Source organism: Serratia sp. LS-1, from assembly GCF_003719595.1.
In the GTDB taxonomy this organism is placed as follows: Bacteria; Pseudomonadota; Gammaproteobacteria; order Enterobacterales; family Enterobacteriaceae; genus Serratia; species Serratia ureilytica.
In genome coordinates this window covers 1-115,343 of the sequence record NZ_CP033504.1, presented here as the reverse complement: position 1 = coordinate 115,343, position 115,343 = coordinate 1, and the positions used below count along the sequence as shown (strand labels likewise).

Genomic DNA, 115,343 nt, shown 5'->3' with positions numbered 1-115,343 from the left:
CGCCTCTGGCTGAATCAGCCCCAGAATGCCGCACACGCCGCCGAGCAGCCCGCCCATCAGCAGGACATTGCGCATTCGGCCGCCGTGCAGGCGCGCGAACATGTCCTGGGTGCGGAAGATAAGCGCGTTGAATCCCACGCCCACCGCGCCGAATATCGCCCCCAGCACCAGATAGAGCCACAAGGTGTTGATGGGCGCCGAGGCGAGTTTGCCGACCGCGATCACCGAGCCTTGGCCGTTGAACAGCTGGAACACCACGCTCGACATGATAACGCCGATAAACACCGCTTTAATCGAGATCAGGTTGTAGCGAAACTGCGGCCGCATCTCTTCGATGATAAACAGAATGCCGGCCAGCGGCGCGTTGAACGCGGCGGACAGCCCGGCGGCGGCCCCGGTCGCCAGCAGCGAATGGCGCGCCTCGGCGCCGCGAATGCGCAGCACGTCCAATACCATGCGCCCGACGTTGCCGCCCATCTGTACCGTAGGCCCTTCGCGCCCCAGCACCATGCCCGCCCCCAGCGTTCCCATGCCGCCGATGAATTTCACCGGTATCACGCGCCACCAGCGCACCGGCCGCAGCTCCTCCAGCGCGCCTTCGATCTCCGGAATGCCCGAACCGCCAGCCTCAGGCGCAAAGCGCCGCACCAGGTAATAACCCAGCGCCGCCAGCGCGGCGGACAAGATAAACGCCAGCGGCCACACCAGGATCCAGAAGTCGGCGACCTGCGCCAGCGAAGCCAGCCGCTGCTGCTGCACCCACTCCACCGCTTTATCGAAGGCCACGCCGAGCAAACCGGCCAGCGTCCCCACCAGCGCGGCCATCAACAGGATCGCCACCGGCGTTTTATCGCGGCGGATAAACTGGCGCACCGCATCGCTGCGGCTAAGACGCGGGCTCAACGTCCCGACTGGCTGTGATTGTGATTCTGTCATCGCGAGTGATTCGTCAGGTAATTTGTAATACAAATAGGCAGGGCGATAATTCTACCCCAACCCGGCGGCGGGCGCTGCCGTTAATGGTATCTGACTGTGATCGTTTCATAACGCGGCGCTCTCCTCTAGAATAGCGCGGTCAAATCATTCAAAAGAGAATCCAGGAGCCGATTTATGAGCCTACACAGCAAGTCCGAAAGTCTGTACGCCCAGGCGCAACAGTTGATCCCCGGCGGGGTAAACTCTCCGGTGCGTGCATTCACCGGCGTGGGCGGTGTGCCGCTGTTTATCGAGCGCGCAGACGGGGCTTACCTGTTCGATGCCGACGGCAAGGCCTATATCGACTATGTCGGTTCCTGGGGGCCGATGGTGCTGGGGCATAACCACCCGGCGATCCGCGACGCGGTGATTGAAGCGGCGCAGCGCGGCCTGAGCTTCGGCGCGCCGACCGAGATGGAAGTCAAAATGGCGCAGCTGGTCACCGAACTGGTGCCGACGATGGATATGGTGCGCATGGTGAACTCGGGCACCGAAGCCACCATGAGCGCTATCCGCCTGGCGCGCGGCTACACCAACCGCGATAAAATCATCAAGTTCGAAGGCTGCTACCACGGCCACGCCGACTGCCTGCTGGTGAAAGCCGGCTCCGGCGCGCTGACCCTCGGCCAGCCGAACTCACCGGGCGTGCCGGCCGACTTCGCCAAACACACCCTGACCTGCACCTATAACGATCTGGATTCGGTGCGCGCCGCCTTCGAACAGTACCCGTCCGAGATCGCCTGTATCATCGTCGAGCCGGTCGCCGGCAACATGAACTGCGTGCCGCCGCTGCCGGAATTCCTGCCGGGCCTGCGCGCCCTGTGCGACAAGTACGGCGCGCTCTTGATCATCGACGAAGTGATGACCGGCTTCCGCGTCGCGCTGGCCGGCGCACAATCCTATTACGGCGTCGAGCCGGATCTGACCTGCCTCGGAAAAATCATCGGCGGCGGCATGCCGGTGGGCGCCTTCGGCGGCCGTCGCGAGGTGATGGACGCGCTGGCACCGACCGGCCCGGTCTACCAGGCGGGCACCCTGTCCGGCAACCCGATCGCCATGGCGGCGGGCTACGCTTGCCTGACCGAAGTGTCGCAGGTTGGCGTGCACCAGACGCTGACCGAACTGACCGAGATGCTGGCCGCTGGCCTGCTGCACGCGGCGCAGGAAGAGAATATTCCATTGGTGGTCAACAACGTCGGCGGCATGTTCGGCCTGTTCTTCACCGACGCGCCGGCGGTCACCTGCTACCAGGACGTGATGCAGTGCGACGTGGAACGCTTCAAGCGCTTCTTCCACCTGATGCTGGAAGAGGGGGTGTATCTCGCGCCGTCCGCCTTCGAAGCGGGTTTCATGTCCGTGGCGCACAGCAAGGAAGACATCCAGCGCACCATCGACGCCGCGCGTCGCTGCTTCGCCAAGCTGTAATCCCGGCCGGATGGCCAAAAAGAAACGGGCGCCGAGGCGCCCGTTTTGTTTTTCACGGCGGTTTACAGCAGCGTGCCGTAAATGGTCAACAGCGCCACCACCACCACGATGATCATCGTCACCTTGCGCGCCAGCGTCACCGCCGCCCGCGGCGTTTGCACCGGGTCCATATGCGGATCGCGCGCCAGCGAGAACTGCGCCAGCCGCGTCAACACCTGATACGACGACGAATGCCGATCGCCGAGTGAGGCGAACCAGGCCGGCAACGCGCGCTCGCCGTGGCCGAACAACGCATAGGCCACCCCGGCCAAACGCACCGGGATCCAGTCCAGCCAGTTCAGCAGATGATCAATGCCCGACTGCGAACGCTCCAGCGGCGTATTGTGGCGCGCCAGCCAGGTTTGATAGGCGCGCAGGAAGGCATATCCCGCCAGCGCGATCGGCCCGTACGGCCCAAAGACCACGAACCAGAACAGCGGCGCCAGGTAATAACGGAAGTTGATCCACAGCAGCGCGTTTTGCAGCTCGCGCAGACGCAGCTCTTCACTGCAGTCCACCGGCAAACCGTGGATCAACGCCAGCTCTTCCGCCATCTGATCGCTGGCATGGGTATCCCCCTGCCGCGCCGCTTTCAGGTAGGCGCGATAGTGTTTGCGCTTGATGCCGGCGCCGACGCACAGCAGATCGATGACGATCCACAGCAGCAGCGTCACCACGCCGAAGAATAACCCGTGCGACAACCACAGAACGCCCCAGACGATCACCATCCAGGCGGCGGTCATCGCCAGCGTCTGCGCCAGCGAAACCCGATGCAGCCGCTGAAATACCACTTCGAGGCGATGATCCAGCTGCCAGTGTTCCCCCAGCTTGAACAGGCGCTCCCAGGCCAAAACCAGCAACAGCGTAAACAGCGTCATTAGCGATTCCTCTCCCTTTTTCTTGTCTCAAGCATAGCGTCGGCGGGCGCGCCGCGTTGTTCCAGAGATGCCAGATAGCGATCCCAATCGAACGCCGGCCCGGGATCGGTTTTGCGGCCGGGGGCGATATCGCAATGCCCGGCGATATGCGCCGCCAACGGCGGATAATGTTCGGCCAGCAGCGCGGTGACCGCCTGCAGCGTGCGATATTGCGCCTCGGTGTAGGCTAACTGGTCGGTGCCTTCCAGCTCGATGCCGATGGAGAAATCGTTGCACCGTTCGCGCCCCTGATACACAGAAACGCCCGCGTGCCACGCGCGCTGGTCGAAGGGCACATACTGCACGATCTCCCCATCGCGGCGGATCAGGCAGTGCGCAGACACTCGCAGCTGATGGATCTCGGCGAAATAAGGGTGCTGCGCGGGATCGAGCGTGCCGGTGAACAGCTGGTCGATATAGGGGCCACCGAATTCGCCGGGCGGCAGGCTGATGTTATGGATGACCAGCAGCGAGGGCGGCTCGTCATCCGGGCGCCGATCGCAGTGCGGCGAAACCACTCGCGTCACCCCGACAATCCAGCCATTTTCCAACTGCATCAGACACCTCTCTGCGGTGGTACTTATTCCTGCAACAGAGTAGCATGTTCCCCTACGAACTAACCGTCCATTTCGGAGTTTTCCATGCCGACACGCCGCTACAGTGCCGACCGTCGCCGCACCGAGCTTCTTGAACGTATTGAAAGTGATATTCCCTATTCCGTCGCCCAGGCGCTGCGCGAAGACCTGGGAGGTGAAGTTGACGCCGGGCGCGATATTACCGCGCAATTGTTACCGGCGGACAAGCAGGCCGAAGCCACCGTCATTACCCGCGAAGCCGGCGTGTTCTGCGGCCGCCGCTGGCTGAACGAAGTCTTTATTCAGTTGGGCAACCAGGTGCATGTGGAGTGGCTGGTGGCAGACGGCGACCGTCTGATACCGAACCAACCGCTTTGCCGGCTGCGCGGCCCTGCGCGGGTGCTGTTGACCGGCGAGCGCACCGCGCTGAACTTCGTGCAGATGCTCTCCGGCGTGGCGACCGAGGTCAGCCGCTACGTGGCTCTGCTGGAAGGCACCCAGACTCGCCTGCTCGATACCCGCAAGACCTTGCCCGGCCTGCGCACCGCGCTGAAATACGCCGTGCTGTGCGGGGGCGGCAGCAACCACCGGCTGGGGCTGTCCGATGCCTTCCTGATCAAGGAAAACCACATCATCGCCTCCGGCTCGATCAAAAACGCGGTGGAAAAAGCCTTCTGGCTGCACGCCGACGTGCCGGTGGAAGTGGAAGTCGAATCGCTCGATGAGCTGCAGCAGGCGCTGGACGCCGGCGCCGACATCATCATGCTGGACAACTTCAGCGTCGAGATGATGCGTCAGGCGGTCGCCCAAACCCAGGGCCGCGCCCAGCTGGAGGTGTCCGGCAACGTCACCAGCGAGACGCTGCGCACCTTCGCCGAGACCGGCGTGGATTACATTTCGGTCGGCGCGCTGACCAAACATGTGACCGCGCTCGATCTGTCGATGCGCTTCAAATGATCCCCTCGCCCCCGGCCGCCGCCGGGGGCGTTAACGCAGATTTGCGAAGCCCCTCGCACCGTTTTTCCCTCCGCTGCAAACGACATCAATACTGATGGAAGCACGCCGAGAAACGCGTAAAACCCGCTCGCCGTTCCCCCGCGCAAACCGCTACCGTTGTTTTCCACACCCTTATGGAGGAAACAACGCATGGAAACGCAACGCGGCTTTAGCCTGATCGAACTGATGGTGGTGATCGCCATCATCGCCATCCTCAGCGCCATCGGCATTCCCGCCTACCAGCGCTACATCCAGAAAGCGGCGATGACCGACATGCTGCAAACCATGGCGCCATATAAGCTGGCGGTCGAGCTGTGCGTACTGGATGAAGGCGCGCCCGCCGGCTGTGAAGCCGGCAGCAAAGGCATTCCCAGCGGCGGCGCGTCGCGTTACGTCAGCGGGGTGAAAGTCGTTAAAGGCGTAATCACGCTGACCGGCACCCAAACGCTGCAGGGGCTGGCGGTGGCGTTAACCCCCAAGTCGAACGCCGATGGGCTGACCCGCTGGACCCGGCTGTGCAGCAGCGAAAACGCGACGCTGGTTGAGGTGTGCCGGGAAGTCTTCCGCTTCGACGACGCGGCGGAGTAACGGCGATGAACGCGCAAATCAGCGAAGAGGTTCACACCCTGTGTCGGCGCTATCAGGCGCTGGCGCTGAGCGAAGACCCGACCACACTGACGGTCGCGCTCAGCGAAGAAGCGCCGCAGGGGCTGCTGGCGGCGCTGCGTTTCGCCACCGGCAAACGCATCCATCTGGAACAATGGCCGGCGGCCAGGTTGGAGCTGGCGCTTAACCAGCGCCACGAACCGCTCTCGGCGCCGCTGGCGGCCGAAGAGGACACAACCGACATCGCCTACCCCGACGACGGCGATGCGCCGGTGGTGCAATTCATCAACCAGACGCTACGCCTGGCCATCCAGCGCCGCGCCTCTGACATCCACTTCGAGCCTTTTCGGCAGCATTTTCGCATTCGTCTGCGCATCGACGGCGTGCTGCAAACCCTCACCTCACCGCCGCCGCAGCTGGCTGCGCGCCTCATCGCCCGGCTGAAGATCCTCGGCCAGTTGGATATCGCCGAGCGCCGTCAGCCTCAGGACGGGCAGCTCAGCCTGACGCTGGACTGCGCGCGCTATGCCATGCGTATCGCCACTCTGCCGACGCTGCACGGCGAAAAGGTGGTGCTGCGCGTTCAGCAGGGCGAGCAACAAGAACTGCCGCTGGATCAGTTAGGCATGAGCCGGGCGGATCTGGCGCGCTACGCGACGGCGCTGGCCTGCCCGCAAGGGTTGATCCTGGTGACCGGCCCGACCGGCAGCGGCAAAACGGTGACGCTGTACAGCGGTCTGCGCCAGTTGAACGATGCGCAGAGCAACCTGTGCAGCGTCGAGGATCCGGTCGAGATCCCGCTGTTCGGCGTTAATCAGACCCAGATCAACGCCAAAACCGAGCTGAGCTTCGCCCGGGTGCTGCGCGCCCTGCTGCGCCAGGATCCAGACGTCATCATGATCGGCGAGATCCGCGATGCGGAAACCGCCGAGATCGCGGTCAAGGCCGCGCAAACCGGCCACCTGGTGCTGTCGACGCTGCATACCAACTCTACCGGCGAAACCCTGACGCGGCTGATGCACATGGGGATCCCCGGCTACCTGCTCGCCGGCTGTCTGAAGCTGATCGTCGCGCAGCGGTTGGTGCGCAGACTGTGCCGCCACTGCCGCTATCCGCACAGCCAGCCGACGCATTTTCCCAGCGCGATCTGGCCGGAACCGCTCACTGTCTGGCGCGCCGATGGCTGCGAGCATTGCTTCGGCGGTTACTATGGGCGCATCGGCGTGTATGAACTGTTGGCCATTACGCCGGAAATACAGGCGGCATTGCTGGCGAACGCCGCTCCCAGTCTGCTGGCGGATATCGCCCGCGAACAGGGGCAGCTTTCGCTGCTGCACGCGGGCCTGGCGCTGGCCGCCGAAGGCACGACCTCGCTGGAAGAACTGTACCGCGTGATCGACGTCGTCCAGCCTGGCATAGCCGCGCCATGAAAGCGCGCCGGCTGTTTCTTTGGCAGGCTTTCGACGCACAGGGCGCCTTACGCCGCGGCGAACTGATGAGCGAGGAAAAACGGCAGGTGAGCCGGTTGCTGATCGAACAAGGCCTGCAACCGTACCGAATCGGGCACGGCAAACGCGTTACGCCCGGCCAATGGCGTGGAGAACCGTTAATCCACTTCACCCGCCAGCTCGCCACTCTGCTGCAGGCGGGGTTGCCGCTGGTCAATGCGCTGCAGTTGCTGGCAGCAGAGCATCCTTCGGCAGCCTGGCGCTGCCTGTTGCGCCAGCTGGCCGACCAGGTGCGCGAAGGGCAACCGCTTTCCGAAACCCTCGCCGAACAACCGGGGATTTTTCCCCTGATCTATCGCCAGCTGATCGCCATCGGTGAACTGACCGGCAACCTCGATCGCTGCTGCCTGCAGCTGGCGCAACAACAGGAGGCCCAGTTGCTGCTGCGCCGCAAGGTGACCAAAGCGCTGCGTTATCCCCTCTTCATCTGCGCGGTGGCGCTGATGGTCAGCGTGTTGATGCTGGTGATGGTGCTGCCGGAATTCGCCAAGGTTTATCAATCGTTCGATGCGCCGCTGCCCTGGTTTACCCAAGGGTTGCTGGCATTGTCTGCGCAGTTGATCGCCACCGGCCCCTATCTGGCGCTGCTGCTGGGCGCGTCGCTGTTCGGCTATGGCCGCTGGCTGCACCCGCGCCCGCCGTGGCGCAGACGTGAACAGGCTCTCTTGCTGCGCCTGCCGCTGATCGCCCGGCTGGTGAGCGGCGGCGCGCTGAGCCAAACATTTCGCATCCTGACCATGACCCAACGCGCCGGGCTGACGCTGGTGGAAGGGTTGAACGCGGCGGCGTTGGCGGCTGACCATCTGCTGTACAAACAGGCGCTGGAGCAGGTGCAACGGCAGATCGCCGAAGGCGAAGCCTTTCATCATGCCCTGGGCCTGCAACCGCTGTTTCCGCCGCTGTGCCGGCAGCTGGTGCGGGTGGGCGAAGAGTCCGGTTCACTGGACGCCTTGCTGGATAAATTGGCGCAGTGGTATGAACGGCAGACGCACGAGCTGGCCGATACGCTGGCGCAAACGCTGGAGCCGCTGCTGATGCTGGTGGTAGGTGGGATTGTCGGCGCTTTGGTGATCGCCATGTATCTGCCTATCTTTCAACTGGGCAGCGTGTTGGGATAAGGGTAAAAGGATAGCGGGCGCCGCGGTGCGCTGCGCCCGAATGCAAGGTGCGGCTTATTTGCTGCCGAAGACGCGGTTTTCCTGCTCCGCCACGCGGATAAAGGTGGTGCGCTTGGTCAGCTCTTTCAAACGCTCGGCGCCGACGTAGGTGCAGGCGGAACGCAGGCCGCCGAGGATATCACGCACGGTGAACTCCACCTCGCCTCGCAGCGGCAGCTTGACGGTTTTGCCTTCGGCCGCGCGATACTCCGCCACGCCGCCGACGTGGCGCTTCATCGCTGACTCGGAGCTCATGCCGTAGAACAGCATGAATTTCTCGCCGTTCTCTTCCACCACGGTGCCTTCGCACTCGTCGTGGCCGGCCAGCATACCGCCCAGCATCACGAAGTCCGCGCCGCCGCCGAAGGCTTTGGCGACATCGCCCGGCACCGAGCAGCCGCCGTCGCTGACGATTTGGCCGCCCAGCCCGTGGGCCGCATCGGCGCATTCGATCACTGCCGACAGCTGCGGATAGCCCACGCCGGTCTTCACGCGGGTGGTGCATACCGATCCCGGCCCGATGCCGACTTTAACAATGTCGGCGCCGGAGAGGATCAACTCTTCCACCATCTCGCCGGTCACGACGTTGCCGGCGCAGATGACGTGATTCGGGCAGGCTTCGCGCGCTTTCTGCAGGAAGGCGACGAAGTGTTCAGAGTAGCCGTTGGCCACGTCGATACAGATGAATTTCAGCGCCGGAGACAGGGCCAGGATCTGCTGCATTTTGGCGAAGTCGGCTTCTGAGGTGCCGGTGGACACCATCACGTGGCGCAGCACCGATTCCGGCATGCGCTGCACGAAGTCAGCCCATTGCTCGACGCTGTAATGTTTGTGTACGGCGGTGAGAACGTCGAAAGAAGCCAGGGCCTCGGCCATGCGGAAGGTGCCCACCGTGTCCATGTTGGCGGCGATAATCGGCACGCCGGACCAGCTGCAACCTGAATGCTTGAAGGTAAACTGACGTTCCAGTTCAACCTCGGAACGGCTTTTCAACGTGGAACGCTTAGGGCGGATCAACACGTCTTTAAAGCCTAACTTCAAATCTTCTTCAATACGCATGACTTATGATTTCCTGGTTAATGGCGACGGATCGCAAGGAGGATATTCGAACCTCTGCCCGACCGCTTTCCCGTGGCGCGGAAAGATGACGGCGAGATTAATGCCAGTTCCAGTGACGTTATAATACGCGCTAATAATCGCCGAACAAGACTGCGAATTCGCCTTTATTTACGCTACAATCCGACAAATTTACCTGCATAATCGCAGTGTGATTGCCCGCTCATTTCTGCCGTGCCGCTGCGCTTTTTCTCGCCGTCCAAACGGGGCCGAGGCGCAAGCGCCGCCTGCCGACTTGCACTTCTGCGCGATCGCTTTATGATTCGTCTATTATTTTTTTATGAACATCGGATGCACCTAACACCATGGCCTACATTGTTGCGTTGACCGGGGGCATAGGCAGCGGCAAAACGACCGTTGCGAACGCCTTTGCGCGCCACGGCGCAGCCATTGTCGATGCCGACGTGATCGCCCGTCAGGTCGTTGAGCCGGGCACCCCTGCTCTGGCCGCGATCGCCGAGCGATTTGGTAATGAAATGTTGCTGCCGGACGGCGCGCTCAACCGCGCTGCTCTGCGTCAGCGCATCTTCAGCCACCCCGATGATAAAACCTGGCTGAACCAACTGCTGCATCCGCTGATACACCGCGAGACCCAACGCCAACTGGCGCAGGCAGCCAGCCCGTACGCGCTGTGGGTCGTGCCGCTGCTGGTGGAAAACGGCCTGCAGGATCGCGCCGATCGGGTGCTGGTGATCGACGTCGACACCGAAACCCAGTTGGCTCGCACCATCGCGCGCGACGGCATCAGCCGCGAGCAAGCGCAGAGCATTCTCGCCGCCCAGGCCACGCGCCAGCAGCGCCTCGCCGTGGCGGATGACATTATTGACAACAGCGGCGCCGCTCAGGGGATAGAGCCACGGGTCGCCGCACTGCATCGTCGCTACCTTGAACTGGCGGCAACAGCGCCCCAACAGGATTAAACTGCATGAGTGATGTTTCCCCAACCGTTCTCTTTGAACACCCGCTGAACGAAAAAATGCGTACCTGGCTGCGCATCGAGTTTTTACTGCAACAGCTGCACGGCCAGCGCGCCCTGAGCGAAACCGCCATCGCCCTTACCTTTTTCCGCACCGTCTCCGATTTGCTGGACGTACTGGAGCGCGGCGAGGTACGCACCGAACTGCTCAAAGAGCTGGAGCGTCAGCAGCAAAAACTGTTGGCCTGGGCCGATGTGCCGGGCGTGGATATGGCGCTGATCGAGCAGTTGCGCGGCCAGTTGAAGTCGCGTTCATCGGCGCTGATGGCGGCACCGCGCCTCGGTCAGGCACTGCGTGAAGACCGGCTGATCGGCCTGGTGCGCCAGCGTCTGAACATTCCCGGCGGCTGCTGCAGCTTCGATTTGCCGACCCTGCACATGTGGATGCATGCGCCGCAGCAGGATCGCGATGCCGACGTCGCCGCCTGGCTGCAGTCGCTGGATCCGCTGAACCAGGCGCTGATCATGGTGCTGGATCTGATCCGTCAGTCGGGGCCGTTCCGCAATCAAATCAGTCTGAACGGCTTTTTCCAGGACAACGCCGAAGGGGCGGACCTGCTGCGCCTGCGCCTTCATCTGGCGCCGCAGCTTTATCCGCAAATTTCCGGCCACAAGACGCGTTATGCCATTCGTTTCCTGCCTTTGGACAGCGAACATGGCATGGTGCCTGAACGCCTGACGTTCGAACTGGCCTGTTGTTGAACTCATGAAAGCAAGCCTTCTCAGCACCGCCAGAAGGCGTAAGGAACCGTTATGACGACCGTAGTGAAATGCCCAACCTGTGGCACCGGCGTGGTTTGGGGCGAAGTCAGCCCGTTCCGGCCGTTTTGCAGCAAGCGCTGCCAACTGATCGATCTTGGCGAGTGGGCCGATGAAGAGAAGCGCATTCCGAGCAACAGCGATCTGTCGGAAAGTGAGGACTGGAGCGAACTCGACGACCGCTAGTCGCCGTATGCAGGCCTGGTGCGCGCCAGGCCGATAGTGTTATTGCGCGGCGCCAGCCTGCGCCACCAGCAGTTGGATAATGCCGGCGTTGGCTTCCGGGAACTCGTCTTCACGCAGCTCCGCCTGTTTTACCCAGCGCATCGGCTGCCCCTCACGGCCAAACGGCTCGCCCGCCCAATGCTCCACCAGATAAAAATTCAGCGTCACGATGCGATCGCTGAAGCGATGTTCCACCACCTCCAGCAGTTCGGCCCGCTCGGCTTCGATACCGGTCTCTTCACGCAGCTCGCGGCTCAGCGCCTGTTCCGGCGTCTCACCCGGTTCGATCTTGCCGCCGGGAAACTCCCAAAATCCGGCCATGTGCGCGTCAGCGGCGCGGCGCGTAATAAAGATCTCCCGTTGAGCATTGCGGATGATGCCCACGGCGATATTCAGATGTTTCATCTCACCTCCTGATGGGTGCCAAAAAACAGGGGCTCAGCAAGCTGAACCCCCGGGTATTATCGGTCAACCGCGGCCGGCATTACTGCAGGCGGCCGTGGCACTGCTTGTATTTCTTGCCGGAACCGCATGGGCAAGGATCGTTGCGGCCCACTTTGCGCTCGGCGGTCGCCGGCGCGTTCGGATCTTCGGTCACCAGCGCGTTCTCGTCGTGGTGGCTCAGCTGTTGCTGCTGCGCCAGGCGCTCGGCCTCTTCACGGCGCTGCTGTTCCAGTGCTTCCACCTCTTCCGGCATCCGCACCTGCACCTTGCTCAGCACACTGATCACTTCATATTTCAGCGATTCCAGCATGGTGGCGAACATGTTGAAGGATTCGCGCTTGTACTCCTGCTTCGGATCCTTCTGCGCATAGCCGCGCAGGTGGATGCCCTGACGCAGGTAGTCCATCGCCGCCAGGTGCTCTTTCCACAGGGAATCCAGCGTCTGCAGCATCACGCCCTTCTCGAAGTTGCGCATCATTTCGCTGCCGACCACTTCTTCCTTACGCAGGTACTGCTCTTTGGCGTTCTCCAGAATGCGTTCGCGCAGCGTCTCTTCGTGCAGCTCCGGCTCTTTGTCCAGCCACTGGGCAATCGGCATCTCCAGATCGAAGTCGTTCTTCAGACGCTCTTCCAGCCCCTGAATATCCCACTCTTCTTCCAGCGACTGCGGCGTGATGTAGTTGTCGATGGTGCTCTTGAACACGTCCTCGCGGATGCTGGCGATGGTTTCGCTCACGTCGGACACGTCCAGCAATTCGTTACGCTGGCTGTAGATGGCGCGGCGCTGATCGTTGGCGACGTCGTCGTATTCCAGCAGTTGCTTACGGATATCGAAGTTGCGGCTTTCCACTTTGCGCTGCGCGTTGGCGATCGCCTTGGTCACCCACGGGTGCTCAATCGCTTCGCCTTCTTTCATGCCCAGTTTACGCATCATGCCGGACACGCGATCCGAGGCGAAGATACGCATCAGGGCATCTTCCATCGACAGGTAGAAGCGGGATGAACCGGCGTCGCCCTGACGACCGGAACGGCCGCGCAGCTGGTTATCGATACGGCGCGATTCATGGCGCTCGGTGCCGATGATATGCAGGCCGCCCGCCGCCAGCACCGCGTCGTGGCGCTCTTTCCAGGCGGCTTTGATGGCTTCGATCTGCTCTTCGGTCGGTTCTTCCAGCAGCGCCACTTCGGCCTGCCAGCTGCCGCCCAGCACGATATCGGTACCACGGCCCGCCATGTTGGTGGCGATGGTCACCGCACCGCTCTGGCCGGCCTGGGCGACGATGTCCGCTTCCATGGCGTGGAATTTGGCGTTCAACACTTTGTGGTCGATGCCCGCTTTGGTCAGCTCTCGGGACACCACTTCGGATTTCTCGATCGAGATGGTCCCCACCAGCACCGGCTGGCCTTTGGCGGTACGTTCGCGGATGTCTTCAATGATGGCGCCGATCTTCTCTTTCTCGGTCATGTACACCAGATCCGGCATATCCTTACGGATCATCGGACGGTTGGTTGGCACCACGATCGTGTCCAGCTTGTAGATCGAGCTGAATTCGAAGGCTTCGGTATCGGCGGTACCGGTCATCCCGGCCAGCTTCTCGTACAGACGGAAGTAGTTCTGGAAGGTGATCGAAGCCAGCGTCTGGTTCTCGTTCTGGATCTCCACGCCTTCTTTGGCTTCCACCGCCTGGTGCAGACCGTCGGACCAGCGGCGGCCCTGCATGGTACGGCCGGTGTGCTCATCGACGATGATCACCTCGCCGTCTTTCACGATGTAGTCCACGTCGCGGGTGAACAGCACGTGAGCGCGCAGCGCGGCGGTAACGTGGTGCATCAGCATGATGTTGGTCGGCGAGTATAGCGATTCGCCTTCATCCATGATGCCGGCTTCCACCAGCATCTCTTCAATCAGGATCAGGCCGCGTTCGGTCAGGTGTACCTGACGCGCCTTCTCGTCCACCGAGAAGTGCCCTTCACCTTTGAAGGTGTCGGAGTCTTCTTTTTCCTGGCGGATCAGTTTAGGGATCAGCTTGTTGACCTTGATGTACATCTCGGAGCTGTCTTCTGCCGGGCCGGAGATGATCAGCGGCGTACGCGCTTCATCGATCAGGATGGAGTCCACCTCATCCACCAGCGCATAGTGCAGTTTGCGCTGCACGCGCTCTTCCGGGCTGAACGCCATGTTGTCGCGCAGGTAGTCGAAGCCGTACTCGTTGTTGGTGCCGTAGGTGATGTCGGCAGCGTAAGCTTCGCGCTTGGCCGGCGCCGGCATGCCCGGCAGGTTGATGCCGATGCTCAGACCGAGGAACTCGAACAGCGGACGGTTGTTTTCGGCGTCGCGCTGCGCCAGATAGTCGTTGACGGTCACGACGTGCACGCCGCGGCCGCTCAGGGCGTTCAGATAAGCCGGCAGCGTCGCGGTCAGGGTTTTACCTTCACCGGTGCGCATCTCGGCGATGCAGCGGTCGTTCAGTACCATGCCGCCCAGCAGCTGCACGTCGAAGTGACGCATGCCGAACACGCGCTTGCTCGCCTCACGCACCACGGCGAAGGCTTCCGGGATCAGGCTTTCCAGCGATTCGCCTTTCTCCAGGCGCGCGCGGAATTCGTTGGTTTTCGCTTTCAACTCGTCATCGGACAGCTTTTCCATGTCCGGTTCCATGCGGTTGATCTGCTCAACCACTTTGCGCATGCGGCGCAGGGTACGATCGTTACGGCTGCCAAAAACTTTGGTTAATAATTTCACTAACATGATGTTTGATATCTCTGTCATGACCGCCGAGCGCGGCAGTCAACTTGCTATTATTTATGGTTTTTGTGCCCAAAGGGCGAGATCAGACGAGGGCGACGGGCCCGGCGCGAATGCCCTGCACCTGCGCCACCCACAGGCCGGTCTGGTGCCGCGCCAGCGTTGGCAGCACCTCAAGGTGGGTGTGGCGAATGATGGTCGGCGGCTTCGGCTCGTGCGTCAGCAGCGCGTTGAGAGTAGAAAGCAGCGCCAGTTGCGCTACCTGCAAAGGGGGTTCCGCTTCGGCTTCGCTCTCCTGCACACGCGCATAAACCGCCTGCGGCGCCAGCGCGAAAGAGAGGTGACGAATGACGGTGCGCAGCGCATGTTGCTGCCAATAATCTACGCTGAAGGTAGGACGGCGATGCGCGTCCTGCAGCAGGGCCAGGCTGTTGAAGGTGCCGTTGGCCGAATTTTGCCGGTTAAGGCTGGACGATGTGCTCGGCAATGCGGCCTGATCGGGTGCGCCGGACAAATTGGAAGGCGCGCCAAGCGTGGCCGCAACCATCCCTAACAGGAGATGGGGCCAGAAATAACGTCTGCCAAATTGTCGCCAACGATTTAGAATACCGATCACGAGTTTATAATCCGCCGGAGCCCATTATGCGCGATAGCCGTCCACAATTATTAGATGTCCTGTTCGACGACGCGTCTGCCGGCAGCAAAGGGCCGCTGCATAACGTCCAGCAACGCGCGGTGGCGCTGCTCAAGCTTAACCGTGCAGTGAAGGGCCTGTTGCCCGCTCCCCTGCATCCCTGGTGCCGCGTCGCGAATTTCCGACAGGGTATTTTAGTGCTCGAAACGGCAAATGCCAGTTGGATGATGCGCTTGCGCTACGAACAACCCGCTTTGCTGTCTGCACTACGAGCGCAAATTCTACCATCATTGTCGTCGATCGACATCAGGATTAATCCGGCCTTGATGGCGAAAGGCAGCAACCAGGTGCAAAACGCCGAAAAAGCGCCGGAAAAACCCGTGCCGATGCGGCATTTGAGTCTGGAGAGTGCGGAAGAGCTGAGGGGATTAGCGAGCCGTAGCCCAGAGAAACTGCGCAAGATATTGGAACGGCTGGCTGCATTGGCCGGAGAGGGTACCAACACAACCAGTCGTGATAAGTAATCAGCGACACGGACTGCAAAATACCGGACAGCCGACACCACACCATCGTGAGCCTGAATTCTCAGGCTCTCAGGGGATGCGCCTGCCGTTATTCGCAGGCGAGGAATTCAGACCTTACGCCAATACGGTAGACGGTGCCTTGAATGCCAATGGCATTTCGGCTTCGTCCTGGAAGGTCACGTATTCCCACGCTTCCTGCTTGGCCAGCACGGCCTGCAGCAGTTTGTTGTTCAGCGCGTGGCCAGACTTGAACGCGGTGAACGCGCCAATGATGTTGTGGCCGCACATGAACAGGTCGCCGATGGCGTCCAGCATTTTGTGACGTACGAATTCGTCTTCGAAACGCAGACCGTCTTCGTTCAGCACGCGGTAGTCATCTACCACGATGGCGCAGTCGAAGCTGCCGCCCAAGGCCAGGCCACGGGACTGCAGGTATTCGATATCACGCATGAACCCGAAGGTGCGCGCGCGGCTGATTTGACGCACGAACGACTCAGCCGAGAAATCAAGACGATAGCGCTGAGAGCTGGCGTCGATGGCCGGGTGGTTGAAGTCGATGGTGAAGTCCAGGCGGAACCCGTTATGCGGGGACAGCTCGGCCCACTTGTCGCCATCTTCAACGCGTACGGTCTCTTTCAGACGCAGGAATTTCTTCGCCGAGTTCAGTTCTTCGATGCCGGCATCCAGCAGCAAGAACACGAACGGACTGGCGCTGCCGTCCATGATTGGGATTTCAGCGGCGTCGACTTCGATGACGATGTTGTCGATGCCCAGCCCAGCCAGCGCGGCGTTAAGATGCTCAACGGTCGAAATACGCACGTCATGCTCATTCACCAGGCAAGTACAGAGCATGGTATCACGCACGGATTTTGCATCAGCCGGAAAATCAACCGGTGGATTCAAGTCAGTGCGACGATAGATGACCCCGGTATTAGCCGGCGCTGGGCGCATTGTCAGCGTGACTTTCTTGCCGGTATGCAAACCGACGCCAGTCGCCTGAACAATACGTTTTAATGTCCTTTGTTTGATCATCGTTTTATCTCGCAATGTTATCCATCCTACCAGCCAAGCATACAGCATGGCTGGCGGGACAGTTTAGCACAAAGAGCGGAGATTCCAAATTCTCAGGATATTCTTAGTCTGCCTGTTTACGCAGGAAGGCTGGAATATCAAGATAGTCGGGCTCTTTATTCGGCTGCGCAGCTTGGTCGTTGACCACCTTCGCGGCAGGTTTCACTTCCTGCGGCAGAGGCGACATGCCGTGCTGCTGATAACGGTGATCCATCACCGGCTGGCTGGCCTGCTTATTGGTCACCAGGGTGATTTCAGGACGCTTGTCCATACCGATACCGGTTGCAACCACGGTTACGCGCAGTTCGTCGTTCATTTCCGGATCCAGCGAGGTACCGATAACCACGGTGGCGTTGTCGGAAGCGAACGCACGGATGGTGTTACCCACGGTTTCGAACTCATCCAGACGCAGGTCGAAGCCGGCGGTGATGTTGACCAGTACGCCGCGCGCGCCGGACAGGTCGATGTCTTCCAGCAGTGGGCTGGAGATCGCCATTTCGGCCGCTTCTTCGGCGCGGTCTTCACCGCAAGCCACGCCAGAACCCATCATCGCGTAGCCCATTTCGGACATCACGGTGCGCACGTCGGCGAAGTCGACGTTCATCAGGCCCGGACGGGTGATCAGCTCGGCGATACCCTGCACCGCGCCTTTCAGCACGTCGTTGGCCGCGCCGAACGCGTCCAGCAGGGAAATGCCGCGCCCCAGAACTTTCAACAGCTTGTCATTCGGAATGGTGATCAGTGAGTCCACGTGTTTGGACAGCTCAGCGATACCCTGCTCCGCGAATGCCATGCGCTTCTTGCCTTCGAAGTTGAAAGGCTTGGTCACCACGGCCACGGTCAGAATACCCAAATCTTTAGCCACTTCAGCCACCACTGGCGCCGCACCGGTACCGGTACCGCCGCCCATGCCGGCTGCGATGAAGACCATGTCTGCGCCGTCCAGCGCTGCGCGCAGGGCTTCGCGGTCTTCTTCCGCTGAATTGCGACCCACTTCCGGGTTCGCGCCCGCACCCAGACCTTTGGTAATACCGCTACCAATCTGGATGGTTTGGCCAACCGCCGTTTTGCGGAGCGCCTGGGCGTCCGTGTTCACAGCGAAGAATTCAACACCTTCGATGCGCTCGCGCACCATGTGTTCAACGGCGTTGCCACCGCCGCCGCCGACGCCGATGACTTTAATCACCGCGTCATTGGTTAGTTCCATTGGTTCAAACATAGTTTCTCTCCGTTTTGTGCCTGTCGCTGCGAGATCATAAAAAGATTACTCAGCATGATCTCTTTGTTGAAACATTAAAACTCTTTTCTCAGCCAGCTATTGATGCGTTTAAACCAATTGCCCACCGAGGCGCGTTTTTCTACTTCTGTCTCACCGCTCAGGTGAGACTCTTTTCCATAGTGCAGCAGACCTACCGCCGTCGAGTAGTAAGGCTCCTGCGCATAATCCGTCAGACCCGTGATGTTCAAGGGTTGGCCGATGCGTACCTGGGTGTGGAACACCCGTTGCGCACAGGCTGCCAGGCCATCAATCTGGGCGGCGCCACCGGTCAGCACGATACCGGCCGCCAGATGATGCTTCACCCCTTGCTGACGCAGTTGCTCCTGCAATTGCAAAATTTCATCGTTAACCAGATTCAACAGTTCGGTGTAGCGTGGCTCAATGACTTCAGCCAGCGTCTGTCTTTGCAGACTGCGCGGAGGACGTCCCCCGACGCTAGGCACCTCTACATTCTCATCCTTGCTAACAATCGACCCAAGCGCACAACCGTGTCGAACTTTAATCGCTTCCGCGTCGGTCGGCGGCGTGCCGAAGGCGTAAGCGATATCGCTGGTGACCACGTTCCCGGCGTAAGGGATCACTTTGGTGTGGCGCAGCGCACCGCCGGTGTACACCGCCATATCCATGGTGCCGCCGCCGATATCCACCACGCAAACGCCGAGTTCGCGTTCATCTTCGGTCAGCACCGCGTAGCTCGCGGCCAGACCGGCGAAAATAAGTTGGTCAACTTTCAGGCCGCAACGTTCCACGGCCTTGACGATGTTCTTCGCCATATCGTTATGGCAGGTAATCAGATGCACCTTGGCCTGCATGCGCACGCCGGACAGCCCAACCGGGTTTTTGATGCCTTCCTGATAATCGATGGCGTATTCCTGAGGAATCACGTGCAGGATGCGGTGTTCGTCGCGCACGCGCACCGATTTGGCGGTGTGCACCACGTTCTCCACGTCGTCCTGCGTCACTTCCTCTTCCGAGATAGGCACCATGCCGATTTCGTTCTGGCAGCTGATGTGTTTGCCCGACAGCGCCAGGTACACCGACGAGATCTGGCAGTCCGCCATCAGCTCGGCCTGATCGATGGCGCGCTGTACGCACTTCACCACCGACTCCAGGTCGTTTACGCCGCCCTTATCCATGCCGCGAGACGGGCAGCTGCCCACCCCGATAATGTTGACCATGCCATCGGGCAGAACTTCCCCTACCAACGCGGAGACTTTTGCAGTACCGATCTCCAGTCCAACTACCAGTTTTCTGTCCGTCGACTTGATCATTGTTGTTTTGCCTGTGCCTGATTCTGTTGCTGATTACTGTTTTGCTGACCGCCAAGCGCCTGCGGATCGACCAACACCGGAGCCCACCCTACCGAAGCGCCGGACTCGTAGCGCAGATCGACATAGCTGACACGCTTGCTCTCCGCCTGGCCCTGCTGCTGCAATACCGGGTAAAGCTCGATAAACCGCTGCAAACGCCCGTTGCGGTCATCGCGCCCCAGCTCAAGCCGGACATCGTTGTCCAGCGCCAGCTGCCAGGAATGGCGCGCGGTCATCGCCGCCATTTTCAGCGTATATTTGCTGGCCGCCAACGTGGCGCTCATCGCCCGATAGCCTTCCAGCACATCCTGCTCGCTCCCTTCCGGCCCGTAGAGCAGCGGCAACTTCTGCTTGCCCGCCCGCTCCGCCGGCACGCTGAACGCTTTGCCCTCGGCGTCCACCATGTGCAAATCGTTCCAGCGCGCCACCGGGACATACTCCACCAGATGGATCTTCAGCTCATCCGGCCATTGTTTGCGCACGCTGGCCTGCTTGATCCACGGCAGACGTTCGATCTGCTGCTGGATAACGTCCACATCCTGCGTCATAAAGGTGCCGGGCGCGCCCAGCGCCAGGATCGCCTGACGAATATCATCGTTGGTGGTGTAATGGCGTTCGCCGGTCACCACCAGCCTTGAGAGCGGCAGGCGACTGGCGTCTTTCATCCAGCCAAGCACCGCCCAACCGCTCCACACGACCGTTCCCAACACCATCAGCAGGAAAATCATTCCCGCCAACTGGGTTCCATTGCTGCGGCGCGGGCCGTTATCCACCTCGCGATCGCGCGCATTCAGGGCAGCTTGCGACATATCAGTCGGCCAACTCCAAAATTCTCGCCACTAGCTGCGAGAAGCTTAATCCAAACTGGCGCGCCGCCATCGGCACCAGGCTATGACTGGTCATGCCCGGAGAGGTATTCACCTCAAGCAGATAGAAGCTGCCATCGCTGTCTTGCATTACGTCGACGCGGCCCCAGCCGCTGCAGTCCAGACCGCGGTAGGCGCGCAGCGCCAACGCCGCCATCTCGGCTTCCTGCTCGGCGCTCAAACCGCTCGGGCAGAAGTACTGCGTATCGTCCGAAATGTACTTGGCCTGGTAGTCGTAAAACACGCCGGCCGGCTGGATACGAATAGACGGCAGCACCTGGTCGCCCAGCATCGCCACGGTGTATTCCGGGCCGCTCAACCACTTCTCCACCAGCACATCGTCGTCATGGCGGAAGGCTTCTTCCAGCGCCGCTGCCAACGCCGCACTTTCGGTGACCTTGCTCATGCCGACGCTGGAGCCTTCACGGCTCGGCTTGACGATCACCGGCAGACCGAGATCCGCCACGCGCGCCAGCAGCGCCGCTTTTTCGGCGCCGAGATACAGCTGGCGATTCAGCGCCACGTAAGGCGCCACCGGCAAGCCCATCGATTGCCACACCATCTTGGTGCGCCATTTGTCCATGGTCAGCGCCGAGGCCATCACGCCGCTGCCGGTATAAGGCAACTCGAGAAACTCCAGCAGCCCCTGCAGGGTGCCGTCCTCGCCGCCGCGGCCGTGCAGCGCGATAAACACTTTGGTGAACCCCTGCTCTTTCAGCTGGGTCACCGGGAAATCGCGGGTATCGACGCCGTGCGCATCGATACCGGCTTCGCGCAACCCGGCCAGCACCGCGGCGCCGGACTGCAGAGAAACGTCACGTTCAGCGGAGGTGCCGCCCAGCAGAACTGCAACTTTATCAGCCATGGTGCTCCTCCTCTTTCTTCGGCGGCTGCAGTTTCAGCTCGGCCAGTTTACGGGCGATTTTGCCCACGTTGCCGGCGCCTTGCACCAGCACCAGGTCTTCATCCTGCAACAGCTGCGCCAGCGTTTCCGGCACGGTATCGGCATCGGAAACCAGGATCGGATCCAGCTTGCCGCGGCTGCGGATGGTGCGGCACAGCGAGCGGCTGTCCGCGCCCGGGATCGGCGCTTCGCCGGCGGCGTACACGTCGAGCATCAGCAGCACATCCACCTGCGACAGCACGTTGGCGAAATCGTCGTACAGATCGCGGGTACGCGTGTAGCGGTGCGGCTGGAAGATCATCACCAGACGCTTGTCCGGCCAACCGGCGCGCGCCGCCTTCAGCGTGGCGTCCACTTCGGTCGGATGGTGGCCGTAATCGTCCACCAGCATCGCGCTGCCCGCTTTGCCGTTGACCGGCTCCAGCGGAAACTCGCCGAGGAAATCGAAGCGGCGCCCGGTGCCCTGGAAGCCCGCCAGCGCGCGCAGGATATCTTCGTCGTCGATGCCTTCTTCGGTCGCTACCGCCACCGCCGCCGCTGCGTTCAACGCATTGTGGCGGCCCGGCGCGTTCAGCGTTACCGTCAGCAACGGTTTGTCCTGACGGCTCAGAGTAAAGTGCCCCTGCGGCCCAATCTGCCGGTAGTCTTCGATGCGCACATCGGCATCTTCACTGAAGCCGTAGGTGGTGATATGACGACCCACGCGCGGCAGCAGCTCACGCACCACCGGATCGTCGATGCACATCACCGCGCGACCGTAGAACGGCAAGTTGTGCAAGAAATTGATAAACGTCTGCTTCAGGTTCTCGAAGTCGCCCTGGTAGGTGTCCATGTGGTCGGCTTCGATGTTGGTGACCACGGCCACCATCGGCTGCAGATGCAGGAACGACGCATCGCTCTCATCCGCTTCCGCGATCAGATAACGGCTGGACCCCAATCGTGCGTGGGTGCCCGCCGCCTTCACCAGCCCGCCGTTAACGAAGGTCGGGTCCAGGCGGGCTTCGGCGTAAATGCTCGAGACCATCGCCGTGGTGGTGGTTTTGCCGTGCGTGCCGGCGATAGCGATGCCGTGGCGAAAACGCATCAGCTCCGCCAGCATTTCAGCGCGGCGGATCACCGGGATGCGCGCTTCACGGGCGGCGACGATCTCCGGGTTGTCGGCGGAGATGGCGGTAGATACCACCACCACACTCGCATCCAGCACGTTTTCCGGACGGTGATTGAAATAAATCGTCGCCCCGAGCGCGCTCAACTGCTGGGTCACCGGATTTGGCGCCAGGTCGGAGCCGCTGATCTGATACCCTTCGTTTGCCAACACTTCGGCGATACCACCCATGCCGGCGCCACCGATGCCGACAAAGTGAATGTGCCGGACGCGACGCATCTCGGGCACGATAGTACGTAGTTTCGCCAGTTGTTGTGTATTCATCACTCTCTCTAATCCGGATCCGGTATCCCGGCCTACATCACATTGCTTTTATTCAGGTTCGGCGCGCCGAACCCCTGCACTCGTTACTTGGCGAGCCGCACCAGCTCCGCCGCCACGCGCTCGGTGGCGTCCGGAATGGCGACCGCGCGCGCTTTCTCGGCCATGGCCAGCAGCGTCTTGCGATCCCAGCTCGCCAGCAGTTCGGCCACCACATCGGCGTTGAACTGCGGCTGTTCGATAATCTTCGCCGCGCCGGCTTCTTCCAGCGGGCGTGCGTTCCAGTACTGTTGACGATCCTTGTGCATGAACGGCACGAAAATCGCCGGCAGCCCCGCCGCCGCGATTTCGCTGACGGTCAACGCGCCGGAGCGGCAGACCACTACGTCGGCCCAGGCATAGGCGGCGGCCATGTCGTCGATGAACTCGGTCACCTTGTGCTGTGTCTGCCCTACCCTCTCGTAGTCGCGCAGCACCGTTTCCAGCGCGCCCTTGCCAACCTGATGCCAGAGCGTAATTCTATCGCCCAAACGCGCCGCGACTTCAGGAACTGTCTGATTCAGCACGCGGGCGCCCTGACTTCCGCCAATCACCAGCACGCGGATCGGGCCTTCGCGCCCTTGCAACCGCTCCGCCGGCAACGGCAGCGCCAACACGTCGGTGCGCACCGGGTTGCCCACCACCTCGGCGTTCGGGAACGCGCCGGGGAAGGCCTGCATCACTTTGGCGGCGATGCGCGCCAGCCAGCGGTTGGTCAAGCCGGCGATGCCGTTCTGCTCGTGCAGCACCACCGGGATGCCGCACTGCCAGGCCGCCAGGCCGCCGGGGCCGGAAACGTAACCGCCCATCCCCAGCACCACATCCGGCTGATAACTGCGCATGATGGCTTTCGCCTGCCGCACCGCCTGCCAGATCCGCAGCGGCGCCGTCAACTGGGCCTTCAGGCCCTTGCCGCGCAGGCCGGAGATGCGGATAAAATCAATCTCGATCCCGTGCTTCGGCACCAGATCGGCTTCCATTCGGTCTGCGGTTCCGAGCCAGCGCACCTGCCAGCCCTGCGCCATCAGATGATGCGCGACCGCCAGCCCCGGGAACACGTGCCCGCCAGTACCGCCTGCCATCACCATTAAACGCTTAGGTTTCCCGCTCATCCCTTACCTCTTCACAAACGCCTGAGCCTTGGTCAGGCGCGTTTCATAATCAATTCGCAGCAACAGCACGATCGCCGTCGACATAATCAGCAAGCTCGAGCCGCCGTAACTGATCAGCGGCAGCGTCAGACCTTTGGTCGGCAACATGCCCGCGGCGGCGCCGACGTTAACCAGCGCCTGGAAGCTGAACCACACGCCGATCGCGCAGGCCAGGAAGCCGGAGAAGCGTTGGTCGATCTCCAGCGCGCGGCGCCCGATGGACATCGCGCGAAAAGCGACGAAGAATACCATTAACAGGGCTAAAACCACACCGATATAGCCCAGTTCTTCACCCAAAATGGAGAAGATGAAGTCGGTGTGCGCTTCCGGCAAATACTCCAGTTTCTGCACCGAGTTGCCGAGCCCCTGCCCCCAGAACTCGCCGCGGCCGAATGCCATCAGCGACTGGGTCAACTGGTAGCCGCTGCCGAACGGGTCGGCCCACGGGTTCCAGAACGAGGTCACGCGGCGCATACGGTACGGTTCCGCGATAATCAGCAGCACCACGGCGAACACGCCGGAGCCGATGATCGCCAGGAACTGCCACATTTTCGCGCCGGCCAGGAACAGCATCGCCAGCGTGGTGATGAACAGCACCACCACGGTGCCGAGATCCGGCTGCGCCAGCAGCAGCACCGCCAGCACCACCATGACACCCATCGGCTTACAGAAGCCCCAGAAGTTGCTGCGCACCTCTTCCACCTTGCGCACCAGATAGCTCGCCAGGTAGCAGAACAGCGACAGCTTGGACAGCTCCGCCGGCTGAATACGCAGCGGGCCGAGCGCGATCCAGCGCGAGGCCCCGTTCACCGAGCTCCCCACCACCAGGACGATCAGCAGCATCACGATCGACATCAGCAGCATCACGTTGCTGTAGCGCTGCCAAACTTCCATCGGGATGCGCAGCGTCACCAGCGACAGGCCGAACGCCAGGCCGAGGTACAGCGCATCGCGTTTGGCGAACAGGAACGGATCGTCCGCCAGGCGTTGGCCGATCGGCATCGACGCCGAGGTCACCATCACGAAGCCGATGATCGCCAACCCGAAGGTCAGCCACAGCAGGGTGCGATCGTACAGCACCATGTTGACCGCGTCGTTGTCGCGCGCGCCGGTCACCCAGTCTTTCAGCCGTTCTGTCAGCCCGAAGTTCGGCAAGCGTAGTTTCATCCGCCAAGCTCCTGCGCCAGGCGGGCGAACTCATCGCCGCGCACTTCAAAATTACGGAACTGATCGAGACTGGCGCAGGCCGGCGACAACAGCACCATATCGCCGGGCTGTACGCGGCCGGCGATGGTGCGCATCGCCTGCTCCATGGTCTCGGTCAGCGTCGCCACTTCCGGCCGCAGCTGCGCCAGCTGGGCGCCGTCGCGGCCAAAGCAATACAGCCGCACGTTGTCGCCCTGCAGATAGCGCGCCAGCGGCGAGAAATCGGCGGACTTGCCGTCGCCGCCCAGCAGCAGATGCAGCGTGCCGTCCACCTGCAGGCCGTTCAGTGCCGCTTCGGTGCTGCCGACGTTGGTGGCTTTGGAATCGTTGATCCAACGCACGCCGTTGTTCTCCCAGGCCAGCTGGAAGCGGTGCGCCAGGCCGGTGAAGGTGGTCAACGCCTTCAGGCTGGAGGCACGCGGGATATTGACCGCATCCGCCAACGCCAGCGCCGCCAGGGCATTGGTGTAGTTGTGGCGGCCGGTCAGCTTCATCTCGCGCGTATTCAGCACCTTCTCACCGCGCACCCGCAGCCAGGTTTCCCCCTGCTGGCGGTTCAGGTGATAGTCGCCCACGTCCGCCCCGAAGCTGACGCAGCGTTCGTCGGCGCCGCGCACCGGCATGGTCAGCGCATCGTCCGCGTTCACTACGCACACCGCGGCGTTTTCATACACGCGCAGCTTGGCGCCGCGATACTGCTGCAGGCCGAACGGATAGCGATCCATATGATCTTCGGTCACGTTCAGGATGGTCGCCGCCGCCGCCCGCAGGCTATGCGTCGTTTCCAGCTGGAAGCTGGACAGCTCCAGCACGTAAAGCTGACATTCCTGGCGCAACAGGCTCAGCGCCGGCAGGCCGATATTGCCGCCCACGCCCACCGCCCAACCGGCAGCTTTCGCCATCTCGCCCACCAGGGTGGTGACGGTGCTCTTGCCGTTGGAGCCGGTAATCGCCACGATCGGCGCCTGCGCCTCGCGGCAGAACAGTTCGACGTCGCCGACGATTTCCACGCCGGCGTCAGCCGCGGCGCTCAATGCCGGGGTCGCCAGCGCGACGCCCGGGCTGGCGACGATCAGATCCGCCGCCAGCAGCCAGTCCTGGTTCAAATCGCCCAGATGGCGCTCCACGCTTTCAGGCAGTTTGTCCAACCCTGGCGGCGCGATACGGGTATCCATCACGCGCGGCGTCACGCCGCGTGACATGAAGAAATCGACACAGGACAGGCCGGTGAGGCCCAACCCGATGATGACGACTTTTCTACCCTGATAGTCTGCCATGATTAACGCACCTTCAGCGTTGCCAGGCCAATCAGCACCAGCATCAGCGAAATGATCCAGAAGCGCACGATCACGCGCGGCTCCGGCCAGCCTTTCAATTCATAGTGGTGGTGAATCGGCGCCATGCGGAAAATGCGTTGTCCGCGCAGCTTGAACGATCCCACCTGCAGGATCACCGACAGCGTCTCTACCACGAATACGCCGCCCATGATCACCAACAAAAACTCCTGGCGCAGCAGCACCGCGATGGTGCCCAGCGCGCCGCCCAGCGCCAGCGAACCGACGTCGCCCATAAACACCTGCGCCGGGTAGGTGTTGAACCACAGGAAGCCGAGGCCGGCGCCGACGATGGCGGTGCAGACGATCACCAACTCACCGGCATGACGCAGATACGGAATATGCAGGTAGTTGGCGAAGTTCATGTTACCGGTCGCCCAGGCCACCAGCGCGAAACCGGCCGCCACGAATACCGTCGGCATAATCGCCAGGCCGTCCAGACCGTCGGTCAGGTTGACCGCGTTGCTGGTGCCGACGATGACGAAATAGGCCAGCAGGATGTACAGCAAGCCCAACTGCGGCATCACGTCCTTAAAGAACGGCACAACCAGCTCGGTGGCTGGCGTGTCTTTTCCTACGGCGTACATGGCGAATGCGACAATCAGCGCAATCACCGACTGCCAGAAATACTTCCAGCGGGCGATCAGCCCTTTGGTGTCCTTACGCACCACCTTGCGGTAGTCATCGACGAAACCGACGATGCCGTAACCCACCAGCACAAACAGCACACACCAGACATACGGGTTGGACGGGTAGGCCCACATCAGCACCGAAATGGTGATGGAGGTCAGGATCATGATGCCGCCCATGGTCGGCGTGCCGCGCTTGCTGAAGTGCGACTCGGGGCCGTCGTTACGCACCACCTGGCCGAAGGACATTTCTTGCAGACGCTTGATCACCCGCGGGCCCATCCACAGCGACAGGAACAGCGCGGTCAGCAGGCTGACAATGGCTCGGAACGTCAGATAAGAAAAGACGTTGAAGCCTGAGTAATACTTGACCAAATGCTCGGCCAGCCAAACTAACATGGTGCTTTCTCCTGTAACGCGCGTACTACCTGCTCCATTGCGGCACTACGTGAACCTTTGATTAACACGGTGATGACCGCATGTTCCGACAGTAATTCCGCCACGCGCGCGATCACTGCTGTCTTGTCCTGATAATGTTCGCCGTTGCCGGAAGCCTCGCTCAGCACGCGGCTCAACCCGCCGACGCTGATCACTTTATCGACCCCGGCCTGGCGGGCGGCTTCACCCACCTGACGGTGGCACTCTTCCGCTTCTGCGCCCAGCTCGGCCATATCGCCGACCACCATCACGCGGTAGCCCGGCATCTCCGCCAGCACCTGCGCCGCCGCAGTCATCGACCCGACGTTGGCGTTGTAGCTGTCGTCCAGCAGCAGCTTGCCTTCGGCCAGCGCCACCGGGAACAAACGCCCCGGCACCGCCTGCAATTGTTTCAACCCCTGACGCACCGCTTCGAGGGTGGCGCCCACCGACATCGCCAGCGCCGTGGCCGCCAGCGCGTTGGCCACGTTGTGGCGCCCCGGCAGCGGCAGCGCGATCTCGGCGGTGCCGAACGGGCTGTGCAGCGTAAACTGCGTACCTGCGCCGTTCACCCGCACGTCGTGCGCGAAGAAGTCCACGCCTTCGGCCGCCTGCGGCGAGAAGCGCCAGACGGTTTTGCCGCCCAGCATGCTCTGCCAGTGCGGCCAGTCGTTGTTATCGGCGTTGATGATCGCCACGCCGTCGGCCGGCAGGCCGGTAAAGATTTCACCTTTCGCCTGGGCGACGCCGGCCAGCGAGCCGAAGCCTTCCAGGTGCGCCGCCGCCAGGTTGTTCACCAAAGCGGTCTGCGGACGCGTCAATGCGGTGGTGTAAGCAATTTCGCCAATGTGGTTAGCGCCCAGCTCTATCACGGCAAAATCATGCTGCGGCTCCAGACGCAACAGCGTCAACGGCACGCCGATGTCGTTATTGAAGTTGCCGGCGGTATACAGCACTTCGCCGCATTCACGCAGAATGGCGGCGGTCATTTCTTTCACCGATGTCTTGCCCGAGGAGCCGGTCAGCGCCACCACGCGCGCCGGCACCTGCTGACGCACCCAGGCGCCAAGCTGCCCCAGCGCCAGACGGGTGTCTTTCACCACCAGCTGCGGCACGTCCACCAATAAGCGCTTACTGACCAGCAACGCCCCGGCGCCTGCGGCTATGGCATCCGCCGCGAAGTCGTGAGCGTCGAAACGCTCGCCTTTCAGCGCCACAAACAGGCAACCGGCGGTCACCTTGCGGGTGTCTGTCGTCACCTCGACAATTTGGCAATCGGCGCCGATCGGTTCAGCGCTCAATACCTCAGCCAGTGTCTGAAGAGAGACAGGGATCATGCCAGCACCCCCAGCAGTCGGGCGACCGTCGTGCGGTCGGAGTAATCCAGGCGGCGGTTGCCCACCAGCTGATAATCTTCGTGGCCTTTGCCCGCCACCAACACCACATCCTGCTCCTGCGCCTGCATGATGGCGCTGGTCACCGCTTCGGCGCGGCCGTGGATCACCAGCGCCTGCCCGGCATCCAGCAATCCGGTCAGGATATCGTTGATAATCGCGCGCGGCTCTTCGGTACGCGGGTTGTCATCGGTGATCACCACGCGATCGGCGAACTGCTCGGCGATGCCGCCCATCAGCGGACGCTTGCCCTTGTCGCGATCGCCGCCGCAGCCGAAGACGCACCACAGCTGCCCCTGGCAGTGCAGGCGCGCCGCTTCCAGCGCTTTCTCCAGCGCATCCGGCGTGTGGGCGTAATCCACCACGACCGTCGGTTTGCCCGGCGCGTTAAACACTTCCATGCGGCCGCAGACCGGCTGCAGACGGTTGCCGGTTTCCACCAGCGCCTCCAGCGGGTAGCCCAGCGACAGCAGCGTCGCCAATGCCAACAGCAGATTGCTGACGTTGAAAGCGCCCATCAGGCGGCTTTCGATCTCGCCGTCGCCCCAGCTGGAGCTGAACCGAACCGTGGCGCCGTTGTCGTGATAATCGACCGCCGTGGTTTTCAGCCAGCGGCCGTGACAGCCCGGCTGCAGGTTGCCCTGCATCGTCACCGCCACCGCATCCGGCAGCTTGCTCAGCCAGCGCTGGCCGACTTCATCGTCGGCGTTGATGATCGCCTGCCCCACATTGTGGGCGGCGAACAGCGACCATTTGGCCGCTTCGTAATTGGCCATGTCACCGTGGTAATCCAGGTGATCGCGGCTCAGGTTGGTGAAGACCGCGGCAGCGAACGGCAGCGCCGCCACCCGGTGTTGCACCAAACCGTGGGATGAGACTTCCATCGCGGCGAAGGTCGCGCCCTGTTCCGCCAAGTCGTTTAATACGTGTTGAACATCCACCGCAGAACCGGTGGTATTCTCGGTCGGGCAGACCTGGCCCAGCAGACCGTTGCCGACGGTGCCCATCACCGCGCTGGTTTCGCCCAGCAGTTGGCTCCACTGCGCCAACAACTGCGTGGTGGTGGTTTTGCCGTTGGTGCCGGTCACGCCGACCAGGCGCAGACGCTCGCCCGGCTGATGGTAAAAACGCCCGGCCAGCGCGGAAAGGCGCTGGTTCAGTTGGCTCAGGTAGATCACCGGCACGCCGTGCATCTCAACGATGGCGCCGTCTTCGGCCTGACCCTCAGCTTCGGCGATCACGGCGGCGACGCCCTGCGCAATGGCCTGCGGAATATAGCGGCGTCCATCCGTTTGATGGCCGACCACGGCGACAAACAGATCCCCGGCAGCCGCCACACGGCTGTCTAATGTCATTTCCCGCAGCGCGCGCCCGGGCGCCGTCGGCACCCACGGGGCGAGTAAGTCGCGCAAATTACGATCTGCCACCTGAACCCTCTTTCTTGTTAATCACTAATTCGCTTTTGTCACCGGTGGGCAACGCGTCAGGCTCGACGTTCATGGTGCGCAATACGCCGCCCATGATGGCGCCGAACACCGGCGCGGAGATTGCGCCACCATAGTATTTCCCACCCTGCGGGTCGTTGATGACGACCACCAGGGCAAAACGGGGGTTACTTGCCGGCGCGACGCCGGCGGTATAAGCGATGTATCGGTTGACGTATTTGCCGTCCGGGCCCACTTTTTTCGCGGTACCGGTTTTGATGGCGATACGGTATCCCTTGATGGCGGCTTTCACGCCGCCGCCGCCCGGCAAGGCCACGCTTTCCATCATGTGCACCACGGTGCGCACCAGAGGTTCAGGGAAAACGCGTTCGCCGGCGACCGGAGGGTCAACCTTGGTGATCGACAATGGGCGATACACGCCCAGACTGCCGATCGTTGCATAGACTCGCGCCAACTGTAACGGAGTTACCATCAGCCCGTAGCCGAAAGAGAAGGTGGCCCTCTCTATGTCAGACCACCGTTGTTTTTTTGGGTATATGCCACTGCTTTCTCCGACCAGCCCCAAATTGGTCGCTTTTCCCAGCCCAAAACGAGAGTAAGTATCTACTAACGCTGAGGACGGCATCGCTAACGCCAGCTTTGAAACACCGACGTTACTCGACTTCTGCAAGATCCCGGTCAATGACAGCTCCGAGTACCGCGCCACGTCTTTGATCTCGTGGCCCTGAATGCGGTACGGGATGGTGTTCAGCACGCTGTTTTCTCTCACCACGCCGTTTTGCAGCGCGGTCATCACCACCATTGGCTTCACGGTTGAACCGGGTTCAAAAATATCGGTGATAGCGCGGTTACGCATGGTTTCTTTCGGCGTACCGGCCATGTTGTTCGGGTTATAAGACGGGCTGTTGGCCATCGCCAGCACTTCGCCAGTGTTCACGTCGATCAGCACCGCAGTGCCCGATTCGGCCTTGTTGAACGCCACGGCGTTGTTCAGCTCGCGATACACCAGCGCCTGCAGGCGCTCATCGACGCTCAGCACCAGGTTATGCGCCGCCTGGCTATCGACGGAGGAGATATCTTCAATCACTCGGCCGAAGCGATCCTTGCGCACCGTTCTCTCGCCCGGTTGCCCGGTCAGCCAGCGATCGAAGCTCTTCTCGACACCTTCGATGCCTTGCCCGTCGATGTTGGTCACGCCGATGATGTGCGACGTCACCTGCCCCGCCGGGTAGTAACGGCGCGACTCCTGCCGCAGGTAGATCCCCGGCAGCTTGAGTTTGTGGATGTAGTCGCCGATCGCCGGGTTAACCTGGCGCGCCAGATAAACAAAGCGCCCTTTCGGGTTGGCGTTGATGCGGTTGGAAAGCTGGTCCAGCGGGATGTTGAGCGCATCGGAAAGCGCTTTCCAACGGCTGTCCAGCGTGATGCCGCCGCGTTCGTTCAGCTCTTTCGGATCGGCCCACACCGCATTCACCGGCACGCTGACCGCCAACGGGCGGCCGGCGCGATCGCTGATCATGCCGCGCGCGGTCGGCACTTCCTGCACGCGCAGCGAACGCATGTCGCCTTCTTTCACCAGACGATCGGGGTTGATGACCTGCAGGTACGCGACGCGCAGCATCAGGCCAACCATCGCCAGCAAAATGCAGCCGCACAGCAACGCAAAACGCCAGCTGACAAAGCTGGCCTGATCTTCCTGGCGTCTCAACTTACCGGGGCGCGCTGCTTTCATGCGTTTCCTTTCTACTCCGTGTCATTATTCCGGTTAAACCATTCATTGTTTAACGATGATATTTTCCTGCGATGGATCAACGTGTTGCATCTGCAGTTTTTCTGTCGCGATACGTTCAACCCGGCTGTGATCGCCGAGGGCGTTCTCTTCTAAAATCAGGTTGCGCCACTCGATATCCAGCGCATCGCGCTCCAGAACCAGCTGCTCGCGTTCGGCGGTCAGCAGGCGGGTGCGGTGCGCGGTGGTCACCACGAAAATCGCGGAGACCAGTGACGCAATCAGTAAAATCAGGGGGATCTTGGCGTTGCGCAGCAGATCGCCGCCAATCACCCCGACCAGGCCGTGACGTTCGTTGCCAATCACGCGGGCATCCTCTCAGCAATGCGCAGCACCGAGCTGCGCGCACGCGGGTTGTCCGCCACTTCCGCTTCCGACGGCATCATTTTGCCCAGCGCTTTCAGCGTTCGCCCGCCCATGCCGCGCAGTTGCTCCTCGGTCAACGGAATGCCCGCCGGCACCTGGGCGCCGCGGCTGTGGTGTCGCATAAAGCGTTTGACGATGCGGTCTTCCAGCGAATGGAAGCTGATGATCGACAAACGGCCCTGCGGGGCCAGCACTTCCAGCGCGCCGTCGAGCGCACGCTCGATCTCTTCCAGCTCGCTGTTGATATAAATGCGGATCGCCTGGAAGCTGCGCGTCGCCGGATGCTTGTGCTTTTCACGGAACGGGCTGGCATCGGCGATCAGATCCGCCAGCTCTTTGGTGCGCGTCATCGGCTCCACGCGGTTTCTTTCGACGATGGCGCGCGCGATGCGCTTGGCGAAACGCTCTTCGCCGAAGGTTTTCAGCACCCAGGCGATGTCGTCCGCTTCGGCCTTCATCAGCCACTCTGCGGCAGACAGGCCGGTGGACGGATCCATGCGCATGTCCAGCGGACCGTCGCGCATAAAGGAGAACCCGCGCTCCGCGTCGTCAAGCTGCGGCGAGGAAACGCCCAGATCGAGCAGAACGCCGTCGATCTTGCCCGCCAGCTCGCGCTCCCGCACATAGTGCGACAACTCGGAAAATGGGCCGTGTACGATGGTAAAACGAGGATCTTCAATAGATTTGGCGGCTGCAATCGCCTGAGGGTCACGGTCAATTGCCAGCAAGCGCCCTTCCGGCCCCAGTTGGGACAGAATCAGACGAGAATGGCCACCGCGACCAAAAGTACCGTCGATATATATGCCGTTGCTGCGGATATTGAGGCCGTTGACGGCTTCGTCCAGCAGGACGGTGGTGTGTTTATAGTTTTCCAACATGCTTATAGCGACAAGTCCTGTAGCCGCTCAGACAACGGTTCCTGAGTCGACTGTTCAGCGTCAATATCATCCTTGACTTGTTGATACCAGGTCTGTTCATCCCACAGTTCAAACTTGTTGAACTGACCGACCAGCATCACTTCTTTCGTGAGCCCGGCGTGTTGCCGCAGCGTACTGGCTAACAGCAAACGACCGGCACTATCCATCTGACACTCACTGGCATGTCCCAACAGCAGGCGCTGAACGCGGCGCTCGGCGGGATTCATGCTCGACAGACGTGATAATTTTTGTTCAATAATTTCCCATTCGGGCAAAGGATAAAGCAGCAGGCAGGGCTGATGGAGGTCAATGGTACAGACCATTTGGCCTTGCGATTCCTCGTTGAGCAATTCCCGATATCGGGTAGGTACGGCGAGCCGCCCTTTGCTGTCGAGGTTGACCATCGTCGCTCCACGGAACATTCCTGAGCTACCCCTTAGTGACCGTTTTCACCACTTTACCCCACAAATTCCCACACAATGGAGTTTACGGAGGGTATGAAAACCTTGTCAAGCCAGAGCGCCAGCGCTTTGGCAATATTTCTCTGGTCATTTTGGGAGCTGACTCGCGAAAGAAACTCTGATTATTCGACGATTAAAAATTAACACCATGATAAACGGAGAGAATTTTCTAGGCGGAAAGAATCTGATTAAAAACCTGACGAACTGGCGATTAATTAACTCATTACTTCCTTCTGCAAGCCATGTCTCATTTTTCAGCTCGGCAATCTCAGGGCTGTAACCGCTGCCGCCCCGCGCGCGCCAAGGCTCGGCGCCTGACGAGTCGACCGCAGAATAAGGCTATAACTCCTTGAGTTAATAACGCTCAATCGTTATTCACCGTGAAACTGCGCGCTATTTTACTTCAATTTGCACCGCCATGATGAGAGCACGGCGAAAATAAATGGCTCGGATATTACGAGCAGAAGTAATTTCGATTTAAATCAATTTGGTAAGATTATTCCCAAAACACCTGTTTACAATTATGGTTTCATTTTCTTACACCTTTATTTCCACAATTTTTGCCGGAAAAATCCCCCCGCGGACACAAAAAATCGCAACAGCATGTTTTTAATAGGTTTATTTAAAAACACCGATTTTAATCTCTCCATCCCTTCCTGCGCCCCGGCTCTGCGGGACAAAAACCGAACAAATGTTAAAAATAAAAATATAAACCTAGTTAAAAAACACAAACCAGATCAGTAAACTATATAAAAAGCAAAAAACCAGAATTAACAACCACAAATTATAAAATTAACAGCACATTAACACAAAAGGAGAGATACATGCTTTCGCCCGCCGCACACTGGCGCAGCGCCGCTGCCGATACGTTTGCACTGGTGGTGTACTGCTTTATCGCCGGTATGGCGATTGAAGTGTTAATCTCCGGCATGAGCTTCCAGCAATCCCTCTCTTCACGCCTGTTGTCGATCCCGGTCAACATTCTGATCGCCTGGCCTTATGGCCGCTATCGCGATCTGTTTATCCGCACGGCGCGTCGTTGCCTGCACGGCCAGTTCCTACTGCGCAATCTCGCCGATCTGCTGGCCTATGTCAGCTTCCAGTCCCCGGTTTATGCTGCAATTTTATGGAGCGTGGGCGCCGACGGCCAACAAATGCTGGCGGCGGTAACCAGCAATGCGCTGGTCTCCATGGCGATGGGCGTGGTGTATGGTTACTTCCTGGAGTACTGCCGGCGGCTGTTTCGGGTGGCAGGTTACGTCTAAAGGAGCCCGCCAACGCGGGCCCCTGTCAGGCAAACTACTTGCGGCTCAGACTGCCGCGGCGGAACAGATTGCGGCGAATGCGCGTCAGCCCCGGCTTGGGTTTACGCGGTTCGTCCAGGCTGGCCAACACCAGTTCCAGCACGCGCTCGGCCACGTCGCGATGGCGCTGCGCTACCGCCAATACCGGGCACTCAAGGAAATCCAACAGTTCATGATCGCCGAAGGTGGCGATCGCCAGATCGGTCGGCAAGCGGCCGCGTTGCTTCAGCGTCACGTCCATCACGCCCTGCAATAAAGAGAACGACGTGGTAAACAGCGCCTGCGGCATCGGGTGCGCTTTCAACCATTCGGCAAACAGCGCGCCGGCGGCTTCGCGTTCGTAGCTGTTGGCGTACAGGTAATCGACGTGGCGGGGATCCTCTTGCCAGGCCTGGCGGAAGCCCTGCTCACGCAGGAAGCTGACCGAAAGCTCCGGCAAGGCGCCTAGGTACAGCACCGACTCCGCCGGGAAGGTGCGCAGCTCCTGCGCCAACGCAAAAGCGTCTTCCTGATCGGCGCCCACAACGCTGATGAAATGCTCGCGATCCAGCGCGCGGTCCAGCGCGATGATCGGCAGCGGATCGTTGGCCCAGCGTTGATAGAAAGGATGCTCCGGCGGCAAGGCGGTGGAGACGATGATGGCGTCCACCTGACGCTGCAGCAGGTGCTCAATGCAGCGCATTTCGTTGTCCGGCTGATCTTCGGAACAGGCGATCAGCAATTGGTAACCCCGCTGGCGCGCCTGGCGCTCCAGGTAGTTGGCGATGCGGGTATAGCTGGTATTTTCCAGATCCGGGATCACCAGGCCGATAGAACGGGTACGCCCGGCGCGCAGCCCCGCCGCGACGGCATTCGGGTGATAGTTATGCTCCCTGACCACGGCCATCACTTTCTCGACGGTTTTATCGCTGACACGATACTGCTTCGCCTTGCCGTTGATGACATAACTGGCCGTCGTGCGCGAAACGCCCGCGAGACGCGCGATTTCATCCAGTTTCACATTAACCCCTTAATGACGCTGAAAATAGAAGTGAAGGCTGTGCTCGGATTAACCATGGCATCCCGTGCGGTTATTCAATCCAGCCTCTGCGATCTAACAGCAGAAAACACTACCTAGCAACCGCTTTTGCCGAAAGGTGCCGGCAATCGGGCAAAAAAGGCCGAAAAACAAAGGGCGCAGCCACGCCGCGCCCCCGATTATTCGCCGCCAGACCGCGCTCAGCGCATGATTTTGTCGCCGCGCGACACGCCGACCACGCCGGAACGCGCCACTTCCACAATCTCCGCCACTTCACGCACCGCGCTCAGGAAGGCGTCCAGCTTGTCGCTGGTGCCGGCCAGCTGCACCGTATACAGCGTCGCCGTCACATCGACGATCTGGCCACGGAAAATATCGGCGCAGCGTTTCACCTCTTCACGGCCGTAGCCGCTGGCCTGCAGCTTCACCAGCATGATCTCGCGTTCAACGTGAGCGCCCTGCACCAGCTCGCTGACGCGCAACACGTCCACCAGCTTGTGCAACTGCTTCTCAATCTGCTCCAGCACTTTCTCGTCGCCGACGGTCTGGATAGTCATGCGCGACAGCGTCGGATCGTCGGTCGGCGCCACCGTCAGGCTCTCGATGTTGTAACCGCGCTGGGAGAACAACCCCACCACGCGCGACAGGGCGCCGGATTCGTTTTCCAGCAAGACAGATAAAATACGGCGCATGATCAGGTCCTCTCCGTTTTGCTAAGCCACATTTCGTCCATGCTTCCGCCGCGGATCTGCATCGGGTAGACATGTTCGGTTTCATCGACGGTCACGTCGACGAACACCAGCCGCTCTTTTTCCGCCAGCGCCTGCGCCAGCTTGCTTTCCAGCTCATCCGGCGTGCGGATGGCGATACCGACATGGCCGTAAGCCTCGGCCAGCTTGACGAAGTCCGGCAGTGAATCCATGTAAGACTGCGAATGACGGCCGGAATAAATCATGTCCTGCCACTGCTTGACCATGCCCAAATAGCGGTTGTTGAGGTTCACCACCACCACCGGCAGGTTATATTGCAGCGCGGTGGACAGCTCCTGAATATTCATCTGAATGCTGCCGTCGCCGGTCACGCACACCACGGTTTCCTCCGGCAGCGCCAGCTTGACGCCCAATGCCGCCGGCAGGCCGAAGCCCATGGTGCCGAGGCCGCCGGAGTTGATCCAACGGCGCGGTTTGTCGAACGGATAATAGAGCGCGGCGAACATTTGGTGCTGGCCGACGTCCGAGGTCACATAGGCGTCGCCTTTGGTCAGGCGATGCAGGGTTTCAATCACCGCCTGCGGCTTGATGGTGCCGCTGTTTTTGTCGTAGCCCAGGCAGTCGCGGGCGCGCCACTGCTCGATAGACTGCCACCAATCGCGCAGCGCATCGTGATCCTGCGCTTTCTCGTCCTGCGCCAGCAGCTCCAGCATCTGCACCAGCACCTGCTTGGCATCGCCGACGATCGGGATATCGGCGTCCACCGTTTTGGAGATCGAGGTCGGATCGATATCGATGTGCAGCACGGTGGCATCCGGACAGTATTTGGCCAGATTGTTGGTCGTACGATCGTCGAAACGCACGCCGACGGCGAAGATCACGTCGGCATGGTGCATGGTTTTATTGGCTTCATAGGTGCCGTGCATGCCGAGCATGCCAACGCTCTGGCGGTGGGTACCGGGGAAGGCCCCCAACCCCATCAGGCTGCTGGTCACCGGCAGGTTCAACTGCTCCGCCAACGCCAACAGTTCGGCTTCGCAACCGGCGTTGATCGCGCCGCCGCCGACGTACATCACCGGCTTTTTGGCCGCCAGAATGGTTTGCAGCGCGCGTTTGATTTGCCCGCGGTGGCCCTGCACCGTCGGGTTGTAAGAACGCATGCTCACGTCCTGCGGATAGGCATAAGGCATCCGCACCGCCGGGCCGACGATGTCTTTCGGCAGATCGATCACCACCGGGCCGGGGCGGCCGCTGGAGGCCAGGTAAAAGGCCTTCTTCAACACCGCCGGGATGTCTTCGGTGCGTTTCACCAGGAAGCTGTGTTTCACCACCGGCCGAGAAATCCCCACCATATCGCACTCCTGGAAGGCGTCGTAGCCGATCAGCGAGCTGGGCACCTGCCCCGACAGGACGACCATCGGGATCGAGTCCATATAAGCGGTAGCGATACCGGTAATGGCGTTGGTGGCACCGGGGCCGGAGGTCACCAGCACCACGCCCACTTCGCCGGTGGCGCGCGCGTAACCGTCGGCCATGTGCACCGCACCTTGCTCGTGGCGCACCAGAATATGATCGATCCCTCCGACCGTATGCAGGGCGTCGTAGATATCGAGCACCGCCCCGCCGGGGTAGCCGAATACATGTTTAACGCCCTGATCGATCAACGATCGGACGACCATCTCGGCTCCTGACAACATCTCCATGGGTTTGCCTCCAGGCTTGCTTATTCTTCTCTGGCGCCGGAACGTAGCGCCTGCTGCGGGGCAATGCCCCTAAATTTTTATGGGTTGTCGCTATCGAATTAACATAACGTCAGAATATGGGGCAGGCAAACGGCAAAATGGCTTAACGACGGCGGGGTTATTGCCAAGCGGCTGGAGATCGCGACTTTATAAAAACAATGCGCTAGCCCCAGGGGCGTCAGGCTAGGCATTGTTTCGAACAGAGGGAAAATTACAGAACTAAATCAGGCGAAGAATATGCCGTTTTTTTCGCCGAACGCGCGGTCCGGCGGCGGCCTCAGCCCTGTTCCTGATACATGGAGTCGATTTCACGCTGATAGCGCTGCAGGATCACTTTGCGGCGCAGCTTCAGCGTTGGCGTCAGCTCCCCCAGCTCCATGGAAAAGGCCGCCGGCAGCAGCGTGAACTTCTTCACCTGCTCGAAGCGCGCCAGCTCCTTTTGCATCTCGCGCAGACGCTTTTCGAACATCTCGAGGATTTCACCGTTGCGCAGCAGCTCCAGGCGATCCTGATACTTCAGGTTGACTGACTTCGCGTACTCTTCCAGCGACTCAAAGCACGGCACGATCAGCGCGGAAACGAACTTGCGCGCATCGGCGATGATCGCCACCTGCTCGATAAAGCGGTCCTGCGCCAGCGTGCCTTCCAGCATCTGCGGCGCGATGTATTTGCCGCCGGAGGTTTTCATCAAATCCTTAAGGCGCTCGGTGATGAACAGATTGCCCTCTTCATCGATCGCCCCGGCATCGCCGGTTTTCAGCCAGCCGTCTGCGGTAAAGGTCGCGGCGGTTTCCAACGGTTTGTTGAAATAGCCGCGCATCACGATCGGCCCGCGCACCTGGATTTCATTTTCTTCACCGATGCGCACCTCGACCTCCGGCAGCGGTTTGCCGATAGAGCCGAAGCGGAAATGCCCTTCTTCCCAGCAGGACACGGTCGCACAGGTTTCGGTCATGCCATAGCCGTACTTGATATTGACGCCCATCGCCTGGAAAAACAGGATCACATTGTCATCCAGCTTGGCGCCCGCCGCCGGCAGGAAGCGCACCCGGCCGCCGAGGATGCCGCGCAGCTTGCTCAATACCAGCTTGTCGGCCCAGCGATGAGAGAGTTCGAACAGTTTACCCAACGGTTTGCCGGCCCGCTCCTGAAGGAACTTGCGCTCCCCGCAGACGATCGCCCAGTGGAACAGCGCGCGGCGCAGCCAAGGCGCGCGCGCCACTTTTTCATGCACCGCGCTGAAAATCTTCTCGTAGAAACGCGGTACCGCGCACATCAGCGTCGGGCGAACCTGCCCCATCGCTTCCCGCACCCAGTCGGTGTTCGGCAGGAAGACGTTCTGCGCGCCGGAATGCATGACAAAGAAGCTCCAGGCACGCTCGAACACATGCGACAGCGGCAGGAAACTGAGCGACACATCCTCTTCGCCGACCGTCAGTCTCTCATCATGCAGGTAGAGCTGCGCCGCCAGGTTGCGGTAATCCAGCATCACCCCTTTGGGCTCGCCGGTGGTGCCCGAGGTATAGATCAGGGTGAAGAGGTCCTGCAGGTCGCACTCTTCAATGCGCTGCCGACGTTGAGCGATAAAAGCCGTCGGATCGGCGGCATGCTCGAAGGCGCTCAGGTGTCGCGCTATCTCGCAGCCGCGCAGGTCGGCATCTTGGTCAAACACGATAATATGGCGCAGCTGTGGGCAAACGCCGCGCAGCGCGATGGCCGCGTCCAACTGCGCCTGTTCGCCGACGAACAGTATGCGAATGTCGGCGTCGTTGATGACGAAGGCCGCCTGCGCCGGCGTATTGGTGGAATAGAGCGGCACGCTGACGCCGCGCAGGTGGAGAATCGCGAGATCGGCCAGCGACCAGGCCATGCCGTTATTGGCGAAAATGCCGATGCGCTCTTGCACTTCGGCCCCCAGGGCCAACAGCCCGGCGGCAATGCGATCGATGCGAACGGCGGCCTCTTCCCAGGTCAGTTGAAACTCGCCGTTGGGCGACCATTGGCGAAAAGCTGTGCGATCGGCTCGGTGGGTGATTTGATGCTGTATACGATGGATCAAATGGTATTGCAGCAGATTAGTGATCATAGTGCTCTAAGCCTGAAATGAATCATACAGTTAAGCCTGAACGACGCCTTACGGCCCTCATCTCAGCTTACACGTGTTTACTTTTTTCCGCGCAGTCTACCTACTCTCAGGCAGGGGGAAAAGCGATTTCAGCGTAGAAGTGTGAGCCAAAACTCAGGCCGGCTTTCGCGCTTTCATGGGTTGGACAGAACGGGAAGGAAAAGGTTTGCTGGCGGCAATAAAACGCGGCCCATCCGGGCCGCCGCATCGAGTTAGTTAAAAATACCAGTCGTAAAGTAAAAATCAGAATATTAATTTATATTAATTATTTTTGGTAAACGAACCAACTCACCCTGAAAATAAGTTATTTAATCGCCGCAAAACCAAGAAACATCTTAATAAAAACCCAGATAGTTCTTAGTTTTTATCATGAGAAAAAAACGCTCAGTTGAATATTATCTTTATATATCCCCATTTTTTATCGCTTTACTTTGGGTTACCCGCCTCAATCAGGACGGACTTCATCCACTGGTGCCCTTTATCCCGTTCGGAGGATTCATGCCAGGAAAGATAGCAGGTCGCTTTATTGTGATTGGCGCACAAAGGAACCGCCTTTATTTTCAACGCCTCCGTCTGTTGCCGCACCAACCAGGCGGGCGCAATCGCCACCATTTCCGTTTGCGACACCATATTCAACACGCTGTAGAGGTCCGTGCACTGTTGTGTCACGGCGCGCAGCATCGGCTCCTCTAAATAGAAAGGTTTACTGAACGATCCAAAACTTTCCAGGGAAACCGCCGCGTGCTGTTCGGCCAACATGTGTTCCGGCGTCACCTCCTCCCCTATTCGCGGGTGCGCCTGCGCAACCGCCAGCACTAATTCGTCGTCGAACATCGCCAGGCTGCGAAACTCCGCCGACTCGAAACGGCTGTAGCCGATGACAAATTCGACGTCCTGATAACGCAATTGATGTTCAATATTATTGTTAATGTATGACTTTATTTGCAGGTTAAGCTGCGGCGCTATCTGTTTGACGTGATTGATTATCCCGGCGCCCAGACGCAAATCGAGCGGGCTGCACAGGGACAGGGAGAACGCTCGCGTGCTGGTCAGCGGCTCAAACTCAGATCCCGGCAACTCATTTTGCACCAGCTGCAGCGCTTGCCGCACCGGCCCGAACAGCTGCCTGGCCCGCATGGTGGGCTGGATCCCGCGCCCGCAGCGCACGAACAGCTCGTCGTTGAACATCACCTTCAGACGCGCTACCGCGTTGCTCACCGCCGGCTGCGACATCCCTAACGAATTAGCGGCTCGCGTAATATTTTGCATTTGCATCACGGCGTCAAACACCGTCAGCAAATTAAGATCGACGCTGCGCAAATGGATGTCCGCCGGCTCTTTGACCATGGCGATTTCTGAATCATATTCAGCCATATTTCACTCCACTAAATCCTGTGTAGATAATCTAATCCTTATGCTCGACAAACAATGAAACGCCGCATTGTCTTATCTTTGCACGACAAATCCTGCCATTACCGTCATCAGCCGATAAAAAACCTCGTGTTATCGACACGATTTAAGTCGTATATGGAATGCATATCAGTCACTTCTACCGTCAGCAGGAAGAATGCCACCTGGGTGGTACTAATAATTAGGTATTAACAATGATTAATACAATTAAACAACGTAACCCCACTGTATGAGACAAACTATAAAAACACATCATAAGCAATCAAACCATCTAAAAACATCAATCGCTTTGTGTAAAATCGCATTATTTTGTTATATTATGACTAAAACAATCAATTAATCATATGAATTCAATTTAAATCATTCGCATTAAAAATGTTATTTTGTTTCCTCCCGTGATTAATCCTCCTTATTTTTTCATCACAAATCTTAACCCAACAAAATCCAGAAGCAATTAGCGCAGTATATATTCGATTCGTTTATGCTAAGCAGCGCGCAAACTGCTCCCATTTTTTCTCTATAGCGCTGCATTTTTACCGAATGATCCTCTGTTTGGACGCATAGCCGGTGCATTGTCCCCGCATTCAATCAGGTGTTGACATCGCCAGGCCAATCACGTATCAAATTAGGCAGACACCCAATTTAAGAGAAGCTGAACCATTATGATCCGTACTCACCGTCTACTAGGCCTACTACTCAACGCATCTTGTTTGCGCGGTATGCCTGTGGACGAAGTTCGGAGCTGACTCAGCCGATCACCCATAAGAAACCCGCGCTACTGCGCGGGTTTTTTTTTGCCCGCTTAGCGTGAAATCAACACGATAAGGAATGCACCGATGAGCCAACAAGTCATTATTTTCGATACCACGCTGCGTGATGGCGAACAGGCATTGCAGGCCAGCCTGAGCGTAAAAGAGAAGATTCAGATTGCGCTGGCGCTGGAAAGAATGGGCGTTGACGTGATGGAAGTCGGCTTCCCGGTCTCTTCGCCGGGCGATTTCGAATCGGTGCAAACCATCGCTCGCCAGATCAAGAACAGTCGCGTCTGCGGCCTGGCCCGCTGCGTGGACAAAGACATCGACGTGGCCGCCGAAGCGTTGCGCGTCGCTGAAGCGTTCCGTATCCACGTGTTCCTGGCCACCTCCACCCTGCACATCGAATCGAAGCTGAAGCGCTCGTTCGACGAAGTGTTGGAGATGGCAGTGCGCTCGGTCAAACGCGCCCGCAACTATACCGACGACGTGGAATTCTCCTGCGAAGACGCCGGCCGCACGCCGATCGACAATCTGTGCCGCGTGGTCGAAGCCGCCATCAACGCCGGCGCCACCACCATCAATATTCCGGATACCGTCGGCTACACCACGCCAAACCAGTTCGGCGGCATCATCACCACCTTGTATGACCGCGTGCCGAACATCGACAAAGCCATCATCTCCGTACACTGCCACGACGATTTGGGCATGGCAGTCGGCAACTCCATTGCCGCGGTCCAGGCCGGCGCCCGTCAGGTGGAAGGCACCCTGAACGGCATCGGTGAGCGCGCCGGCAACTGTTCGCTGGAAGAGGTGATCATGGCGATTAAGGTGCGCCAGGACATCATGAACGTGCACACCAACATCAATCATCAGGAAATCTTCCGCACCAGCCAGATCGTCAGCCAGCTGTGCAACATGCCGATCCCGGCCAACAAGGCGATCGTCGGCGCCAACGCCTTCGCCCACTCCTCCGGCATTCACCAGGACGGCGTGCTGAAGAACCGCGAAAACTACGAAATCATGACCCCGCAGTCGATCGGCCTGAAAGACGTGCAGTTGAACCTGACTTCCCGCTCCGGCCGCGCGGCGGTGAAACACCGCATGGAAGAGATGGGCTACCAGGAGCAGGACTACAACCTGGATACCCTGTACGCCGCCTTCCTGAAGCTGGCCGACAAAAAAGGCCAGGTGTTCGACTATGACCTGGAGGCGCTGGCCTTCATCAACAAACAACAGGAAGAACCGGAACACTTCAGCCTGGGTTACTTCAGCGTGCAGTCCGGCAGCAGCATCATGGCCACCGCCTCGGTGAAACTGATCTGCGGCGGCGAAGAGAAAGCCGAAGCCGCCACCGGCAACGGCCCGGTCGATGCGGTCTATCAGGCGATCAATCGCATCACCGATTACCCGATCGAACTGGTGAAGTACCAGTTGACCGCCAAAGGCCATGGGCGCGATGCGCTGGGCCAGGTGGATATCGTCGTCTCTTATAACGGCCGTCGTTTCCATGGCGTGGGTCTGGCGACCGACATCGTCGAATCCTCCGCCAAGGCGATGGTGCACGTGTTGAACAATATTTGGCGCTCACAGCAGGTAGAAAAAGAAAAACAGCGTCTGCAGCAAAACAAACATCAAAATAATCAGGAAACGGTGTGAACATGACGAAGACTTATCACATTGCCGTCTTGCCCGGAGACGGTATCGGCCCGGAAGTAATGGCTCAGGCGCGCAAAGTGTTGGACGCGGTGCGTCAACGCTTTGACATTCGCATCACCACCGCCGAGTACGACGTCGGCGGCATCGCCATCGATCGCCACGGCAGCCCGTTGCCGGCGGCGACCGTCGCCGGCTGCGAGCAGGCCGACGCCATCCTGTTCGGTTCGGTGGGCGGCCCGAAATGGGAACACCTGCCGCCGGCCGAGCAGCCGGAACGCGGCGCGCTGTTGCCACTGCGCAAGCACTTCAAACTGTTCAGCAACCTGCGCCCGGCCCGCCTGTATCAAGGGTTGGAGGCGTTCTGCCCGCTGCGCGCCGATATCGCCGCCCGCGGCTTCGACATTCTGTGCGTGCGCGAACTGACCGGCGGCATCTATTTCGGCCAGCCGAAGGGCCGCGAAGGCCAGGGCATGCAGGAGCGCGCCTTCGACACCGAGGTGTATCACCGTTTCGAGATTGAACGCATCGCGCGCATCGCCTTCGAATCCGCCCGCAAGCGCCGCCACAAGGTGACGTCGATCGACAAGGCCAACGTGCTGCAAAGCTCCATCTTGTGGCGTGAAGTGGTCAATCAGGTCGCCAAGGATTACCCGGACGTGTCGCTGTCGCACATGTATATCGACAACGCCACCATGCAGCTGATCAAGGATCCGTCCCAGTTCGACGTGCTGCTGTGTTCCAACCTGTTCGGCGACATCCTGTCCGACGAGTGCGCGATGATCACCGGCTCGATGGGCATGCTGCCGTCCGCCAGCCTGAACGAGCAAGGCTTCGGCCTGTACGAACCGGCGGGCGGTTCCGCGCCGGATATCGCCGGCAAAGGCATCGCCAACCCGATTGCGCAGATCCTGTCCGCCACCCTGCTGCTGCGTTACAGCCTGGGCGCCGATGAAGCGGCCGACGCCGTAGAGCGCGCCATCAACCAGGCGTTGGAACAGGGCTACCGCACCGCCGATCTGGCCGGTGACGGCAAAGCCGTCAGCACCGATGAAATGGGCGACATCATCGCTCGCTTTGTAGCTCAGGGGGCATAACATGGCCAAGACCTTATACCAGAAATTGTACGACGCCCACGTGGTGCACGAAGCGCCGAACGAGACGCCGTTGCTGTATATCGACCGTCACCTGGTGCACGAAGTCACGTCGCCGCAGGCGTTCGACGGCCTGCGCGCCATGGGCCGCAAGGTGCGCCAGCCCGGCAAAACCTTCGCCACCATGGATCACAACGTGTCGACCCAGACCAAGGACATCAACGCCAGCGGCGAGATGGCTCGCATCCAGATGCAGGAGCTGATCAAGAACTGCGCGGAATTCGGCGTTTCACTGTATGACCTGAACCACCCGTTCCAGGGCATCGTGCACGTGATCGGGCCGGAGCAAGGCATGACGCTGCCGGGCATGACCATCGTCTGCGGCGATTCACACACCGCGACCCACGGCGCCTTCGGCTCGCTGGCGTTCGGCATCGGCACCTCCGAAGTGGAGCACGTGCTGGCGACCCAGACCCTGAAGCAGGGCCGGGCCAAAACCATGAAGATTGAGGTCACCGGCGATGCCGCCGAGGGCATTACCGCCAAAGACATCGTGCTGGCGGTAATCGGCAAAACCGGCAGCGCCGGTGGCACCGGCCACGTGGTGGAGTTCTGCGGCAAGGCGATCGAGGCATTGAGCATGGAAGGCCGCATGACCCTGTGCAACATGGCGATCGAAATGGGCGCCAAAGCCGGGTTGGTCGCGCCGGACGACACCACCTTCGCCTACCTGAAGGGGCGTCAGTTCGCGCCGACCGGTGAAAACTGGGAGCAGGCGGTCGCTTACTGGCGCACTCTGAAGTCCGACGCCGACGCCCAGTTCGATACCGTGGTGACGCTGCGCGCCGAAGAGATCGCGCCGCAGGTCACCTGGGGCACCAACCCTGGCCAGGTGATCGCCGTCAATCAGGCGATCCCGGCGCCGGAATCGTTTAACGATCCGGTTGAGCGCGCCTCCGCCGAGAAAGCGCTGGCCTACATGGATTTGAAGCCGGGCATCAAATTGACCGAAGTGCCGATCGACAAAGTGTTCATCGGTTCCTGCACCAACTCGCGCATCGAAGATCTGCGCGCGGCGGCGGCGATCGCCAAGGGGCGCAAGGTCGCCAACGGCGTGCAGGCCATCGTGGTGCCGGGCTCCGGCCCGGTGAAGGCCCAGGCGGAAGCCGAAGGGTTGGACAAAATCTTTATTGAAGCCGGTTTCGAATGGCGCTTGCCGGGTTGCTCGATGTGCCTGGCGATGAACAACGACCGTCTGAATCCGGGCGAGCGCTGCGCGTCCACCAGCAACCGCAACTTCGAAGGGCGCCAGGGCCGCGGTGGGCGCACCCACCTGGTCAGCCCGGCGATGGCCGCCGCGGCCGCCGTCGCCGGTCACTTCGCTGACATCCGTGATATTCACTAAGGGGCTAACGTGGCTAAATTTACTCAACATACCGGCTTAGTGGTGCCTTTGGATGCGGCCAACGTCGACACCGACGCCATTATTCCCAAGCAGTTTTTACAGAAGGTGACCCGTACCGGTTTCGGCCAGCACCTGTTCAACGACTGGCGCTTCCTCGACGATGCCGGCCAGCAACCCAACCCGGAGTTCGTGCTGAACAAACCGCGCTATAAAGGCGCCAGCATCCTGTTGGCGCGGGAGAACTTCGGCTGCGGCTCCTCGCGCGAACACGCCCCTTGGGCGCTGACCGACTACGGTTTCAAAGTGGTGATCGCGCCGAGCTTCGCCGATATCTTCTACGGCAACTCGTTTAACAACCAGCTGTTGCCGGTCACGCTGAGCGAGCAGCAGGTGGATGAGCTGTTCAAACTGGTTGACGCCAACGAGGGTACGGAGTTCGTGGTGGATCTGGAGAACCAGACGGTCAACGCCGGTGGCAAAAGCTATCCGTTCGAAATAGACAGCTTCCGCCGCCACTGCATGATCAACGGGCTGGACAGCATCGGCCTGACGCTGCAGCATGAAGCGGACATCTCCCGCTACGAAGCGCAGCAGCCGGCGTTTCTGAATTAATCCCCTTCACCCGCCGCCCGGCGGGTGAATTTTTTCCTCACCAGTAGCCCAGCAGCTTCCACCATGCGCCACCGATCACTATCCAGATCAGTAGGTTAACCACGCTCATCACCAACCCCGCTTTCCACCACTCCCCCAACGTCACATAGCCGGAGCCAAAGATGATCGGCGCGGTGCCGGTCCCGTAATGCGTCAGCGACATCATCAGCGAAGAAGAGAACGCCAGGATCAGGCCCAGCAGCGCCGGCGGCGCGCCGAGCGCGATGCCGGCAGCGAAGAAGGCGGCGAACATCGCCGTTACGTGTGCGGTGGTGCTGGCGAAGAAATAGTGAGAATACAGATAAATGATGGTCAGCAAGATCGTGCCGCCCACCCAGCTCATGCCCATATGGTCGATGCCGTTGCCGACGGTCTGCGACAGCCAGCCGATCAGCCCCAGCTTGCCGAGGAAACTGGCCATCATCACCAGCGCCGAGAACCACACGACGGTATCCCAGGCCCCTTTATGCTTCAGCACATCCTCCCAGCTCAGCACCCCGGTAGCCAGCAGCACCGCCAGGCCGATCAGCGCCGCGGTGGTAGGATTGACCGCCAGCGCCGGGCCGAAAATCATCGCCGGAATGCCGGCCCACAGCACCAACAGCAGCGCGAACACCGCGAGAGTAATTTTCTCCGGCAGCGTCACCGGCCCCAGCGCCTGCAGCTTTTCGCAGGCGAAACGCGGCGCGTCCGGGGTGCTTTTCACCTCCGGCGGGTACAGCAGATAAATGACCAGCGGCATCACGATCAGCGAACACAGCCCCGGCACCAGGGCGGCGATCGCCCACATCGACCAGGACAGTTCGAAGCTGCCGTGGGTGCCTTTGGCGATCAGGCTGACAATCAGCGGGTTAGGCGCCGTGGCGGTGATAAACATCGCCGAGGTGACCGGGTTAATGTTGTAGTTCACCAGCGACAGATAGCGGCCGATCTTGCCGGAGGTATTGAGCTCGGGTTTGGAACCAAAGCTGTCGGCGATCGATTTCATGATCGGGTGAATGATGCCGCCGCCGCGCGCGGTGTTGCTCGGCGTCACCGGCGCCAGGGTGGTTTCCGCCAACGTCAATGCGTAGGCGATGCCGAGCGTTTTTTTACCGAACAGCGAGATAAAGTAGTAGCCGATGCGCGCGCCCAGCCCGGTTTTGTTCAGGCTGAGGGAGATCATGATAGAAAAGCCGATCAGCCAGATCAGCTGGTTGGAAAAACCGCTGAGCGCGTCGTCCAGCGCGGCGCCCGGCTTGCCGGGATTGGTGACGCCGGTCACCGCCACCAGGGCGATGGCAATCACCGAGACTGCGCCGATCGGCATCGCCTTGCCGATGATGGCGATGATGGTGCCGATAAACAGCGCCAGCAGCTGCCAGGCGTTGGGCGCAACGCCCTCCGGCACGGGAATGAGGAACCAGATGATCAGCGTGGCGGCAAGGGCGCACAGGGAAGGAAGCGGTTTGAGCGGTGTGAGTTTATCCATAACGTTCCCACTGTTCTAAACAACAAGGCGGCATCTCAATAGCGAGACGGGCGTGGACGCAACGATCGCGCTCCATATGCCTTCAGCTTGGGCGTCCGCTTCAGCCTTCTCAATGACTTGCATCAAGAATGCCGTCGTTTGACCTCACACTTCACGCACTTTGGCGCTCATCCAGAGCGCCGCCAGCGCCAGCAGCGCCGCCATCCAATACACCGAGCCATGACCGAGGTTCTCCACCAGCGCGCCCTGCAGCACCCCGGCCAGGATCACCCCGGTCGAGATGCTGTTGGTGAACAGCGTGGTGGCGGCGCCCGGTCGGCCCGGCATCAAATCTTGAAAATAGAGCATGCCGATACCGGCGACGATGCCGATAAACACCGCGTTGAGCAGCTGCAATGCGATCAGGGTCGGCTTGGTCGCCAGCACCGTCAGCCCGAGGTAAAACAGCACGCCCGCCGCCACCGCCAGCAGCATCATGTTGCGCTTGCCGAAACGTTTGACGTAGTAACCGGCCAGCAGCATCGCCGGGATCTCCAGCCCGGCAGCGGTGCCCATCAGCACCCCGGCCAGCCCCTCAGGCAGGCCGAGATCGGCGGTAATATACAGCGGCATGTCGATGATATACATGGTGTTGCAGGTCCACATCAGCATCGAGGCGATGAACAGCAGACGCACGTCGCGATTGCGCCAGGCGCTGGCGGGCGCAATCGGCGCGGAAGCGCCGTCCCGCAGCCCGTCGCCGTCCGCCGCGCGCGGCACCGAAGGCAGCATGAACCCGACCAGCAGCACGCAGATGGCGAAGGTGGCGGCGGCGATCAGGAACATCACGGTAAAGCCGTAATTCAGCGCCAGCGCAAACGACAGCGGCGGGCCTATCACCCACGCCAGCGAAAGCTGGGCGCGCATCACCGAACTGAACATCACCACTTCACGCGCCTCGCTGTCGGCGTATTCCCGCGCCAGCGCGAAGATCTGCGGCATGGCGGTGTTGGCAACGGCGGACATCAACACCCCGGCGGTGATCAGCGTCATGTAGTCGCGGTTGAAAGCGAACAGCAGGCAGTTGCCGACCGCCATCAGGCAGCACAGCAGGATCAGCCTGCGCCGATCGCCGCGGGTGTCGGAACGTTTGGCCAGCAGGAAGCTGACGACGATGCCGGCCACCGCGTTGGCGGTGTAAAACAACCCGACCCACAGCGGCCGCACCTTAACTTCGGTGGTCAGAAACAGGCTGAGCGTCGGCGTCAGCAACGCGCCGGCGATGCCGGAGAGAAAAGCGATCAGCAGGAAGGCGGCAAAGATGGGGTTGATGCGCAGTGATAACCGTCTCAGGCGTTCCATATCCTCTTCCCTGATCCCAAAGCAGAAGCAAAAACCTTAGGTCACGGCGAGGAAAATGCAAGTCCATCGCCCTAACCGCAAATAAAAAAACCAGTGGGGCGACCCACTGGCTGGTGAAACAGCACCATTACTCAGAAACTTTTATGCCGCAGCGCCTTACAGGTGCTCGCGATACTGCTTGTCGCTCATCTCTTTGATATCCCATTGCGTCAGGTGCGCCAATATTGCCAGCCGCGCCTGCTCGGGCACCACGCTCAGCCAGTCGGCGTGCTGCCGACGCACCGCGCTGAAATAGCGCTGATAGAACGATTTGGATAAGAAAGCTTTCATGATTACGCCCTCCCCTTTCATTGATGAAAATTATCGGCGTAATATAGGGAAAGAAAAATTGACGAGTTGAGACAGGAGTGTTCCTCTTTTATGTCCACGTCCAGATTGCAGCAGCAGTTCATCCGTCTGTGGCAACGCTGCCACGGTGAAACCACCGACACCACGCTGCAGGCACTGGCGGAGGCGCTGAGCTGCTCGCGGCGCCACGTGCGCTCCCTGTTGAGCGCCATGCAGCGGGAGGGCTGGCTCACCTGGCAGGCGGAGTCGGGACGCGGCAAGCGTTCGCGGCTAACCTTTCATTACACCGGCCTGGCGCTGCAGCAACAGCGGGCCGAGGAGCTGCTGGAGCAGGATCGCATCGATCAGTTGGTGCAGCTGGTGGGCGACAAAAACGTGGTGCGCCAAATGCTGCTGTCGCAGCTGGGGCGCAGCTTCCGTCAGGGGAAACATATCCTGCGGGTGCTCTACTATCGGCAGTTGTACAACCTGCTGCCCGGCTCGGCGCTGCGGCGTTCCGAGACCCATTTGGCGCGTCAGATCTTCAACGGCCTGACGCGCATAAATGAGGAAAACGGGGAACTCGAATCCGATCTGTCCCACCATTGGCAGGCGCTGACGCCGCTGCACTGGCGGTTTTACCTGCGCCCGGCGATCCATTTTCATCATGGCCGCGAGCTGGAGATGGCGGACGTCATCAGCTCGCTTTCGCGTCTGACCTCGCAACCGCTGTTCTCGCATATCGAAAGCGTCACCTCGCCGACGCCGTTCGTTGTCGACGTGCATCTGCGCAGCCCCGACCACTGGTTACCCTGGCTGCTGGGCAGCGTGCACGCCATGATCCTGCCGCGCGAATGGCGCGATCTGCCGGACTTCACCCGCCATCCGATCGGCACCGGCCCCTACCGCGTGGTGCGCAACCTTCCCAGCCAGATGAAGATCCACGCCTTCGATGACTATTTCGGCTACCGGGCGCTGATCGATGAGGTCAACATCTGGGTGCTGCCGGAATTCTCCGAAGAACTGGTGCACTCCGGCGTACAGCTGCAGGGCGATGAAACCGGCAACAGCGAGCTGGAAAGCCGGCTGGAAGAAGGCTGCTACTTCCTGCTGTTCGATCAGCGCTCTCCCTTGGCGGCCGATCCCGCCATGCGCAGCTGGCTGTGCGAATTGATCAACCCCATTTCGCTGCTGAGCCACGCCGGGCCGCTCTACCAGCGCTATTGGTCGCCGGCGTACGGCCTGCTGCCGCGCTGGCACCACAACCGCGCGCTGGCGCAGCAGCCCAAACCGGCGGGGCTGACCGAACTGACGCTGACTCACTTCAATGAGCATTCGGAGTTCCACGCCATCCGCCAGGCGATCGAGCCGCTGCTGGCGCAGCACGGCATCCGCCTGATCGTGCAAAGCGTGGATTACGCGACCTGGCACCAGGGCGACGCGCGCAGCGATCTGTGGCTCGGCAGCGCCAACTTCTATCTGCCGCTGGAGTTTTCGCTGTTCGCCACGCTGTACGAGCTGCCGCTGATGCAGCATTGCATGAGCGAGGACCTGGCGCAGGATGCGGCGCTGTGGCGCGCCAACCGTCTGCCGCTGGCGGAGTTCTGCCAGCGCCTGGTCAGCAATCACCAACTGCATCCGCTGTTCCACCACTGGCTGCAGTTGCACGGCCAGCGCAGCATGCGCGGCGTGCGAATGAACACCCTCGGCTGGTTCGACTTCAAGTCAGCCTGGTTTGCCCCGCCGGAGGCATAAGCGCCTTTCGCCCGGGTCGGTTAATCTTTACAATAGCGCCGTCTCAACGGGGTGCGGAGAGTCGGGCCGCGTGATAAGCCCGATTTTCCGCTGAGAGCACACCCGTCGAACCTGATCCGGTCAATACCGGCGGAGGGATTTGAGCCCAGCGAACCGGCGACGCCGCCTCGCCCCCTCAGATGCCCTTGCCCCCTTATTTTTCAGGAGTGCAACGTGGTCAAAAAATATCTGCCCTGCTTATTGCTGCTGTGCGCCGCACCGGTGTTCGCCAAGCCGACGCTGACGGTTTACACCTACGATTCCTTCGCCGCCGACTGGGGCCCAGGCCCGGCGGTGAAAAAAGCCTTCGAAGCCGAGTGCGACTGTGAGCTGAAGTTCGTGGCGCTGGAAGACGGCGTCTCACTGCTGAACCGCCTGCGCATGGAAGGCAAGAACAGCGCCGCCGACGTGGTGCTGGGGCTGGACAACAACCTGCTGCAGGCGGCGCAGCAAACCGGCCTGTTCGCGCCGAGCGGCGTGGACACCGCCAAACTGACGGTGCCGGGCGGCTGGCAGGACGCGACCTTCGTGCCTTACGACTACGGGTATTTCGCCTTCGTCTACGACAAGGAAAAACTGAAGAACCCGCCGAAAAGCCTGCAGGAGCTGGTCAGCAGCGATCGTGACTGGAAGGTGATCTACGAAGATCCGCGCACCAGCACGCCGGGCCTCGGCCTGCTGCTGTGGATGCAAAAAGTGTATGGCGACAAGGCGCCGGCCGCCTGGCAGCAGCTGGCGAAAAAGACCGTGACCGTCACCAAAGGCTGGAGCGAAGCCTACGGCCTGTTCCTGAAAGGCGAAGGCGATCTGGTGCTCAGCTACACCACCTCCCCCGCCTATCATCTGATCGCCGAGAAAAAAGACCGCTACGCCGCCGCCACGTTCAGCGAAGGCCACTACCTGCAGGTGGAAGTGGCCGGCAAACTGAAGGCCGCCAAACAGCCTGAGCTGGCGGAGCGTTTCATGCAGTTCATGGTGACGCCGGCGTTCCAGAACACCATCCCGACCGGCAACTGGATGTACCCGGTGATCAACACCCCGCTGCCCGTCGGCTTTGAACAGATGAACGTGCCGCATACCGCGCTGCAATACAGCGCCGAAGAGGTGGCCACACAACGCGGCGGCTGGATCCGGGCATGGCAAACCGCCGTCAGCCGCTGATCCCCCGCTGGCTCTGGCCGGGGCTGCTGGCCGCCGGCATGATCCTGCTGGTCGCCGCGCTGGCGATGGGCTCGCTGTGGCGTCACGCGCCGGACAGCGACTGGCGCGACCTGTGGCAGGACAGCTACCTGTGGCACGTGGTGCGCTTCACTTTCCTGCAGGCGCTGCTGTCGGCGCTGATTTCGGTGCTGCCCGCCATTCTGCTGGCGCGCGCGCTCTATCGCCGCCGTTTCCCCGGCCGGCAGTTGCTGCTGCGACTGTGCGCCATGACGCTGGTGCTGCCGGTGCTGGTGGCGGTGTTCGGCCTGCTCAGCGTCTATGGGCGCCAGGGCTGGCTGGCGACGCTGTGCGGCTGGCTGGGCGTCGAGTATGATTTCTCGCCCTACGGGCTGCAGGGCATTCTGCTGGCGCACCTGTTCTTTAACCTGCCGCTGGCTACCCGCCTGTTGCTGCAGGCGCTGGAGAATATTCCGGTGGAACAGCGCCAGCTGGCCGCCCAGCTGGGCATGAACGGCTGGCAGCAGTTCCGCTTCGTCGAATGGCCGGCGCTGCGCCGCCAAATCCTGCCGAGCGGCGCGCTGATCTTCATGCTGTGCTTCGCCAGCTTCGCCACCGTGCTGTCACTGGGCGGCGGGCCGCAGGCCACCACCATCGAGCTGGCGATCTACCAGGCGCTGAGTTACGACTACGATCTGGGCCGCGCCGCCCTGCTGGCGCTGATCCAACTGGGCTGTTGTCTGGGGCTGGTGCTGATCAGCCAACGCCTGAGCCAGGCATTGCCGGTAGGGCATACCCACGCCCAGCGCTGGCGCAACCCGGAAGACAGCCTGTGGCGGCGCATCAGCGATTTTCTGCTGATCGCCGCCGCGCTGCTGCTGCTGCTGCCGCCTCTGCTGGCGGTGATCGCCGACGGCGCCAATCAGGCTATCATCAGCGTGCTGCGCCAGCCGGTGCTGTGGCAGGCGTTGTTCACGTCGCTGCGCATCGCCCTTGGCGCCGGAGCGCTGTGCGTGGCGCTCACGATGATGCTGCTGTGGAGCAGCCGCGAGCTGAAACTGCGGCAGCAGCTGCGCGGCGGCCAAGCGCTGGAGCTGAGCGGCATGGTGATCCTGGCGATGCCGGGCATCGTGCTGGCCACCGGGTTCTTCCTGCTGCTGAACGATACGATCGGGTTGCCGCAGTCGCCCTATGCGCTGGTGATCCTCACCAATGCGCTGATGGCGGTGCCCTATGCGCTGAAGGTGTTGGAGAACCCGATGCGCGACCTCGCCGAACGTTACAACCCGCTGTGCCTGTCGCTGGATATCCGCGGCTGGCGACGGCTGCGGCTGATTGAACTGCGCGCCCTGCGCCGCCCGCTGGCGCAGGCGCTGGCCTTCGCCTGCGTGCTGTCGATCGGCGATTTCGGCGTGGTCGCCTTGTTTGGCAACGAGCATTTCCGTACCCTGCCTTTTTACCTGTATCAGCAGATTGGCGCCTACCGCAGCCAGGACGGAGCGGTGACCGCGCTGCTGTTGCTGCTGCTGTGCTTCCTGCTGTTTACCCTGATTGAACGCTTACCGGGCCGCCATGCTGACGCTTGAAAAACTGACCTATCTGTATGAACACCTGCCGATGCGCTTTGATTTGCGCATCCAGCCGGGCGAGCGCGTCGCGGTGCTCGGCCCCAGCGGCGCCGGTAAAAGCACCCTGCTGAGCCTGATCGCCGGTTTTCTGCCGGCGGCCAGCGGCCGGCTGCTGCTGAACGGCGAAGACCACACCGCCACGCCGCCGGCCAAACGGCCGGTGTCGATGCTGTTTCAGGAAAACAACCTGTTCGCGCACCTGACGGTGGCGCAGAACATCGGGTTGGGGTTGGATCCCGGTCTGCGCTTGACTGCGCAGCAGCGTCAACAGCGAGAACACATCGCCCGTCAGGTCGGCCTGGAAGAACACCTGGATCGCCTGCCGGCGCAGCTTTCCGGCGGTCAGCGTCAGCGCGCCGCGCTGGCGCGCTGTTTGATTCGCCGGCGGCCGATCCTGCTGCTCGACGAACCCTTCTCGGCGCTCGATCCGGCGCTGCGCAACGAGATGCTGCAGCTGCTGCAGACGGTGTGCGAACAGCGCGACCTGACGCTGCTGATGGTGTCGCACAACCTCGACGACGCCGCGCGCATCGCGCCGCGCACGCTGCTGGTGGTCGACGGCCGCATCTACTACGACGGCCCGACGCAGGCCCTGCTGGACGGCAGCGCACCGGAAGCGCGCGTGCTGGGCATTTCGGGTAAAGCGTGATCTGACGCGCGTTTTTTATGCTGCGCCAATAAACCTGTTGTGCGAATTTTGCGCCTGTGTTTTTATAAAAACCTGACTTTTTTTACTGATGATAAGGTTCCCTGTGATCGCATCCTCGCTGACTTCGACCCTACTAGTTACCGCGCTACCAGCCGCGGTGGTCGTCGTGCGTGTGGTGGTGGTCGTCGGCAATGCGCCGTAGGGTCCGAATCAACGCATCGATTCCCAAACCCCGCCGGCGCAAACCGGGCGGGGTTTCTTGTTTTAGCACCCTGCCCAGAAAAGCTCACCGGCCTTGAGAAAGGACAGGAACATGGCAACTTCGGGCACGCCTCAACCGAGTACCCGCTTCACCGGCGCACAATTGATCGTTCATCTGCTGGAGCGTCAGGGCATCACCACCGTCGCCGGCATCCCTGGCGGCGCCGCGCTGCCGCTGTATGACGCGCTGAGCCAAAGCACCCGCATTCACCACGTGCTGGCGCGCCACGAACAGGGCGCGGGCTTTATGGCGCAAGGCATGGCGCGCGCCAACGGCAAAGCGGCGGTGTGCATCGCCTCCAGCGGGCCGGGCGCCACCAACCTGGTCACCGCCATCGCCGACGCCAAGCTCGACTCCATTCCGCTGGTGTGCATCACCGGGCAGGTGCCTTCCTCGATGATCGGCACCGACGCCTTCCAGGAAGTGGACACCTACGGCATTTCCATCCCGATCACCAAGCACAACCATCTGGTGCGCGATATCCGCGAGCTGCCGCAGGTGATTGGCGACGCGTTCCGCATCGCCGAGTCCGGCCGCCCCGGCCCGGTCTGGATCGATGTGCCGAAAGACGTGCAGACCGCCACCATCACCCTGGAAGAGTTGTCGCCAATCGCCGTGCCGGACGCCGCCCCGAGCTTCGATCCGGCGCTGGTTTCGCAGGCCGCCGCGATGATCAATCAGGCGAAACGCCCCATCCTCTACCTGGGCGGCGGCATCATCTGCGCCGACGCCCACCGGCAGGCGCTGGAGCTGGCCGAGCGCGCCGGTCTGCCCACCACCATGACGCTGATGGCGCTGGGCGCGATGCCGGTGGAACACCCGCTGTCGCTGGGCATGCTGGGCATGCACGCCGCGCGCAGCACCAACTTCATTCTGCAGGAGGCCGATCTGCTGATCGTGCTGGGCGCGCGCTTCGACGATCGGGCGATCGGTAAAACCGAGCAGTTCTGCCCTAACGCCGCCATCATTCATGTGGATATCGACCGCGCCGAGCTGGGCAAGGTCAAACAGGCCAACGTGGCGATCCATGCCGACGTCGGCCAGGTGCTGCAACAGCTGCTGCCGCAGATCGACACGCAGCCGCGCAGCACGTGGCTGAACACCGTCAACGATCTGAAGCGCGAATTCCCGTTCAACATGCCGAACGCCGACGATCCGCTGAGCCATTACGGCCTGGTGCTGGCCGCCGCGCGCTGCGTGGACGACAGCGCCATCATCACCACCGACGTGGGTCAGCATCAGATGTGGGTAGCGCAGGCCTATCCGCTGAGCCGGCCGCGCCAGTGGCTGACGTCGGGCGGCCTGGGCACCATGGGCTTCGGTCTGCCGGCGGCGATCGGCGCGGCGTTGGCGGAGCCCGAACGTAAAGTGCTGTGCTTCTCCGGCGACGGCAGCCTGATGATGAACATTCAGGAAATGGCCACCGCGGTCGAGCACGATCTGGACGTGAAAATCATTTTGATGAACAACCAGGCGCTGGGGCTGGTGCACCAGCAGCAAACCCTGTTCTACCAACAGCGCATCTTCGCCGCCGCCTATCCGAAGCGTACCGACTTCCTGAAAATCGCCGCCGGATTCGGGCTGGATACCTGCGATCTGAACGCCGCGGAAGATCCTCAGGCGGCACTGGCTGAGGCGATCCAGCGCCCGGGTCCCTGCCTGATCCACGCGCTGATCGATATCAACGAAAAAGTGTTCCCGATGGTGCCGCCGGGCGCCGCCAACATCGACATGATTGGAGAATAAGCCATGCTGCAACCACAAGATAAACCACAGGTGATCCTGGAGCTGGCGGTGCGCAACCATCCCGGCGTGATGTCGCACGTTTGCGGGCTGTTCGCCCGCCGCGCGTTCAACGTCGAAGGCATTCTGTGTCTGCCGTTGAAAGACGGCCAACAGAGCCGCATTTGGCTATTGGTCGCCGACGATCAGCGGCTGGAACAAATGATAAGCCAGGTGGAAAAGCTGGAAGACGTGCTGCGGGTGAAGCGCCACAGCGAAGACGTGCGGGTATTTGAACAGCTGGAAGCGTTCTTCCAGTAAGGTGAACGGGGGCTAATGCCCCCGCAATCATTGCCCGGACAGCACCTGCCACAACAGATGCCGGTACACCGGCATCAGCGGCTGTTGGCTCAGCAAATAGCCGACCGCCAACGCCGCCAGCCAACTCAATCCGCACACCACGCGCAGCCGCAGCGGCGTCAGCCAACGGCTCAGCCGATCGGCGCTGCGCTTGCCCTCACGCCACCAGCGCCAGCTCAGCCACACCGCCAGCCAGAGGGTGAGCGCCGCGGCGAGCAGCAACCACTTGAACATCGCGCTGTTGGCGCCGGCGGGAATGTCGATCGCCACGCCCGCCAGGATGCCGGGGAAAAAATAGACCGGCGGCCAGGTCAGGCAGCCGATGATGTTCGGCAAGGCAAACTTGTACGGCGGCAGATCGAGCATGCCGGCCACCATCGGCACCAGCGGGCGCGTCGGGCCAACGAAGCGGCCGATCAGAACGGTCGCCATGCTGTGCTGGTGCAAGGCGTGTTCGGTTTTGTCGAGCAGCGCTTTGTTCTTCTTCAGGAACGACCAGCGGTGCAAGGGCCCTTTGAAGGCGCGGCCGACGAAATAGGAGATCCAGTCGCCGAGCAGGCAGCCGACGATCCCCGCCACCCAGGCGTAGTAGAAGTCCACCTTGCCGCTGCCGATCAGGGCGCCGATGCTGGCCATCATCACCGTGCCGGGCAGCAGCAGCCCTACCAGCGCCAGCGACTCGAGAAAAGCGACCAGCAGGACGACCATCAGGGTGAAAGCCAGTGACTGGGTGATCAAATCTTGTAAATAGGCTTCCATTACACCTCTGCGGATTATTCGGCCAAACGGGGCGAAGGATTTTCCAGTGCCGCCGCAGACGAGTCAATCGATGAATTGTATGCGTATTTGGCAACGCCGCGCGGCAATGGACAATCACTGTATAAAAACCCATACTATAATTTATCTATATTAGCGCCAAAACCGACATCTCGCTGAATGTCGCGCACGCCGCCCGGCGGAAGACGAAGGGGTTATGACAGCACTGCAACAGGGTTTCCTGCTCACTCGCCACTGGCGCGACACGCCCGCCGGCACCGAGGTCGAATTTTGGCTGGCGACCGACGCGGGCCCGCGTCAACTGCGCTTGTCGCCGCAAACCTCGGTGGCGTTTATCCCCGCCGAACAAAAGCCGCGCGCGGAACTGCTGCTGCGGGAAGAACGGCAAGTCGAACTGAAACCGCTGGCGCTGACGGATTTTCATCACCGCCCGATGCTGGGGCTGTACTGCCGCCAGCACCGTCAGCTCATCAAGCTGGAAAAACTGCTGCGGGAAGGCGGCGTTACGGTCTACGAGGCCGACATTCGCCCGCCCGAGCGCTACCTGATGGAACGCTTCATCACCGCGCCGGTGTGGTTCAACGGCCAGGGCGACGGCAATGGGCCGTTGCTCAGCGGCCAAATGAAGCCGGCGCCGGAGTACCGCCCAACGCTAAAACTGGTGTCGCTGGATATCGAAACCACCGCCCACGGCGAGCTTTACTCCATCGCGCTGGAAGGCTGCGGCCAGCGGCAGGTCTACATGCTGGGGCCGGCCAACGGCGGCGATGAGCCGCTGGATTTCGATCTGGAATACTGCGCCAGCCGCCCTCAACTGCTGGAACGGCTGAACGCGTGGCTGGAACGTCACGATCCCGACGCCATCATCGGCTGGAACCTGGTGCAGTTCGATCTGCGGGTGCTGCAAAAGCACGCCGAGCGCTACCAAATCCCGCTGCGGCTGGGGCGCGGCGGCAACCTGCTGGAATGGCGCGAGCATGGTTTCAAGCAGAATCACTTTTTCGCCGCCGCCGCCGGCCGCCTGATCATCGACGGCATCGAGGCGCTGAAATCCGCCACCTGGAATTTTCCCTCCTTCAGCCTGGAATACGTTTCGCAGGCGCTGCTGGGTGAAGGCAAGGCGATCGACAACCCTTATCAGCGCATGGCGGAGATCGACCGGCGCTTCGCCGAAGACAAGCCGGCGCTGGCCCGCTACAACCTGAAGGACTGCGAGCTGGTGACGCGGATTTTCGCCAAGGCCGACCTGCTCAACTTCCTGCTGGAACGCGCCACCGTCACCGGGCTGGCGGCCGATCGCAGCGGCGGATCGGTGGCGGCCTTCAGCCACCTCTATATGCCGCGCATGCATCGCCTGGGCTTTGTCGCCCCCAACCTCGGCGAACAGCCGGAGGAACACAGCCCTGGCGGCTTTGTGATGGATTCCCGGCCCGGCCTGTACGACTCGGTGCTGGTGCTGGACTATAAAAGTCTGTACCCGTCGATCATCCGCACCTTCTTGATCGATCCGGTCGGGTTGGTGGAAGGCATGCGCCACCCCAGCGACGCCGACTCGGTGCCCGGCTTTCGCAACGCCCGCTTCTCGCGCAGCAAACACTGCCTGCCGGCGATCGTCGAACAGATATGGCAGGGGCGCGAGGCCGCCAAGCGCCAGCACAACAAGCCCCTGTCGCAGGCGTTGAAGATCATCATGAACGCACTTTACGGCGTGCTGGGATCGAGCGGCTGCCGCTTCTTCGATCCGCGGCTGGCGTCGTCGATCACCCTGCGCGGCCACGAGATCATGCGCCAAACCCGCGAGCTGATCGAAGCCGAAGGCTATCAGGTGATTTACGGCGACACCGACTCCACCTTCGTCTGGCTGAAACAGCCGCATGACGAGCAACAGGCGGCGCAGATCGGCCGGGCGCTGATGCAACGGGTCAACGCCTGGTGGCAGCAGCATCTGCAGCAGCAGTTCGGGCTGGAGAACGCGCTGGAGCTGGAGTTCGAAACCCACTATTCCCGCTTCCTGATGCCGACCATTCGCGGCGCCGAGCAGGGCAGCAAGAAACGCTACGCCGGCCTGATCGCGCGCGCCGACGGCCAGGAAGAGATGGTGTACAAAGGCCTGGAAACGGTGCGCACCGACTGGACGCCGCTGGCGCAGCAGTTCCAGCAGCAGCTCTATCAGCGCATCTTCAAACAACAGCCCTACCAGGACTATGTGCGTGACTACGTCGGCAAGACCCTGAACGGCGACTTCGACGATCAATTGGTGTACCGCAAACGGCTGCGCAGAAAGCTCGACGACTATCAGCGCAACGTGCCGCCGCACGCCCGCGCCGCGCGCATCGCCGACGACTACAACCGCAGCCAGGGGCGGCCGCTGCAGTATCAGAACGGCGGCTGGATCAGCTACGTGATGACCGTCGCCGGGCCGGAACCGCTGGAAACCCGCCATTCGCCCATCGATTATCAGCACTACCTCGAACGTCAGCTGCAACCGGTGGCAGACGCTATACTCCCTTTCTTGCACGACGACTTCACCACGCTGGTCACCGGGCAGATGGGGCTGTTTTGAGATTGCGCCAGGTTAAGAAAAATCATCCGGTTTTGCAGGTGACGAACGCGCCGCCTTCCATTACCATAGCGCCCTTCCCAAAACTGAACCACGCTTAGCCCTGCCGTCTAGCGACGTCTGCATGGCGTGAACGGCTATTGCCCGTCAAATTTAAAACAAACCGGGATTAACCGATGTTCAGTACAGGTGCCGCGGCCCTTCCCGCCCGGTAACAAGACTTACTTACAAAGAATCGAGCCGACAATATATGCCTTTTACTCTTGGTCAACGCTGGATCAGCGACACGGAAAGCGAATTAGGACTGGGCACCGTCGTGGCGCTGGATGCGCGCATGATTACCCTGCTTTTCCCCGCCACCGGTGAAAACCGCCTCTATGCCAGAAACGATTCGCCGATCACCCGCGTGATGTTCAACCCGGGCGATACCGTCAGCAGCCACGAGGGATGGCAGCTGCAGGTGGAAGAGGTGAAAGAGGAAAACGGTCTGTTGACCTATATCGGCACCCGCCTGGACACCCAGGAAAGCGGCGTGGCGATGCGCGAAGTGCTGCTGGACAGCAAACTGACCTTCAGCAAGCCGCAGGATCGCCTGTTCGCCGGCCAAATCGACCGCATGGATCGTTTCGCGCTGCGTTTTCGCGCCCGCAAATACCAGAGCGAGCAGTATCGCCTGCCGTTCGCCGGCCTGCGCGGCATGCGCGCCAGCCTGATCCCGCACCAGCTGCACATCGCTCATGAAGTCGGCCAGCGCCATGCGCCGCGCGTTCTGTTGGCGGACGAAGTCGGCCTCGGCAAAACCATCGAAGCCGGCATGATCATCCACCAGCAACTGCTGGCGGGCCGCGCCGAGCGCGTGCTGATCGTGGTGCCGGAAACGCTGCAGCACCAGTGGCTGGTGGAGATGATGCGCCGCTTCAACCTCTACTTCTCGCTGTTCGACGACAGCCGCTACGCCGAAGCCAAGCTCGACAGCAGCAACCCGTTCGAGACCGAACAGCTGGTGATCTGCTCGCTGGACTTCGTGCGCCGCAACAAGCAGCGCCTGGAAGAGCTGGCGGACGCCCAGTGGGATCTGCTGGTGGTCGATGAAGCGCACCACCTGGCCTGGAGCGAAGAAGCGCCGAGCCGCGAATATCAGGTAATCGAACAGCTGGCCGAGCATATCCCCGGCGTGCTGCTGCTGACCGCCACCCCGGAACAGCTGGGCCAACAGAGCCACTTTGCGCGCCTGCGCCTGCTCGATCCGAACCGTTTCCACGACTACGGCGAGTTCGTCGCCGAACAGCAGAAATACCGTCCGGTGGCCGACGCCGTCACCCTGCTGCTGAGCGGTGAACGCCTGGCCGACGACAAGCTGAACCTGCTGGGCGAGCTGATCGACGAGCAGGACATCGAACCGCTGCTCAAAGCGGCCAACAGCGAAGGCGACAACGCCGAGCAGGCGCGCCAGGAGCTGGTGGCCATGCTGATGGATCGCCACGGCACCAGCCGCGTGCTGTTCCGCAACACCCGCAACGGCGTGAAGGGCTTCCCGCACCGCAACCTGCACCAGATCAAGCTGCCGTTGCCAACCCAATATCAGACCGCGATCAAAGTGTCCGGCATCATGGGCGCCAAGAAATCCGTCGAAGCGCGCGCGCGCGACATGCTGTACCCGGAGCAGATCTATCAGGAATTCGAAGGCGAAAACGCCACCTGGTGGAACTTCGACCCGCGCGTCGAGTGGCTGCTGGATTACCTGCTGGCCAACCGCAACGAAAAGGTGCTGGTGATCTGCGCCAAGGCCGATACTGCGCTGCAGCTGGAGCAGGTGCTGCGCGAGCGTGAAGCGATCCGCGCCGCGGTGTTCCACGAAGGGCTGTCGATCATCGAGCGCGACCGCGCCGCCGCCTACTTCGCCTCCGAAGAGGAAGGCGCGCAGGTGCTGCTGTGTTCCGAGATCGGTTCCGAAGGCCGCAACTTCCAGTTCGCCAGCCAACTGGTGATGTTCGATTTGCCGTTCAACCCGGATCTGCTGGAACAGCGCATCGGCCGTCTGGACCGTATCGGCCAGATGCACGATATCCAAATCATGGTGCCTTACCTGGAGCACACCGCACAGGCGGTGCTGGGCCGCTGGTTCCACGAAGGGCTCGACGCCTTCGAACACACCTGCCCGACCGGCCGCACCATCTACGACAGCTGCTACGAGCAGTTGATCGGCTATCTGGCCGCGCCGACCGAGCAGGAAGGCCTGGACGAATTCATCCACGCCTGCCGCCAGCAGCATGACCAGTTGAAAGCGCAGCTGGAACAAGGCCGCGACCGTCTGCTGGAGATGCACTCCAACGGCGGCGACAAAGCCCAGGCGCTGGCCGCCGCCATCGCCGAGCAAGATAACGACATCAACCTGGTGGGCTTCGCGCTCAACCTGTTCGACATCGTCGGCATCAATCAGGAAGATCGCAGCGACAACCTGATCGTGCTCACGCCGTCCGACCATATGCTGGTGCCGGACTTCCCGGGCCTGCCGCAGGACGGCTGCACCGTCACCTTCGATCGCGATCAGGCGCTGTCGCGCGAAGACGCGCAGTTCGTCAGCTGGGAACACCCGATCATCCGCAACGGTCTGGATCTTATCCTGTCCGGCGATACCGGCAGCTGTGCGGTGTCCCTGTTGAAAAACAAAGCGTTGCCGGTCGGCACCTTGCTGGTTGAGCTGGTGTACGTGGTGGAAGCCCAGGCGCCGAAGCACCTGCAGCTGACCCGCTTCCTGCCGCCGACGCCGATCCGCATGCTGATGGACCGCAAGGGCACCAACCTGGCGGCGCAGGTCGAGTTCGAAAGCTTCAACCGCCAGTTGAACGCGGTCAACCGCCACACCTCCAGCAAGCTGGTCAACGCCGTGCAGCAAGACGTGCACGCCATGCTGCAGCAGGCGGAAAGCCTGGTGGAAGCGCAGGCACGCACGCTTATCGAACAGGCGAAGCAAGAGGCGGACGACAAGCTAAGCGCCGAGCTGGCGCGTCTGGAAGCGCTGAAGGCGGTCAACCCGAACATCCGCGACGACGAAGTCGAGACGCTGGAGTTCAATCGCCGTCAGGTGCTGGCCAACCTCAATGAAGCCGGCTGGCGTCTCGACGCCATTCGTCTGGTGGTGGTCACCCACCAGTAACCGGCGCGACGCGGGGAGGTGGTTGCCTCCCCGTTCGGCCCTTTTCGCGGAGCCAAGATGGAACCCTACAATCCCCCGCAGGACCCGCTGCACATCCTGTATCAGGATGAACACATCATGGTGGTCAACAAGCCCAGCGGCTTGCTGTCGGTGCCCGGCCGCGCGCCGGAAAACAAAGACAGCCTGATGACCCGCATTCAGGCCGATCATCCGGCCGCCGAATCGGTGCACCGGCTGGATATGGCCACCAGCGGGGTGATCGTGGTGGCGCTCAACAAGGCCGCCGAGCGTGAGCTGAAGCGTCAGTTCCGCGAACGCGAACCGAAGAAATCTTATATCGCCCGCGTTTGGGGGCATATGGCGCATGACGAAGGGTTGGTGGATTTGCCGCTGATCTGCGACTGGCCGAACCGGCCGCTGCAAAAGGTGTGTTTTGACACCGGCAAAGCGGCGCAGACGGAATATCTGGTGCTGTCGCGCGACGCCGACGGCAGCACCCGCGTGAAGCTGACGCCGATCACCGGCCGCTCGCATCAGCTGCGGGTGCACATGCTGGCGCTGGGACACCCGATCCTCGGCGACGGTTTCTACGCCCCGCCGGAAGCCAAAGCGATGGCGCCGCGGCTGCAGCTGCATGCGCAAGAGCTGCGCATCACCCACCCCGCCTTCCAGACGCCGATGCACTTTCGCGCCGAGCCGGATTTCTGAGCTCATCACCCTGAGATACCCTAAATAATTCGAGTTGCAGGAAGGCGGCAACTAAGCGCAGCCCCGGGAGCGTACAAAAAGTACGTGACCGGGGTAAGCGCGGGCAGCCAACACACCTGCAGCTCGAAGTATGACGGGTATCGTTATTTAAAACCTTTCTCGCGTTTGATCAGGTCGTACGCCGCCTGGATCTCCTGCGCTTTCTGCTTGGCCATTTCCATCATCTCCGGCGGCAAGCCTTTCGCCACCAGCTTATCCGGATGGTGTTCGCTCATCAGCTTGCGGTAGGCGCGTTTGATGGTGGCGGCATCGTCGCTGCTGCGCACGCCGAGCACCTTGCACGCATCGTCGAGCGTCGGGCCGCGCTGAGCCTGCTGATAACCGCCTTGCGAATACCCGCCCTGCTGACCGCCGCCGAACTGACGCCCGCCCTCCATCATGCTGAGGAACTGATCGAACTGCGCGCGCGAAATGCCCAGCTCTTCGGCGATGACATACAGCACCTGACGTTCGTTCGGGTGCAGCGAGCCGTCGGCGAACGCCGCCTGAATCTGAATTTCCAGAAACATCCGAATCAGATCGAAGCGGCCGAAACAGATGCTGCGGAACTGCTGCAGCGTCTCACGCAGCGGGAACTGGCTCTGTTTGCCCTCGCGGAACGCCTGCTGTGCCGCAGTGCGGGCTTCGCCGTGCAGCTGCAGGCGATCCATGAACAGGCTGGCGATCTGGATATCCGCCTCGGTGACGCGTCCTTTGGATTTGGTCAGGTGGCCCATAACCTGAAAAGTGGTGCGGAAAAACAGCGTTTGCCGCGTTTGCTGGTCGGTGAAAAACCCCCGGCTGCGCTTGTTGCTGCGCGCCGTATCGATCATATGACCGATAATCAGCCCCAGAACTACACCCCAGAATCCCGCGCCAGACCAGATGGCGACGATGACGCCGAGCAGTTTTCCCCAATACTGCATATACTCCTCAATTATCATGCCGAAAGCCGCCCGCTCTCCTCCGTTTCAGGAAAGGGCGCAGGCGATTTTTCCTAGAATTTGGATTATCATACCTGTCATTTATCTTTGCGCCTAACGACGACGCAAGTAAACGGCTGGATTTAGCACTAGCGCAACGCAGATGAGTAATATAGTCTCTGACCGTTTGCCGGACACGACGCCTCTGATGACGGAACACCAAAACCGCGTATGAAAAAAAGTTTCCCAACACTGCTGGCCACGATGATTTGGACGGCACTCTACAGTCAGCATGCGCTGGCTGATCTGGCCGAGCAATGCATGCTTGGCGTTCCTGTTTACGACAAGCCTTTGGTCAGCGGCGATCCGAACAGCCAGCCGGTGACCATCAATGCCGATGACTCGCGCGCCGACTACCCGAAAAGCGCCCTGTTCAGCGGCAACGTGCATATCGAGCAGGGCAACAGCACCCTGACCGCCAAAGAAGTTGAGCTGAATCAGACGCAAAACCCCGGCCAGACGGAACCGGTGCGTACCGTCACCGCCACCGGCGACGTGCACTACAGCGACAATCAGATCAAACTGAAAGGCCCGAAGGCCTGGTCTAACCTGAATACCAAAGATACCGACGTCTATGAAGGCGACTACCAGATGGTAGGCCGTCAGGGGCGTGGCGACGCCGACAAGATGAAAATGCGCGGCGCCAACCGTTACACCATCCTGGAAAACGGCACCTTTACCTCCTGTCTGCCGGGCGACGACAGCTGGAGCGTGGTCGGTTCCGAAGTGATCCACGATCGCGAAGAGCAGGTGGCGGAAATATGGAACGCCCGCTTCCGCATCGGCGGCGTGCCGGTGTTCTACAGCCCGTACCTGCAGCTGCCGGTCGGCGACAAGCGCCGTTCCGGCTTCCTGATCCCGAACGCCAAGTACGGCAGCAACAACGGCTTCGAGTTCATGTTGCCGTACTACTGGAACATCGCGCCGAACTACGACGCTACCATTACCCCGCACTATATGTCCAAGCGCGGCCTGCAGTGGCAGACCGAGTTCCGTTATCTGGTGCAGCCGGGCCTCGGCCTGATGGAGTTCGACTGGCTGCCGGACGACAAGGAATACGGCAAAGATCATGACGACAACAAACGCTGGCTGTTCTACTGGAACCACAACGGCGTTATGGATCAAGTGTGGCGCTTTAACGTCGATTACACCAAGGTCAGCGATTCCAAGTACTTCACCGATCTGGACTCCAAATACGGCTCCACCACCGACGGCTACGCCACGCAGAAATTTAGCCTCGGCTACGCCAACGAAAACTGGAACGCCACGCTGAGCTCCAAGCAGTTCCAGATTTACGACGATACCGATCGCTCACAGTCGGACTCGTATAAAGTCCAGCCGCAGTTGGATCTGAACTACTACAAGAACGACCTAGGTCCGTTCGACTTCCATATTTACGGCCAGGCGGCCAAGTTCACCAGCGTCAACCCATACAGCCCGGACGCCACCCGTCTGCATATGGAACCGACGCTGAGTCTGCCTCTCACCAACGGCTGGGCCAGCCTGAACACCGAAGCCAAGGTGATGGCGACCCATTACCAGCAGGATATTCCTGACGGTTTCGCCGCCAACTACCAGAGCCGCAAAAACGCTGCCGCGCCGGAGCTCGATGATTCGGTCAACCGCGTACTGCCGCAGTTCAAAGTCGACGGCAAGCTGGTGTTCGAGCGGCCGATGATCTGGGCCGAAGGCGCCACCCAGACGCTGGAGCCGCGCGTGCAGTACCTGTACGTGCCGTACCGCGACCAGAGCAACATCTACACCTACGACACCACGCTGCTGCAGACCGACTACTCCGGCCTGTTCCGCGATCGCACCTACAGCGGCCTGGATCGCATCGCTTCGCAGAACCGCGTGTCTACCGGTTTGACCACCCGAATTTATGATGACGCGCTGGTTGAACGTTTTAACGCTTCCGTGGGTCAAATCTACTACTTCAGCCGTTCGCGCACCGGCGATCGGGTAACCGGGTACGACAACAACGACGATACCGGCAGCGTGGCCTGGGCCGGCGATACCTATTGGAAAATCGACGATCGTTGGGGCCTGCGCGGCGGCCTGCAGTACGACACCCGCCTGAACAGCGTCTCGCTGGGCAACGGCGTGGTGGAATACCGCCAGGATGCCGAGCGCGTAGTGCAGCTGAACTACCGTTACGCCACGCCGGAATATATCCAGACGGCGTTGAACACCAAAACGGTTCCGGCCTTCCAGGACGGCATCTCGCAGGTGGGCATCACCGGCAGCTGGCCGATCGCCGATCGTTGGGCGGTGGTCGGGGCGTACTACTACGACACCCGCGCCAAACAATCCGCCGATCAGCTGGTGGGGCTGAAGTACAACACCTGCTGCTGGGCGGTGACGCTGGGCTATGAGCGCAAGATCACCGACTGGAACAACAGCAACAATACCAGCGTTTACGACAACAGAGTTTCGTTCAACGTCGAACTGCGCGGCCTGAGCAGCGATCATAGTCTCGGCTCCGCAGAAATGCTGCGCTCCGGCATTCTGCCGTATCAGCGCGCATTCTGACGCTTTGCAACACTTTGAAAACGAGAACTTTCACCCGCATTTGCGGATTACATAATGGGAAATGTATGAAGAACTGGAGAACGCTTATTCTCGGATTGGTGGTTTGCGCCAATGCCGCGTTCGCAGCACCCCAAGAAGTGGATAAAGTCGCCGCCGTCGTGGATAACGGCGTGGTACTCGAAAGCGACGTCAACGGACTGTTGCAGTCGGTGAAGCTCAACGCCCAGCAGGCTGGTCAGCAACTGCCGGACGACAAGACGCTGCGCCATCAGATCATCGAACGCCTGATCATGGATAACATCCAGCTGCAGATGGCCAAGAAAATGGGCATCACCGTCTCCGACGCCGATCTGGACAAAGCGATCGCCAACATCGCCGCGCAGAACCGCATGAGCGTCGATCAGCTGCGCAGCCGCCTGTCGTACGAAGGGCTGAACTACAACACCTACCGCGCGCAGATCCGCAAAGAGATGCTGATCTCCGAAGTGCGCAACAACGAAGTGCGCCGCCGCGTCACCATCCTGCCGCAGGAAGTGGACGCGCTGGCCAAACAGGTGGGCGCGCAGAACGGCAGCGACACCGAAATGAACATCAGCCACATCCTGATCCCGCTGCCGGAGAACCCGTCGCAGCAGCAGGTCGACAAAGCCGAAGAGCTGGCCAAACGCCTGGTGGGCGAGATCAACAGCGGCGCCGACTTCGGCAAGCTGGCGATCACTTACTCCGCCGACTCTCAGGCGCTGAAAGGCGGCAACATGGGCTGGGGCAAGCTGCAAGAGATCCCGACCCTGTTCGCTGAACGCCTGGTCAGCGCCAAGAAAGGCGACGTCGTCGGCCCAATCCGTTCCGGCGTCGGCTTCCACATCCTGAAAGTCAACGACATCCGCGGCGCCAGCCAGTCGGTGTCGGTCACCGAAGTGCACGCTCGTCACATCCTGCTGAAACCTTCGGTGGTGCTGACCGACGACCAGGCGCGCGCCAAACTGCAATCCGTCGCGGAAGCGATCAAGAGCGGCCGCGCCAAATTCGCCGACGAAGCCAAACAGCTGTCGCAGGATCCGGGTTCCGCCATGCAGGGCGGCGATCTGGGCTGGGCTTCTCCGGACATCTACGATCCCGCCTTCCGCGATGCGTTGCTGAAGCTGAGCAAAGGTGAGATCAGCGCGCCGGTGCACTCTTCCTTCGGTTGGCACCTGATTCAGCTGCTGGATACCCGTCAGGTGGATAAGACCGACGCCGCGCAGAAAGATCGCGCTTACCGCATGCTGTTCAACCGTAAGTTCGCCGAAGAGGCGCAGACCTGGATGCAGGAACAGCGCGCCCAGGCTTACGTGAAGATCCTCGATGGCAGCGATGCGCAGCAATAAACGCGTCGTCATTACCCCCGGCGAACCCGCCGGGGTGGGGCCGGATTTGGTAGCCGCCCTGGCGCAGCAGGATTGGCCTGTTGAGCTGGTGGTGTGCGCCGATCCGGCCCTGTTGCTTGAACGCGCCAAGCGTTTGGGCCTGCCGCTGACGCTGCGCGACTACCAGCCGCAGCAGCCGGCCGAGGCGCAACGCGCCGGCACGCTGACCGTGCTGCCGGTGCCGCTCGCTCAGCCGGTTACCGCCGGTGAACTGAACGTCGGCAACAGCGCCTACGTGGTGGAAACCCTGGCACGCGCCTGCGACGGTTGCCTGAACGGCGAATTCGCTGCGCTGATCACCGGCCCGGTGAACAAGGGCGTGATCAACGACGCCGGCGTGCCGTTTATCGGCCATACCGAATTCTTTGCCGATCGCAGCCGCTGCGATCGCGTGGTGATGATGCTCGCGACCGAAGAGCTGCGCGTGGCGCTGGCGACCACCCACCTGCCGCTGCTGGCGGTGCCGGGCGCCATCACGCAGCAGAGCCTGTTCGAAGTCATTCGCATCCTCGACCACGATCTGAAAACCAAATTTGGCATCGCCCAGCCGCACATTTACGTCTGCGGTCTGAATCCCCACGCCGGGGAAGGCGGCCATATGGGGCGCGAAGAGATAGACACCATCATCCCGGCGCTCGACGCGCTGCGCGCTGACGGTATCCATCTTGTCGGCCCGCTGCCGGCGGACACCCTGTTCCAGCCCAAATATCTGCAAGATGCCGATGCGGTGCTGGCGATGTATCACGATCAGGGACTGCCGGTGCTAAAATACCAAGGGTTCGGCCGCGCGGTGAATATCACCCTCGGTTTGCCTTTCATACGCACCTCGGTCGACCACGGTACCGCTCTGGAACTGGCCGGCACCGGCACCGCCGATGTCGGCAGTTTCCAAACGGCCCTGAATCTCGCCATTAAAATGATAATTAATTGTAATGAATAACAGAGTCCACCAAGGGCACTTTGCCCGCAAACGCTTTGGACAAAACTTTTTAACCGATCAGTTTGTCATCGATAGCATTGTCTCCGCCATTCACCCGCAGCCGGGCGAAGCGGTGGTCGAGATCGGCCCCGGCCTCGGCGCCCTGACCGAGCCGGTCGGCGCACGCATGGACCGCATGACGGTGATCGAACTGGACCGCGATCTGGCCACTCGGCTGGAGAATCACCCGCAGTTGAAAGACAAGCTGACCATCCGCCAGCAGGACGCCATGACGGTGAATTTCGCCGAACTGGCCGAGGAGGCTGGCCAACCGCTGCGCGTATTTGGTAACCTGCCGTACAATATTTCGACGCCGCTGATGTTCCACCTTTTCAGCTATACTCAGGCAATCCGCGACATGCACTTTATGTTGCAGAAAGAGGTGGTCAACCGTCTGGTGGCCGGCCCTAACAGCAAGGCCTACGGGCGTTTAACCGTGATGGCGCAGTACTACTGCAACGTCATCCCGGTGCTGGAAGTGCCGCCGACCGCGTTCGCGCCGCCGCCGAAGGTCGATTCCGCCGTGGTGCGCCTGGTCCCGCACACCGAGCTGCCGAACCCGGTGGGCGACGTGCGCATGCTGAGCCGCATCACCACGCAGGCGTTCAACCAGCGGCGGAAAACCATCCGCAATAGCCTGGGCGATCTGTTCACGCCGGAGCAGCTGACGGAGCTGGGCGTCGATCCTTCGCTCAGAGCAGAGAATATTTCTGTGGCGCAGTACTGCAAGCTGGCGAACTGGCTGTCAGCCAATCCGGCGCCGCAGCAATAAGGAGTTGTTGTCATGATTGATTCGCCCCGCGTGTGTATTCAGGTTCAGAGCATCTATGTGGAATCACAGTCGATCCCTGAAGAAGAGCGTTACGTCTTCGCCTATACCATTACCATCCGCAATCTGGGGCGGACCAACGTGCAACTGCTGGGCCGTTACTGGCTGATCACCAACAGCAACGGCCGCCAAACCGAAGTCCAGGGCGAAGGCGTGATCGGCGAACAGCCCGTCATTCCGCCCGGTGGAGAGTTTCAGTACACCAGCGGCGCCATTCTGGAAACGCCGCTGGGCACCATGGAAGGCCATTACGAAATGGTTGACCATCAGGGTCAGCCGTTCCGCACCGCTATTCCCGTGTTCCGCTTAGCCATTCCAACGCTGATCCATTAATTATGTCGACATACCTTATCGGCGACGTTCACGGCTGTTTCGATGAACTGAAGTCGCTGCTGGCTCAGGTTGCGTTCGATCCCGAGCGCGATCAACTGTGGCTGACCGGCGATCTGGTGGCGCGCGGCCCCGCCTCGCTGGACGTGCTGCGCTATGTGCGCTCGCTCGGCCCGGCGGTGCGCATGGTGCTGGGCAACCACGATCTGCACCTGCTGGCGGTTTACGCCGGCATCAGCCGCAACAAACCCAAAGATCGCATCACGCCGCTGCTGGAAGCGCCGGACGCCGACGAGCTGATCAACTGGCTGCGCCGCCAACCGGTGCTGCAGGTGGATGATGAGCAAAAACTGGTGATGGCCCACGCCGGCATCACCCCGCAGTGGGACATCGACACCGCGAAAATGTGCGCGCGCGAAGTGGAGGCGGTATTGAGCAGCGACAGCTATCCGCTGTTCCTCGACGCCATGTACGGCGACATGCCGAACAACTGGGCGCCGGAGCTGAGCGGCCTGGCGCGTCTGCGTTTCAGCACCAATGCGCTGACGCGCATGCGCTACTGCTTCCCCAACGGCCAGCTCGACATGATCTGCAAAGATGCGCCGGGCAGCGCGCCGGCGCCGCTGAAACCGTGGTTCGAGCTGCCGCGCCTGGTGGACCCGGAATACACCATCATCTTCGGCCACTGGGCCTCGCTGGAAGGCAAGGGCACGCCGGAGGGCGTGATCGGGCTGGATACCGGCTGCTGCTGGGGCGGCGATCTGACGATGCTGCGCTGGGAAGACCGCCGTTACTTCACGCAGCCCGCCAATCGCGGCGAAGCGCCTGACCACGCCGGCAGATTAGCCGCATCCTGAAACGATAAAGGCGGCCCGGTGGCCGCCTTTGTTCTGTATTGCCGCCTTACGCCCCAATCACTCCGCCATCTTCACGCGTGATCATCAACACCGATGAACGCGGGCGCGGGCTGTTGTTCGGGAAGTGCGAATCGCCTTCTTCTCCGGGATGCTGTACGTTGACGAACATCGTCTTGTAGTCCGGGGTGAAGGTGATGCCGGTCAGTTCGCAGGACTTCGGCCCCACCATGAAACGGCGGATCTCGCCGCTGACCGGATCGCCCACCAGCATCTGGTTGTTTCCCTGCCCGACGTAATCGCCCTTGTTGCTGTACTTGCCGTCGGTGAGGATCCACAGACGGCCGGCGCGATCGAAACCCAGCCCGTCCGGGCTGTTGAAGGTGTTTTCCGCCGTGATGTTCGGCGTGCCGCGGTTGACGCCTTCGGGGTGGGCAATCGGGTTGCCGCACAGCGCATAGATGTCCCAGGCGAAGACGTCGGCGGTGGCGTCGCCGCCCTCGTCCCAGCGAATGATTTGGCCGTAGATATTGTTCGGTCGCGGGTTGGCGGCGTTCAACGGCATCCCTTCCTCGCCGCGCTTGCTGTTGTTAGTCAGCGTGCAGTACGCGCGCCCGTCATGCGGGTTCACCGCGATCCACTCCGGGCGATCCATTTTGGTGGCGCCGACCTGCTGCGCCGCCTTGCGGGCGAAGATCAGCACTTCGGCCTCATCGCGGAAACCGTTCTCCGGCGTCAGGCCGTTCTTGCCGAACTCAAGCGCAATCCAGCGCCCTTTGCCCTTCAGCGGCGTGCCGGCTTCATCGCCGTCGAACTGCGCCACGTACAGCGTCCCCTCGTCCAGCAGCGTGCGATTGTTGGCCGGATTGGCGGCGTCGACCACGCCTTTGGAGACGTACTTATAGATATGTTCGCCGCGCTCGTCGTCGCCCATATACACCACCAGACGGCCGTCTTTGGCCACGGTCACCGCCGCGTTTTCATGTTTGAAACGGCCGAGCGCGGTGTGCTTGATGGGCGTCGAGGTCGGATTCAACGGATCGATCTCGACAATCCAGCCGTGGCGGTTGAATTCGTTGGGATTCTTCGCCACATCAAAACGCTCGTCATAGTCCGGCCAGTTGCGTTCCGGTTCGCTGACCTTCAGCGTGTAGCGCTTCTGTTCCGGCGTGGTGCGATAATCGGCCTGACGGGTGCCGAAATAGGTGTCGAAGTTTTCCTCGCAGGTCAGGTAGGTGCCCCACGGCGTCTTGCCGTTGGCGCAGTTGCCGAAGGTGCCCAGCACCTTGCGGCCGCTCGGATCGGCGGCAGTCTGCAACAGCGGATGTCCGGCGGCCGGGCCGCTGAATTGCATCTCGCTGTTGGCGGTGATGCGGCGGTTATAGCGCGACGGGCGCTCCACCTCCCAGCGCTGGCCGTCGCCGACCCGCTTGACCGCGACAATGGAGACGCCGTGCGCCGCCTGCGATTTGCGCACCTCTTCCAGGCTGGTGGCCTTGGCGCCGCCGTGGGCGAACAGGTACTGCTCGTTAACGTATTCGTTATTGATGGCCATCACGCCGTGATTGTCATCGATAGGGAAGAAGCTCATGCCATCGTTGTTGTCGCCAAACTGTTTTTCCTGATCGGCGGCGCTGTTGTTGCCCTGCGGATCGAAGGCCGGCGCGCCGTCCACCAGCGGCTCGCCCCAGGAGATCAGCACCTCGGCGCGGTAGCCTGGCGCTATCGTCACTTCATCGGCGGTAGACGCGGCGATGCCCCGGAAGCCCAGCAGCGTGTTCGGCGGCAGATCCTCGGCTAACGCCTCGGTGGAGACCGACCAGATGCCGCCGCCGAGAAAACCGGCCAGGCCGACGGCGCCGGCGCTGCCAAGCAGCAGCTTGCGGCGAGTGGGATCGATCAGGCGGTCGGCGTCTAATTGCTCAATTTGCTTGGTCATAACGTGGTTACCTTTTTAGTTATGGCGCCGCGGTCAAGATTCACCAGAGTTGCCGTGGCGCTCGGAGTTGGGCTTCATACTAATCAGGTAATGTGACGGAAAGGTTACGAATGACCGGCGCAAAAAGACCGGGGGCGCAATTGCTTGCGCCCCCGGGGATGACTGGCTAACGCGCTGAGATCAGCGGCGCTGCAGGATTTCGAAGCAGTAGCTGTGCGAGTTCAGATCGTCGGCGTCGTGGAATTCGCTGAACGTGGTTTCCCACTCGTCCGGCTCGTAATCCGGGAAGTGAGTATCGCCGCCGACTTCGGCGTCGATGTGTGTCAGGTACAGGCGATCGGCGCGCGGCAGCAACTGGGTATAGATGCGCCCACCGCCGATCACCATTACTTCTTCCACCTCACCCGCGGCGGCCAGCGCCTCATCCAGCGAGGTCACCCAGGTCACCCCGGCGGCATTGCCCGGGCGGCTGCTCAAAACGATATTGTGACGGCCCGGCAGCGGGCGGCCGATGGACTCGAAGGTCTTGCGGCCCATAATAACCGGCTTATTCAACGTGTTGCGTTTAAACCACGCAAGGTCCGCCGGCAGGTGCCACGGCATGGCGTTTTCCATGCCAATAACGCGATCCGCCGCCAAGGCAGCGATCAGGCTGATAATCATTGTTTAACCCTGTGTAGGCAGCAAAATTGGTGACACTATACGTAAAGGCCTGAGTGCCGTCGATAGGCTAATCAAGCAAGATGAATATATAAGATAGCTCTTATCAGCATATCTAATAACCAACGTTCTTTTGCCGGGGAATTTCACACGCCGGGGCGTTTGCGGTACAACCACAGACCCGGTAACGACAGGCCGATCGACAACGCGCCGACGATGAAACTGGCCTTGAGGAAGTTGGTGATCATGGTCTCCATCAAAGCCTCGCTGTAGCCCAGATGCGAGATCTCCACCACAGTTATCATCGCGGTATAGGCGGAAATGCCGGGGAACATCGGGATCACCGCCGCCACGGTGAACACCTTCGGATGCGCCAACAGCCAGCGCGACCAATAGATACCGATGATGCCGATCAGGATCGCCGCCAGCAGCGACGCCCACTCAATGTTCATGCCCACGTGCATCATCAGCATGCGCGAGCCGCGCCCGATTGCCCCGAGCAACGCGCAATAGCGCAGCGCGCGCAGCGGCACGTTGAACACCATGGCGAAGCCCAGCGCCGGCACCGCCGCCAACAGCATCTCCTGCAACAATGCCCACAGCAGACTCATGACCACCCCCGCAGATCCCACAGCGACATCGCCATCACCACGCCGATACAGGTCGCCAGCGTCAACAGGCTGGCCATCGCCCAGCGCGCCAGCCCGGTGTTGACGTGCCCCTTGAACATGTCGGCCACCGCGTTGATCAGCGGGAAGCCCGGCACCAGCAGCAGCACGCTGGCGGCCATCGCCACGCTCGAGGTCTCTTTAAACACCGGCAGGCGCAGCAGCAGCCCGGATATCGACGTCGCGACAAACGCCGTCAGGCAAAAATTGATCAGCGGATTCATATGGCGGGCGGTGAGGATCTGGCGCACCAGCATCGCCGCGCCGCTGGCGATAAAGGTCACCAGGAAGGCGTCGCCGCCGCCGCCGTTGAGCATGCTGAAACACCCGCAGGACAACCCCACCATCAGCACCACCAGCCAGCGCGGATAGCGCAGCGGCCGGATCTTTTCGAAGCGCCGCGCCACGTCGTGCGTATCCGCCAGGTGATGCTCGGCGAGGATCACGATATGCTGCACTTCCGTCACCACCTGCATATTGATGCCGCGATCGACATTCTTGCGGGTCGTGGTCAGGCAGGCGCCGTGGCTGAGGGTGGTCAACACCACCGCATTGGCGGAGATTGAACTTTCCACGCTGTCCATCCCCAGCGCCAACCCCAGGCGGGTGGACAACTGCTCCACCACCGTGCTCTCGGCGCCGTGCTGCAACAGCAGCAGCGCGCATTGAATGCACAAGCGGGTGATTTCACGCTGTTGCCGGTGCGGTTCCGGCCTGTCTGTGGCGGTAGTCTGCTGCATGTTGCTCCGTCGCTGGCGATAGATGAATTATTATCATAGAGCCTAACAATACCTCATTGGGTTGATGCGCATCAGAGGAAGCGGCGTTATTATCGCCAACATGCTGCCTTTTGCGCGAGACGCCTCCCATGCTTGAAACTTCCCTGTTCGTCGCCGGCATTGCCGCCCTCGGCATGCTTTCCCCCGGCCCGGATTTTTTCCTGGTGATCAAAAACGCCGCCCGGTACCCGCGTCTGGCCGCCATGATGACCGCCTTCGGCGTGATCTGCGGCGTCGCCACCCACATGTCCTACTGCGTCGCCGGGCTGGCGGTGGTGATCACCACCACGCCGTGGCTGTTCAACCTGCTGAAATACGCCGGGGCGGTCTATCTGGTGTGGATCGGCATCCAGGCGCTGCTGTCGCGCGGCGGCGGCAAAATGAACGTCAGCAATCTGCCGCAGCAACAGGTCAGCCTGAAGAGCGCCTTTGCGCAAGGCTACCTGTGCAACCTGCTGAACCCGAAAGCCACCCTGTTCTTCCTGGCGGTCTTCACCCAGGTGTTGCAGATCGATTCCGGTCTGGGTGACAAGCTGTGGTACGCGGGGATTATTCTCGGCCTGTCGGTCATCTGGTGGCCGCTGCTGGTGTTTTTGATCCAGAGCGGGCCGGTGCGCCGCGGGCTGGAAAAGACGCAGAAGATCGTCGACAAATTGCTGGGCGGCATGTTGATCGCCTTAGGCATCAAGGTCGCGCTGAGCTAAGCAAAAAAGGGGCGCCATCACGGCGCCCCTCCCCTTATCCTTTGGCTTCCACCACTTCGTCTTCCGGCGCCTTGCCGTCGATACTGCCGCGCCAGCCGGTCTGCTGCACCCGCGCCAGCCGATTCTGATCCTGCTCGATGGCCGCGCTTAGCATCTCCTTGGCCCGCTGCAGGCTGGCGATACGGAATTCAGTATCCTGGTAATTATCCAGCGTATCTTCCAGCATCTTCAGGTTATAGCGGCGGAAAGTGTCCGCTTTCTCGCGCGCCTCATAGGCGTCCAGCCCCAGCAGCTCCAGCGTTTCACGGCCGACGCGCAGCGAGCTTTCGAAGGTTTCGCGCTCCGGTTTTTCCACCCCCAACTGCCGCAACTGATACCAATGATCGACGTCGCGCGCCCGCGCCACCACTTTCAGATGCGGGAAGTGCTGCCTGGCCAGCTCGGTTAACGCCAGGCTGTCCTCCACATCGTCGATGGCGTTGATCAGCACCTTGGCGTGAGCGGCGCCGGCCGCCTCCAGCAGATCGGCGCGCGTGGCGTCGCCGTAGAACACCTTGGTGTCGAATTTACGCAGCGTTTCGATATGGTCCGGATCGTGATCCAGTACCACGGTGTGCACGCCGTTGGCCAACAGTAAACGACCGGCGATCTGGCCGAAACGGCCGAAGCCGGCGATGATCACGCTGGCGTTCTCGTCATCAATGACGTCAGCCGGGCGATCCTCTTTCGGCGCATTTTTTTCCAGCTGCGCGGCGATCACCAACAGCAGCGGGGTGGCCGCCATCGACAGCGCCACCGCCAGCGTCAGCGACTTGGCCCATTCAACCGGCAAGACGCCGGCCAGCTGCGCGGCGCTGAAGATCACGAAGGCGAACTCACTGCCCTGCCCCAGCAGAATGGCGAACAGGCCGCGCTGGCGCTTCGGCACCCCGAGCAGCGGGCCGATCAGCCACAGCAACGCCGCCTTGATAAGCATAAAGCCAAGCAGCAACGAGGCGATCAGCAACGGATGATGGAACAGCGTGCCGAAGTCGATCGACATGCCGACGCCGATGAAAAACAGCCCCAGCAGCAACCCTTTGAACGGCTGAATATCGCTCTCCAGCGCGTGGCGGTATTCCGAGCTCGCCAACAGCACCCCGGCGAGGAACGCCCCCATCGCCATCGACAACCCGGCCATCTCCAGCAGGATGCCAAAGCCGAACACCAGGAATAGCGCCACGGCGCTGAACACCTCGCGCATGCCCGAACGGGCGACGAAGTGCAGCAGCGGGCGGGTGACGTAGCGGCCAAGCAGCACCACCATCGTCAACGCGCCCACCACTTTGGCCGCCGACAGTACGAAAGCGCCCAGCGTCGTGGTGGCGCCGCTGCTGGCCAGCAGCGGGATCATCGCCACCAGCGGGATCGCCGCGATATCCTGGAACAGCAACACCGCAAACGCGCTGCGGCCGATCGGCGACGGCGTCAAATTGCGTTCGCTCATCGCCTGCATGGCGATGGCGGTCGATGAGAGCGCCAGCGTCAAACCGATCAGCAGCGCCACCTTCCAGTTGAGGCCGAGGAAGTAGCAGAAGGCGCTCAGCGCCAGGCCGCAGCCCACCATCTGAATGCTGCCGCCGCCGAACACCGAGGCGCGCAGCGTCCACAGCCGTTTGGGATCCAGCTCCAGGCCGATGATAAACAGCATCAGCACCACGCCGATCTCGGCGAAGGTCAGGATAGACTCGGCATCCGACACCAGCTTCAGCCCCCAGGGGCCGATAATGCAGCCGGCGATCAGGTAACCGAGCACCGAACCCAGCCCCAGGCGCACCGCAATCGGCACGAACAGCGCGGCGGAACCGAGATAGATCAGCCCCTCGATCATCATGTGGTGGTTATCCATGGCTGGCCTCCCGGGTTTCCGCTTCGGCATGTTCCATCAGATAGTCGACCAACCGCTGCCGGTAGGCTTCGCCGGCGGCGATCAGCGCCGGTTCGTTGCAGGTAAAGGTGTTGTGCAGGGCGAAGTACGGCTGCCAGTTCATGCCGCAATAAATCGCCGTGGCCTGCAGCGGCTGCGCCAGCGCGGCGAAGTTGGGAAAATCGCCCAGTTCGAAATGGTGCTCGTCACCGCCGCTGGTCACCGCCCACAGGCAGTCTTTGCCCACCAGCGCGTTGCCGTCGTGGCCATAGGCCCAGCCGTGCTCCAGCACTTTGTCGATCCACAGCTTCAACAGCGGCGGGAAGCTGTACCACTGCATCGGATGCTGCAGCACCACCATGTCGGCGCGCTCCAGCGCCTGTTGCTCGGCGTTGATATCGATATTGAAATCGGGGTACAGCTCATACAGCGAGCGCACCTCCACCTCGGGAAGATCCCTCACCGCCTGCAGCAGGCGGTGATTGGCATGCGAATGCCGGGGATACGGGTGAGCATAAATTATCAGAATCATTGTTATCGTCGTTCCTTCGTTCCTTGCCAATACACCAAGCATATACCAATCACACAGAGTGACAGTTTGCCCACTGATTGATAGCGGAAATTTTTAACGCCAGCCTACAAATTCACTGAATAAAAAAGGGCGCTGCATCTGCAGCGCCCTGGCGTAGCGTTCTCGCGCGGTTACTTACCAATACGCGCGTGCATTTCCTGCACCGATGTAACCTGCTCGGTCGGATCCGCTTTCAGCGCCATCGCGGTGGCGAAGCCGCCGTTCAGCGTGGTGTCGTAGTGCACCTTGTACTGCAGGGCGCTGCGGCGAATCAGCTTGGAGTCCTCAATCGCCTGACGGCCTGCCGTGGTGTTGACGATGTAGGTGTACTCGCCGTTCTTGATACGGTCCTGAATGTGCGGACGCCCTTCGTGCACCTTGTTGACCAGGCGCGGGTTGATGCCCGCTTCGCCCAGCACCACCGCGGTGCCGTGGGTCGCGTCCAGCTCAAAGCCCTGCTTCAGCAGGCTGGCGGCCAAATCGACCACGCGAGCCTTGTCGCCTTCGCGCACCGACAGCAGCGCGCGGCCCTGTTTCTTCATGCCCGAGTTGCTGCCCAGCATCGCTTTGGAGAAAGCTTCCGCGAAGGTGCGGCCCACGCCCATCACTTCCCCGGTAGAGCGCATTTCCGGCCCCAAAATCGGGTCGACGCCCGGGAATTTGTTGAACGGCAGCACCACTTCTTTCACCGAGTAGTACGGCGGGATGATCTCTTCGGTCACGCCTTGTTCAACCAGCGTTTTGCCCGCCATCACGCGCGCGGCCACTTTGGCCAGCGGCACGCCGGTCGCTTTGGAGACGAACGGCACGGTACGCGCGGCGCGCGGGTTAACTTCAATCAGGTAAACTTCGTTGTCCTTCACCGCGAACTGCACGTTCATCAGGCCGCGCACCTGCAGCTCGAACGCCAGTTTTTCCACCTGGCGACGCATCACGTCCTGAATTTCCTGGCTCAGGGTGTACGCCGGCAGCGAACACGCGGAGTCGCCGGAGTGCACGCCCGCCTGCTCGATGTGCTCCATGATGCCGCCAATCAGCACGCGCTCGCCGTCGCAGATAGCATCGACATCCACTTCCACCGCATCGTCCAGGAAGCGGTCCAGCAACACCGGCGCATCGTTGGACACGCTGACCGCGGTCTGGAAGTAGCGGCGCAGGTCGGTTTCGTCATAGACGATTTCCATCGCCCGGCCGCCCAGCACGTAGGAAGGACGCACCACCAGCGGATAACCGATGCCCGCCGCCTTCTCGACCGCCTGCTCGATGGCGGTGACAGTGGCGTTGGCCGGCTGCTTCAGGCCCAGGCGGTTGACCGCCTGCTGGAAGCGTTCGCGGTCTTCGGCACGGTCGATGGCGTCCGGGCTGGTGCCGATGATCGGCACGCCTGCGGCTTCCAGCTCGCGCGCCAGCTTCAGCGGGGTCTGGCCGCCGTACTGCACGATAACGCCTTTCGGTTTCTCGATGCGCACGATTTCCAGCACGTCTTCCAGGGTCACCGGCTCAAAGTACAGGCGGTCCGAGGTGTCGTAGTCGGTGGAGACGGTTTCCGGGTTGCAGTTGACCATGATGGTCTCGTAGCCGTCTTCACGCAGCGCCAGCGAAGCGTGCACGCAGCAGTAGTCGAACTCGATGCCCTGGCCGATACGGTTCGGCCCGCCGCCCAGCACCATCACTTTCGGCCGGTCGTTGGTCGGGTTGGACTCGCACTCTTCTTCATAGGTGGAGTACATGTAGGCGGTGTCGGTAGCGAATTCCGCCGCGCAGGTATCCACGCGCTTGTACACCGGATGCAGGCCGTGGCTGTGGCGCAGCTTGCGAATTTCGCTCTCGGCGACGCCGGCCAGCTTGGCCAGACGCGCATCGGCGAAGCCCTTGCGCTTCAACGTGCGCAGGAAGTCTTTGTCCAGGCCGTTGATGCCCGCTTCTGCCACCTGCTCTTCCAGGCGCACCAGCTCTTCAATCTGCACCAGGAACCAGCGATCGACGTTGGTCAGGTTGAAGACGCCGTCGACCGACAGACCGGCGCGGAAGGCGTCGGCGATGTACCAGATGCGGTCGGAACCGGCGTCTTTCAGCTCGCGGCGGATTTTGGTCAGCGCTTCCGGATCGTCCAGGCTCACTTTCGGATCGAAACCGGTGGCGCCCACTTCCAGACCGCGCAGCGCTTTCTGCAGCGACTCTTGCTGAGTGCGGCCGATGGCCATCACTTCGCCGACCGACTTCATCTGGGTAGTCAGGCGATCGTTGGCGCCGGCGAACTTCTCGAAGTTGAAGCGCGGGATCTTGGTCACGACGTAGTCGATGGACGGCTCGAACGACGCCGGGGTGCGGCCGCCGGTGATGTCGTTCATCAGCTCATCGAGGGTATAGCCCACCGCCAGTTTGGCGGCGATCTTGGCGATCGGGAAGCCGGTGGCTTTCGACGCCAGCGCCGAAGAGCGCGACACGCGCGGGTTCATCTCGATGACGATCAGGCGGCCGGTTTTCGGGTTAACCGAGAACTGCACGTTGGAGCCGCCGGTTTCAACGCCGATCTCACGCAGCACCGCCATCGAGGCGTTGCGCATGATTTGGTATTCCTTGTCGGTCAGGGTCTGGGCCGGCGCAACGGTGATCGAGTCGCCGGTGTGGATGCCCATGGCGTCGAAGTTTTCGATGGAGCAAACGATGATGCAGTTGTCGTTCTTATCACGCACCACTTCCATCTCGTACTCTTTCCAACCGATCAGCGATTCGTCGATCAGCAGCTCGTTGGTCGGCGACAGGTCCAGACCGCGTTCGCAGATCTCTTCGAACTCTTCGCGGTTGTAGGCGATGCCGCCGCCGGTGCCGCCCATGGTAAAGGAAGGACGGATGATGCACGGGAAGCCGACGTCAGCGGCTACCGCCAGCGCTTCTTCCATGGTGTGCGCGATGCCGGAACGCGCGGTATCCAAACCGATTTTCTTCATCGCCACGTCGAAACGGCGGCGGTCTTCAGCCTTGTCGATGGCATCGGCGGTCGCGCCGATCATGGTGACGCCGAACTCGGCCAGCACGCCCTGACGCTCCAGCTCCAGCGCGCAGTTCAGCGCCGTCTGGCCGCCCATGGTCGGCAGAACCGCATCCGGACGCTCTTTTTCGATGATCTTGCGCACCACTTCCCAGTGGATCGGCTCAATGTAGGTCGCATCGGCCATTTCCGGGTCGGTCATGATGGTCGCCGGGTTGGAGTTGACCAGAATGACGCGGTAGCCCTCTTCGCGCAGCGCTTTACACGCCTGGGCGCCCGAGTAGTCGAACTCACACGCCTGGCCGATAACAATCGGGCCAGCGCCGAGGATCAGGATGCTTTTTATGTCTGTACGTTTTGGCATTTTTTACTGCTCCTGATTATTTGGCGTTAGAACGGTAAGTCTCAATCAGTTCGATAAAGTGATCGAACAGCGGCGCGGCGTCGTGCGGGCCTGGGCTGGCTTCCGGGTGCCCCTGGAAGCTGAACGCCGCCTTGTCGGTGCGGTGAATGCCCTGCACCGTGTGGTCGAACAGCGATTTGTGCGTCACGCGCAGATTCGCCGGCAGGTCGTTTTCATCGACGGCGAAGCCGTGGTTCTGCGCGGTGATCATCACCGTGTTGTTGTCCAGATCCTTCACCGGGTGGTTGCCGCCGTGGTGGCCGAGCTTCATCTTCATGGTTTTCGCCCCGCTGGCCAGCGCCAGCAGCTGGTGACCCAGACAGATGCCGAACACCGGAATGTCGGTTTCCAGGAACTGTTTGATGGCGGCGATGGCGTAGGCGCACGGCTCCGGGTCGCCCGGGCCGTTGGACAGGAAGATGCCGTCCGGATTCATTTTCAGCACCTCGTCGGCCGGGGTCTGCGCCGGCACCACGGTCAGGCGGCAACCGCGATCCACCAGCATGCGCAGGATGTTGCGCTTGGCGCCGTAGTCGTAAGCCACCACGTGGAACGGCAGTTCCGCGGCGGTTTTGGCTTCCGGCAGGTCGCCTTCAAGCGTCCAGCTGCCTTGCTGCCAGCTGTAGGCCTCTTGAGTGGTGACCTCTTTCGCCAAATCCATGCCCTTCAACCCCGGGAAACCTTGCGCCTTGGCCAGAGCCAGCGCGGCATCCGGCGAATCGGCGGCGACGATGCAGCCGTTCTGGGCGCCTTTTTCGCGCAGCAGGCGAGTCAACTTACGGGTATCGATATCGGCGATCGCCACGATGTTGTGACGCTTGAGGTAGTCGGACAGGCTTTCTTCACTGCGGTAGTTGCTGGCGATCAGCGGGAGGTCACGAATGACGAGGCCTTGGGCGTGTACTGCGGAGGATTCTTCGTCGGAAGCATTGGTGCCGACATTGCCGATATGAGGATAAGTAAGAGTAACGATCTGGCGGGAATAGGAAGGATCAGTGAGGATTTCTTGATAACCGGTCATCGACGTATTGAAGACCACTTCCCCCACTGCCGTTCCCTCTGCCCCGATGGCCCGACCGTGGAATTGGGTTCCGTCTTCCAGAACCAATAGCGCTGACTTTATCAAAACATCCTCCGAGGAATAATCAATCACAATATTTGCATATTAATTCAGATATCGCGATCTAAATCAATGCAAAAACCGTCCGCGAGGCCAATTTTTGGCAAATTGGGCGCATTTTAATGATGAGTGCCTGGCTTGTCTACCCAAACTGCCGTTTTTTGTTTTATTTTTGCAGTTCTCGGCGCGCATGCGGCTTGAGCGCCGATAAAAACACAGAAAACCGGGGCTGGAAAACGGTTGCGGGGAAGAATGACGGAAAACGGCGCCGGAATGGAACAAAAAAGACGCTAAAAAAGCCGAGAGTGGAAAAAAAGGAGATGATTAGCAAAGTAAATATAGATAAATAACATCTTTGACAATAAAACAAAGCCAACATGATATTTATCATGTTAAAAAAAAAGGACAATAAAATTATTGCCCGATTATCATAGCATTATGACCAATACAACCACATCACGATGGTATGCAAATCAATTATAACTGGTCCAAATTCAATACATCTCGCATATCAAACAAACCTTTATCCCGATTATGCAGCCAGGCCGCCGCGCGCACCGCGCCGCTGGCGAAAGTCATGCGGCTGGAGGCCTTATGGGTGATTTCCACCCGTTCACCGATGTCGGCGAACATCGCGGTGTGCTCGCCGACGATGTCGCCGGCGCGAATGGTGGCGAAGCCGATGCTCTTCGGATCGCGCTCGCCGGTATGGCCTTCGCGCGCATAGACCGCACAGTTTTTCAGATCGCGCCCCAGCGCGCCGGCGATCGCTTCGCCCATGGCCAACGCCGTGCCCGACGGCGCATCCACTTTGTGGCGGTGGTGCGCCTCAACGATTTCGATATCGGTGTAGTCGCCCATCACCTGCGCGGCCTTCTCCAGCAGTTTCAGCACCAGGTTGACGCCGACGCTGAAGTTGGCGGCGAACACGATGCCGATGTGCTGCGCCGCAGCGCGGATCGCCTGCTTGCCGGCGTCATCGAAGCCGGTGGTGCCAATCACCATCGCCTTGTGGTGCGCCACGCAAAATTCCAGGTAGCCCAGGGTGCTTTCAGGGCGGGTGAAGTCGATCAAAATATCGAACTCGCTCGCCACTTTATCCAGACTGTCACTCACCTTGACGCCCAGCGCGCCGATGCCCGCCAGCTCGCCGGCATCAACGCCGACCAGGCTCGATCCCGGTCGTGACAGCGCCGCCCCCAACACCACGCCTTCCGCCTGCTGCACCGCCTGGATCAATTGACGGCCCATCCGGCCGCCGGCGCCCGCAATCGCAATGCGGATTTGTGAATCTTTCATGCTTGCTCTCTTCTTGATGTAACGCGTATCCCATTAACCTATCGATTCAGGGTAACTGCCCCGCTGCGGCGCCGCCAGAGGATTCATTTCATAATTAGAAAATTATGATATTGCGCTTCTTTCATCAGCGGCGCTGTCGTGAGATTAACATTCAACCGATTTGGCGGCCTGCGACGATTGTACATAATCATGCAGTTTTCATTGCAAAAAAATGCAGAAAAAAGGCGCCGAAAACGGCGCCTGAGGAACGGAGTGCGGCGGGGTCAAGCGGTAATGGCGGCCACTTCGTTGGCTATCGCCGTCAGCGCATCGTGGCGAGCATAGTCCTCCTGCACCAGCGCCGCGCGCCGGCGATAGATCGGCTGTTGCAGAATGCGCGTCGCTGCCGCCAGTATTTGTTCCGCGCTTGGCGTGCTGGTATGCAGGCTGATGCCGCAACCGGCGGCCACCACGCGCGCGGCCGCCTCCAGCTTGTCCTCACCGGTGCCGGCGACAATCAGCGGCACACCGCTGTCCAGCGCATAGTTGATCGAGCCGTAACCGCCGTTGGTGATCAGCAGCGCCGCCTGCGGCAACCAGTGTTCGAAGGAGATGAACGCCCGCACTCGGGCGTTGTCCGGCAACGCGTCCATCAGCCCTTCGGTCGCCCGCCCGCCGGTAGTAGCCAACACCCGCACCGGCAGATGCGCCAGCGCCTGCAGCGTCGGCACGATCAGCTGATGCAGATCGACATTGGCCAACGTGCCCTGAGACACGATCACCAGCGGCCGACGATCGTCCTCCTCCCACAGCGCCTCTTCCGCGGCCGGTTGACCACCGCTGCGCAGCGGCCCGACGAAGCGCACGCCGCTCGGCAGGTCGTCGCGCTCATATTCCAGCGCCGTGGTGGCCAACTGCAGGAAACGCTCGCAGCCGCCGATCAGCGTATCGGTAAACGGGCGATTCAGCGGCCGCCCGCCCGCTTGCACCAGCGCGGTATCAAAGCTTTGCTGCACCTCATCAAGCAACACCCGCGTCGCTTCATCCACCAATTGCTCGCGGGTCAGCGCCCGCGGCAGCAGCGCCGGCGGGATGCGCGGGCCATAGAAAATGGCGTCGCGCGAAGAATACGACAGCGGCGTGACGCCGATCCCGAAGACCGGCGGCCGTTCGGCGGACTGCAGCAGCGGCAGCACGCCGTAGAAGCAGTTCTCCACCATCAGCAGATCGGTCTTTTCGGCGGCGATGGCCGCACGCAGCTGACGATCCAACAGTGGGATCGGCGCGGCGAAGAAATCTTTCAGCGCCAGCGCCATCTGCGCATTGCCCGGCGGCAGCGCGGCGCGCTCGGGGAAATGCGCCTCCAGGTGGCGATAGTCGAAGTCCACCTGCGCGTCGAACGGCACGAAGCTCGCCCCAGCCGCTTCGGCGCGTTCGCGGAACAGCGCGCCGGTCATCACCCGCACCTGATGCCCTTGGGCGATCAGGTGGCGAGCGATGGCTAACATCGGGTAGACGTGCCCCGGAGTGGCGACCGCCGCCATCAGTATCCTTGCCATAATGCTCCTTTTAAGCTTCTGCGTTGGCCGGCTTCAGCGCCAGATTGGCGCACACCGGATTGCTTTGAATATGCACGCGCTGCAAATGACGCGCGGAACGGGCGGTAAAGCCCTCGCGGCCGTGCAGCAGCGAGAAGTTGTCCGCGACCACCACGTCACCCTGTTGCCACTGGTGGGCATAATAGTGACGCGGATCGTACAGGTGCTGCTGCAGAGTACGGTGGAACTGTTCCTGCTGCTGCGCCGGCACGCCGTGATATTCCAGCGCATGCTGGTTGAGGAATTTTTTCCCCTCCGTCGGCGGTTCATTGTAGCGCATGATCAATCCTCTGCCGTTCGGGTGCTGCACCACCAGCGGCGAACAGACTTCACCGCCGTAATGCACCACCTGCTTGATGCGGTAGGTGATAGACACCGACAGCCACTGCTCCAGCAACGCTTCGTCCGCATTGGCCAGCAAGCGCGTGGTGTCGACGAAGGTGGTACATCCGCCTTCGTCCGGCGACGGCGCCGCCACGCAGTGGAATAACTGGAACTCGGGGATGGTCGGCTTATACATGCCATCCCAATGCAGCGGGACGTAGCTGCTGTCGAAGATATGATCCTTGGCGTCCGGATGTTCCTTCACGTCCAGCACCGCACCGAACGGCCACATCATGATCTCGCCCCACTGTTCGGCATAGCGAGTCAGGACTTCCGGCTCGCTGAAACCGGAGTCGAACCCGCGCAGCACCAGCAAGTGGTGCTCCTGCGCCAGCGCTCGCAGCGCCGCCACCGGCAGCTCGCTGACCTTTTGCCCCGGATGCTGCGGCGTCAGGATCGCGCCGAACGGGGTGTTCGGTTGAATGTGGCAATTAAGCGGTTGGTTGTTCATGGTGATTCTCCTTGCATCGAATGTGCTGCTCACACGGCAACGTGCCGTCAAAAAGGCGCCCGTCAGGATTTCGGGCGCAAAAGCATGCAGCGGCCTCAGGCCATCTGCGGTTGTTCGATCAGGTAATGGCTCGGCGTGCCGCGGATCTCAACCAACTCGCCGTCCAGGCTCTGCGCGTCTTTACGCTTCATCAGCACGAACTGGCCGTTCACGTTGGCCGCCACGCCATGCCACGGCGTCAGCCAGTCGTCTTTGGTCGGCATCATGTGGATGCCTATCTTCAGGCTGTCGGCCGGCTGCGGGTGAATCGACAGGCGGATCGCCGCCGGGAAATGCTGGGCCAGCAGGTTGCCCCAGGCCCAGCTGCGCTGGATAACGCCGCAGGCGCGCCGTTTGGCGTCTTTTTGCAGCGCGGCGTTGGAACCGCTGTAGCCCGGCAGGAGGCTGTCTTCATATAAGAAGCGCGTGATGGCGCGATACAGCATTAATCCCTGCTCGTCCTGCATCAGCTGGCGCTTGATCGCCTCTTCCGATTCGGCATAACCGTCCACCAACAGCCGGCGCAGCAGATCGTAGTCATCGGTATGCTCCGCCAGGCCTTTGACATCACCGAGGTTGAACACGCTCAGGTGGGTTGCGCCCACTTCATGCAGCAGGCTTTCAATCTCACGTTGATAATGGTTGATCGCTTCGTCGCTGACGCGGATCAGATCGCCGAACACGTGGCCGTCGGAACAGATAACGATATGCGCGCCCGGCGGGTAATAGAGTTGAATGCGCTGGCACAGCGAGTTGAGGAAGATCAGCGACAGCCGCTCCGCCATGTCCGGCACCGCGCCTATCACTTTATTGGCGTTGGGTGACTTGGTCGGAAAAGCCGGCAGCACGAATTCGATGCGCTGGTCGTTTTCAATGAATGCCCGAATGCGAGGCAATTGCACCTGAGTGACCTGCCGCTCCTCTTCAGCCAGAGAAGCATCGTCGGCGATGAGACGACGTCGATATTGCAATAATTCACGTAGGATTTTTAATGCTATCTCTTCTTTTTTCTGTGCGCTATCCACAATGAGCTCCTGTTGCGATGTGGCGCGGGTGTATTATTGGCAAGCGCAATAAGATTTATCAAAAAGAGATAAAGCGCATGCAAAATAATAATCAGCCCGGCGTTTATATGCTTCAGGCAATATAGGAAAGATGGTGCTATATTATTAGCCCGTATAACTCACAATCTAGGTTAAGTTGTGCTTAACAAACTATGAGCAATATTTTAAAACGCATGGCCATTTTCTCAAAAGTGGTCGATTGTGGCGCATTCAGCATGGCGGCAAAAGAATTGGGCATGACGACATCGGCCGTCAGCCAGCATATTCGCCAGCTGGAGGAACATCTGGGTATTCAATTACTGTTGCGATCGACGCGCTCATTGAGCCTGACCGAAGCCGGATTGTGCTTTTATGAAGATTGTCTGCTGATGATCCACGCCGCCGAGCGCGGGCAACAGCGGATCGCCGCGCTGCGCGGCGAGCTGGTCGGTGAACTGCGCGTCGCCACCTCGACCGAATTCGCCACCCATTATCTGGTGCCGGCGCTGCAGAGCTTCCTCGACGAACACCCGCGCATCACGCTGCGGTTGGAAATCCACGATGAGAGAATAGACCTCATCGCGCAACGCATCGATCTGGCGATACGCGGCGGCGCGCTGGCTGACTCCAGCTACGTCTCCACGCGGCTGGCGCGCTGCCGTGAAGTGCTGTGCGCCTCCCCGGCCTACCTGGCGAACTACGGGGTACCGGATTCGCCGCAGGCGCTGACGCAACATCACTGGGTCACCTTTACGCCGCTCGGCAATCCGCAGTTTGTTCGCCTGATCCATCGCGACGGCGGCGAGCACCGCATGCGCATGACCGGGCGACTGTTCACCAACAGCGGCATGGCGATGAAGGAGCTGGCGCTGACCGGCAAAGGCATCATTCGCAATTTCTTCGCCAACGTCGAGCGAGAGTTGCGCAGCGGCGAGCTGATTGAAATATTGCCCGACTGGCGATTACCGGAAATTAATTGCTATGCCATTATGCCGCGACGGGAGATCCAGCCATTAAAAGTCCGGCGATTGCTGGAGCATATGAAGCTCTATTTAAAGGAGAAAGGATTAAACGACCTAGAACAGATTCGACAAGAATAAAATAAGAAACATCTGCAAGACCACTATTGTAATTATTGTAATCACGTTGACGACACCAGGCCCTATTTAGATTGCAGCCTAATGATATTCTATTTAATGACTTTATTCAGCCTATATAATTAATGACGCCACCGCTATTTCAAATACTCAGAATAAATTTGGCTTTAGTTAGCAGAAAATTTGAATATGCTCAGCATTTTATTTTTAATGCCGTTGGCATTCCAAAAAAAACGGGAAGCCTAAGCTCCCCGTTGTCATTCGCTCACGCACCTCAGTCAATCTGCCGGACGTCCACGCGCAGCTCTTTCGGCACTTCGAACACGATGTTCTCTTCACGCCCGCTGATTTCATGCACGTCGACACCGCCCAGCGCTTTCAGGCGAGAGATCACCTCCTGCACCAGCACGTCCGGCGCCGAAGCGCCGGCGGTGACGCCGATGTTGCGCGCTTCGCTCAGCCAACTTTCCTGAATATCCGCCGCCGAATCGATCAGATAAGCCGGTTTGCCCACGCGCTGCGCCAGTTCGGCCAGACGGTTAGAGTTGGAAGAGTTCTTCGACCCCACCACCAGCACCACGTCCGCATCGCCGGCCAGGTTACGCACCGCTTCCTGACGGTTGGTGGTGGCGTAGCAAATGTCATCCTTGCGCGGACCGATAATGCTCGGGAAGCGCTGACGCAGCGCATCGATCACGTCCGAGGTATCATCAACCGACAGCGTGGTCTGCGTCATGAAGCACAGGTTGTTTTCGTCTTTCACCTGCAGCTTCCACACGTCTTCCGGCGATTCGACCAGGTACATACCGCCCTGCGGGTTGCTGTACTGGCCCATGGTGCCTTCCACCTCCGGGTGCCCGGCATGGCCGATCAGAATCGCTTCGGTGCCGCGGCGGCTGGCGCGCGCCACTTCCATATGCACCTTGGTCACCAGCGGACAAGTGGCGTCGAACAGCATGGTCAGATCGCGCGCCTTGGCTTCGGCGCGCACGGCTTGAGACACGCCGTGCGCCGAGAAGATCAGGATAGAGCCGTCCGGCACTTCGGCGATCTCTTCGATAAACACGGCGCCACGCTCACGCAGGCTGTCGACCACGTAGCGGTTGTGCACCACTTCATGCCGTACGTAGATCGGCGCGCCATACAGCTCCAGCGCGCGTTCCACGATGCTGATCGCACGATCAACCCCGGCGCAGAAGCCGCGCGGGTTAGCCAGCAATATTTGCATGCGTCTCCTCCTGCTGCGGATCGATCTCCAGCACTTCGATGTCGAAGGTCACCGGATGGCCCGCCAGCGGATGGTTGAAATCGACGGTGATCGAATCTTCCGCCACCGCGCGCACCACGCCCGGCATTTCGCTGCCGTCAATCGCGGTAAACAGCATGATGGTGCCCACGTCCGGCACGCCGGTTTCCGCGAAGTCGCGGCGCGAGAAGAACTGGACCAGATCCGGGTTCTCCGCGCCGAACGCCGCTTCCGGCTGCAGGGTAAAGGCGCGCTTGTCGCCCGCGCGCAGGCCGAGCAGCTGCTCTTCCAGCGGCGCCGACAGGCTGCCGTCACCCAGGCGGAACAGCGCCGGTTTGCCGCTGCTGCGGGTGGATTCGGCGGTCGAACCGTCTTCCAGTTTCAGCGTAAAGTGAACCAGCACCGCGCTGTCACTGATAACCTGAGCCGTCATATTACTCACCTTTGCTCTTTGCGCCTTTGTTCGCCGGCGACAGGAAACCTTCCAGCACGATCATCGCCGCGCCCACGCAGATAAAGCTGTCCGCCAGATTGAAGGTCGGGTAGTGCCAGTCACCGACGTAAAAGTCGATGAAATCGACCACGAAACCGTGCCACAGGCGATCGAACAGGTTGCCCAACGCCCCGCCGATGATAAAGGCGTAGGCGATGTTGTTCAGCTTCTGCTGCGCCGCGCTGCGGTACATCATCACCAGCAGCACCGCGACGATGGCGATGGCGATGCCGGCGAAGAACCAGCGTTGCCAACCACCGTGATCGGCCAGGAAGCTGAACGCGGCGCCGTAGTTGCGCGCGTAAAACAGGTTGAACGACGGGATCAACGGCTGGGACTGGCCCAGCGTAAAGTTAGCGAGGATCCACTGTTTGCTGCCGAAATCCAGCGCCAGCACCGCCACTACAACCCACAGCCAACGCAGGCCGGTCGAACAAATTGGTTTACTCATCAGGCGCAAGTTCTCAGGCAAAGTTACGCTTCTCGCCGTCACCGGCGACGTTGCTCACACAGCGGCCGCAGATGTCTGCATGCTCCGCTACCAGGCCGATATCGGTGGTGTAATGCCAGCAGCGCGGGCACTTCTCACCTGGCGCCGTGCTGAAGGCGATCTTCAGCCCTTTCAGCAGCTCGGAGGCCTGCGCGTCGGCCGGCGCCTCCGCCAATGGCGCAACGCTTGCCGCAGAGGTCAGCAGCACAAAGCGCAGCTCATCCTGCAGGCTGTTCAGACGCGCCGCCAACTCGCTGTCGGCATACAGCGTCACCGCCGCTTCCAGCGAACCGCCGAGGCGTTTGTCCGCACGCGCCTGCTCCAGCACCTTGTTCACTTCGCCGCGCACTTTCAGCAGCTCAGCCCAGAAAGCGTCGTTCATCGGCTCGCCTTCCGCCAGCCCGAACAGGCCGTCGTACCACTCTTCGGTGAACACGTACTGCGCGCGTTTGCCCGGCATGAAGCCCCAGATCTCGTCTGCGGTGAACGACATGATCGGCGCCATCCAGCGCACCAGCGCTTCGACGATGTGATACAGCGCGGTCTGGCAGCTGCGGCGGGCGACGCTGTCGCTCTTGGCGGTGTACTGACGATCCTTGATGATATCCAGGTAGAAGGAGCCCATCTCGACCGAACAGAACTGCATCAGGCGCTGCACCACTTCGTGGAAATCGTAGTTGGCGTAAGCCTGCTCGATATCCTGCTGCGCCGCCAGCGCGCGGCCGACCGCCCAGCGATCCAGCACCACCATGTCTTCCGGCGCCACGCAATCGGTGCTTGGCTCGAACCCGTTCAGGTTGGCCAGCAGGAAGCGCGCGGTGTTGCGGATGCGGCGGTAAGAGTCGGCGGAACGCTTGAGGATCTCGTCGGACACCGCGATCTCGCCGGTGTAATCGGTCGACGCCACCCACAGACGCAGAATGTCGCCGCCCAGCTTGTTCATTACGTCCTGCGGGCTGACGGTGTTGCCGATCGACTTGGACATCTTGCGGCCCTGGCCGTCGACGGTGAAGCCGTGGGTCAGCACTTCCTTGTACGGCGCCTTGCCCTTCATCGCGGTGGAAATCATCAGCGATGACATGAACCAGCCGCGGTGTTGGTCGGAGCCTTCCAGATACATGTCGGCGCCGTGGCCGTTGAATTCAGGACGCACGTCGACAACGGAGGCGTGGGTAGAACCGGAATCGAACCACACGTCCAGCGTATCCGGCACTTTCACGTAGTCAGCGGCTTCCGCGCCGAGTATGTCGGCCGCGTCCAGATCCCACCAGGCCTGAATGCCGTCTTGCTCGACGCGCTTGGCCACTTCTTCCATCAGCTCAACGGTGCGCGGGTGCAGCTGCTCGGTCTCTTTGTGCACGAACAGCGACATCGGCACGCCCCAGGTGCGCTGACGCGAGATGCACCAGTCCGGGCGGTTGGCCACCATCATTTCGATGCGCGCCTGGCCCCAATCCGGGATCCACTGCACGCCCTTGATCTCTTCCAGAGACTGCTGACGCAGGCCTTTCTGATCCATGCTGATGAACCATTGCGGCGTGGCGCGGAAGATGATTGGCGTCTTGTGGCGCCAGCAGCACGGATAGCTGTGCAGGAACTTCTCGACGTGCAGCAGCGCGCCTTTCTCGCGCAGCAGATCGACGATCAGATCGTTGGCCTTGAAGACGAACTTGCCGTCCAGCAGCGGGTAGGTGCCGGTCAGGTAGCAGCCGTTCGGCCCTACCGGGTTGGCCACTTCCAGGCCGTATTTCTGGCCGATCACGAAGTCGTCCGGGCCGTGACCCGGCGCTGTGTGCACCGCACCGGTACCGGCGTCCAGGGTCACATGCTCGCCGAGGATTGCCGGCACGTCGAAGTCCATGAACGGGTGTTTGAAGCGCAGCAGCTCCAGATCGGCGCCTTTGCAGCTGCCCAGCACCGTCCACTCGGTGATGCCGGCGCGTTTCATCACGCTTTCCACCAGTTCGGCCGCCAGGATCAGGCATTGGCCGTCAACCTGCACCAGTTGATAGGTGAAGTCCGGGTGCAGCGAGATCGCGCGGTTGGCCGGCAAGGTCCACGGCGTGGTGGTCCAGATAACCAGCGAGATGGCGCCGTTGAAGTGGCTCACGCCGAACTTGGCCGCCACGGCAGCCGCGTCGGCCGCATGGAAGGACACGTCGATCGACGGCGAAGTCTTGTCGTAATACTCCACTTCCGCTTCCGCCAGCGACGAGCCGCAGTCGGTGCACCAGTGAACCGGCTTGGCGCCTTTCAGCAGGTGGCCGTTGCTGATGATCTTGCCCAGCGCGCGGATGATGTTGGCTTCGGTTTTGAAGTCCATGGTCAGGTATGGACGATCCCAGTCGCCCAGTACGCCCAGGCGGATGAAGTCCTTCTTCTGGCCTTCAACCTGCTCGGCCGCGTATTCGCGGCACTTCTGGCGGAACTCGGCCGCCGTCAGCTTCTCGCCCGGTTTGCCGTACAGCTGCTCAACCTTCAGTTCGATAGGCAGGCCGTGGCAATCCCAACCCGGCACATAAGGCGAGTCGAAGCCGGCCATCCCTTTCGACTTGATGATAATGTCTTTGAGAATCTTGTTAACCGAGTGACCAATGTGAATGCTGCCGTTCGCATACGGAGGGCCGTCATGCAAAATGAAGGTTTTTTTGCCCTTTTTGGCAGTACGAATAATCCCGTACAGATCCTGTTCATACCAACGTTGCAGCATGCCAGGCTCGCGCTTGGCGAGATCGCCGCGCATCGGGAACCCTGTTTCCGGCAAGTTCAGGGTATTCTTGTAGTCACTCATGAGATTCTCGTTTCCGTTTTCGGCTATTTACCCGTCACACTTCAAGCTGCATCTTTGTCGGCCGCCCTTTCTCACCCGAATCACTTGCCTGTGCAAGCTCATCGGGGTTCGCGCGGTTGCCGCCGCGATGCAACTCGAATTGTTTAGGGTAAACGATTAAACCAGTGTTTTTAACCCGAAGAACTTCCGGGCCGTCACCACATCATTGGCGATTTGCTGCTTCAGGGCATCGAGCGAAGCAAACCGTTGTTCATTGCGCAATTTTGCGCGGAGCACCACCTCAATATGGCGCCCGTAAAGATCCATTGTGACATCCAGCAGATGCACTTCCAGCTGCTGGCGCACGCCGGCGACGGTCGGGCGCGTGCCGATGTTGGCCACGCCCGGCAGCGGCTGCGGCCCCAGGCCGTACACCTCCACCGCATACACCCCTTTCACCGGCGCCACCAGGCGCTTGAGCGGCAGGTTGGCGGTCGGGAAGCCGATGGTGCGGCCCAGCTCATCGCCGTGCACCACGCGCCCGGAGATGCTGTACGGGTGGCCCAACAGGGTCTCCGCCAGCGGCAGATCGTCCTCGCTCAGCGCAGTGCGGATCGCCGTGCTGCTGATGCGCCGGTCGCCTTCGCGGAAGGTCGGGGTGCTGACCACGTCGAAGCCGTACTCTTTTCCGGCCTGCTGCAATAGCGGAAAATCGCCCTGACGCCCGGCGCCAAAGCGAAAATCATCCCCCACCATCAGGAATTTGACGCCGAGCTTCTCCACCAGCAGCTCGGCGACGAACGCCTGCGCGGTGTTGGCGGCAAAACGCGGATCGAACTTGACGCACAGCAGGTAATCAACGCCCGCCTGCGCCAGATAGTTGGCCTTATCGCGCAGGCGCGTCAAACGGGCCGGCGCCTTGTCTGCGGCGAACATCTCCAGCGGCTGCGGCTCAAAGATCATGACCATCACCGGCAGCCCGAGGCGTTGCCCTTGTTGCTTCAACTGCTCCAGCAGCGCCTGATGACCGCGGTGTACGCCGTCAAAGTTGCCGATGGTGAGCACGCAACCATGGTGGCGCGCCCGGATATTGTGAATGCCGCGAATTAGCTCCATAGCTGGCTCAAAACAGTGGAAATCGGCAGATTATACCTTGTACAGCCGGTAAGGTTAACCCGCGATTGGTGCCTTTATGTAATAGACATACCATACCGGAGATAATCTGCGCGTGAAACGGCTTCACCGCAGTTTATCCCGCGCCGCCGGGCCGATTCTCGACCGCGGCCAACGGCTTGCGCCCGCCGCGGCAAATCATTGGCGAATTTTCTCGCGAAACACTGTATTCCCAAGAGGGAAGCTGGTAAAATCCTGCGCCATCACAACGTAGCGAGTGCCGCCTGTACAAACGGCGCTTATTTGCACAAATCCATTGACAAACGAAGGCTAAAAGGGCATATTCCTCGGCCTTTGAATTGTCCTCAATAGAATATATTTGGGAGTTGGACCTTGGCTAATATCAAATCAGCTAAGAAACGCGCCGTACAGTCTGAGAAACGCCGCAAGCATAACGCAAGCCGTCGCTCAATGGTGCGTACCTTCATCAAGAAGGTAGACGCAGCTATCGCAGCTGGCGACAAAGAAGCAGCACAAAATGCATTCCTGGTAATGCAGCCACTGGTGGACCGTCAGGCAGCTAAAGGCCTGATCCACAAAAACAAAGCAGCGCGTCATAAGTCAAACCTGACTGCACGCATCAACGCAATGCAATAAGCATTTCGTTATCTGCTTGATAAAAAAACCGGCTCAGGCCGGTTTTTTTACGCCCTGCGTTCAGTGAACCGCTAGCAGGAAAACAGCGCCGAGAAGTCTTTGTTGCACACCCGCTGCACCGCCGGATGCTGGATCATGCGCTCGGCAAAGATAATGTAATACTCCTCCTGCACGCTGTCGATGCGCCCAATCTCCACCACGTTGTCATCGTTGTAGGTATCCTGCGCATACAGCGTCGGCGCGACGAAAATCGCGTTGTGGTACATGCCGAAGGCCTTCATCAGCGCCGCATCGTCGAACTCGCCCAGGATCTCGACCTGAATGCCCTGCGTATTGAACCAGTTAAGCAGCTTGCGCCCCAGCATCGAGCGGCGGCCGGGGATCAGCAACTTGCGCTGCTCCAGGCAGGCCGGGAACGGCAACTCCGGCGCCGGCTGGCGGCAGAAGAAGCTGATGCCGCACTCGCCCAGCTTCAGCGAGAACAGCCCTTCCTGCTGGCTGGAGTCCACCGGGCAATCCGACAGGATCATATCCAGCTTGTGCTGGCTGAGCTGCTCCAGCAGCATCTCGTGCGTCGATTCAAAACAACGCAGGTGGATCTGCTCGTTGTCCACCACCACCGCCGTTTCCAATACCTGGCTGACCAGCCGCTTCGACAGCGCATCCGCCACGCCGACGTCGAACAACAGGTTGGACTCTTTGCGGTAGTTGACGATATCCAGCATTTCCTGGCTGAGCATGAACATCTTGTCGGCATAGCGGAACACCAGCTGCCCCAGCTCCGAAGGCACCAACCCGCGCCCCTGGCGCTTGAACAGCTTGCCGTCCAACCGCTCTTCCAGCGCTTTGATCTGGCCGGTGATGGTCTGCGGCGTCAGGAACAACGCTTCAGCGGCGCCGACCACGGAACCGGCCTTGCAGACCTGCCAGAAATAGTAAAGGTGATTAAAGTTGATATGCGACATCCTCACGAGCGGCTCTCCTTAACAACGTTTCGCAGCGGCAAACGGTGTGCCGTGACGAGCGACAAACTTCCTTTCCCTGCTTCAGACAACGTATAGCCCCATTAGTCCCAACGAAGAACGGCCGAAGCTGCACATATTTTATACCGCACAGCTCCGACCAGCCATTTTATTGTGCGCCCCTGCCGGGCACTGACAGGATTAACGCACGCGCGGCAACGCCAGACGCAGTAATCCGTACCCCGCCACCGCCGCGGCGGTGGAGCCCAACAGGATCCCCAGACGGGAATAGGTGCTGAGCGCCGCATCGGCCTCGCCGAACGCCAGCGAGGCGATGAAAATCGACATGGTAAAACCAATACCACAGAGCACCGAAACGGCAAACACCTGTTTGAAGCCGATCCCCTCAGGCAAGCGGGCGATGCCCATTTTCACCGCCAGCAGGCTGAAGAGGAAAATCCCCAGCGGCTTGCCGATAAACAGACCGGCCGCAATCCCAACCGGCAGCAGCGACGTCAATCCTTCCAGCGATACGCCCTGCAGAGAGACCCCGGCGTTGGCGAAAGCGAACAGCGGCAGGATCATAAACGCGACCCAAGGGTGCAGCTCATGCTCCAGCGTTTCCGACGGCGATGGCCCCTTCTTCACGTTCAGCGGGATCATAAAGCCGACGATCACCCCGGCCAGCGTCGCGTGCACCCCAGACTTGAGGATCGCCACCCACAACACCAGGCCGACCATCATGTACAACGAGGTTTTGCCCACGCCGCGCCAGTTCATCACCGCCAGCAGCACCGTCGCCGCGGCCGCCACCCCCAGCGCGATCATCGACACTTCGTGGGTGTAGAACAGCGCGATGATGATGATCACGCCCAGGTCGTCGATGATCGCCAGCGCCAACAGGAACACTTTCAGGCTGGTCGGCACGCGATTGCCCAGCAAGGCCATGACGCCCAGCGCAAAGGCGATATCGGTCGCGGCCGGGATCGCCCAACCCTGGCGGGTAACTTCATCCGCGCCGTTGAACAACAGGTAAATCAGCGCCGGCGCCAGCATGCCGCCCAGTGCGGCGATCGCCGGAAACACCGCCTTGTCACGCCCGGACAGTGAGCCTTGCATCAGCTCGCGCTTGACCTCGAGCCCCACCACCAGGAAGAAGATGGCCATCAGCCCGTCGTTGATCCACAGCAGCAGCGGCTTGGCGATCTCCAGCGAAGCTACCTTCACCATCACCGGCAGGTTAAGGAATGCCTGGTAGATCCCCTGCGCCGGGCTGTTGGCCATGATCAGGGCGACGATCGCCGCCGCGATCAGGATGATGCCGCCCGCGGCTTCCTGACGTAAAAATTGACGAATGATGTTGGTCACAATACGTCTCTCCAAATCTGAGCAAGGCGTAGCGCCCTGCGAAGCACAGTCATGAAGTGAGTATAGAGGGCGTTTTAATTCGAAAAAATAAGTTTATAAATGCTAAACAGCTCGAAAAAACCGATTAAAAGCACGAATAAGTCACATTTATATAAGGGATTAGCGGTTTGGCGCGCAAATAAAAACCCCGGGACAGAAGCCCGGGGTTCGCGCATAAGCTAACAGAAACAGAAGGTTAGCGAGTCAGATCGTCAAAGAACTTTTTCACCCCGTCGAAGAAGCTCTTCGAACGCGGGCTGTTCTTGTCGCCGGACGGGCCGCCCAGGCTCTCTTCCAGCTCACGCAACAGCTGCTTCTGCTTGTCGTTCAGATTGACCGGGGTTTCCACCACCACGCGACACAGCAGGTCGCCCTGGCTGCCGCCGCGCACCGATTTCACACCCTTGCCGCGCATGCGGAACAGCTTGCCGGTTTGGGTCTCCGAAGGCACCTTCAGTTTCACCCGGCCATCCAGCGTCGGCACTTCAATCTCGCCGCCCAGCGCCGCCATGGCAAAGTTGATCGGCACTTCGCAGTACAGGTTGTTGCCTTCACGCTCGAAGATCGGGTGCGCCTTCACCTGCACCTGAACGTACAGATCGCCCGCCGGTGCGCCGTGCTCGCCGGCTTCGCCTTCACCCGCCAGGCGGATGCGATCACCGGTATCCACGCCGGCCGGAATTTTCACCGACAGCGTTTTGGATTTTTCAACCCGGCCGTGGCCATGGCATTTGTTGCACGGATCTTTGATGATCTGACCGCGGCCATGGCAATGCGGACACGCCTGCTGCACGGTGAAGAAGCCCTGACGCATCTGCACCTGGCCCTGACCATGACAGGTTGGGCAGGTGACCGGCGAACTGCCCGGCTTGGCGCCGCTGCCGTGGCAGACGTCGCACTCTTCCAGCGTCGGGATGCGGATCTCTTTGGTGACGCCACGTACCGCTTCCTCGAGGGTCAGCTCCATGTTATAGCGCAGATCGGAACCGCGGCTGGCGCGCTGACGGCGGCCTCCGCCAAAGATGTCGCCAAACACGTCGCCAAAGATATCGCTGAAGTCGGCGCCGCCGCCAAAGCCGCCGCCGCCCATGCCGCCCTGTTCAAAGGCCGCGTGCCCGTACTGATCGTAAGCCGCGCGTTTCTGGTCGTCGGTCAGGACTTCGTAAGCTTCTTTAACTTCTTTAAACTTGGTTTCGGCGTCTTGCTCCTGGTTGCGGTCAGGATGGTATTTCATCGCCAGGCGTTTGTACGCCTTTTTGATCTCACGTTCATCCGCCGTCTTGCTGACGCCGAGAATCTCGTAATAGTCTTTCTTCGCCATTCTTTCGCTTACCCTTAACATGCGTGCACGGGCGCAGAGTTGCCTCGACGCCCGTGCTGGTTTCCGGGAGCGGCATCTCCGCCGCCCCGTGCCCGCTTAAGGGCGATTATTTTTTGTCTTTAACTTCTTCGAACTCGGCGTCAACCACGTCGTCTTCTTTCTGCGCCGCGTTGTCCGCGCCGGCGTCAGCACCCTGCTGAGCCTGCTGCGCCTGAGCCATTTCCAGCAGCTTGCCGGAAACCTGCACCAACGCCTGGGTCTTCGCTTCGATCTCGGCTTTGTCTTCGCCTTTCACCGCCGCTTCCAGATCTTTCAGCGCCGCTTCGATCGCCGTTTTGTCTTCCGCCGGCAGTTTGTCGCCCGCTTCTTCCAGCTGTTTGCGCGTGCCGTGGATCAGGTGATCCGCCTGGTTGCGAGTCTGTACCAGCTCTTCGAACTTGCGGTCAGCTTCAGCGTTCAGCTCGGCGTCGCGCACCATTTTCTGGATTTCGTCCTCGTTCAGGCCAGAAGACGCCTTGATGGTGATCTTCTGCTCACGACCGGTGTTCTTGTCTTTGGCAGACACGTGCAGGATGCCGTCGGCATCGATGTCGAAGGTGACTTCGATCTGCGCCATGCCGCGCGGTGCCGCCTGGATGCCGTCCAGGTTGAACTGGCCCAGAGATTTGTTATCGCTGGCGCGCTTACGCTCACCCTGCAGCACGTGGATGGTGACCGCAGACTGGTTGTCTTCCGCAGTAGAGAACACCTGGCTGTGCTTGGTCGGGATCGTGGTGTTTTTGGTGATCAGCGGCGTCATCACGCTGCCCATGGTTTCGATACCCAGCGACAGCGGGGTAACGTCCAGCAGCAGAACGTCTTTCACATCACCGGCCAACACGCCGCCCTGTACCGCAGCGCCCACGGCAACCGCTTCGTCCGGGTTCACGTCTTTACGCGGCTCTTTGCCGAAGAAGTCTGCGACTTTCTTCTGCACCATTGGCATACGGGTCTGGCCGCCCACCAGGATCACGTCCTGGATGTCGGAAACCGACAGGCCTGCGTCTTTCAGCGCCACTTTCAGCGGCTCGATGGAGCGCGCCACCAAATCTTCAACCAGCGACTCGAGTTTGGCGCGAGTCACTTTGATGTTCATGTGTTTTGGACCGGTCGCATCTGCAGTGATGTACGGCAGGTTAACGTCGGTCTGCTGAGCGGAAGACAGTTCGATCTTCGCTTTCTCGGCGGCTTCTTTCAGACGCTGCATCGCCAGCGGATCGTTGCGCAGATCGATGCCCTGATCTTTCTTGAACTCTTCCACCAGGTAGTTGATCAGACGGCTGTCGAAGTCTTCGCCGCCCAGGTGGGTGTCACCGTTGGTCGCCAGCACTTCGAAGGTTTTTTCGCCGTCAACGTCGTCGATTTCGATGATGGAGATATCGAAAGTACCGCCGCCCAGGTCATAAACCGCGATGGTGCGGTTGCCGACTTCTTTGTCCAGGCCGTAGGCCAGAGCCGCCGCGGTCGGTTCGTTGATGATGCGCTTGACTTCCAGACCCGCGATGCGGCCGGCGTCTTTAGTCGCCTGACGCTGGGCGTCGTTGAAGTAAGCCGGTACGGTGATAACCGCTTCAGTTACCGGTTCGCCCAGGTAATCTTCCGCCGTTTTCTTCATTTTCTTCAGCACTTCCGCAGAGATCTGCGGCGGAGCCATTTTCTGGCCTTTCACTTCCAGCCAGGCGTCGCCGTTGTCGGCTTCGATGATTTTGTAAGGCATGATCGCTTTGTCGCGCTGCGCTTCTTCATCCTGGAAGCGGCGGCCGATCAGGCGCTTGATGGCGAACAGGGTGTTTTCAGGGTTGGTCACTGCCTGACGCTTAGCCGGCTGGCCAACCAGAGTTTCACCGTCCTGGGTATATGCGATAATAGAAGGAGTGGTGCGGTCGCCCTCGGCGTTTTCCAGCACGCGTGCCTTGGCACCATCCATAATTGCTACGCAAGAGTTGGTAGTACCCAGGTCGATACCAATAATTTTGCCCATCTAAACGTCTCCACTAAAAAATTCATAAGTCAGTCAGGTTGCTAACCTATATGCGGGCGATTTTTTGCTTTTCAACTGCCCGATATCTCAGTGCGACCCGCGGTTAGCAGCTGCGGTTGCAAATAAGATGGGGCCATCCAGCTCGGCATCAAGGGGCAAGGCAAAAAAAATTTCTTTTTTTATCGTCATTCAGATCATTGTTTCCGGCTGCGGGGATCATTATGATGCGCGCGCTCTGATGGAAAACTTCGATTTTTTGGCCATTCAGACCATTTATGATTTTACTTCGCTGTTTCCGTTAATTTTCTGTTATCGCAGAGGACTTATGCACACCAACAAGTTGGCGAATCCCGGCCCTCTCGGCCTGATGGGCTTCGGGATGACCACCGTCTTGCTGAACCTGCACAACGCGGGCTTTTTCCCACTGAACTCCGCCATCATCAGCATGGGGATTTTCTTCGGTGGCCTGGCCCAGATCCTGGCCGGTCTGCTGGAGTACAAGAAGGGCAACACCTTCGGCATGACCGCATTCACCGCCTACGGCAGCTTCTGGCTGAGCCTGGTCGGCCTGCTGCTGCTGCCGCGTTTGGGCCTGGCGGAAGCCACCGAGGCGCACGTGTTGGGCATCTACCTGGCGCTGTGGGGCGTCTTCACCCTGTTCATGTTCTTCGGCACCCTCGGCGCCAACCGCGTGCTGCAGTTCGTGTTCGCCAGCCTGACGCTGCTGTTCGCCCTGCTGGCCGTCGGCAACATCACCGGCAACCACGCGCTGCTGACCTTCGCCGGTTATGAGGGCATCATCTGCGGCGCCAGCGCCATCTACCTGGCGATGGCCGAAGTGCTCAACGAGCAATACGGCCGCACCGTGCTGCCGATTGGCGAACCGGCCTCGGCCCGCGTCGCGGCATCGCCGGTCACGGCGTAATCGCCCGCCCCTGACGAAAAAGCCCTGCAATGCAGGGCTTTTTTTTAGCTGTAAGAACCGGCTCGCCGCTCGCCGGCTTCGCTGTTCAGGTCGCGATGCAGGTAGACACCGAGCAGCAGCCCGATAAGCGACAGCGCCAGCACATAGTAAGCGGGCGCTAACGGGGTTAATTTCATGATCAGCGTCACAAAAATAGGGGTTAAACCGCCAAAAATAGCGTACGAGACGTTATATGAGAACGAGATGCCGGTAAACCGCACTTCCGCCGGGAAAGCCCGCACCATCACGTACGGCACAGCCCCCACCACGCCTACGCTGAAACCCACCAGCGCATAGCAGGCGAACAGCATTTCCGGGCGCACGCCCACCGTCTGATAGAACAGCCAGCTGCAGCCGGCCAGCAGCAAACTGCCGACCACCAGCGTTTTGCTGGCGCCGAAGCGATCGGCCGACAAACCGGCGACGATGCAGCCGGCGATCAGCATGATGGTGGCGATGCTGTTGGCCTGCAGCGTCAGGGCCGGCGCAATGCCGAACTGTTTTTGCAGATAGGTCGGGGTCATCAGGATCACCACCACGATACCGGCGGAGAGCAGCCAGGTCAGCAGCATCGACACCGCCACTTCCCGTTTGTGGTTGAGCACCACCGATTTCAGCGGCAGTTCCTCGGCCAGCGCTTTGCGCGCCTGCATCTCGATGAAGATCGGCGTTTCCTGCAGCCAGCGGCGCAGGTACATCGCCACCAGGCCGAACATGCCGCCCAGCAGGAATGGAATGCGCCAGCCGCCGCCGGCAATGCTCTGCGGGCTAAGCGTGGTGTTGATCACCGTCGCCACCACCGATCCCAGCAGGATGCCCACCGTCAGCCCGGCGGTCAGCGTGCCGCAGGCGAAACCGATGCGCCGGCGCGGCACGTGTTCGGCGACGAAGACCCAGGCGCCCGGCACCTCACCGCCGATCGCCGCCCCCTGCAGCACGCGCATCAGCAGCAGCAACAGCGGCGCGGCGATGCCGATGCTGGCGTAGGTCGGCAGCAGGCCCATCGCCAGCGTCGGCAACGCCATCAGCAGAATGCTCAGGGTAAACATCTTTTTGCGGCCGACCAGATCGCCGAAGTGCGCCATCACGATGCCGCCCAGCGGGCGGGCCAGATAGCCGGCGGCGAAAATGCCGAAGGTTTGCACCAGCCGCAGCCATTCCGGCATATCCGCCGGGAAGAACAGGTCGCCGACCACGGCGGCGAAGAATACGAAGATAATGAAGTCGTAAAACTCCAACGCGCCGCCCAACGCGGCCAACGTCAGCGTTTTGTAGTCTTGCCGGTTCAGCCGGCGATTAGTGTCGTGAGGCATAGGGCACCGTCGGTAAAGGCTGTAAAAATAAAAGCCGCAGGCTTTCTGTAAAAGAATCCTTACTATAGCGGCAAATTATTTTCACACCAAACGGGCTGAAGCCGATCTCGCAGATTGCTGAAATTTAGAGGTTTATCTCGCGACGCGCGCTCTTTGGCCGAAATGCTGCTACCACTGCGGCATGCGTTTCGACATAAGGCCCGTCGAGCAACTGAATGCAATAAGGCACGCTGGCGAAGATGCCGTGCACCACCGCATTGCCCTGCTCGTCCTTCACCCCTTCCAGCGTTTCCTTGATCGACTTTGGCTGGCCGGGCAGATTGATGATCAGCGCCTGCTTGCGGATCGCCCCCACCTGGCGAGAAAGAATTGCCGTTGGCACATAGTGTAGGCTGATCTGGCGCATTTGCTCGCCGAAGCCGGGCATCACGCGATCGGCGATCGCCAGCGTGGCGTCGGGGGTGACGTCGCGACGCGCCGGCCCGGTGCCGCCGGTGGTCAGCACCAGATGGCAGCCCATTTCGTCCACCAGCTCACACAGCGTTTGTTCAATTTGCGTCTGCTCATCGGGGATCAGCCGGGTTTCCAGCTTGAACGGCGTCGCCAGCGCGCCGGCCAGCCACTCCTCCAGCGCCGGAATGCCTTTATCCTGGTAAACGCCGCCGGAAGCGCGGTCAGAAACGGAAACCAAACCAATACGTAAAATATCCATGCGTAACCTCTACAGCCTGATGGGGTCCGAACGGGTTCGTCTCCCGTTCTGTTGTCATTGCCGAGAGTATAAGGGCTTCCCCCGCCGGCGGGAGCGTCGGGCATAAAAAAAGGTGGCCTGAGCCACCTTTTTACTGCGCGATCTGCGGGAATTGAATTACAGCAGGTCGGCGATCATTTTTTCCAGTTTGCCCTGGTCTACGGCGAACTTGCGGATGCCGTCGGTCAGTTTCTCGACCGCCATCGGATCCTGGTTGTGCTGCCAGTAGAACTCAGGTTCGGTCAGTGCGGCAGGACGCGCCTTCACTTCACCGGTGTAAGACAGTTTGCGCTCCAGCGCGCCTTCGCTCTCCGCCAGCTCTTTCAGCAGCGCAGGGGCGATGGTCAGGCGGTCGCAGCCGGCCAGCTCGATGATTTCGCCGACGTTGCGGAAGCTGGCGCCCATCACCACGGTGTTGTAACCGTGTTGTTTGTAGTACTGGTAAATCTCGGTCACGGAGATCACGCCCGGATCTTCGTGCGGCGCGAACTCTTTCTTGTCGCCGTTGGCTTTGTACCAATCGAGGATACGGCCGACGAACGGCGAGATCAGGTAAACGCCGGCTTCGGCGCAGGCGCGAGCCTGAGCGAAGGAGAACAGCAGCGTCAGGTTACAGTTGATGCCTTCTTTCTCCAGCTGCTCCGCCGCGCGGATGCCCTGCCAGGTCGAGGCCAGTTTGATCAGAATGCGATCGTTGCTGATGCCGGCTTCGTTGTACAGCTTGATCAGGCGCTTGGCCTTGGCCACGCTGGCGACGGTGTCGTAAGACAGACGCGCGTCAACCTCGGTGGAGATGCGGCCCGGAACCAGTTTGAGGATCTCCAGACCGATGTTGACCGCCAGCTTGTCGGCGGCGTCGGCGATCTGCTGCTCGCGATCGCTGCTCTGGCCGCGCGCCCAGGCGATGGCTTCGTCAATCAGTTTGCGGTATTCAGGAATTTGGGCTGCATTGAGGATCAGCGAAGGGTTGGTTGTGGCGTCCTGCGGTTGATACAGCTTCATTGCCGCGATATCACCCGTATCTGCAACCACTGTAGTCAGCTGGCGCAGGGAAGTTAATTTGTCGGTCATGTTGGCATTATCTCATCGTTTGTGCATGAACTTTTGGCATTGTTCAACCATGCCCTGCCCTGATAATAACATGCGCCAAGCCCGGTGCAAGGCTGGAAAACCGCGGCGCGCAAGCATCTGTTTTATCCTTGGGCGAGCAACCGTTTACGCCGATATCTTTCGCCATTACCGAGCGGATGGAAAGGCAATAACGTGCTATCGCCCGAATAAATTATGTTAAATTCGAAAAAATTGATGCAATTCGTCCGCCAATCTGCGAAAAATCTCAATCGCCTGACGCCGGACCGATTCCAGCTAAGCTCTTGTAAAAAATAGGCCAATATTTCTCACCTGCGGTGGATGCTGCCAGGTGCGCATGACATTTCGATAAGGAGGAGGGATCCCTTGACGGACCTGATGAATTTTATAAACAACATTTTGTGGGGGTCGGTGCTGATTTATCTGCTGCTCGGCACCGGCATTTACTTCACGCTGCGCACCCGTTTTATCCAGCTCCGCCACTTCAGCCACATGTTCTCGGTGTTGAAAAACAGCAATAAAAGCGACAGCGCCGGCATCTCCTCTTTCCAGGCGCTGTGCACCACGCTGGCGGCGCGCGTCGGCACCGGCAACCTGACCGGCGTCGCCATCGCCCTGACCGCCGGCGGCCCCGGCGCCATCTTCTGGATGTGGGTGGTGGCGTTTATCGGCATGGCCACGTCATTTGTGGAAAGCTCGCTGGCTCAGCTCTACAAAACCAAAGACGACAACGGCAACTACCGCGGCGGCCCGGCCTATTACATGGAAAAGGGACTCGGCATGCGCTGGATGGGCGTGCTGTTCTCCATTTTCCTGATCATCGCTTTCGGCCTGGTGTTCAACGCCGTACAGGCCAACTCCATCGCGCAGGCCTCCGCCGTCGCCTTCCATTTACAGCCGCTGCACGTCGGTATTGGCCTGGTGCTGCTGAGCGGCGTGGTGATCTTCGGCGGCATCCGCTCCATCGCCAAAGTGGCCGAGCTGGTGGTGCCGCTGATGGCCGGCGCCTACCTGCTGCTGGCTCTCTGGGTGATTGGCCATAACATCGAGCACATGCCGGCGATCCTGACGCTGATCTTCAAAAGCGCCTTTGGTCTGCAGGAAGCCGCGGCCGGCACCGTCGGTTACGGTATCTCCCAGGCGATGACCCAGGGCGTGCAGCGCGGCCTGTTCTCCAATGAAGCCGGCATGGGATCGGCGCCCAACGCGGCGGCGTCCGCCTCGCCTTATCCGCCGCATCCCGCTTCACAGGGCTACGTGCAGATGCTCGGGGTATTTATCGACACCATCGTCATCTGCAGCGCCACCGCGGCGATCATCCTCTCTTCCGGCATTCTCGATCAGCCGACCGACAGCATCAGCGGCATCGAGCTGACCCAGCGCGCGCTGTCGACCGCCGTCGGCAGCTGGGGGACTCCGTTCGTCGCCATCGCCATCTTCTTCTTCGCCTTTACGTCGATCATCGCCAACTACGCCTATGCCGAGAGCAATCTGGTGTTCCTCGAGCACAACCACCCAGGCGGCCTGTTGATTTTCCGCTGCGTGGCGCTGGGCATGGTGATGTTCGGCGCGCTGGCGGAGCTGCCGCTGGTGTGGAAAATGGCGGATACCTCCATGGCGCTGATGGCGATCACCAACCTGACGGCTATCTTGCTGCTGTCGCGGGTCGCGCTGAAGCTGGCCGACGACTACCATCGCCAGCGCCGCCTGGGCAAGCTGCCGACCTTCGACGCCAACCGTTACCCGGAGCTGAAATCGCAGCTGGAGCCGGGCGTGTGGGACGACAAGCAGCCGCCGCGCTGAGTATTCCGGGGCGCGTGCGATGCGCGCCCCGCCTATTGGACCGATAGCCCCTTTTCCCGCGCTTTTTGCTACAGTATGCGCACTTGGATAAACAGGATCTGGCCATGCTCGTTATTATTTCACCTGCAAAAACGCTCGATTACGACAGCCCGCTGGCGACAAAACGCTTCACGCAGCCCGAACTGCTGAGTAAGTCTAAGCAGCTTATCAACATTTGCCGCGAGCTGACGCCGGCGCAAATCGCCAGCCTGATGAGCATCAGCGACAAGCTGGCCGGGCTGAATGCCGCGCGCTTTAGCGAATGGCAACCGACATTTACCCCGGACAACGCCCGTCAGGCGCTGCTGGCGTTCAAGGGCGACGTCTACACCGGCCTGCAGGCGCAGGACTTCAACGAAGCCGATTTCGACTTCGCCCAGCAGCATCTGCGCATGCTGTCCGGCCTGTATGGCGTACTGCGCCCGCTCGATCTGATGATGCCGTACCGGCTGGAGATGGGCATCAAGCTGGAAAACCCGAAGGGCAAAGATCTGTACAGCTTCTGGGGCGATCAGATCACCAAAAAGCTCAACGAAGCGCTGGAGCAACAGGGCGACGACGTGGTGGTCAACCTGGCGTCAGACGAGTATTTCAAAGCGGTGAAACCGGCCAAGCTGCACGGCTCGCTGATCAAACCGGTGTTCCTCGACGAGAAGAACGGCAAGTTCAAGGTCATCAGCTTCTACGCCAAGAAAGCGCGCGGGTTGATGAGCCGCTTTATCATCAAAAACCGCCTGACGCGCAGCGAGCAGCTGGCGGACTTCAACCTGGAAGGCTACGCCTTCGACGAAGCCGCCTCGCAAGGCAATGAACTGGTGTTCAAACGCCCGGAGCAGGCATAAAAAAAGCCGTCGCAAGACGGCTTTTCGCATTTTAGCCTGCCGAACTTCAGGCAGGCAGCCCCATCAGGAACTTGCGCAGCTCGCCGAAGTTGGCCGGCAGCGTGTGCGACAGCAGCGGCAGCTCAGCCCGCAGCGCCAGCGCTTTCGGCAACGGCAGTTCCTGGCCGAGTATCGCTTCCACACTCTCTTTAAACTTGGCCGGATGCGCGGTGCCGAGGAACAGGCCGAACTCCCCTTCCTGCAATTGGTCACGCAGCGCACGGTAGGCAATGGCCGCGTGCGGTTCGGAGATATAGCCCAGCTCGGCCAGCTCACGCATCGTGTCTTTGGTGGTCTCGTCGCTGACCGCCGCGTGACCCAGCTCCTTCAACTGCCAGACCTTGCGACGGAACAGCTCTTCCACGCGCGGCCAGTTGTTCGGCTGGCTGACGTCCATGGCGTTGGACAGCGTCGCGACCGTAGCGTGCGGCTGCCACTGGCCGCTGGTCAGGAAGCGCGGCACGGTGTCGTTGGCGTTGGTGGCGGCGATGAAGCGCTTCACCGGCAGGCCCAGCGATTTGGCCAGCAGCCCGGCGGTCAGATCGCCGAAGTTGCCGCTCGGCACCGAAATCACCAGTTGATTGCGCGCTTCCTGCGGCAGCTGCGCCACCGCTTCGAAGTAGTAGCAAATCTGCGCCAGCAAACGGCTGATGTTAATCGAGTTGGCCGAGTTCAGGTGCAGCGCGTCTTTCAATTCCTGATCGTCGAACGCCTGCTTCACCAGCGCCTGACAAGCATCGAAGTCACCGTCGATCGCCACGGTGTGAATGTTGCCGCCCAGGGTACAGAACAGCTTTTCCTGCAGCGGGCTGATTTTGCCCTGCGGATACAGGATCACCACCCGCACGTTTTTCAGGCCGTAGAAGGCGTGCGCCACGGCGGCGCCGGTGTCGCCGGAGGTGGCGGTCAGAATGGTCACCGGCTGCTCGCCGGCCACTTCCGCCAGCATCTGCGCCATAAAGCGGCCGCCGAAGTCTTTGAACGCCAGCGTCGGGCCGTGGAACAGCTCCAGGCAGGAGACGTCATCGGTCACTTTCGCCACCGGCGCCGGGAACTCAAAGGCGGCCTGCACGCGTTTCTTCAGCGCCGTTTCCGGCACCTCTTCGCCGATAAAGGCCGACAAAATGCGGCTGCTGCGGGTGACAAAATCCTGCTCCAGCAGGTGGTCGATTTCGGTCAGTTCGAACTCCGGCAGATCCAGCGGGAAGAACAGCCCCTGTTGCTTGCCCAGGCCTTGTTTGATCGCCTGCGCGAAGCTGACCTGCTCGTTGTGATCCTTAAGGTTGTACAGTTTCATGCGTTATCCCAGTAGTCGAGCGCCTGCGGTATCCAGACGGCAAATATGAACAAAACCTTCGTCGTTTTGCAGATAGTGTTGTTGCAGCCAGGCGGCCATGCGTTGCGCGGTGGCGCCGTCATTGCAGACGGCGAACAGCGTCGGGCCAGAGCCGGAGATGCCGCAGGCCAACGCGCCGATCTCCTGCGCCGCCTTGCGCGCTTCGGCGAAGCCCGGCAGCAGCCGGGTGCGGTACGGTTCGGCGATCACGTCCTGCATCAATTTGGCGGCCAGCTGCGGCTGCCGGGTATGGCAGGCGTGAATAAAGCCGGCCAGATAGCGGCCATGGCTGATGCAATCCTGACGACGGTATTGCGCGGGTAAAATGGCGCGCGCTTCGGCGGTGGACACTTTGATGCCCGGATAGGCCATAACCCACAGCCAATCGTCAAAGCACGGCACCTCCTGGCTGATAATGCCTTCTTCTTCCAGCATCAGCTGCAGGCCGCCCAGATAGCAAGGCGCCACGTTGTCGTAATGCACGCTGCCGGAAATGCGCCCTTCCAGCTCGCCCATCAGGCTGAGCAGCGTCGTCTTATCCAACGGACGATCGCAGAATTCGTTCATCGCCATCAGCCCGGCGACCACCGAACAGGCGCTGGAACCCAGCCCCGATCCGATCGGCATGTTCTTTTCCAAACGCATCGCCACCGGCACTTCGCGGCCGATCTCCTGGCAGAAGCGCTCCCAGCATTGATAAACGATGTTCTCTTTCGGCTCGGCCGGCAGCTTGCTGACGAAGCGCCCGGCATTCTGCAAACTGAACGTCTCGGCGGCTTCGACGCTGACACAGTCGCCCAGCAGCGTGCCGTCGATCGGCGAAACCGCCGCGCCCAGCACGTCGAAACCGACGCTGACGTTGCCGATCGAGGCCGGTGCATACACCTTAACCATATTAAACTCCCAACTTCCATGACAGTGTGCGCAGCAGATCGGCGAATACGCCCGCTGCAGTCACATCGTTACCGGCGCCGTAGCCGCGCAGCACCAGCGGCAACGGCTGATAGTAGCGGCTGTAGAAGGCCAGCGCGTTCTCGCCGTTCTTCACTTTATACAACGGATCGTTGCCGTCCACCGCCTCAATGCGCACCTTGCAGCGCCCTTCGTCGATCAGGCCGACATAGCGCAGCACCTTGCCTTGCTCGGCGGCGTTAGCCACGTTGCGCGCGAACTCTTTATCCAGCTCCGGCAACCGCGCCAGGAAGGTGTCCACGTCGCCCGACGCGTCGAAGGACGGCGGCAGCACCGGCTCGACCTCGATATCGCTCAGTTCCAGTTTATAACCGGCCTCGCGCGCCAGGATCAGCAGCTTGCGCGCCACGTCCATCCCGGACAGATCGTCGCGCGGATCCGGCTCGGTGTAGCCGTTGGCCCGGGCCTGAAGGGTCGCCGCCGACAGCGACAGCCCTTCGTCCAGCTTGCCGAAGATAAAGGACAGCGAGCCGGACAGGATGCCGGAGAAACGCACCAGTTCATCGCCGGCGTTCAGCAGATTTTGCAGGTTCTCAATCACCGGCAGACCGGCGCCGACGTTGGTGTCGTACAGGAACTTGCGATGCGAACCGGCGGCGGCCGCGCGCAGCTGCTGATAATAGTTCATCGACGAGGTGTTGGCCTTTTTGTTCGGCGTCACCACATGGAAGCCATCCGCCAGGAAGTCCACGTACTGATCGGCTACCGCCTGGCTGGAGGTACAGTCGACAATCACCGGGTTCAGCAGGTGATATTCCTTCACCAGCCGGATCAGACGGCCGAGATTGAACGGCTCCTGCGCGCCGGCCAGCGCGTCGCGCCAGCTGTCCAGCGCGATGCCGTGCACATTGGTCAGCATCACGCGCGAGTTGGCGATGCCGCACACCCGCAGATCGATATGTTTTTGCTTCAGCCACGGCTGCTGGCGATAGATCTGCTCGATCAACGCCCCGCCGACGCCGCCGACGCCGATGACGAACACTTCGATCACCTGATCGGTGTTGAACAGCATCTGGTGGCTGACGCGCACGCCGGTGGTGGCGGAATCATTGCTGACCACCACCGAAATGGAACGTTCGGAAGACCCTTGGGCGATGGCGACGATATTGATGTTGGCGCGCGCCAGCGCGGAGAAGAAGCGTGCGGAAATGCCGCGCAGGGTGCGCATGCCGTCGCCGACCACCGAGATGATCGCCAGGCGTTCCATCACGTCCAGCGGATCCAGCACGCCGTCTTTCAGCTCCAGATAGAACTCCTCTTCCAGCGCGCGACGAGCGCGCTGCAGTTCACCCTGCGGCACGCAGAAGCTGATGCTGTATTCGGAAGAGGATTGGGTGATCAGCACCACCGAAATGCCGGCGCGCGACATCACGGCGAACACCCGTGCGGCCATGCCGACCATGCCTTTCATGCCCGGGCCGGAGACGTTGATCATCGCCATGTTGTTCAGGTTGGTGATGCCCTTCACCGGCATATCGGCATCGGTGCTGTCTTTGCCGATCAGCGTGCCGGGGGCCTGCGGGTTGGAGGTGTTTTTAATCAGGCAAGGGATTTGGAACTGGGCAATCGGAGTGATGGTGCGGGGGTGTAACACTTTGGCGCCGAAATAGGAAAGCTCCATCGCTTCCTGGTACGACATCGATTTCAGCAGCCTGGCGTCCGGCACGGTGCGCGGATCGCAGGTATAAACGCCGTCGACGTCGGTCCAGATCTCGCAACAGTCGGCGCGCAGGCAGGCGGCCAGCACCGCGGCGGAATAGTCGGAGCCGTTGCGGCCCAGCACCACCAGCTCGCCCTTGTCATTACCGGCGGTGAAACCGGCCATCAGCACGATGTGATCGGCCGGGATCGCCGCGGCGGCGATGCGCAGCGTAGACTCGGCGATGTCCACGGTGGACTCCAGGTAGTGGCCCTGCGCCAGCAGTTTCTCCACCGGGTTAATCACCGTGACCGGATAACCTTTGGCGCGGAACACCCCTTCCATGATGGCGATGGAGAGCTTTTCGCCACGGCAGATGATCGCCGCGTTCACGCTGTCCGGGCACTGCCCCAGCAGCGAGACGCCATGCAGCACCTGTTTGAGCTGCGCGAATTCCTGATCGACCACGCCTTTCAAACGATCGTATTCAAAGCCCGGCAGCGCCTGCGCCAGCCCGCTCAGCAGGTCGGCAAAGATCCGCTCGGCGTCGCTCATATTCGGCAGAATGTCCTGGCCCGCCACCGTTTTGTCGATCATCGCCACCAGATGGTTGGTGATCTTTGCGGGGGCGGACAAGACCGTGGCTACCTGTCCCTGACGCGCGTTACTCTCCATGATGTCGGCGACGCGCAGAAAACGTTCCGCATTCGCTACCGAGGTTCCGCCAAATTTCAGCACTCGCATTTGTGATCTCTCCGAATTTAAGCCGAAAAAAAAGCCCGCACTGATTAGGTGCGGGCTTTTTTCTGTGTTTCCTGTGCGCGTCAGCCCGCCCCGTTACCTGTGGTATCGGTGGTGGTAATAATTGTGGTAGTCAGGCTGATATTGCGCATGTTGTCTGTCTGTCTCATGAAATACTCTGTCCCCTCTATTGGTTAAAGCAATCGCTATCCCAAGTCAAACGATTTCTTATTTTTGCTTATTTTCCGTTCAGCGGCGGTAATGCGCGATGCAACAGGTGAAAAGCAAAATGACAGAACAAAAAAACAACCTAAAGCCGGTTTAATAGTGGATCACACTGAGTAA

At 60.7% G+C, this 115,343-nt stretch carries 97 protein-coding genes, 1 riboswitch and 1 other annotated feature (1 of these 99 running past the window's edge); of the genes, 36 read left to right on the top strand and 61 right to left on the bottom strand.

Annotated elements, in window-relative coordinates; all coding sequences use genetic code 11:
• Positions 1-936, bottom strand: the 5' portion of a protein-coding gene (clcA, locus tag EDY99_RS00500) for a H(+)/Cl(-) exchange transporter ClcA (protein ID WP_033641864.1). 504 nt of this gene lie to the left of the window's left edge; 936 of the gene's 1,440 nt are visible here — the first part of the coding sequence; it begins with the start codon at positions 934-936; its stop codon lies beyond the left edge, outside the window.
• Between the two features lie 174 nt (positions 937-1,110).
• On the opposite strand from clcA, the gene hemL reads away from it, so the two are divergent.
• Positions 1,111-2,400 carry a glutamate-1-semialdehyde 2,1-aminomutase gene (gene hemL / locus EDY99_RS00495; protein WP_015376661.1) on the top strand — a complete coding sequence of 430 codons (1,290 nt, stop codon included), beginning with the start codon at positions 1,111-1,113 and terminating at the stop codon, positions 2,398-2,400.
• Positions 2,401-2,462: 62 nt separating this feature from the next.
• On the opposite strand, the gene ampE is transcribed toward hemL, so the two are convergent.
• Both ampE and ampD read right to left on the bottom strand, forming a co-directional pair.
• On the bottom strand, positions 2,463-3,317 hold the full coding sequence (gene ampE, locus EDY99_RS00490; RefSeq protein WP_033631795.1) for a beta-lactamase regulator AmpE: 855 nt from the start codon (positions 3,315-3,317) through the stop codon (positions 2,463-2,465).
• Positions 3,317-3,913, bottom strand: coding sequence for a 1,6-anhydro-N-acetylmuramyl-L-alanine amidase AmpD (ampD, locus tag EDY99_RS00485; RefSeq protein ID WP_103101738.1), 597 nt, complete (start codon positions 3,911-3,913; stop codon positions 3,317-3,319). Before ampD ends, ampE begins: the two co-directional genes overlap by 1 nt.
• An 84-nt stretch (positions 3,914-3,997) precedes the next feature.
• On the opposite strand from ampD, the gene nadC reads away from it, so the two are divergent.
• The 4 genes from nadC to hofC all read left to right on the top strand — a co-directional run bounded on the left by nadC (position 3,998) and on the right by hofC (position 8,159).
• Positions 3,998-4,888 (top strand): carboxylating nicotinate-nucleotide diphosphorylase, encoded by an 891-nt coding sequence (nadC, locus tag EDY99_RS00480; RefSeq protein ID WP_123061386.1) that lies wholly within the window; start codon positions 3,998-4,000, stop codon positions 4,886-4,888.
• Positions 4,889-5,077: 189 nt separating this feature from the next.
• Positions 5,078-5,515: a prepilin peptidase-dependent pilin gene (gene ppdD / locus EDY99_RS00475; RefSeq protein WP_033651664.1), complete on the top strand. Its 438-nt coding sequence runs from the start codon at positions 5,078-5,080 to the stop codon at positions 5,513-5,515.
• Between the two features lie 5 nt (positions 5,516-5,520).
• Positions 5,521-6,963: a type II secretion system protein GspE gene (gspE, locus tag EDY99_RS00470; protein WP_123061385.1), complete on the top strand. Its 1,443-nt coding sequence runs from the start codon at positions 5,521-5,523 to the stop codon at positions 6,961-6,963.
• Positions 6,960-8,159: a protein transport protein HofC gene (hofC, locus tag EDY99_RS00465; protein ID WP_033641860.1), complete on the top strand. Its 1,200-nt coding sequence runs from the start codon at positions 6,960-6,962 to the stop codon at positions 8,157-8,159. Before gspE ends, hofC begins: the two co-directional genes overlap by 4 nt.
• A gap of 54 nt (positions 8,160-8,213) precedes the next feature.
• On the opposite strand, the gene EDY99_RS00460 is transcribed toward hofC, so the two are convergent.
• Positions 8,214-9,257, bottom strand: coding sequence for a GMP reductase (locus EDY99_RS00460; RefSeq protein ID WP_015376656.1), 1,044 nt, complete (start codon positions 9,255-9,257; stop codon positions 8,214-8,216).
• Between the two features lie 362 nt (positions 9,258-9,619).
• Between EDY99_RS00460 and coaE the strand changes: the two genes are divergently transcribed.
• From coaE to yacG, 3 genes are read left to right on the top strand one after another with little or no spacing between them, the layout of a single operon-like run.
• Entirely contained in the window at positions 9,620-10,234 is a 615-nt protein-coding gene (gene coaE / locus EDY99_RS00455) for a dephospho-CoA kinase (protein ID WP_025301580.1), read from the top strand.
• A gap of 5 nt (positions 10,235-10,239) precedes the next feature.
• The gene (zapD, locus tag EDY99_RS00450) at positions 10,240-10,992 is read left to right on the top strand and encodes a cell division protein ZapD (protein WP_033641859.1); all 753 of its coding nucleotides are present in this window, start codon (positions 10,240-10,242) and stop codon (positions 10,990-10,992) included.
• Positions 10,993-11,043: 51 nt separating this feature from the next.
• On the top strand, positions 11,044-11,235 hold the full coding sequence (gene yacG, locus EDY99_RS00445) for a DNA gyrase inhibitor YacG (protein ID WP_025301578.1): 192 nt from the start codon (positions 11,044-11,046) through the stop codon (positions 11,233-11,235).
• Positions 11,236-11,274: 39 nt separating this feature from the next.
• On the opposite strand, the gene mutT is transcribed toward yacG, so the two are convergent.
• The 3 genes from mutT to secM all read right to left on the bottom strand — a co-directional run bounded on the left by mutT (position 11,275) and on the right by secM (position 15,080).
• Positions 11,275-11,679: an 8-oxo-dGTP diphosphatase MutT gene (gene mutT, locus EDY99_RS00440; protein ID WP_042783691.1), complete on the bottom strand. Its 405-nt coding sequence runs from the start codon at positions 11,677-11,679 to the stop codon at positions 11,275-11,277.
• A 79-nt stretch (positions 11,680-11,758) separates the two neighbouring features.
• The gene (secA, locus tag EDY99_RS00435) at positions 11,759-14,467 is read right to left on the bottom strand and encodes a preprotein translocase subunit SecA (RefSeq protein WP_042783690.1); all 2,709 of its coding nucleotides are present in this window, start codon (positions 14,465-14,467) and stop codon (positions 11,759-11,761) included.
• Between the two features lie 82 nt (positions 14,468-14,549).
• Positions 14,550-15,080, bottom strand: coding sequence for a secA translation cis-regulator SecM (secM, locus tag EDY99_RS00430; RefSeq protein ID WP_033641856.1), 531 nt, complete (start codon positions 15,078-15,080; stop codon positions 14,550-14,552).
• Between the two features lie 26 nt (positions 15,081-15,106).
• On the opposite strand from secM, the gene EDY99_RS00425 reads away from it, so the two are divergent.
• Positions 15,107-15,622 carry a DUF721 domain-containing protein gene (locus tag EDY99_RS00425; RefSeq protein ID WP_004932751.1) on the top strand — a complete coding sequence of 172 codons (516 nt, stop codon included), beginning with the start codon at positions 15,107-15,109 and terminating at the stop codon, positions 15,620-15,622.
• 114 nt (positions 15,623-15,736) lie between these two features.
• On the opposite strand, the gene lpxC is transcribed toward EDY99_RS00425, so the two are convergent.
• The 16 genes from lpxC to mraZ all read right to left on the bottom strand — a co-directional run bounded on the left by lpxC (position 15,737) and on the right by mraZ (position 33,587).
• Positions 15,737-16,654, bottom strand: a complete 918-nt coding sequence (gene lpxC / locus EDY99_RS00420; RefSeq protein WP_004932754.1) for a UDP-3-O-acyl-N-acetylglucosamine deacetylase — start codon at positions 16,652-16,654, stop codon at positions 15,737-15,739.
• Between the two features lie 103 nt (positions 16,655-16,757).
• A complete protein-coding gene (gene ftsZ, locus EDY99_RS00415; RefSeq protein WP_004932757.1) occupies positions 16,758-17,912 on the bottom strand; it encodes a cell division protein FtsZ in 1,155 nt (384 codons plus the stop codon).
• A gap of 74 nt (positions 17,913-17,986) precedes the next feature.
• Positions 17,987-19,243: a cell division protein FtsA gene (gene ftsA / locus EDY99_RS00410; protein ID WP_004932758.1), complete on the bottom strand. Its 1,257-nt coding sequence runs from the start codon at positions 19,241-19,243 to the stop codon at positions 17,987-17,989.
• The gene (gene ftsQ / locus EDY99_RS00405) at positions 19,240-20,091 is read right to left on the bottom strand and encodes a cell division protein FtsQ (protein WP_004932761.1); all 852 of its coding nucleotides are present in this window, start codon (positions 20,089-20,091) and stop codon (positions 19,240-19,242) included. The genes ftsA and ftsQ overlap by 4 nt, the downstream gene beginning before the upstream one ends.
• Position 20,092: 1 nt before the next feature.
• A complete protein-coding gene (locus EDY99_RS00400; protein WP_033651670.1) occupies positions 20,093-21,013 on the bottom strand; it encodes a D-alanine--D-alanine ligase in 921 nt (306 codons plus the stop codon).
• Complete coding sequence (murC, locus tag EDY99_RS00395) at positions 21,006-22,481, bottom strand: UDP-N-acetylmuramate--L-alanine ligase (RefSeq protein ID WP_025301571.1); 1,476 nt, start codon at positions 22,479-22,481, stop codon at positions 21,006-21,008. Before murC ends, EDY99_RS00400 begins: the two co-directional genes overlap by 8 nt.
• Positions 22,482-22,564: 83 nt before the next feature.
• Positions 22,565-23,629, bottom strand: coding sequence for an undecaprenyldiphospho-muramoylpentapeptide beta-N-acetylglucosaminyltransferase (murG, locus tag EDY99_RS00390; protein WP_004932773.1), 1,065 nt, complete (start codon positions 23,627-23,629; stop codon positions 22,565-22,567).
• 3 nt (positions 23,630-23,632) lie between these two features.
• A complete protein-coding gene (gene ftsW / locus EDY99_RS00385) occupies positions 23,633-24,835 on the bottom strand; it encodes a cell division protein FtsW (RefSeq protein WP_015376649.1) in 1,203 nt (400 codons plus the stop codon).
• On the bottom strand, positions 24,832-26,151 hold the full coding sequence (murD, locus tag EDY99_RS00380) for a UDP-N-acetylmuramoyl-L-alanine--D-glutamate ligase (RefSeq protein WP_123061384.1): 1,320 nt from the start codon (positions 26,149-26,151) through the stop codon (positions 24,832-24,834). The genes ftsW and murD overlap by 4 nt, the downstream gene beginning before the upstream one ends.
• A gap of 2 nt (positions 26,152-26,153) precedes the next feature.
• Positions 26,154-27,236: a phospho-N-acetylmuramoyl-pentapeptide-transferase gene (gene mraY, locus EDY99_RS00375; RefSeq protein WP_004932782.1), complete on the bottom strand. Its 1,083-nt coding sequence runs from the start codon at positions 27,234-27,236 to the stop codon at positions 26,154-26,156.
• Positions 27,230-28,591, bottom strand: a complete 1,362-nt coding sequence (gene murF / locus EDY99_RS00370; RefSeq protein ID WP_033641854.1) for a UDP-N-acetylmuramoyl-tripeptide--D-alanyl-D-alanine ligase — start codon at positions 28,589-28,591, stop codon at positions 27,230-27,232. Before murF ends, mraY begins: the two co-directional genes overlap by 7 nt.
• A complete protein-coding gene (murE, locus tag EDY99_RS00365) occupies positions 28,588-30,075 on the bottom strand; it encodes a UDP-N-acetylmuramoyl-L-alanyl-D-glutamate--2,6-diaminopimelate ligase (protein ID WP_033641853.1) in 1,488 nt (495 codons plus the stop codon). The genes murF and murE overlap by 4 nt, the downstream gene beginning before the upstream one ends.
• Complete coding sequence (locus tag EDY99_RS00360) at positions 30,062-31,825, bottom strand: peptidoglycan glycosyltransferase FtsI (protein ID WP_004932790.1); 1,764 nt, start codon at positions 31,823-31,825, stop codon at positions 30,062-30,064. Before EDY99_RS00360 ends, murE begins: the two co-directional genes overlap by 14 nt.
• 42 nt (positions 31,826-31,867) lie before the next feature.
• Positions 31,868-32,188, bottom strand: a complete 321-nt coding sequence (gene ftsL, locus EDY99_RS00355) for a cell division protein FtsL (RefSeq protein ID WP_015376645.1) — start codon at positions 32,186-32,188, stop codon at positions 31,868-31,870.
• On the bottom strand, positions 32,185-33,126 hold the full coding sequence (gene rsmH / locus EDY99_RS00350; RefSeq protein ID WP_089196585.1) for a 16S rRNA (cytosine(1402)-N(4))-methyltransferase RsmH: 942 nt from the start codon (positions 33,124-33,126) through the stop codon (positions 32,185-32,187). The genes ftsL and rsmH overlap by 4 nt, the downstream gene beginning before the upstream one ends.
• Before the next feature lie 2 nt (positions 33,127-33,128).
• Entirely contained in the window at positions 33,129-33,587 is a 459-nt protein-coding gene (gene mraZ / locus EDY99_RS00345) for a division/cell wall cluster transcriptional repressor MraZ (protein WP_004932796.1), read from the bottom strand.
• Between the two features lie 863 nt (positions 33,588-34,450).
• On the opposite strand from mraZ, the gene EDY99_RS00340 reads away from it, so the two are divergent.
• A complete protein-coding gene (locus tag EDY99_RS00340; RefSeq protein WP_047572677.1) occupies positions 34,451-34,891 on the top strand; it encodes an L-alanine exporter AlaE in 441 nt (146 codons plus the stop codon).
• Positions 34,892-34,925: 34 nt separating this feature from the next.
• Here the strand turns inward: EDY99_RS00340 and cra are convergent, their stop codons facing one another.
• The 5 genes from cra to leuO all read right to left on the bottom strand — a co-directional run bounded on the left by cra (position 34,926) and on the right by leuO (position 41,899).
• A complete protein-coding gene (gene cra / locus EDY99_RS00335) occupies positions 34,926-35,930 on the bottom strand; it encodes a catabolite repressor/activator (RefSeq protein ID WP_033641851.1) in 1,005 nt (334 codons plus the stop codon).
• 218 nt (positions 35,931-36,148) lie between these two features.
• On the bottom strand, positions 36,149-36,640 hold the full coding sequence (ilvN, locus tag EDY99_RS00330) for an acetolactate synthase small subunit (protein ID WP_004932806.1): 492 nt from the start codon (positions 36,638-36,640) through the stop codon (positions 36,149-36,151).
• Positions 36,641-36,642: 2 nt separating this feature from the next.
• Positions 36,643-38,361 carry an acetolactate synthase 3 large subunit gene (gene ilvI, locus EDY99_RS00325; protein WP_028127857.1) on the bottom strand — a complete coding sequence of 573 codons (1,719 nt, stop codon included), beginning with the start codon at positions 38,359-38,361 and terminating at the stop codon, positions 36,643-36,645.
• Between the two features lie 316 nt (positions 38,362-38,677).
• On the bottom strand, positions 38,678-40,486 hold the full coding sequence (locus EDY99_RS00320; protein WP_047025199.1) for a long-chain fatty acid--CoA ligase: 1,809 nt from the start codon (positions 40,484-40,486) through the stop codon (positions 38,678-38,680).
• A 465-nt stretch (positions 40,487-40,951) separates the two neighbouring features.
• Entirely contained in the window at positions 40,952-41,899 is a 948-nt protein-coding gene (leuO, locus tag EDY99_RS00315; RefSeq protein ID WP_033641849.1) for a transcriptional regulator LeuO, read from the bottom strand.
• Positions 41,900-42,771: 872 nt separating this feature from the next.
• On the opposite strand from leuO, the gene leuA reads away from it, so the two are divergent.
• From leuA to leuD, 4 genes are read left to right on the top strand one after another with little or no spacing between them, the layout of a single operon-like run.
• Positions 42,772-44,346 (top strand): 2-isopropylmalate synthase, encoded by a 1,575-nt coding sequence (gene leuA, locus EDY99_RS00305; RefSeq protein WP_033641848.1) that lies wholly within the window; start codon positions 42,772-42,774, stop codon positions 44,344-44,346.
• 2 nt (positions 44,347-44,348) lie between these two features.
• Entirely contained in the window at positions 44,349-45,440 is a 1,092-nt protein-coding gene (gene leuB / locus EDY99_RS00300) for a 3-isopropylmalate dehydrogenase (protein ID WP_025159635.1), read from the top strand.
• 1 nt (position 45,441) lies between these two features.
• Positions 45,442-46,842: a 3-isopropylmalate dehydratase large subunit gene (gene leuC, locus EDY99_RS00295; RefSeq protein ID WP_033651676.1), complete on the top strand. Its 1,401-nt coding sequence runs from the start codon at positions 45,442-45,444 to the stop codon at positions 46,840-46,842.
• Positions 46,843-46,851: 9 nt separating this feature from the next.
• Positions 46,852-47,454 (top strand): 3-isopropylmalate dehydratase small subunit, encoded by a 603-nt coding sequence (gene leuD / locus EDY99_RS00290; RefSeq protein WP_025159634.1) that lies wholly within the window; start codon positions 46,852-46,854, stop codon positions 47,452-47,454.
• Between the two features lie 37 nt (positions 47,455-47,491).
• Here leuD and EDY99_RS00285 read toward each other — a convergent pair whose 3' ends face one another.
• From EDY99_RS00285 to sgrT, 3 genes are all read right to left on the bottom strand, one after another.
• Complete coding sequence (locus EDY99_RS00285; protein ID WP_033641846.1) at positions 47,492-48,964, bottom strand: DASS family sodium-coupled anion symporter; 1,473 nt, start codon at positions 48,962-48,964, stop codon at positions 47,492-47,494.
• 144 nt (positions 48,965-49,108) lie between these two features.
• On the bottom strand, positions 49,109-50,305 hold the full coding sequence (locus EDY99_RS00280; protein ID WP_042783681.1) for an MFS transporter: 1,197 nt from the start codon (positions 50,303-50,305) through the stop codon (positions 49,109-49,111).
• 156 nt (positions 50,306-50,461) lie between these two features.
• Positions 50,462-50,635 carry a glucose uptake inhibitor SgrT gene (gene sgrT / locus EDY99_RS00275; protein ID WP_071883530.1) on the bottom strand — a complete coding sequence of 58 codons (174 nt, stop codon included), beginning with the start codon at positions 50,633-50,635 and terminating at the stop codon, positions 50,462-50,464.
• A 90-nt stretch (positions 50,636-50,725) separates the two neighbouring features.
• On the opposite strand from sgrT, the gene sgrR reads away from it, so the two are divergent.
• The 7 genes from sgrR to ilvN (EDY99_RS00240) all read left to right on the top strand — a co-directional run bounded on the left by sgrR (position 50,726) and on the right by ilvN (EDY99_RS00240) (position 58,166).
• On the top strand, positions 50,726-52,387 hold the full coding sequence (gene sgrR / locus EDY99_RS00270) for an HTH-type transcriptional regulator SgrR (protein WP_033641844.1): 1,662 nt from the start codon (positions 50,726-50,728) through the stop codon (positions 52,385-52,387).
• A 37-nt stretch (positions 52,388-52,424) separates the two neighbouring features.
• A riboswitch (TPP riboswitch) is annotated at positions 52,425-52,543 on the top strand.
• 57 nt (positions 52,544-52,600) lie between these two features.
• The gene (gene thiB / locus EDY99_RS00265) at positions 52,601-53,587 is read left to right on the top strand and encodes a thiamine ABC transporter substrate binding subunit (RefSeq protein WP_042783680.1); all 987 of its coding nucleotides are present in this window, start codon (positions 52,601-52,603) and stop codon (positions 53,585-53,587) included.
• Complete coding sequence (gene thiP, locus EDY99_RS00260) at positions 53,563-55,170, top strand: thiamine/thiamine pyrophosphate ABC transporter permease ThiP (protein WP_096242809.1); 1,608 nt, start codon at positions 53,563-53,565, stop codon at positions 55,168-55,170. The genes thiB and thiP overlap by 25 nt, the downstream gene beginning before the upstream one ends.
• Positions 55,157-55,861: a thiamine ABC transporter ATP-binding protein ThiQ gene (thiQ, locus tag EDY99_RS00255; protein ID WP_046688226.1), complete on the top strand. Its 705-nt coding sequence runs from the start codon at positions 55,157-55,159 to the stop codon at positions 55,859-55,861. The genes thiP and thiQ overlap by 14 nt, the downstream gene beginning before the upstream one ends.
• Positions 55,862-55,949: 88 nt before the next feature.
• Entirely contained in the window at positions 55,950-56,063 is a 114-nt protein-coding gene (gene ivbL, locus EDY99_RS00250; protein WP_154747116.1) for an ilvB operon leader peptide IvbL, read from the top strand.
• Between the two features lie 111 nt (positions 56,064-56,174).
• Positions 56,175-57,869: an acetolactate synthase large subunit gene (gene ilvB, locus EDY99_RS00245; protein WP_123061383.1), complete on the top strand. Its 1,695-nt coding sequence runs from the start codon at positions 56,175-56,177 to the stop codon at positions 57,867-57,869.
• A 3-nt stretch (positions 57,870-57,872) separates the two neighbouring features.
• On the top strand, positions 57,873-58,166 hold the full coding sequence (ilvN, locus tag EDY99_RS00240) for an acetolactate synthase small subunit (protein WP_033641839.1): 294 nt from the start codon (positions 57,873-57,875) through the stop codon (positions 58,164-58,166).
• A 27-nt stretch (positions 58,167-58,193) separates the two neighbouring features.
• On the opposite strand, the gene EDY99_RS00235 is transcribed toward ilvN (EDY99_RS00240), so the two are convergent.
• Positions 58,194-58,964, bottom strand: a complete 771-nt coding sequence (locus EDY99_RS00235) for a DedA family protein (RefSeq protein WP_123061382.1) — start codon at positions 58,962-58,964, stop codon at positions 58,194-58,196.
• 214 nt (positions 58,965-59,178) lie between these two features.
• Here EDY99_RS00235 and EDY99_RS00230 point away from each other — a divergent pair, with 214 nt between their 5' ends.
• The 3 genes from EDY99_RS00230 to rluA all read left to right on the top strand — a co-directional run bounded on the left by EDY99_RS00230 (position 59,179) and on the right by rluA (position 65,407).
• The gene (locus EDY99_RS00230; RefSeq protein WP_123061381.1) at positions 59,179-61,545 is read left to right on the top strand and encodes a DNA polymerase II; all 2,367 of its coding nucleotides are present in this window, start codon (positions 59,179-59,181) and stop codon (positions 61,543-61,545) included.
• 247 nt (positions 61,546-61,792) lie between these two features.
• On the top strand, positions 61,793-64,699 hold the full coding sequence (gene rapA, locus EDY99_RS00225; RefSeq protein ID WP_103101746.1) for an RNA polymerase-associated protein RapA: 2,907 nt from the start codon (positions 61,793-61,795) through the stop codon (positions 64,697-64,699).
• A gap of 57 nt (positions 64,700-64,756) precedes the next feature.
• Positions 64,757-65,407 carry a bifunctional tRNA pseudouridine(32) synthase/23S rRNA pseudouridine(746) synthase RluA gene (gene rluA / locus EDY99_RS00220; RefSeq protein WP_033641835.1) on the top strand — a complete coding sequence of 217 codons (651 nt, stop codon included), beginning with the start codon at positions 64,757-64,759 and terminating at the stop codon, positions 65,405-65,407.
• Positions 65,408-65,550: 143 nt separating this feature from the next.
• Here rluA and djlA read toward each other — a convergent pair whose 3' ends face one another.
• Positions 65,551-66,372 (bottom strand): co-chaperone DjlA, encoded by an 822-nt coding sequence (djlA, locus tag EDY99_RS00215; RefSeq protein WP_025301546.1) that lies wholly within the window; start codon positions 66,370-66,372, stop codon positions 65,551-65,553.
• Positions 66,373-66,600: 228 nt separating this feature from the next.
• On the opposite strand from djlA, the gene lptD reads away from it, so the two are divergent.
• From lptD to apaH, 6 genes are all read left to right on the top strand, one after another.
• Positions 66,601-68,961: an LPS assembly protein LptD gene (gene lptD, locus EDY99_RS00210; protein ID WP_021505352.1), complete on the top strand. Its 2,361-nt coding sequence runs from the start codon at positions 66,601-66,603 to the stop codon at positions 68,959-68,961.
• 65 nt (positions 68,962-69,026) lie between these two features.
• Positions 69,027-70,328 (top strand): peptidylprolyl isomerase SurA, encoded by a 1,302-nt coding sequence (gene surA, locus EDY99_RS00205; RefSeq protein WP_033641834.1) that lies wholly within the window; start codon positions 69,027-69,029, stop codon positions 70,326-70,328.
• Complete coding sequence (pdxA, locus tag EDY99_RS00200) at positions 70,306-71,307, top strand: 4-hydroxythreonine-4-phosphate dehydrogenase PdxA (protein WP_370453945.1); 1,002 nt, start codon at positions 70,306-70,308, stop codon at positions 71,305-71,307. Before surA ends, pdxA begins: the two co-directional genes overlap by 23 nt.
• On the top strand, positions 71,300-72,118 hold the full coding sequence (rsmA, locus tag EDY99_RS00195) for a 16S rRNA (adenine(1518)-N(6)/adenine(1519)-N(6))-dimethyltransferase RsmA (RefSeq protein WP_033641833.1): 819 nt from the start codon (positions 71,300-71,302) through the stop codon (positions 72,116-72,118). Before pdxA ends, rsmA begins: the two co-directional genes overlap by 8 nt.
• Before the next feature lie 12 nt (positions 72,119-72,130).
• A complete protein-coding gene (gene apaG, locus EDY99_RS00190) occupies positions 72,131-72,508 on the top strand; it encodes a Co2+/Mg2+ efflux protein ApaG (RefSeq protein ID WP_015376624.1) in 378 nt (125 codons plus the stop codon).
• A 2-nt stretch (positions 72,509-72,510) separates the two neighbouring features.
• Entirely contained in the window at positions 72,511-73,362 is an 852-nt protein-coding gene (apaH, locus tag EDY99_RS00185; protein ID WP_033641832.1) for a bis(5'-nucleosyl)-tetraphosphatase (symmetrical) ApaH, read from the top strand.
• 46 nt (positions 73,363-73,408) lie between these two features.
• Here apaH and EDY99_RS00180 read toward each other — a convergent pair whose 3' ends face one another.
• The 4 genes from EDY99_RS00180 to EDY99_RS00165 all read right to left on the bottom strand — a co-directional run bounded on the left by EDY99_RS00180 (position 73,409) and on the right by EDY99_RS00165 (position 77,366).
• Positions 73,409-75,298 carry a PhoX family phosphatase gene (locus EDY99_RS00180; RefSeq protein ID WP_033651686.1) on the bottom strand — a complete coding sequence of 630 codons (1,890 nt, stop codon included), beginning with the start codon at positions 75,296-75,298 and terminating at the stop codon, positions 73,409-73,411.
• 180 nt (positions 75,299-75,478) lie between these two features.
• Positions 75,479-75,961, bottom strand: a complete 483-nt coding sequence (gene folA / locus EDY99_RS00175; protein WP_033637073.1) for a type 3 dihydrofolate reductase — start codon at positions 75,959-75,961, stop codon at positions 75,479-75,481.
• A 143-nt stretch (positions 75,962-76,104) separates the two neighbouring features.
• Positions 76,105-76,569: a threonine/serine exporter gene (locus tag EDY99_RS00170; RefSeq protein WP_033651687.1), complete on the bottom strand. Its 465-nt coding sequence runs from the start codon at positions 76,567-76,569 to the stop codon at positions 76,105-76,107.
• The gene (locus EDY99_RS00165; protein ID WP_033641829.1) at positions 76,566-77,366 is read right to left on the bottom strand and encodes a threonine/serine exporter ThrE family protein; all 801 of its coding nucleotides are present in this window, start codon (positions 77,364-77,366) and stop codon (positions 76,566-76,568) included. The genes EDY99_RS00170 and EDY99_RS00165 overlap by 4 nt, the downstream gene beginning before the upstream one ends.
• Before the next feature lie 128 nt (positions 77,367-77,494).
• On the opposite strand from EDY99_RS00165, the gene EDY99_RS00160 reads away from it, so the two are divergent.
• Positions 77,495-78,109: a LysE family translocator gene (locus tag EDY99_RS00160; RefSeq protein WP_015376619.1), complete on the top strand. Its 615-nt coding sequence runs from the start codon at positions 77,495-77,497 to the stop codon at positions 78,107-78,109.
• Between the two features lie 34 nt (positions 78,110-78,143).
• On the opposite strand, the gene kefC is transcribed toward EDY99_RS00160, so the two are convergent.
• From kefC to pvcA, 8 genes are all read right to left on the bottom strand, one after another.
• Positions 78,144-79,997, bottom strand: a complete 1,854-nt coding sequence (gene kefC / locus EDY99_RS00155; RefSeq protein ID WP_033651689.1) for a glutathione-regulated potassium-efflux system protein KefC — start codon at positions 79,995-79,997, stop codon at positions 78,144-78,146.
• On the bottom strand, positions 79,990-80,547 hold the full coding sequence (gene kefF, locus EDY99_RS00150) for a glutathione-regulated potassium-efflux system oxidoreductase KefF (protein WP_033641826.1): 558 nt from the start codon (positions 80,545-80,547) through the stop codon (positions 79,990-79,992). The genes kefC and kefF overlap by 8 nt, the downstream gene beginning before the upstream one ends.
• A gap of 170 nt (positions 80,548-80,717) precedes the next feature.
• Positions 80,718-83,942 carry a carbamoyl-phosphate synthase large subunit gene (carB, locus tag EDY99_RS00145; protein WP_025301533.1) on the bottom strand — a complete coding sequence of 1,075 codons (3,225 nt, stop codon included), beginning with the start codon at positions 83,940-83,942 and terminating at the stop codon, positions 80,718-80,720.
• A 16-nt stretch (positions 83,943-83,958) separates the two neighbouring features.
• Positions 83,959-85,107 carry a glutamine-hydrolyzing carbamoyl-phosphate synthase small subunit gene (carA, locus tag EDY99_RS00140; protein WP_072022495.1) on the bottom strand — a complete coding sequence of 383 codons (1,149 nt, stop codon included), beginning with the start codon at positions 85,105-85,107 and terminating at the stop codon, positions 83,959-83,961.
• A 471-nt stretch (positions 85,108-85,578) separates the two neighbouring features.
• Entirely contained in the window at positions 85,579-86,400 is an 822-nt protein-coding gene (gene dapB / locus EDY99_RS00135; protein ID WP_047572704.1) for a 4-hydroxy-tetrahydrodipicolinate reductase, read from the bottom strand.
• A gap of 263 nt (positions 86,401-86,663) precedes the next feature.
• Complete coding sequence (locus tag EDY99_RS00130; protein ID WP_047025186.1) at positions 86,664-87,923, bottom strand: glycosyltransferase; 1,260 nt, start codon at positions 87,921-87,923, stop codon at positions 86,664-86,666.
• 25 nt (positions 87,924-87,948) lie between these two features.
• Positions 87,949-88,812 (bottom strand): TauD/TfdA family dioxygenase, encoded by an 864-nt coding sequence (locus tag EDY99_RS00125; protein WP_033651693.1) that lies wholly within the window; start codon positions 88,810-88,812, stop codon positions 87,949-87,951.
• 95 nt (positions 88,813-88,907) lie between these two features.
• Entirely contained in the window at positions 88,908-89,876 is a 969-nt protein-coding gene (gene pvcA, locus EDY99_RS00120) for an L-tyrosine isonitrile synthase (protein ID WP_004932937.1), read from the bottom strand.
• A gap of 191 nt (positions 89,877-90,067) precedes the next feature.
• On the opposite strand from pvcA, the gene EDY99_RS00115 reads away from it, so the two are divergent.
• A complete protein-coding gene (locus tag EDY99_RS00115) occupies positions 90,068-90,994 on the top strand; it encodes a LysR family transcriptional regulator (RefSeq protein ID WP_033641820.1) in 927 nt (308 codons plus the stop codon).
• 271 nt (positions 90,995-91,265) lie between these two features.
• Here EDY99_RS00115 and ispH read toward each other — a convergent pair whose 3' ends face one another.
• The 5 genes from ispH to ribF form a co-directional block, all read right to left on the bottom strand.
• Positions 91,266-92,219 (bottom strand): 4-hydroxy-3-methylbut-2-enyl diphosphate reductase, encoded by a 954-nt coding sequence (gene ispH / locus EDY99_RS00110; protein WP_033641819.1) that lies wholly within the window; start codon positions 92,217-92,219, stop codon positions 91,266-91,268.
• Complete coding sequence (fkpB, locus tag EDY99_RS00105) at positions 92,200-92,670, bottom strand: FKBP-type peptidyl-prolyl cis-trans isomerase (RefSeq protein ID WP_016929135.1); 471 nt, start codon at positions 92,668-92,670, stop codon at positions 92,200-92,202. Before fkpB ends, ispH begins: the two co-directional genes overlap by 20 nt.
• Before the next feature lies 1 nt (position 92,671).
• Positions 92,672-93,181, bottom strand: a complete 510-nt coding sequence (gene lspA, locus EDY99_RS00100) for a signal peptidase II (RefSeq protein ID WP_025301524.1) — start codon at positions 93,179-93,181, stop codon at positions 92,672-92,674.
• 13 nt (positions 93,182-93,194) lie between these two features.
• A complete protein-coding gene (gene ileS / locus EDY99_RS00095) occupies positions 93,195-96,011 on the bottom strand; it encodes an isoleucine--tRNA ligase (protein WP_033641818.1) in 2,817 nt (938 codons plus the stop codon).
• Between the two features lie 156 nt (positions 96,012-96,167).
• Positions 96,168-97,106 (bottom strand): bifunctional riboflavin kinase/FAD synthetase, encoded by a 939-nt coding sequence (gene ribF, locus EDY99_RS00085; RefSeq protein WP_033641817.1) that lies wholly within the window; start codon positions 97,104-97,106, stop codon positions 96,168-96,170.
• Positions 97,107-97,496: 390 nt separating this feature from the next.
• Between ribF and rpsT the strand changes: the two genes are divergently transcribed.
• Complete coding sequence (gene rpsT, locus EDY99_RS00075) at positions 97,497-97,760, top strand: 30S ribosomal protein S20 (protein ID WP_004932960.1); 264 nt, start codon at positions 97,497-97,499, stop codon at positions 97,758-97,760.
• Between the two features lie 71 nt (positions 97,761-97,831).
• Here rpsT and nhaR read toward each other — a convergent pair whose 3' ends face one another.
• The 4 genes from nhaR to dnaK all read right to left on the bottom strand — a co-directional run bounded on the left by nhaR (position 97,832) and on the right by dnaK (position 103,470).
• Positions 97,832-98,731, bottom strand: coding sequence for a transcriptional activator NhaR (gene nhaR / locus EDY99_RS00070; protein WP_004932962.1), 900 nt, complete (start codon positions 98,729-98,731; stop codon positions 97,832-97,834).
• Between the two features lie 192 nt (positions 98,732-98,923).
• Positions 98,924-100,090: a Na+/H+ antiporter NhaA gene (gene nhaA / locus EDY99_RS00065; RefSeq protein ID WP_033651695.1), complete on the bottom strand. Its 1,167-nt coding sequence runs from the start codon at positions 100,088-100,090 to the stop codon at positions 98,924-98,926.
• A 235-nt stretch (positions 100,091-100,325) separates the two neighbouring features.
• Positions 100,326-101,450: a molecular chaperone DnaJ gene (dnaJ, locus tag EDY99_RS00060; RefSeq protein WP_004932969.1), complete on the bottom strand. Its 1,125-nt coding sequence runs from the start codon at positions 101,448-101,450 to the stop codon at positions 100,326-100,328.
• A 106-nt stretch (positions 101,451-101,556) separates the two neighbouring features.
• Complete coding sequence (dnaK, locus tag EDY99_RS00055; protein ID WP_033641815.1) at positions 101,557-103,470, bottom strand: molecular chaperone DnaK; 1,914 nt, start codon at positions 103,468-103,470, stop codon at positions 101,557-101,559.
• A gap of 325 nt (positions 103,471-103,795) precedes the next feature.
• On the opposite strand from dnaK, the gene satP reads away from it, so the two are divergent.
• Positions 103,796-104,395: an acetate uptake transporter gene (gene satP / locus EDY99_RS00050; protein ID WP_033644189.1), complete on the top strand. Its 600-nt coding sequence runs from the start codon at positions 103,796-103,798 to the stop codon at positions 104,393-104,395.
• A 44-nt stretch (positions 104,396-104,439) separates the two neighbouring features.
• Here satP and EDY99_RS00045 read toward each other — a convergent pair whose 3' ends face one another.
• The 3 genes from EDY99_RS00045 to tal form a co-directional block, all read right to left on the bottom strand.
• Positions 104,440-105,747, bottom strand: a complete 1,308-nt coding sequence (locus EDY99_RS00045) for an MFS transporter (RefSeq protein ID WP_033641814.1) — start codon at positions 105,745-105,747, stop codon at positions 104,440-104,442.
• Between the two features lie 124 nt (positions 105,748-105,871).
• Entirely contained in the window at positions 105,872-106,459 is a 588-nt protein-coding gene (gene mog / locus EDY99_RS00040; protein ID WP_015376607.1) for a molybdopterin adenylyltransferase, read from the bottom strand.
• Positions 106,460-106,615: 156 nt separating this feature from the next.
• Positions 106,616-107,569: a transaldolase gene (gene tal, locus EDY99_RS00035; protein WP_004932982.1), complete on the bottom strand. Its 954-nt coding sequence runs from the start codon at positions 107,567-107,569 to the stop codon at positions 106,616-106,618.
• Between the two features lie 384 nt (positions 107,570-107,953).
• Between tal and EDY99_RS00030 the strand changes: the two genes are divergently transcribed.
• Together EDY99_RS00030 and yaaA are read left to right on the top strand one after the other, a co-directional pair.
• Positions 107,954-109,390, top strand: coding sequence for a sodium:alanine symporter family protein (locus EDY99_RS00030; RefSeq protein ID WP_123061379.1), 1,437 nt, complete (start codon positions 107,954-107,956; stop codon positions 109,388-109,390).
• Between the two features lie 104 nt (positions 109,391-109,494).
• Positions 109,495-110,271 (top strand): peroxide stress protein YaaA, encoded by a 777-nt coding sequence (gene yaaA, locus EDY99_RS00025; RefSeq protein ID WP_047575391.1) that lies wholly within the window; start codon positions 109,495-109,497, stop codon positions 110,269-110,271.
• Between the two features lie 46 nt (positions 110,272-110,317).
• Here yaaA and thrC read toward each other — a convergent pair whose 3' ends face one another.
• The 4 genes from thrC to thrL all read right to left on the bottom strand — a co-directional run bounded on the left by thrC (position 110,318) and on the right by thrL (position 115,150).
• Complete coding sequence (thrC, locus tag EDY99_RS00020; RefSeq protein WP_047572712.1) at positions 110,318-111,607, bottom strand: threonine synthase; 1,290 nt, start codon at positions 111,605-111,607, stop codon at positions 110,318-110,320.
• Positions 111,608-111,610: 3 nt separating this feature from the next.
• On the bottom strand, positions 111,611-112,540 hold the full coding sequence (gene thrB / locus EDY99_RS00015; RefSeq protein WP_042783664.1) for a homoserine kinase: 930 nt from the start codon (positions 112,538-112,540) through the stop codon (positions 111,611-111,613).
• Between the two features lies 1 nt (position 112,541).
• Positions 112,542-115,001 carry a bifunctional aspartate kinase/homoserine dehydrogenase I gene (thrA, locus tag EDY99_RS00010; protein WP_033641811.1) on the bottom strand — a complete coding sequence of 820 codons (2,460 nt, stop codon included), beginning with the start codon at positions 114,999-115,001 and terminating at the stop codon, positions 112,542-112,544.
• Between the two features lie 24 nt (positions 115,002-115,025).
• Positions 115,026-115,143, bottom strand: a sequence feature (Thr leader region).
• The gene (thrL, locus tag EDY99_RS00005) at positions 115,082-115,150 is read right to left on the bottom strand and encodes a thr operon leader peptide (RefSeq protein WP_099785730.1); all 69 of its coding nucleotides are present in this window, start codon (positions 115,148-115,150) and stop codon (positions 115,082-115,084) included. (Overlaps the previous feature by 62 nt.)
• Between the last annotated feature and the right edge of the window lie 193 nt (positions 115,151-115,343).

Coding starts and splice junctions, on each gene's coding strand:
- secA (WP_042783690.1), bottom strand. CDS start 14,467: ATGTTAGTGAAATTATTAACCAAAGTTTTTGGCAGCCGTAACGATCGT.
- ilvN (WP_033641839.1), top strand. CDS start 57,873: ATGCTGCAACCACAAGATAAACCACAGGTGATCCTGGAGCTGGCGGTG.
- rluA (WP_033641835.1), top strand. CDS start 64,757: ATGGAACCCTACAATCCCCCGCAGGACCCGCTGCACATCCTGTATCAG.
- ileS (WP_033641818.1), bottom strand. CDS start 96,011: ATGAGTGACTACAAGAATACCCTGAACTTGCCGGAAACAGGGTTCCCG.
- thiQ (WP_046688226.1), top strand. CDS start 55,157: ATGCTGACGCTTGAAAAACTGACCTATCTGTATGAACACCTGCCGATG.
- EDY99_RS00180 (WP_033651686.1), bottom strand. CDS start 75,298: ATGACCAAGCAAATTGAGCAATTAGACGCCGACCGCCTGATCGATCCC.
- thiP (WP_096242809.1), top strand. CDS start 53,563: ATGGCAAACCGCCGTCAGCCGCTGATCCCCCGCTGGCTCTGGCCGGGG.
- leuO (WP_033641849.1), bottom strand. CDS start 41,899: ATGGCTGAATATGATTCAGAAATCGCCATGGTCAAAGAGCCGGCGGAC.
- ftsQ (WP_004932761.1), bottom strand. CDS start 20,091: ATGTCGCAAGCTGCCCTGAATGCGCGCGATCGCGAGGTGGATAACGGC.
- dnaK (WP_033641815.1), bottom strand. CDS start 103,470: ATGGGCAAAATTATTGGTATCGACCTGGGTACTACCAACTCTTGCGTA.
- dapB (WP_047572704.1), bottom strand. CDS start 86,400: ATGAAAGATTCACAAATCCGCATTGCGATTGCGGGCGCCGGCGGCCGG.
- thrA (WP_033641811.1), bottom strand. CDS start 115,001: ATGCGAGTGCTGAAATTTGGCGGAACCTCGGTAGCGAATGCGGAACGT.
- sgrR (WP_033641844.1), top strand. CDS start 50,726: ATGTCCACGTCCAGATTGCAGCAGCAGTTCATCCGTCTGTGGCAACGC.
- dnaJ (WP_004932969.1), bottom strand. CDS start 101,450: ATGGCGAAGAAAGACTATTACGAGATTCTCGGCGTCAGCAAGACGGCG.
- EDY99_RS00340 (WP_047572677.1), top strand. CDS start 34,451: ATGCTTTCGCCCGCCGCACACTGGCGCAGCGCCGCTGCCGATACGTTT.
- EDY99_RS00400 (WP_033651670.1), bottom strand. CDS start 21,013: ATGGCTGATAAAGTTGCAGTTCTGCTGGGCGGCACCTCCGCTGAACGT.
- lspA (WP_025301524.1), bottom strand. CDS start 93,181: ATGAGTAAACCAATTTGTTCGACCGGCCTGCGTTGGCTGTGGGTTGTA.
- mog (WP_015376607.1), bottom strand. CDS start 106,459: ATGGATATTTTACGTATTGGTTTGGTTTCCGTTTCTGACCGCGCTTCC.
- ampE (WP_033631795.1), bottom strand. CDS start 3,317: ATGACGCTGTTTACGCTGTTGCTGGTTTTGGCCTGGGAGCGCCTGTTC.
- thrB (WP_042783664.1), bottom strand. CDS start 112,540: ATGGTTAAGGTGTATGCACCGGCCTCGATCGGCAACGTCAGCGTCGGT.
- EDY99_RS00170 (WP_033651687.1), bottom strand. CDS start 76,569: ATGAGTCTGCTGTGGGCATTGTTGCAGGAGATGCTGTTGGCGGCGGTG.
- kefF (WP_033641826.1), bottom strand. CDS start 80,547: ATGATTCTGATAATTTATGCTCACCCGTATCCCCGGCATTCGCATGCC.
- rsmA (WP_033641833.1), top strand. CDS start 71,300: ATGAATAACAGAGTCCACCAAGGGCACTTTGCCCGCAAACGCTTTGGA.
- thrC (WP_047572712.1), bottom strand. CDS start 111,607: ATGAAACTGTACAACCTTAAGGATCACAACGAGCAGGTCAGCTTCGCG.
- coaE (WP_025301580.1), top strand. CDS start 9,620: ATGGCCTACATTGTTGCGTTGACCGGGGGCATAGGCAGCGGCAAAACG.
- EDY99_RS00230 (WP_123061381.1), top strand. CDS start 59,179: ATGACAGCACTGCAACAGGGTTTCCTGCTCACTCGCCACTGGCGCGAC.
- EDY99_RS00285 (WP_033641846.1), bottom strand. CDS start 48,964: ATGGATAAACTCACACCGCTCAAACCGCTTCCTTCCCTGTGCGCCCTT.
- surA (WP_033641834.1), top strand. CDS start 69,027: ATGAAGAACTGGAGAACGCTTATTCTCGGATTGGTGGTTTGCGCCAAT.
- EDY99_RS00115 (WP_033641820.1), top strand. CDS start 90,068: ATGAGCAATATTTTAAAACGCATGGCCATTTTCTCAAAAGTGGTCGAT.
- lpxC (WP_004932754.1), bottom strand. CDS start 16,654: ATGATCAAACAAAGGACATTAAAACGTATTGTTCAGGCGACTGGCGTC.
- EDY99_RS00320 (WP_047025199.1), bottom strand. CDS start 40,486: ATGATCACTAATCTGCTGCAATACCATTTGATCCATCGTATACAGCAT.
- gspE (WP_123061385.1), top strand. CDS start 5,521: ATGAACGCGCAAATCAGCGAAGAGGTTCACACCCTGTGTCGGCGCTAT.
- pdxA (WP_370453945.1), top strand. CDS start 70,306: ATGGCAGCGATGCGCAGCAATAAACGCGTCGTCATTACCCCCGGCGAA.
- hofC (WP_033641860.1), top strand. CDS start 6,960: ATGAAAGCGCGCCGGCTGTTTCTTTGGCAGGCTTTCGACGCACAGGGC.
- mraY (WP_004932782.1), bottom strand. CDS start 27,236: ATGTTAGTTTGGCTGGCCGAGCATTTGGTCAAGTATTACTCAGGCTTC.
- leuB (WP_025159635.1), top strand. CDS start 44,349: ATGACGAAGACTTATCACATTGCCGTCTTGCCCGGAGACGGTATCGGC.
- EDY99_RS00360 (WP_004932790.1), bottom strand. CDS start 31,825: ATGAAAGCAGCGCGCCCCGGTAAGTTGAGACGCCAGGAAGATCAGGCC.
- EDY99_RS00425 (WP_004932751.1), top strand. CDS start 15,107: ATGCGCGATAGCCGTCCACAATTATTAGATGTCCTGTTCGACGACGCG.
- kefC (WP_033651689.1), bottom strand. CDS start 79,997: ATGGATAACCACCACATGATGATCGAGGGGCTGATCTATCTCGGTTCC.
- ftsW (WP_015376649.1), bottom strand. CDS start 24,835: ATGAAACTACGCTTGCCGAACTTCGGGCTGACAGAACGGCTGAAAGAC.
- folA (WP_033637073.1), bottom strand. CDS start 75,961: ATGATTATCAGCCTGATCGCTGCCTTGGCGGCGGATCGCGTTATTGGC.
- murG (WP_004932773.1), bottom strand. CDS start 23,629: ATGAGCGGGAAACCTAAGCGTTTAATGGTGATGGCAGGCGGTACTGGC.
- leuC (WP_033651676.1), top strand. CDS start 45,442: ATGGCCAAGACCTTATACCAGAAATTGTACGACGCCCACGTGGTGCAC.
- ilvN (WP_004932806.1), bottom strand. CDS start 36,640: ATGCGCCGTATTTTATCTGTCTTGCTGGAAAACGAATCCGGCGCCCTG.
- djlA (WP_025301546.1), bottom strand. CDS start 66,372: ATGCAGTATTGGGGAAAACTGCTCGGCGTCATCGTCGCCATCTGGTCT.
- EDY99_RS00235 (WP_123061382.1), bottom strand. CDS start 58,964: ATGGAAGCCTATTTACAAGATTTGATCACCCAGTCACTGGCTTTCACC.
- EDY99_RS00045 (WP_033641814.1), bottom strand. CDS start 105,747: ATGCCTCACGACACTAATCGCCGGCTGAACCGGCAAGACTACAAAACG.
- EDY99_RS00160 (WP_015376619.1), top strand. CDS start 77,495: ATGCTTGAAACTTCCCTGTTCGTCGCCGGCATTGCCGCCCTCGGCATG.
- ilvB (WP_123061383.1), top strand. CDS start 56,175: ATGGCAACTTCGGGCACGCCTCAACCGAGTACCCGCTTCACCGGCGCA.
- mutT (WP_042783691.1), bottom strand. CDS start 11,679: ATGAAACATCTGAATATCGCCGTGGGCATCATCCGCAATGCTCAACGG.
- leuA (WP_033641848.1), top strand. CDS start 42,772: ATGAGCCAACAAGTCATTATTTTCGATACCACGCTGCGTGATGGCGAA.
- mraZ (WP_004932796.1), bottom strand. CDS start 33,587: ATGTTCCGTGGAGCGACGATGGTCAACCTCGACAGCAAAGGGCGGCTC.
- ispH (WP_033641819.1), bottom strand. CDS start 92,219: ATGCAAATATTGCTGGCTAACCCGCGCGGCTTCTGCGCCGGGGTTGAT.
- fkpB (WP_016929135.1), bottom strand. CDS start 92,670: ATGACGGCTCAGGTTATCAGTGACAGCGCGGTGCTGGTTCACTTTACG.
- carB (WP_025301533.1), bottom strand. CDS start 83,942: ATGCCAAAACGTACAGACATAAAAAGCATCCTGATCCTCGGCGCTGGC.
- EDY99_RS00280 (WP_042783681.1), bottom strand. CDS start 50,305: ATGGAACGCCTGAGACGGTTATCACTGCGCATCAACCCCATCTTTGCC.
- ftsZ (WP_004932757.1), bottom strand. CDS start 17,912: ATGTTTGAACCAATGGAACTAACCAATGACGCGGTGATTAAAGTCATC.
- ppdD (WP_033651664.1), top strand. CDS start 5,078: ATGGAAACGCAACGCGGCTTTAGCCTGATCGAACTGATGGTGGTGATC.
- murF (WP_033641854.1), bottom strand. CDS start 28,591: ATGATCCCTGTCTCTCTTCAGACACTGGCTGAGGTATTGAGCGCTGAA.
- apaH (WP_033641832.1), top strand. CDS start 72,511: ATGTCGACATACCTTATCGGCGACGTTCACGGCTGTTTCGATGAACTG.
- EDY99_RS00165 (WP_033641829.1), bottom strand. CDS start 77,366: ATGCAGCAGACTACCGCCACAGACAGGCCGGAACCGCACCGGCAACAG.
- apaG (WP_015376624.1), top strand. CDS start 72,131: ATGATTGATTCGCCCCGCGTGTGTATTCAGGTTCAGAGCATCTATGTG.
- ivbL (WP_154747116.1), top strand. CDS start 55,950: ATGATAAGGTTCCCTGTGATCGCATCCTCGCTGACTTCGACCCTACTA.
- EDY99_RS00125 (WP_033651693.1), bottom strand. CDS start 88,812: ATGAACAACCAACCGCTTAATTGCCACATTCAACCGAACACCCCGTTC.
- rsmH (WP_089196585.1), bottom strand. CDS start 33,126: ATGTTGGAAAACTATAAACACACCACCGTCCTGCTGGACGAAGCCGTC.
- ftsA (WP_004932758.1), bottom strand. CDS start 19,243: ATGATCAAGTCGACGGACAGAAAACTGGTAGTTGGACTGGAGATCGGT.
- ribF (WP_033641817.1), bottom strand. CDS start 97,106: ATGGAGCTAATTCGCGGCATTCACAATATCCGGGCGCGCCACCATGGT.
- ampD (WP_103101738.1), bottom strand. CDS start 3,913: ATGCAGTTGGAAAATGGCTGGATTGTCGGGGTGACGCGAGTGGTTTCG.
- nadC (WP_123061386.1), top strand. CDS start 3,998: ATGCCGACACGCCGCTACAGTGCCGACCGTCGCCGCACCGAGCTTCTT.
- EDY99_RS00460 (WP_015376656.1), bottom strand. CDS start 9,257: ATGCGTATTGAAGAAGATTTGAAGTTAGGCTTTAAAGACGTGTTGATC.
- yaaA (WP_047575391.1), top strand. CDS start 109,495: ATGCTCGTTATTATTTCACCTGCAAAAACGCTCGATTACGACAGCCCG.
- lptD (WP_021505352.1), top strand. CDS start 66,601: ATGAAAAAAAGTTTCCCAACACTGCTGGCCACGATGATTTGGACGGCA.
- tal (WP_004932982.1), bottom strand. CDS start 107,569: ATGACCGACAAATTAACTTCCCTGCGCCAGCTGACTACAGTGGTTGCA.
- rapA (WP_103101746.1), top strand. CDS start 61,793: ATGCCTTTTACTCTTGGTCAACGCTGGATCAGCGACACGGAAAGCGAA.
- zapD (WP_033641859.1), top strand. CDS start 10,240: ATGAGTGATGTTTCCCCAACCGTTCTCTTTGAACACCCGCTGAACGAA.
- murD (WP_123061384.1), bottom strand. CDS start 26,151: ATGGCAGACTATCAGGGTAGAAAAGTCGTCATCATCGGGTTGGGCCTC.
- ilvI (WP_028127857.1), bottom strand. CDS start 38,361: ATGGAGATGTTGTCAGGAGCCGAGATGGTCGTCCGATCGTTGATCGAT.
- EDY99_RS00130 (WP_047025186.1), bottom strand. CDS start 87,923: ATGGCGGCGGTCGCCACTCCGGGGCACGTCTACCCGATGTTAGCCATC.
- hemL (WP_015376661.1), top strand. CDS start 1,111: ATGAGCCTACACAGCAAGTCCGAAAGTCTGTACGCCCAGGCGCAACAG.
- murC (WP_025301571.1), bottom strand. CDS start 22,481: ATGAATACACAACAACTGGCGAAACTACGTACTATCGTGCCCGAGATG.
- yacG (WP_025301578.1), top strand. CDS start 11,044: ATGACGACCGTAGTGAAATGCCCAACCTGTGGCACCGGCGTGGTTTGG.
- sgrT (WP_071883530.1), bottom strand. CDS start 50,635: ATGAAAGCTTTCTTATCCAAATCGTTCTATCAGCGCTATTTCAGCGCG.
- satP (WP_033644189.1), top strand. CDS start 103,796: ATGCACACCAACAAGTTGGCGAATCCCGGCCCTCTCGGCCTGATGGGC.